The organism is Xanthobacter sediminis (assembly GCF_043195015.1).
GTDB lineage: Bacteria > Pseudomonadota > Alphaproteobacteria > Rhizobiales > Xanthobacteraceae > Xanthobacter.
Window position 1 is genome coordinate 172140 of record NZ_JBAFWH010000003.1, and the last position, 112030, is coordinate 284169.

Here is a 112030-nt window from a genome sequence, read left to right on the forward strand (position 1 = left end):
CACGTCGCCGGCCGCGTTCTCGCCCAGCCAGCAGGTGAGCACCGGCGCGCGGGGGCGGGTCTCCAGCACCTCCATCACCGCGTCGGCGGCGCCCTTGGCATCGGTGACGGCGGTGGGGGAGTTCAATACCAGCACGCCGTCCGTGCCCTTGTCGGCGAGCAGCGCCTTCAGGGCGTCGGCGTAGCGCTTGGGCGGGGCATTGGCGTGGATGTTGACCGGGTTGGCCTGCGACCAGGTGGAGGGCAGCGCCGTGTCAAGCTTCGCTAGGGTCTCGGGCTCGAGGGTGCCGAGCACGCCGTCGATGTCCTCCAGCGCGTCCACCGCCAGCACGCCGGCGCCTCCGCCGTTGGTGAGCACCGCGAGCCGGTCTCCATGCAGGCGGATGCCGGAGGAAAGGGTGGTGATGGCTTCGAACACCTCGCGCAGCTCGGGCACGCGCAGCATGCCGGCGCGGCGGAAGGCGGCGTCGTAGACGAGGTCGGCGCCGGCGAGGGCACCGGTGTGGGAGAGGGCGGCCTGGGCGCCGGCGGCGCTGCGCCCGGCCTTAATGACCACCACCGGCTTGGCGCGCGCCGCGATGCGCCCCGCCGACATGAACTTGCGCGCGTCCGTGATGTTCTCGACATAGAGCAGGATGGCGCGGGTGGTGTTGTCGAGGGCGAGGTAGTCGAGCAGGTCGCCGAAGTCGATGTCGCCTTTGTCGCCCAGCGAGATGACGTGGGAAAAGCCGATGCCGCGGGCGCTCGCCCAGTCGAGCACGGCATTTGCCATGGTGCGGGATTGGGTGACGAAGGCCACGTCCCCCTTGGCGGGCATGAGGTGGGCCACGCTGGCGTTGATGCGGGCGCCGGTGGAGATGAAGCCGATGCAGTTGGGGCCGAGGATGCGCAGGAGATGGGGCTTGGCCGCATCCAGCATGCGCTGCATCACCTCGGTGCCTTCGAGCTTGGCGCCCTCGCCGAAGGCGGCGGCGGTGACCACCGCCGCGCGGCAGCCCTTGGCACCGAGGTCGGCAATGATCTGCGGCACCTGCTCGGGCTCCGCCGTCACTACCGCGAGGTCCACCGGAATGGGCAGGTCGGAAACCCGCGCGTAGTTGAGCGAGGAGCGCAGCACGCGCTCGTTGGCGTTCACCGTGAGGATGGGGCCGGGAAAGCCGGCCTCGAACAGGTTCTCGGCGATCACCGCGCCGATGGTGCCGGGCTTGTTGCTGGCCCCCACCAGGGCGATGGCGGCGGGGTGGAACAGGGCGTCGAGATTGCGGGTGGTCATGCCTGGCCTTCCGGTCTTCTGCGGCGCACGGGGTCGTTCCCGCGTCCATTAATCGCGTGTCACGGCAGGCCCATGAGGAGCGCTCCGGGGCCTTCGGTCAAGTCCGCGGCGCAGCTTCGCGCGCGGCGGGAGAGGGTGGCCGGATGCCGCAGGCCTCTGGCCCCGCCATCATGCCTGCGCAACGCGACGGCATGTCGACACCCGTGCGGGCCCTTCGGGAGGCGGAGGGCGCCGGCGTCAGCAGGGCAGGGCGCGCACGAAGCTGTCGCGCACCGCCTCGCTGAGCTGGTTGCCGAGCAGCGGCTTCTCGATAATGGAGACGCCCTGGGCGTTCGCCCGCTGCCGTACGTTCTGGCTGGGATTGCTGGTGATGAGGAAGGACGGCAGGTGGACGTTGCGCCGGTCGAGCTCGCGCAGCAGCTCCAGGCCGTTGATTTCCGGCAGGTTGTAGTCGACGATCATGCAGCCGCAATGGGGCAGGTCCGCCGCCATCAGCTCGTGGAAGCCGCCGTAGGTGCGCACGTCGAAGCCGTCGAGCTCGAAAGTGAACTGCAGCGAGCTGCGCACCGCCGCATCGTCGTCCACGATGTGCACCACCCACGGCGCGCTCGTGGCCTGCGCCGCGTCGTCGCCGGGCAGTGTCGCGGGCACGGCGAAGGGCTGCATGATGCGGGTCGTCGCCATCGCCGGCTCGGGTCGCGCGGCGCGCGCCATGCGAATCGGCAGCGCGCAGGCGCCGAAATCGGCATCGGCCAAGGCATCGACCGGAATTTCGGCGTCGTGCCGCAGCGCCGCTTCCACCTTGCACATCGAGTTCATCGGCAAGCCTCCCACGACCCGCTCGTGGGTCCACGTGGTCGGTGCGATAAAGCTAGCCGATCCGCCGTCGGCGAGGCCTTGAGTTAGATCAAGCCTCAGGCCGCGCTTGGTGCGATACCGGCAAGCAGCGCCATGCGCACCAGCTCCGAGAGGCTCTGGGCCTTCATCTTGGTCATCACGTTGGCGCGGTAGACCTCCACCGTACGGGGGCTGATGCCGAGGTCGTAGGCGATCATCTTGTTGGCCTGCCCGGCCACCAGGCACTCCAGCACCTGCCGCTCGCGCTGGGAGAGGGCGGCGATGCGCTCGTTCACTTCCTCGCGCAGGGCGTCGTGCTGGTGCGCCTTGCGCATGCGCGCGAGCGCGGACTTCACCGTGTCGAGGATGGCGACGTCGTCGAACGGCTTCTCCAGGAAGTCGGCGGCGCCGAGCTTCATGGCCTCCACCGCCAGCGGCACGTCGCCGTGGCCGGTCACCACGATCACCGGCACCGCCGAGCCCCTCTCCTTCAGGTGCTGCAGCAGCTCGATGCCGGTCATGTCCGGCATCCGCACGTCGGTGATGATGCAGGCGGCGGTAGGGTCCGCCGCCGGCAGGCCCGCCTCCACGAAGGCGCGCGCGGAAGCGTGCTCATGCACCTGATGGCCGGCGGTGGCGAGCAGGAAGGCGAGCGACTGGCGCACCGCTTCGTCATCGTCGATGACGTGGATCACCGCGCTTTCAGGCATCGCTCTGCCCCTCGTCGCCGACCGCGCGCAGGGTGAAGCGGAAGATGGAGCCGCCCTGCGGGTTGGGCTCGGCCCAGATGCGCCCGCCATGGCCCTCGATGATGGTCCGCGAGATGGAGAGCCCCACCCCCATGCCGTGGCGCTTGGTGGTGACGAAGGGCGTGAAAAGCTGATGGCTGATCTCGGGGGAGATGCCGGAGCCGGTGTCCATGACGCTCACCATCACCATGTCGTCCTCCGCCGGCTCGGACTGCACCAGAAGCTGCCGCCGGGGCGCTTCCATCATTGCTTCCAGGGCGTTGCGCATCAAGTTCAGAAGGACCTGCTGGACCTGCACCTTGTCGGCCAGGACAACATCGCATTTCGGGTCGAAATGAAACCGGACCTGGATACCATGTTCCTTGGCGCCCACCAGGGCCAGGGCGCTCGCCTCCTCCACCATCTTGGAGAGGCTCTCCAGCCGCCGTTCGCTCTCCCCGCGGGAGACGAAGTCGCGCAGGCGGCGGATGATCTGCCCGGCGCGCAGGGCCTGCTCGCCGGCCTTTTCCAGGGCGCCCTGGAGCATCTCGGTGCGCACCGCGCCGCCGTCCAGCAGCCGGCGCGAGCCCTTGATATAGTTGGCGATCGCCGAGAGCGGCTGGTTCAGCTCGTGGGCGAGGGTGGAGGCCATCTCGCCCATGGCGGTGAGGCGGGAGATGTGCACCAGCTCGGCCTGCAGCTCCTGCAGGCGGGCCTCGGTCTCCTGCCGCTCTGTCAGGTCGCGGATGAAGCCGGTGAAGAAGCGCTGGGAGGCCGAGCGCATCTCGCCCACAGAGAGCTCCATGGGGAAGGTGGAGCCGTCCTTGCGCTCGCCCACCACCACGCGGCCGATGCCGATGATGCGCTGCTCGCCGGTGTTGAGGTAGCGGGAGATGTAGCCGTCGTGTCCCTCCCGGTGGGGGGAGGGCATGAGGATGGAGACGTTCTGCCCCACCGCTTCCTCGGCGGCGTAGCCGAACAGGCGCTCGGCGGTCGCCGAGAAGGACTGCATGACGCCCCGCTCGTCGATCACCACCATGGCGTCGGGCACGGTGCTGAGGATGGAGGAGAGGTGGGCCTCGCGCGCCAGCAGGTCGCGGTTGCGCGCGGCGGCGTCGAGCCGGGTGCGGCGCAGGCGCTCGCCGCTCACGGCGATGCCGGCGCCGACCGCTGCGCCCAGCAGCACCGAAGGCCAGCCCGGCGGGCCGAAGCCGGGCGCCAGCAGCGCCAGCAGCAGGCCACCACCCCAGGTGCCGGCGAGCGCCGCCAGCGCGGTTGCGAGCCCGAGCCCGCTCACGAGAAGAACACTGGCCAGCAGCAGCAGCAGGCCCGGAGCCTCGAACGGCGGCAGGCCCATCAGATGGCACAGGGCGAGCACCACCGCGGCGGTGCCGAGGCCCCGTCCCAGATCCAGCGCCAGGCCCTGTGGCAGGCCGGGGGCGCGTGCCGCCTCCGGAACTGCCGTATTCCCTTCCGTCAACGCCGCGACCTCGCCGGTGTCCATGCCGGGGCGCGCCAGGCCCCATCCCTTGCGTGGTCACGCGCCCGGCCGGTTGTCCGGCAGGGTCGCGGCAGCCTCGCGCGCCACGCGTTCATACCTTGTTACGCAATCGCCGTGCCTCCGTAAACCTACCTAAGGGGCACGACTTAAGTGTTCTGTCCGAATTTCGCGCAAGGCGGCCGGCGCGTATCCCTGGTATCGACTTCAGGAGGGTTTTTCCGATGCCAAGCCCCGCTGCCGCAATGGCCCAGAAGGGCTATGTCCCGTCGCTGCCGCCCGCCCAGTGGAGCGACGAGCCGGCTACACGCACCCCGCGCGATATCCTCGCCGCCCTCGGCGTGGTGACCTCCTTCGAACGCAATTCCGAGATCTTCGCCGAGGATGCCCCGGCCGAGCACATCTTCATCGTGCTCTCGGGCACGGTGCGCATCTGCAAGCTGCTCGGCGACGGCCGTCGCCAGATCGAGACCTTCTGCCTCGCCGGCGACGTGTTCGGCTGGGAGACCGCCGCCCGCCACCGCTTTTCTGCCGAGGCTGTCGGCGAGTGCAAGGTGGTGCGGGTGAAGCGCTCCATCCTGTTCGCCCGCGCCAGCGACGATCCCGATCTCGCCCATGCCCTGTGGGTCCTGACCGCCGCGGAACTGACTCGCGCCCAGAACCACCTCCTGGTGCTTGGCCGCAAGACCGCCCAGGAGCGGGTCGCCACCTTCCTGCTGGACATGGCCGGGCGCTCGGCGGTGGGCGGCAGCGAAGTGACCCTGCCCATGTCCCGCCAGGACATCGCCGACTATCTCGGCCTCACCATCGAGACCGTCTCGCGCACCCTCACCCACCTGGAGGAGACTGCGGCCATCGCGCTGCCGTCCTCGCGGCGGGTGGTGCTGAAGGACAGCGGCGCGTTGCGCGGCCTGAACGCCTGAGGTTTCCGCCCGGCCCGGCCGGGCGCTCTTTTCCGGGGTCTCCGCCCCCCGGCGGCACGGCAGTACCGTTATCTCGGCCGCCGTGCCCTTTCCCTGGCACGCCCCTGCATCACACCGCAGCGGCGTGCCTTTTCTTTTCCGGCTCCTGTGCCTGCGCCGCCCTGAGGCGCGGGTCGAACGCCGCGCACACCACGCGGGTGAAGGCGCGCGCCGCCTCCGGCACCTCCACCACCCGGCCGCGTCGCAGGGCGAGGCCGTCCGCCACCAGGGGGGCGAGGGCGTCGAGCTCTGCGTCGAACATCTCGGGCGCCATGCCGTGGGCGGTGGCGAGGGCGCCGAGATCCACCTTCAGGTCGCACATCAGCCGCTCGATCACGGCGCGGCGCAGCCGGTCTTCGTCCGCGAGCGCGATGCCGCGGGCGATGGGCAGGCCGCCCGCCTCCAGTGCCTGGTGCCATTGCGCGGTGCCGGGCACGTTCTGCACGTAGCCCTGCGGCAGGGCGCCGATGGAGGAGGCGCCAAAGCCCAGCAGCACCGGCGCGTCGTCGGTGGTGTAGCCCTGGAAGTTGCGCTTCAGCGTGCCGGCCTCGGCCCGCTGCGCCATGGGATCGGTCGCGCGGGCGAAATGGTCGAGCCCCACCATCCGGTAGCCGCGCGCCGCGAGCAGGGCCGAGACCAGCTCCGCCTGGGCGAGGCGCTCCTGCGGGCCGGGCAGGTCCGCCTCAGGGATGAGGTTCTGGTGCTTCTTCATCCACGGCACGTGGGCATAGCCGAACACGGCGATGCGGTCGGGGTCGAGGCCGAGCGCCGCCTCCACCGTCCGCTGCACGGATTGGGCGGTCTGGTGCGGCAGGCCGTACATGAGGTCGAGGTTGATGGCGGTGATGCCGGCCGCCCGCAAGGCGTCGGCCACGGCCTTCGTCTCGGCATAGGACTGGCGCCGGCCGATGGCGGTCTGCACCTTCTCCTCGAAGTCCTGCACGCCCAGGCTCGCGCGGTTGAAGCCTTCGCGTGCCAGCACCGCCACCTTCTCGGCATCCATGGTGCGCGGGTCGATCTCGATGGCGATCTCGGCGTCGGGCGCGAAATCGAAGGCGCGGCGCAGGGCGCCCATCACGCGGGCGAAGTCGGCGTCGGCGAGCATGGTGGGGGTGCCGCCGCCGAAATGGAGGTGCTTCAGCTTCAGCCGTCCCGGCAGGTGCGCCCGCACGCGGGCGATCTCCTCCTCCAGGCGCTCGGCATAGGCGGAAACCGGACGGGCATTGTGCACCACCGCGGTCTGGCAGCCGCAATAAAGGCACAGCTCCGCGCAGAAGGGCACGTGGACGTAGACCGAGACCTCGCTTCCGGCCGGAACGGCGGCGAGCCAGGCGGCATAGGTCTCGCCCGTCACCGCCGCGGAGAAGTGGGGCGCGGTGGGGTAGGAGGTGTAGCGCGGCACCGGCCGCCCGTAGCGGGCGAGCAGTTGGGCGGTGTCGAGGGGCGGGTGCGCCGTGGCGGCGGAAGTGGTCATGGCATCGTCTCGGGGCTGACGGAGCTGTGTCATGTCATCCATGTGCCCCGCGCCGCGCAACCGCTTTGACCTGCCGCAAGAAGTCGCCGCCCGTGGCGGCGCGGCCCCGTGAAAATGAAGCGGGGGCCGCTGGGGCCCCCGCACTGACGTCGTCGGATGGCGCCGCCGCCGGCCTCAGTAGGAGAGGAAGGCGCCGGCGAACAGGCCCTCGGCGCGGTCGTCGCCGGCCAGCTTGAAGCGGTACTGGGCGGTCAGGTCCACATAGGAGTGCGGCGCCTGGTACTCATCCTCGTTGAACCAGTAGCGCAGGCTGACGCCGGGACCGACACCGAGAGCGAAGGGCGTGTCGTAGCCATTGTCATAGGCGCCGCCGATGGCGATGAACGGCCACAGCACCATGTGGTCGTTGATGGAGTCGAGGCGGAAGGCGTGGCCGTAGCGCGCCTCGAAGGTGGCGACCGTCTCCGGCAGCATGGTGTAGTAGTTGAAGTCCGCATAGATCTGCCAGGCGCGCCAGTTGGGCTCGTCCACCCGGAGGTCGGTGCCCTCGCCCTTGGAGTAGGCGGCGCGCAGCAGCACATCCTGCCGCGAGGTGCCGCCGGTGGGGAAGAGGTAGGACACCTCCAGCACCAGGTTCTCGGTCTTGAACGGCTTCCAGCGCGCGCCCACGCTGCCCTGGAAGGTATTGAAGCCGGTGGGGCCGCCGTTCTCATCGTAGAGCGTGGTGAAGCCGCGCACGAACAGCTCGAACAGGGAGCCGTCGCGATAGCCGATGCCCGGCGGGCGCCAGTAGATCTCACCGCCGGCGCCGATCGTGTGATAGGCGCCGCTGGAGGGCGCGGCGAGGTAGGAGCCCGGCGCGATGCCCACCGCGCCATAGCTGATGGAGGCGTAGGCACCCCAGGTGCGGCTCAGCTCCGCCACCTCGCGCCGGAGGCCGAAGAGATACTGCGGGTCGAGCGGTAGCTCGCCCTTGCGGTTCTCGTCGATGGCGCGCTTGAAATAGTCCACCGCCGCCGTGTTGTTGTAGGTGCGCCGGGCGTTGTAGGCGGCGTTGATGAGATTGGTGCCGCGCAGCTGCCACTTGTCGTTGGCCTGCTTGAAGTATTGGAAGGCCAGCTCGTCCTCGCCGGCCTGGCTCGCGAGCAGCGCGAGGTCCACCGTGCGCAGGTTCTTCAGGTCGCCGCGCTCGTAGGCGGCGGCGAAAAGGGCGCGCGCCTCGTCCTTGCGGTTGAGCTGCACGAGCACGTTGACGCGGGCGGTGAGCATGGCGTTGCGCTGCTCCAGGCCCTGGGCGCGGCGCGCCGCCACCTCGAAGGCCGCGAGCGCGGCTTCCTTCTCGCCGAGCGCGAGATAGGTATAGCCGAGGCGCGCCTGCACCTCGTAGCTCTGCTCGCCCGCCAGGGGCCGGAGGATGGAGAGGGCGAGCTCGGGGTCCTTGGCCTGGAGCGCGGCGTCCACCAGGGCGAAGCGCACCGTGCGCGCCTGCGCCGCCGGCAGCTGGCCCGAGGCGAGGGCGGCCCGGAAATCGCGGATGGCAGCGGCGTATTGATGGGCCTGCATGCGCAGGTTGCCGCGCTGCACCAGCAGCGCCGCGTCGCGCGGGCTCGCCGCCAGCAGCTGGTCCAGGATGCGTTCGGCTTCGGCATAGCGGCCGGATGCCATCAGCGCGTTCATGAGCAGCATGCGGTAGCTGCTGTTGCCCGGCTCGGCGTCGATGGCCTTGCGGATCTCGCGGACGGCGGTGGCGTAGTCGCGGCGGCCGAAGGCGGTGTAGGCGGCGCTGGCGGCGGCATAGCCGGGGCTCGCCGGGTTGAGCCCGGCTCCGCCCGGACCGCCGGGCGCGCCGAAGAACACCGAGCAGATCACCCCGTACTTGGTGGGCTGGCACAGCACCGTGGGCGCCACCAGCGCCGGCCGCTTCATGTTGGGCGTCTTGACCAGAGCCTCGGCGGTGCGGCGATAGGCGGCCACATCCTTGTTCTTGGCGTCGTCGACGGGCTGGAGGATCTTCAGCGCCTCCTCGCCCTGGCCCGCCGCCAGCGCGGCGTTGGCGGCGATGAGGCGGAAGTTCGCCTCCTCCACGTCGGTCAGGATGTTGGACGCGAGCACCTTGTCGAATTCCGCGACCGCCTCCGGGCGCCGGTCGAGCTTGTCCAGCAGCCACGCGTTCAGCAGGCGCGGCAGGGGGTCGTTCTCGTCCTCGCCCACGGCGGCGGCCGCCTCGACCTGCGCGTCCTGGGTCTGGCCGGAGGCCATCAGGGCGTTGATGAGGATGAGGCGGAAGGGCATCACGTTGGGCGCGCGCTCCACCGCCTTGCGGGCGAGGGCGGCGGCGTTCTTTGGCCGGCCGGCGGTCAGCTCCTTGATGGCCTGGGTGGCGTCGGGCTCGGCGATGCGCTTGTCGGTGACGGCGCGCAGGGCCTGGAGCGAGGGGTCCTCGCCGGCCTTGGCGACGGCGTCGTTGATGGCCGCCTCCAGCTCCTTCAGCTTGCCGGCACGCTCCAGGGTGTCGATGAGCAGGCGGTGCCAGGCGGCGTTCTTCGGGTTGAGCTGCAGCGCCTCGCGGATGCGCTTCTCGGCGGTGGCGTCGTCGCCGTTGCGATAGGCCTCGAACGCATCCTGGGCGGCGTAGAAGCCGGGGGTGTCGGTGACGCCGCTGCCGGGCGGCGCGTCGGCGGGCACCAGGGCGCAGGCGGGCCCGTAGGGCGTGTCCATGCACTTCTGGTAGGGCACCGGCAGGGTCTGGTTGGCCTTGTCGGGAATGATGCGCGGGTTCTTCTGCGCCGCCCGCGCCACCGAGAGGCGCGAGAGCACCGCCTTGTCGGTGCTGTCGGCCAGGGGCTCCAGCAGCTTCAGGGCGCGATCCACATGGCCGACCGAAAGGGCGGCATCCGCCATGATGACGCGGGCGTCGCGCTCGGTGGCGCCGGTGAGGACCTCGTCCTTGAGGGCTTCGTCGAAGTCGCGCTCGGCCTCGGCCACATGGCCGAGCCGCACCCGCAGGAAGCCCCGCAGGGTGCGCGGCAGGAATGAGCGCGGGTCGACCTCCACCGCGTCGCTGGCGGCCTTCTCGGCCGCCTCGTAATTCTTCTGGGCGATCAGGGCATAGACCAGCAGCATGCGGTAGCTGAGGTCATCGGGCACCAGCATGATGGCCTTGCGGGCCTCGTCGGCGGCCTTGGCCGGATCGTTGGCCTCGAGCGCCTTGTTGGCGGCGAGCGAGGGCGCCTGCGCCAGCACTTTGCTCTGCGCGATCAGGCGGGCCCTCAGCGTCTGGTCCTTCACGCCGGCGGCGAGGGCCTCGTTGCCGGCGGCCACCGATTCGGCGAGCTTGCCCTCGGCATCGAGGGCATCCATCAGCAGCACCCACATCTGGGGCGCGTCCGGCCGCAGCCGCAGCACCTCGCGCGCCAGATAGGCCGCACGGGCGAAATTCTTCTGCTGAAAGGCCTGGTAGGCCTGGTTCGCGGTGTTCCAGGCCGCGCCCGTGAGGGCGGGGGCCACCGGCTCCATGCCATCAGCCGCCGGCGGCGCGGCGGGCGCCTGCGCCTGGGGGGCCGGAACGGGGCGCACCGGAGCCGGCGCGGCGGTGGAAGGCGCTGGGGCCGGGGCGGCGGGGGCGGGGGCGCCCACCACCGGCTGGCCGCCGGGCTGGGCGTGCGCGACACCCACCGCGCCGAGGGCGAGCGCGCTGACCGATGCGGCCAGCATCAGCCCCCGTGCGAGCCGATGCGGAAGCGGCGTGCTTTCCCGGCGCAGGGCGGGAAGATGAACGAGGGGAGACTGGATGGCGGTCATCATGGCACCACCATCGTCGATACTACTTAAAGCGCGGTTAAGCTTAACAAGTATTCCAAAGTTAAGATGAAGTAAAAATCGCTTATGGGGCTTTACGTTCCATTAAGGCCGTGCCGGCAATGGCGCGCGGATTCCGGCACCGCTCTTTTCCTTGAAGGAGAGGGTATTGCCGCCGGCGGCCACATTGGCTGAAGGCTGAGCCATTCGGCGCCCCTGCGGGCACGCGGTGCCGACAGGGTTGAAAAAGAATGAAGGCCGGGCCGCGTCACACCGCGGGCCCGGCCTCTGTCATGCGGCCCGTCTCAGGCCCCGCCAGTCGTTCACGCATCAGCTCACATGCGTATCAGCTCATTTGCGGATCGCCGCCTGCATCCGGTCGCGGAACTGCTGCGAGGTCATAATGGAGGAGGCGTCCCACTGGTCGGTCGCCTCGGGCGCGGAGTGGAACGGGCCCTCGTTGAACTGCCACACCACCACCTGGGGCGGCGTGCGGGCGAAGTCCGGGGCGCTCACGAACTGGAGGAAGGTGACCCAGGGGCCCACGTTGCCGGGGTTCCAGGTGAGGGCCACCGGGCGGTCGAGGGCGCTGGAGAGCTTCTGCGGAAAGCCGAGATAGGGCTGCACGAAGCTGTTGCCCACCACGTGCACCGGCGCCGGGCCGCCGTCCACCAGGCCGCCCTTGGCCTCGGCCTGCATGCGCACGGTGTAGAGGTCGGGGCCCACCTGCTTCTGCTGGTCCGGGGTGAGGAAGCGCTCGGCGAGGTCGCCCAGGTGGCGCTGGGTGACCCACTGGCCGAGCTTGTCGCCGCCGCCCGCCGCCCCGGCGAGCTTGACGCCGCTCGCCTTGATGGCCTGGGCCACGGTGTCGGCCGCCGCCTCGGCGGACCAGGCGCTCCAGTGGTAGTCGGCGCGGTAGAAGATGACCTGTTTGCCGGTCTGGACCGATTTCAGGGCCGGCCGCAGGTCCACGGTATCGAGCCCGGCGTTCTTCAGCTCGCCGAGGATGTAGTCGTACTGGCCGGAGACATCGGCCGAGATCTTGGTGCCGTCCGGCAGCTTGTCGGCATAGAAGCTCGCCTTCAGGGGCACCACGATGGGCATCAGCCGGATGTTCTTCGCGGCGAGCGCGGCCTGGGTGTCCTTCAGCAGCGCGATGGTGCGGGCGATGCCGGCCTTGTCGAGCACGGAAAGGCTCTCCCAGCCGGGGAACAGCCAGCCGCCCTGGCCCTGGATGACGCCGCTCTGGGCGGCGGCCGGCAGGGCGGCGGCCGCGAGCCCCGCCGTGGCGAGGCCCAGGGCGAGGGCGGCGCTGCGCAGCAGCTTCTTGGCGGTTCCGAGAGGTCGCGGGGAAGGATGCGTCATCGGTCGTCTCCCAGGAAATTGCGTTCGGCCGGAGTCAGCGGGTGCGCCAGGGCGCGCAGGGGGAATTCCCACACCACGAGCCGGGTCTGGTCCAGCAGCTGGGGCTCCTTGGTAAGGATGTCGAGGAGGGCGCCGGCGAAGCCGCCGCCGCTCTGGCTCTTCTGCGCCACCTCGCGGTCCAGCGTGTCCTGCAGGTAGTCGAGGAAGCCGGAATTGTTGGAGAAGGAGGAGCCGGCGAGCAGCACGGTGGGCGCGGGCACGTCGTCGAGGAGCCCGCCGGAACGGGTGAACTGCGTGGAAACCTCCGCCTGCCGGTCGGGCTGCGGGCCCGACCAGGGCCAGGTGCGCGAGAGGCCGGCGATGCGCATGAGGTCGCCGATATGGTCCTTCGTCTCGCCCACCACCACCCGAGCCGGCTGCGTGCCGGGGCCGAGGTGGGCGGTGACGTGCTCGGCCACGCGGTGGGCGGCGAAGGCGGCGCCGTCGTCGCTCCAGTGGGTGTCGGTGCGCAGGAAGCCGCCCTCGGGCCAGTTGGTGGCGATGTCCACCTGCTCCAGCCCGATATCCGCGGTCGCGCGCCGCCAGGACTCGGGCCGCGCGCGCGCCTGGGCGGCGACGGAAAGGCGGCACAGGCCGGCGCGGGCGAGGTCCGCCTTGTCCGGGATCGGCAACACCACCAGCGTCACGCCCTTCGCCTCCACCGCCGCCTTGATCTTGGCGGCGAGCCTGGCGCGGGCATCGAGCCGCGCGGGGGCTTCGCGCAGCGAGATCAGCTCCTCGGCCAGGAACAGCCAGCCGGGGCAGCCGGCGCGCACCTGCGGGCCGGCATCGCCGAGCATGCGGTAGGAGACGCCGGCGACGACATCTTCCAGGTCCTGGGTGCTCGGAAGCGCATCCACCACCGCCTTGTCCACGGCGCCGGCGAGGGAGCCGTCGAGCACGCCCTTGAGGCTGACCTGCGCGGCGATCCGCGCGCCCGCCGGGCCGGCGAGATGGACGGCGACGAAGCCCAGCCCGGCCAGCATGAGGGCGAGGAAGGCCAGGGTGGCGATGACGCGGGCGAGGCGAGCCATGTTATCCGTCCCCCGTCAGAACTGGAAATAGAGGAAGGGCACCACCGTCCGCCCCTGCAGCACCAGGAGGGCGAACAGGAACAGCGGCAGCGCCGTCCAGGCGCGCAGGGCGTGGCCCGGCGCGGGCGCGGCGGGGTCGATGCGCAGCACCTTGGGCAGATAGACGAAGCCGATGCCCACCAGCAACGCCAGGATCTCCACCGGCCGCACCGCCGCCCCCATGGCGGGGGAGAGCGCGGCCCCGTTGGCGCCGAAGAGACCGCCGAAGATGGTGGCGGCCTCGCTCCAGCTCTGGGCACGGAAGAGGGTCCAGCCCACCATCACGAACAGGAGGGTGAGCACGTGGCCGAGCACCGGGCCGGGGCAGGGCAGGGCGCGGGCCTTCCACACCCGCCCGGCCATCAGCCCCAGGCCGTGCCACAGGCCCCAGGCGAGGAAGGTCCAGCTCGCCCCGTGCCACAGGCCGCCGAGGCCCATGGTGACGACCAGGTTGGCGGAGGTGCGGGAGGTGGAGCCCCGGTTGCCGCCGAGCGGGATGTAGAGATAGTCCCGCAGCCAGCTCGACAGGGAGATGTGCCAGCGCCGCCAGAATTCGGCGAGCGAGGTGGAGAGGTAGGGATTGTCGAAGTTCTCCGGGAACTTCAGCCCCACCATGAGGCCGAGGCCGATGGCCATGGCGCTGTAGCCGCAGAAGTCGAAATAGAGCTGGAGCGTGTAGCCCGCCACCGCCAGGGCCGCGTCTGCGGTCGTGGGGTGAGTGAGGGCATAGCCCGCGTCCACCATGGGGGCGAGGGTGTCGGCGATGAGCACCTTCTGCGCGAAGCCGAGCATGAAGCGCTCGACCCCGAACATGAATTCCGCGCTCTGGAAGGTGCGGGCCTTCAGCCGCTCCGCCACCCATTTGTAGCGCACCACCGGGCCCGCCACGAGGTGGCCGAACATGGACTGGTAGGTGGCGTAGTTCACGAACGAGGGCTCGGCCGGCACCGTCCTGCGGTAGACGTCCATGGAATAGGAAATGGCGCCGAATACGAAAAAGCTGAGGCCGATGGGCAGCAGCACGTCTTCCCAGCCCCACACCGAGGCCGTCACCGCCTGCCCCGTCGCCACCAGCATGTTGGCGTACTTGAACCAGACGAGGGAGACCAGCGGCCAGGCGATGCCCGTGAGCAGCGCCCGCCGCCGTGCCGGTCCGTCGGCGCGGGCGATCCACAGGCCGGTCGCCCACGACCACACCGCGATGGAGACGATGAGCGGCAGGAAATCCGCCCGCCACCAGGCATAGAACAGCCAGGAGAAGGCCAGCACGGCCAGATTGCGCGCGGCTCCCGGCGTCAGGGCATAGACGATGAGGAAGACCGGCAGGAACAGGAACAGGAAGCTGTCGGAGGCGAAGACCATGGCGCGCGGTCAGTTCGGGCCGCGATAGGGTTCGGTCTCGTCGCGCTGGCCCGCCAGGGTCACGCCGCCGGGGCCGGGCACCAGGAACAGGCTGAAGTGGTCGCCGGCCTTCAGCGGCGGCAGCTTCAGGCTGTCGCTCGCGGCGTCGCCGCAGCGGGCGGCCAGCGTGGCCTCGATGGGGTTGATGGCCCTCTGGCGGGTTTCCAGCGTGGGCACCGCGTCGAACACGGTCGGACCGTCCACCACCGCCACCGCGCCGGCGCAGCCGGGCACGAGATTGTAGAAGCGCAGCTGCGCCTTCAGGTCGTTGCGCCCCTCGGTGGAATCGGGGATGAGCACCACGTTGCCGCCGGTGCCGATGACGATGGTGGAGAAGGCATCCGCCGGCGGGGTCACCGGGCTCTTCACCGGCTTGCCGCCGAGGGTGAGGTGGAGCGGCGTGTCGCCCTTCACGATGCGGTAGATGGTGGCCGGCTCGCCCTGCGCCGCGGCGACGCCGGACCCGACATCGAAGCCGATGAGCGCGCCGGAGCGGGAGAGGTCCACCACCCGCACATAGGCGGAGCCCGCCGGGGGCTTCGGCGCGTAGAGCCGGGTGAGCTCCTGGGACTGCCCTTGAGCGCTGCCGAGGACCGATGCCGCGAGAAAAGCGGCAAGAGCTGCGGCGAGGCGACCTGATCTCCACATGGCGTGACCTGCGAGGATAGCCGACGGCGGATATGACCGGCCCATGACTGGTAGGAGGCCGGGCCGGTCATGGCAACGGCGGGGGATGGTTCCTTCGCGGTATGATTAAGGCGATACGGCCGCGTTCGCCAGCCGGGAGATACCGGCACGCTGCCGCAGCGCCCGGAAGGCGGTGGTCGGCGCTGCCGGCATGCCGGTCCGCGCCTGATCATTCCGGCACCTGATCATGAAGGCACCTGGGCGCGCCTCTCCGCCGTCGCGTCGCGCGCGCCGCCTGCGACCATGGAACGGGAATTGCCGGCGCCGGGACACGCCCGCGCCGGCCGGGGAAGGAAGGGCCGGGGGGTGCCCGGCCCGCCGCGTCAGCTCCAGTCGCTGTCGTCGCCGCCGCCGGCGTCCCAGCCGCCGTCGTCATTGCTGGCGAGCTGCTGGTCGGCGTTCCAGATATCCTCGGGCGACTGGCCGCCGAGCGCCTGCTGGGCGGCGTTGCCGAGGTCTCCGAAACCACCGGCCGCGGCGTCGGCCGCCGGCTTGATGGCTTCGGCCGCCGACTGGGCGATGGCGCCCTCGCCGCCGGACATCATGCCCTTGATGCCGTCGAACAGCAGGGCACCGCCCGCCACGCCGGCCGCTGTCGCCAGCGCACTCTGCAGGAAGCCGCCGCCGCCGAAGCCGCCGCGCTGCTGCATCGCCGCCTGCTGGCCCCAGGGACCGGCAGGCTGGCCGCCGGGCTGCTGGCCGCTGGGATAGCCGGGCTGGGCATAGCCCGGCTGGCCATAGCCGCCCTGCTGGGGATATCCGGGGTTCTGGCCGTAGCTCTGCTGGGCATAGCCCGCGGGCGCGGCGTCACCCGGCATGCGCGAGCCCGCCGCTGGCACGGAGGAGCGGCCGCCGCCGAACAGGCCGCCCAGGAAGCCGCCGGAAGAAGGCTGGGCCGCCGGCTGGCTTGCGGCCTGCGCGCGCGCCTCGGCGTCGCGCAGCTGGGCTTCCAGTTCCTGCACGCGGGCATAGGCCTGCTGCAGGGCGTGTTCCTGCACCAGCACGCTCTGGGCGAGCGCATAGGGCGCATGGGGTGCCTGGGCGACGCGGCGCGCGATGAGCGCTTCCGCCTCCGCATCGCGCGGCGCGTTCTCGAATTCCCGCATGCGGTCGAAAAGGCCGTCGATCAGGGCACGTTCCTCGGGGGTCATCTCCGCCTCCGGTGGTTGGACCGTTGGGATATGATCAGCCGACGGCGGCGCGGGTAGGGCGGCGGCGCATGAAATTTTGGTAACCTAACGTAAGGTGAGGGCGCCTACTCGGCGGCATCTGCCGGGTTCTTCGCCCCGCCGAGGCCGAACCGCTGCGCCACATAGGCCTCCACCATCTGGCGGAACTCGGCCTGGATGTTGGCGCCGCGCAGGGTCGCGACCTTCTTGCCGTCGATGAAGACGGGGGCGGAGGGGGTCTCGCCGGTGCCGGGCAGGGAGATGCCGATGTCGGCATGCTTCGATTCGCCCGGCCCGTTCACGATGCAGCCCATGACCGCGACATTGAGGGTCTCGACACCGGGATAGCGCGCCTTCCAGGCCGGCATCGCCTCGCGGATCATCTCCTGCACGCTCTGCGCCAGTTCCTGGAACACGGTGGAGGTGGTGCGCCCGCAGCCGGGGCAGGCCGCCACCAGCGGCACGAAGGTGCGCAGGCCCATGGTCTGCAGGATCTCCTGCGCCACCTGCACCTCGCGGGTGCGGTCGCCATTGGGCTCGGGCGTGAGCGAGACGCGGATGGTGTCGCCGATGCCCTGCTGCAGCACCACCCCCATGGCCGCCGTGGAGGCGACGATGCCCTTGGAGCCCATGCCCGCCTCGGTGAGCCCGAGGTGCAGGGCATAGTCCGCACGGCGGGAGAGCTCGGAATAGACGGTGATGAGATCCTGCACCGCCGAAACCTTGGCGGAGAGGATGATGCGGTTGCGCGGCAGGCCGATCTCCTCCGCCAGCGCCGCCGACAGCAGGGCCGAGCGCACCAGCGCCTCGCGCGTCACGGCGCGGGCCTCGGCCGGGCGGGGCAGGCGGGAATTCTCGTCCATCAGGCGGGTGAGCAGGTCCTGGTCCAGCGAGCCCCAGTTGGCGCCGATGCGCACCGGCTTGTCGTGGCGGATGGCGGTCTCGACGATGGCGGCGAACTGCCGGTCCTTCTTGTCGCCGAAGCCCACGTTGCCGGGGTTGATGCGGTATTTGTCCAGGGCCTCGGCGCAGGCCGGGTGGTCGGCCAGGAGCTTGTGGCCGATGTAGTGGAAGTCGCCCACCAGCGGCACCTCGATGCCGCGGGCCAGCAGCTTCTCCCTGATGCGGGGGACGGCGGCGGCCGCCTCGTCGCGGTCCACGGTGATGCGCACCAGCTCCGAGCCGGCACGGGCAAGCGCCGCCACCTGGGCGACCGTGGCCTCGATGTCGGCGGTGTCGGTATTGGTCATGGACTGCACGACCACCGGCGCCCCACCGCCCACCATCACCTTGCCCACCGGCACGCCCACCGTGACCCGGCGCGGCGCGGGCCCGGCCTCCAGCAGCTCTACGGGGACGACAGGGGCAAGAGACATCACGCAACCTCGAAATTCGCGAAGTGGACAAGCCTGCCCGCCACAGGATCGGCGGCGGTCACTCGGTCTGGATCCAACGCCGGAGCGGACGGCGCCGTCATGCTTCGGCGTTCCCGTTCCAGGCGGTGATCGCCGTCGCGGCGGGGTAGGCCACCTGATGGATGGTCACGCGATCGAACCCCGCCCGCATGGCAAATGCCCACATGTCCGCGCCGAACTCGGTATGGACCAGGAAATCGTCCGCTGTCTCAGAGGGGTCGCCGTGCCAGCTTTTGGGCAGGCCCTCGCGACTGCGTGTGAGGCGGCCCACGATCACGGGAATGGTGAAGCACAGCCGGCCGCCCGGCTTGAGGACGCGACGGCATTCCTCCAGTCCACGGACGGGGTGAGGCACATGCTCGAGTGTGTCCGAGTGAACGATCAGGTCGAAGCTGCCGGAGGGATAAGGCAGCGCTTCCATGTCCACTTCGGGAAAATTACCCAGGACATAGCCGCTTAATCTGGCGAGCGCCCCGGAGATCGCCGCCGCGCCGTTCAAGTCCAGGATGCGCAGTTTCTGGAGGCGGGAATCCCCCGCGAAATCCTGCACATTGAATTTTGTGGCGAAGGCGTCGCGGATAGCGTCGCCCAGCGCCACGACCCTCAAGCTCGCGCCACATGCGGTGCATGCGCACCCTTGCTGCTGGTTGACGTAGGATACCTCCTCCGCCGACAGGCCCCAGGCGGAGGCCAGTTCCGGCCAAAGCACAGCTTGTGAGGTGAATTCCGAGGCGCCACAGATGGAGCAGCGAAGCATTGTCATTCTCAATGTGGGATGAGATCGAGCAGAATGCCTGGACAGGGGCATGCACCGCCTGTGCCCGCTTCTCTAGCATCTCGCGATATCAGGGCAAATGACTTTGATCCCCCTCGCGGCAGCGCGCGCACAGGCCGGCCACCTCCAGCACCCGCTGGCGGGGGGTGAAGCCGGCGGCGCGGGCGGCCCAGGCGAGGTCGCGCCCCACCGCGTGGGACGCGACCTCCCGCGTCAGGCCGCATTGCTCGCAGATCAGGAACACCACCACCTCTTCGGCCTCGTGGGGATGGGCGCAGGCGAGGTAGGCATTGCGGCTCTCGATGCGGTGGGCGAGGCCCTCCGCCACCAGGAAATCGAGCGCGCGGTAGACCGACATGGGCGGGGCGCCCTCCCCCTCCGCTGCCAGCCGCTCCACGATGTCGTAGGCGCCGAGCGGGGTGTGGCTGGCGGCGAGGGCGCGCATCACGTTGCGGCGCAGCGCCGTGAGCCTGAGGCCGCGGCTGGCGCAGCATGCCTCCATCCGCGCCACCGCGCCGGAGATGCAGAGGGCGTGGTCGTGCTCGGTGGCCGGGTCGGCGGCGGGGCCATGGGCGTGTTCTGTGGTCACGGGGGGAATCTAGTGCATCGGGAGGCGTTTCGCCATCGCCGGCCGCTTTAACCATCGCGCACGCCCACGGCGGAGATGGGGCCGGCGTCCGCATTGCGCTGCCGGAGCGGGCGGGGCAATGTGCGCCGCGCGGCGGCTCCGCGCCGGGCCGCCGCCGTGACAACAGCGTCACAGCGCCTCGTTACAGGGTGCCTCGCGCGAAGCGTCGGATCATCCGCGCCTGATTGGGGAATTGCCATGATCAAAGGGAAGGTCGCCGTCGTTACCGGTTCCACCAGCGGCATCGGGCTCGCTTATGCGCGCGCCTTCGCCGCGGAAGGCGCCAACATCGTGATCAACGGCCTGGGCGATGCGGCCGCCATCGAGACCGAGCGCTCCAAGATCGAGACCGAGTTCGGCGTGAAGTGCCTCTATTCGCCGGCCAACATGCTGAAGCCCGAAGAGATCGAGGGCATGATCAAGCTCGCGGAGACCGAGCTCGGCTCCTGCGACATCCTCGTGAACAACGCCGGCATCCAGCATGTGTCCCCGATCGAGGAATTCCCGATCGACAAGTGGAACATGATCATCGCCATCAACCTGTCGGCGGCCTTCTTCGCCATGCGCGCGGCCATCCCCGGCATGAAGGCGCGCAAGTGGGGCCGCATCATCAACACCGCCTCGGCCCACGCCCTGGTGGCCTCGCCCTTCAAGTCGGCCTACGTCTCGGCCAAGCACGGCATCGCCGGCCTGACCAAGACCGCCGCCCTGGAAACGGCGCAGTTCGGCATCACCGTGAACGCCATCTGCCCCGGCTACGTGTGGACCCCCCTGGTGGAGAAGCAGATTCCCGACACCGCCAAGGCCCGCGGCATGACCGAGGAGCAGGTGAAGAAGGACGTGCTGCTCGCCGCCCAGCCCACCAAGGAGTTCGTGACGGTCGAGGAAGTGGCCGCTCTGGCGGTGTTCCTGGCGTCCGACAACGCCCGCTCCATCACCGGCTCCATGCAGCAGATCGACGGCGGCTGGGTCGCGGAGTGAGCCCGGCGCGGCGGGTCCCGCACGGGCCTTCGGGGGCTTCATGCTGAGGAGGCGGTCACGGATGACCCGTCGCGACGGCGAACGAAAGACCATATCGCTCGCGCTCCAGGGGGGAGGCGCCCACGGCGCCTTCACCTGGGGCGTGCTCGACCGGCTGCTGCAGGACGAGCGCCTTGCCATCGCCGGCATTTCCGGCACCTCGGCCGGTGCCATGAATGCGGTGGTGCTCGCCAACGGCCTCGCCAAGGGCGACCCGGAGGAGGCGCGCCACGGCCTCACCCAGTTCTGGCGCGATGTCTCGCGCGACGGGCGCATGTCGCCGCTCCAGCGCACCACCTTCGACCGGCTCATGGGCAACTGGTCGCTGGCGCACAATCCCACCTACCTGGCGCTGGAAGTGGCCTCGCGCTTCTTCTCGCCTTATGATTTCAACCCGCTGAACATCAATCCCCTGCGCGAGATCATCGAGGCGCACGTGGATTTCGAGGCGCTCCGGTGCTCGCAGGTGAAGGTGTTCATCTCCGCCACCAACGTGCACACCGGCCGCGCCCGCATCTTCGGCCACGAGGAGATGACCGCCGATGCGGTGATGGCCTCGGCCTGCCTGCCCTTCCTGTTCCAGGCGGTGGAAATCGAGGGCGTGCCCTATTGGGACGGCGGCTACATGGGCAACCCGCCCCTCTTTCCGCTCTACGAGAAGGCGGATGCGGACGACATCCTGCTGGTGCAGATCAATCCCGTGGTGCGCAAGACCACGCCCCGCACCGCCGGGGAAATCCACAATCGCATCAACGAGATTACGTTCAACGCGTCGCTGCTGGCGCAGCTGCGCGCCATCGACCACGCCTCCAAGCTGATCGACCAGGGGCTCATCAGCCGCTGGACCCTGGGCGGCTCCAGCTTCCGGCGGGTGCGGCTGCACCGCATCGGCGGCGAGGACCAGCTCGCGGCGCTCGACGCCACCTCCAAGCTCAATGCGGAATGGAACTTCCTGCAGCACCTGCGGGACCTCGGCCGGGCCTCCGCCGAGGTGTTCCTCGACACCCATTTCGACGATCTGGGCCGCCGCTCGACCCTGGACCTGCGGCTGGAGCTGGCGGACGACTGAGGCCCTCGGCCCTGCTCCGCGTCTGCTGTCGGGCGGACTTGCCGGGGCGCATGAGGCCGCACGCCGCGCAAAGCGCGCGAGCCCGGGTGTGACGTCTCGCGCCGGGAAAATCCCGCGAGGCCTGTTTGGAAAAGGCCGACATGGCGCCACCCTGCCGGCGTCCGGGCCCCGCGGGCGTCCCGCCCCGGTGGGCGATCGCCGTCAATGGACGCCGAACGACTGAAACCACGGAGCGCAGGCGGCGCCGCCTGCGCTCCGTCGGCGGCTCAGGCGCCGCGCGAATCCTTCTTCGCCTGGGCCACGGCCACGAACTTCGTGACGCGTCCGGCCTCGCCCGCCCTCGAGCCGAAGCGGTCGATGCGGCGCTTGGCCTTGTTGGCCATCTCCTCGTGGGGGCGGGGCAGGGTGGCGGGGCGGGTGGCGCGCTTGGCGTCGCGCTTCAGCTCCAGGGCGCGGTGGGCGTTCTCCATCAGCGCGGCGCGGGCGGCTTCCGTCTGCCGGCGGGTGGCCTCGCGGCGGGCGCGGGTGAGCGCGTCGGTCAGCACGGAGGCCTTCTGGCGGTTGCCCGAATCGGCCTTCTCGAAGGTCACCTCGCCGCGGCCGCCCTTGCCGCGCAGGGCCCGGCGCTGGTTGTTGGCGATGGTGAGCGCCCGCTCCCGCCGCTCCCGCAGATGGGCGATGAGCCCATGCAGGTCGGCGTCCGACAGCGCCATCAGCTCCGGATGGCGGGCCTGGGCCACGAACTCCATCTCCGCGTCGGTGAGCAGTCGCCGTTCATTTTTCCGCGTATGCGCCATGATGGGTGCCTTGAGGTCTGAAAACAGCCTGAATGGCTATTACAAGGATTGTGAAGAGAGTACGACACACGCCCCATCGCGAGCGGCTTCCACCATGCCCTCCACCCCATCCTTACCCGGCCTCCCGCCGGCGTCCTCCGCCTTCCGCTGGCGCGACGCGCGCCTGGAGGTGCGCGTGGCCGACATCACGCGGCTCGATCTCGACGCCATCGTGAACGCGGCCAACTCCTCCCTGCTGGGCGGTGGGGGCGTGGACGGCGCCATCCACCGCGCGGCCGGCCCGCGGCTTCTCGCCTTCTGCCGCACCCTCGGTGGCTGCCCCACCGGAGAGGCGCGCATCACCCCCGGCTTCGACCTGCCGGCGCGGTGCATCATCCACACGGTGGGCCCGGTGTGGCGCGGCGGCGGGGCGGGGGAGGACGATCTGCTCTCCGCCTGCTATCGCGAGAGCCTCGCGCTGGCGGCGGGGGAGGGCTTGTCCTCAGTGGCCTTTCCCGCCATCTCCACGGGGGTGTACGGCTTTCCGCCGGAGCGCGCGGCGCCGCTGGCGGTGGCGGCGGTGCTCGACCACCTGGCCGGCGCCACCAGCGTCGCCCGCGTGGTGTTCTGCTGTTTTTCTCCTTCCGCCGCCGAGCTGCACCATGACGCCCTCGCCCGAAGCCGTGCCGAACCCCTCTGAGGCGGCGCTCCCCATTCTCCATCGCGACGCCATGATGCTCGTCATCGACAAGCCGTTCGGCCTGCCGGTGCATGCCGGCCCCAAGGGCGGCGAGACCCTTTCCGACCACCTCGACGCCCTGCGCTTCGGCCTGCCGCGGCGGCCGGAGCTGGCCCACCGCTTGGACAAGGACACCTCCGGCTGCCTGGTGCTGGGGCGCCACGCCAAGGCACTGGCGCTGCTGGGCAGGCTGTTCGCCGAGGGGCGGGTGGACAAGACCTATGTGGCCGTGACCCGCGGCGCCCCGGCGGCCGACGCCGGCCGCATCGACCAGCCGCTCGCCAAGCGCTCGCCCCACCGGGGCTGGTGGATGCAGGCGGTGCCCAAGGGAACCGCCGGCGCCCAGGAGGCGGTGACCGACTATCGGGTGCTCCGCCGGGGGGAGGGAATCGCCGTGGTGGCGCTCTCGCCGCTGACGGGACGCACCCACCAGCTGCGCGCCCACCTCGCGCACATCGGCGCGCCGATCCTGGGGGATGCCATCTATGGCGGCGCCTCGCGCCTGCCGGGCGGGCCGGGGCTGCACCTGCATTCCCGTCGCATCGTGGTGCCGCTGGCGCGGAAGGGGCCGCCGGTGGCCGTGAGCGCCCCGTTGCCGCCGCATATGTGCGAGACGCTGCGCGCCCTCGGGCTCTCACCGGAGGAAATCGGCCGGGCGGCGGATGCCGCGTTTGATATAGGTTCGGCGGATGCCGCGTTCGGGAATGGTCTGGCGGATGCGGCCTTTCCGGCGAAACCGTCGGGCCGCGTGCTCCTGGTTAACCCGGCGGATGCTCCCATCGGCGCAGATTCGGCGGAGGCTGCGGCGGGGGCGGAAGATGGCAGGCCCGCCACATGAAGGCCGGCGCTGGTGCGGGCGTGGCGGCGTGGTAAGCTCGCCGGGTTGCGGCCCGTTTCATGGCCTTCGGGCCCAAGCTGAGGAGTTGGCGTGAGCCCGGCGAAGCGGCCCCTGGACGGCACAGAGGAAGACCAAAGGCTCCCGGCCGAGGGCGAGCGAGCCGTCGGCGCGCGGCTGCTGCTGGCGCGCGCGGTGGAGCGAGCGCGCCTCGTGCTGCTGTGGGAGCGGGCGTGGCCGGGCCTTGCGGCGATGCTGGCCGTGCTGGCGGTGTTCCTCGCTCTCTCCTTCGTCGGGGTGTGGCAGGACCTGCCGGTGATCGGCCGCATGGTCGGCGTCGGCCTGTTCGTGCTCGCCTTTTCCGCCGCAGCCCTGCCGCTGGTGCGCCTGCGCGTGCCCGACGCGGCGGAGGCGCTGGCGCGGCTCGATGCGCGCAGCGCCCTCGCCCACCGCCCGGCCACCACCCTTTCCGACAGCCTCGCCACCCGGCCCGACGACCCCGTGGGCGCGGCCCTGTGGCGCGCCCACCTCGCGCGGGCGGTGAGCGCCGCCGGCCGACTGCGCGCCGGCCTGCCGGCGCCGGGCCTCGCGCGGCGTGATCCCTATGCCCTGCGCGCGCTGGCGCTGCTGGCGCTGTTCGCCACCGTGTTCATGGCGCCGGGCGAGCACCTCGCCCGCGTCCGCGCCGCCTTCGACTGGCGCGCCCTGACCCCGCCGGCGCCCTTCCGGCTCGACGCCTGGGTGGACCCGCCCGGCTACACCGGCCGCCCGCCCGTGGTGCTGCCCGGCCTGCGCTGGGATGAGCCCGCGTCCCTCAACGCCGTGGCGCTGCAGGTGCCCGCGGGCAGCGTGCTGGTGGTGCGCGGCGCGGGGGTGGACGTGTCCGCCCTGAAGCTGGAGGGCGGAATCGCCCCCGAGGCGCCGCCGGAGAAGGCCGCCGCCGGCAAGGACGAGGCCAAAATTTCGCCTGCCAAGACTGCGCCTGCGAAGACCGTGCCCGTGGATGGCGCCGAGCGGCGGTTCGTCATCCGCGGCACGGCGGATGCGAGCTTCACCGGGCCGGACCAGCGCCGGGTGATGTGGCATTTCAAGGTGGTGACCGACGAGGCGCCCGCCATCGCCTTCGCGAAGGAGCCGCAGGTCGGTCCGCGCAACGTGTTCCAGCTCGCCTACCGGGTCGAGGACGACTATGGCGTGAAGGAGGCGGATGCGCTGTTCGCCCCCCTGCCGCCCGAGCCGCCGCTGTTCCCGCGCCCCGGCGCCGCGCCGCGGCGCATGCCGGAGAAGCCGCTGGTGGCTCCGCCGGAGGTGAAGCTCGCGCTGCCGCCCGGCGGGCGCTCTGGCTCGGCGCAGACCACGAAGGATCTCCTGGCCCATCCCTGGGCCGGGGCCACCGTCAAGCTCACCCTGCGCGCCCGTGACGAGGCCGGCAACGAGGGCTTCAGCGACACCCGCAATGTGCGGCTGCCGGAGCGGCCCTTCACCAAGCCGCTCGCCCGCGCCCTCATCGACGAGCGGCGGCTGCTGGCGTTCGACGCGCGCAACCGCCGCCGTCTCGTGAGCGTGCTCACGGCCCTCACCGATTTCCCCGAGCAGTTCGCGCCGCCGGCGGGCGAGTACCTCGGCCTGCGCACCGCATTGATGCGAGCCAAGACCGCCCGCAACGACGACGACCTGCGCGCGCTGGTGGATTATCTCTGGGACATCGCGGTCGAGATCGAGGACGGCACGCTGAGCGAGGCCGAGCGTGCCCTCAAGGCCGCCCAGGAGGCCCTGCGCGAAGCTCTGGAGCGGGGCGCCGGCGACGAGGAGATCCAGCGTCTCACCCAGGATCTGCGCGCCGCCATGGACAAGATGATGCGCCAGCTTGCCCAGCAGGCGCAGCGCGACGGCGGCACCGATTCCCGCCCGCTCGACCCCAACACCCGCATCGTGCGGCCGCAGGACATCCAGCGCATGCTGGAGCAGATCGAGAACCTCGCCCGTTCCGGTAACCGCGAGGCGGCCCAGCAGCTCCTGAACGAGCTGCAGGCCATGATGGAGAACATGCGCCCCGGCAACCGCCAGGCCGGCCGGCAGGACGGCCAGCAGCAGAACGAGCTGGGCGGCATGATCCAGGAGCAGCAGCGCCTGCGCGACCGCACCTATCGCCAGGGCCGCGAGCAGGGTGAGCAGCAGGGCCAGCAAGGCCGGCAGGGCGGCCAGCAGAAAGGGCAGCAGGGGCAGCAGGGCCAGAACAATTTCGACGGTCTGAAGCAGGGCCAGCAGGAGCTGCGCCAGCGCCTGGGCAAGATGCTCGACGCCCTGCGCCAGTACCAGCAGGGGCAGCAGGGCCAGGGTGGCGAGGCCGGAGAGGAAGGCGGAAATACTCAGGCGGAAGCCCTCGACCGCGCCGGCGAGGCGCTGGGCCGGGCCGAGCAGGCCATGCGCGAGGCGGAGGAGGCGCTGGGGCGCGGCGAGGGCCAGCCCTCGCTCGATGCCCAGGGCCGCGCGCTGCAGTCCCTGCGCCAGGGCGCCCAGGCCCTGGCGGAAGGCCAGCGCGGCAACCAGGGCCAGCCCGGCCCCGGCGGCCCTGGCGAGGAGAGCGCCCAGCGCACCGATCCTCTCGGCCGCCCCCTGCGCAGTCAGGACTATGGCGACGACTTCACCGTGAAGGTGCCTGACGAGGTGGACGCCCAGCGCGCCCGCCGGGTGCTGGAGGAGCTGCGCCGCCGCCTGGAGCAGCCCGAGCGCCCACAGGTGGAACTCGACTATCTGGAGCGCCTGCTGAACGGGCTGTGACGGGGTGCGCCCGTCGCGCCGCCGGGAGGCTCTGGCGCCGTCTGGCGACCCCCGCGCCAGGGTGCCGCGGCTCTGCGGGGAACGATGAGTGAAGCGCGCGGCCCAGGATCCGGCGCCGTTCGCGGCGCGGCGCCCTCAGCGCGCTTCTGTGTTTCATTGAAACATGAAACCACTCTAAGTTTTGGTTCGTCGCCATTCTTTTCGCAGAACCGCATACACTTCCGCGGGAATTGCTCCAGCCCTGTCTTTTCTGGGAAGATGGGCACGCTGAGGTGCCGCCTGACTTGCGGAACCTGTTGGCCGTGATCCGGGTGGCGGCTTTTGTTGCCGAAGCGGTTTTCGGCCTTCTTGCTCCGCAAATCGTGTCCGCTCGCCCGGTGTCGGCGGCACGCCCGCGTCGGGCGGGATGGCCGGCGTGTGGCCCTGAGCGTCCGGAGCATTCCGGCCGCCTCTCCAGGTTCTCTCATCGCATACGCCGCCGGTCACCTCGGAAGTGCGGTCCGCGTGCGACGGGTATCGGTCGCGCTTCCGTTCGTCCCGATGCCGTCTGCGCCCGCCGTCAGTCCACCGCGACGCGCACCAGCTCCTCCTCGGCTTCCGCCAGCAGGGCCTCCTCCGCATCGCCGCCCACGCCTTCGCGGCCGATCTCCAGCAGCACGGGCACCGAGAGGGGCGACACCCGCGCGAGCGGCTGGTGCACGATGCGGCCGCGGATGCGCGCCAGCATGTCGGCGAGGCGCTTCACGTCCAGCAGGCCGGTGGCGGCATCCGCCCGCGCGGCGCGCAGGAGGATGTGGTCGCCCTGGTGGCGGCGCAGCACGTCGTAGACGAGATCGGTGGACATGGTGACCTGCCGCGCGCTCTTCTCCTTGCCGGGAAAACGGCGCTCGATGAGGCCGGCAATCACCGCGCAATAGCGGAAGGTGCGCTTCATCAGGCTGCTCTCGTCCAGCCATGCCTCCAGGTCGTCGCCCAGCATGTCCTCGTCGAACAAAGCGGCGAGGGAGAGCCGCCCCTGGCGGACGGCGAGGCCGATGTCGCCCACCGCATAGATGCCCAGGGCGTAGTCGTTGGCGGTGAAGCCGAGGGGCTTCAGCCCCGCCCGCTCCAGGCGGCGGGTCAGCAGCATGCCCAAGGTCTGGTGGGCGAGCCGGCCCTCGAACGGGTAGGTGACGAGGTAGTGCCGCGCGGCGCGCTCGAAGGTTTCCACCAGCAGGTCGTCGCGGCCGGGCAGGCGGGAGCGCGCCTGCTGCAGCTCCAGCCACTCGGCCACCTGGGGCGGCAGGCTCGCCCAGCGCGCGGGCGCCGAGAGGATGGCGCGCACCCCGGCGGCGAGGAAGGTGGAGAGGGGGAACTTGCCGCCCGCATAGGCCGGCACCTTCGGCGCGGCGGCGCTGGCGCGGGAGACATAGGCCTCGTCCTCCACCATGGCCTCGAAGCGCAGCACCTCGCCGGCGAACACGAAGGTGTCGCCCGCCACCAGGCTCTCGACGAAATATTCCTCCACCTCGCCCAGCACCCGCCCGCCCCACCGCACGCGGCCGGCGACGCCGGTCTTCGCCGCCCCGCGCGCCGAGACGAGGCGCACCCTGATCATGGGGCTTTCCACGATGGTGCCGATGTTGAGCCGGTAGGCCTGGGCCACCATGGGGTTCGCCACCCGCCACAGGCCGTCCCTGGTGCGGCGGATCTTGGCGAAGCGCTCGTAGGCCTTGAGCGCGTAGCCGCCGGTGGCGACGAAATCGAGCACGGCGTCGAAATCCGCGCGGGACAGGGCGCGGTAGGGCGCGGCGGTCACGACTTCCGCGAACAAAGCGTCGGCGTCGAACGGGGCGGCGCAGGCCATGCCCAGCACGTGCTGGGCCAGCACGTCGAGGGCGCCGGTGCGCTCGGGCGGGGTGTCCTGGGCGCCGGCGCGCACCGCCTCCAGCGCGGCGCGGCATTCCAGCACCTCGAACCGGTTGGCCGGCACCAGCACCGCGCGGGAGGGCTCATCGAGCCGGTGGTTGGCGCGGCCGATGCGCTGCATGAGCCGCGAGGACCCCTTGGGCGCGCCCACGTTGATGACGAGGTCCACATTGCCCCAGTCGATGCCGAGGTCGAGGGAGGAGGTGGCCACCACCGCCTTCAGCCGCCCTTCCGCCATGGCCGCCTCCACCCGGCGGCGCTGGTCCACGGCCAGGGAGCCGTGGTGGAGGGCGATGGGCAGGTTGTCGTCATTGATGCGCCAGAGTTCCTGGAACAGGAATTCCGCCTGCCGGCGCGTGTTCACGAACGCGAGGCTGAGCCCGCTGGCGCGGATGGTGGCGTAGATGTCCGGCACGGCGTGGAGCGCCATGTGGCTCGCCCAGGGCATGGGGGCGGCGGTGTCGAGCATGGCGATGTCCGGCGCCGCGCCGCCCTGCGCCACCACGAGGTCGGCGAGGGGGGAGCCATCCGGCGCGCTCGCGTCCTGCGGCACGAGATAGCGGCGCAGGTCGTCGGGCTCGGCCACGGTGGCGGAAAGGCCCACGCATTGCAGGCCCGGCGCGAGCGCCCGCAGCCGCGCCAGCGCCAGGGCCAGGAGGTCGCCGCGCTTGGAGGTGACGAGGGCGTGCAGCTCGTCCAGCACCACCCGCCGCAGGCCCGAGAACAGGGGCTCCGCATCCTTGGAGGCGAGGAGCAGGGAGATCTGCTCGGGCGTGGTGAGCAGGATATCCGGCGGGTCGCGCCGCTGGCGCTGGCGGCGGCTCGCGGGGGTGTCGCCGGTGCGGGTCTCCACGCGGATGGGAAGGCCCATCTCCGCCACGGGGACCTCCAGGTTGCGGGCGATGTCCACCGCCAGCGCCTTCAGCGGGGAGATGTAGAGCGTGTGCAGGGGCGAGACGCGCGGCTCCGCCGCCCAGCGGGCGAAGGGCGCGCCCGCGCCGTCCCCTTCGGTGGAGGGGGCGCTCGTCGTGGATATGTCCCACCTGCCGCGCGCCGCGTTCACCTCCCGCGCCGCTGCCGGGGCAGCGGGGGCGCCGGCTTCCGGCGTGGCATCCTGTGCCGCCGTGCGCTTCCGGGCGGCGCGGGCTCCTGTGGCGGGGCCGGCCGGCTCGATCGCCTGGGGATGCTCCGGCGGGACGGAGACGCTCGTCGCCGCCTCGCCTGGTTCCGGCGCCCGCGCGGTGCGGCCGGGCCGGCCCTCGGCCAGCTCCACCAAAGTGGGCAGGAAGCCGGCCAGCGTCTTGCCGGCGCCGGTGGGGGCGATGAGCAGCACCGAGCGGCCCGCCCGCGCGGCGGCGAGCAGGTCGAGCTGGTGGGTGCGCGGAGCCCAGCCGCGCGCGGCGAACCAGCGCCGGAAGGCTTCGGGCAGGGCGTCGGCGCCGGCGTGGGGCGCCCGGGCGGTTCTGGTGCTGCGGGCCACGCCCGGCAGCATAGAGCGCTTTCGAGCGAAGTGGGCACCGGCTCGCGTGAGGAAAACACGCCGGCCCGAAGATCTCGGGCACTTCTCCGATTCCGTGAAGGAGCGCTAAGCGGCCGGCGCGGGCGTGGCGGATTCACGACCGGGCCGGCGCGCCCGCGACGGAGGCCGGGCGTAGCCACCGGACATTAAGGGGCCGTCAACCGTCCCGGTCGCATGGTGCGGGAAATGTCCCGTGCCGGAGTAGCCGTCCCATGATGTCGCGTGCCGATCGCACCGTCCTGAGCGAATGGTGGTGGACGGTGGACCGGGGCCTGCTCGCGGGCCTGTTCGCCCTCATGGTGGTGGGCATTGTGCTGTGCCTCGCCGCGAGCCCGGCGGTGGCCGCGCGCCTCAACATCGCCGACCCCTTCCACTTCGTGAACCGGCAGGTGCTGTTCCTCATCCCCGCCGCGGTGGTGATGATCCTCACCTCGTTCATGACCCCCCGCGCCATCCGCCGGGTGTGCATGGTGGTGTTCGCGGTCTTCTTCGTGCTGCTGCTCGCGACCCTGGTGCTGGGCCCGGAGGTGAAGGGCGCCCGGCGCTGGCTCACCATCGCCGGCATCACCGTGCAGCCGTCTGAATTCATCAAGCCGGCCTTCGTCATCATCGCCGCATGGCTGTTCTCCGAGAGCGCCAAGCGGCCGGAGATGCCGGCCCAGCTCCTGGCCATCGGCCTGCTCGCGAGCGTGCTGGGGCCGCTGGTGAAGCAGCCGGACTTCGGCCAGAGCCTGCTCATCTCCCTGGTGTGGTCGGCGCTGTTCTTCCTCGCGGGCCTGCGGTGGATCTGGATGATCGGCCTCGTCGGCGTGGGCGCGGGCGGTGGCGCCATCGCCTACATGACCGTCTCCCACGTGCAGAAGCGCATCAACCGCTTCCTGAACCCGGAGTCGGGCGACACCTACCAGATCGACGCGGCGCTCAATTCCTTCCGCAACGGCGGCTGGTTCGGCCAGGGGCCGGGCGAGGGCACCATGAAGCGCCTCTTGCCTGACGGGCACACCGACTTCGTGTTCGCCGTGGCGGCGGAGGAGTTCGGCATCATCCTGTGCCTCATCATCCTCGCGCTGTTCGCCTTCATCATCCTGCGCGCGCTCACCCGCGCCATGAACGAGACCGATCCCTTCGCCCGCTTCGCCATCACCGGCCTCGCGCTGCTGTTCGGCCTGCAGGCGGCCATCAACATGGCGGTGAACGTGCATATCGCCCCCGCCAAAGGCATGACGCTGCCCTTCATCTCCTACGGCGGCTCCTCGCTCATCTCCCTGGCGTTCGGCATGGGCATGCTCATCGCCCTGTCGCGCAAACGGCCGGGGGCGGCGGCGCTCGCCGCCCTGTCCGAACCGAAGAGCGTGAACGGCCCGCAGGTGGCGGTGCCCAAGATGGCGCCGGCGAGCACCTTCGCCGACGATGCCGCGCCCGGCGCCGCCGCCCATCCGGCCTGACGCCGGCGCGGGGCGGCCGCCTTATTGACGTCCAACAATGGGCGTTGGGAGGCGGTCATGCCGTCGGCTCCGGTCTTGAATCGGCGCCGCGCGGGCCTTGGCACAGGGTCCCCTGCGGGGACATGCGCTTCACGACGCGCAACATGAGGGGGCCGTGACAGAGCTCGTTCTTCTCGCCGCCGGCGGCACCGGCGGGCATCTCTTCCCGGCCGAGGCGCTGGCCGCCGTGCTCACCGCGCGCGGCCTTCAGGTGGACCTCGCCACCGACGAGCGCGCCGCGCGCTATGCCGGCCACTTCCCCGCGCGCGAGCTGCACGTGCTGCCGGCCGATACCGTGCGCGGGCGCTCCCCGGTGGCGCTGGCGCGCACCGGGCTCGCCCTCGCCTCCGGCCTCATGCGCGGGCTCGCCCTGGTGCGGCGGCTGAAGCCGGCAGCGGTGGTGGGCTTCGGCGGCTACCCCACGGTGCCGCCGCTGCTCGCGGCCTCGCTGCTCGGCGTACCCACCGTGATCCACGAGGCCAATGGCGTGATGGGGCGGGCGAACCGCCTGCTGGCGCGCCGCGCCTCCGCCATCGCCACCGGCTTTCCCGGCCTCGCGAAGGCCGATCCCGCCCTCGCCGCCAAGGCGGTATGGACCGGCAACCCGCTGCGGCCGGCCGCCCTCGCCGCCGCCGCCGTGCCCTATGATCCGCCGCTGCCGGACGGGGCGCTGCGGGTGCTTGTGTTCGGCGGCAGCCAGGGCGCCCGCGTGATGTCCGAAGTGGTGCCGCAGGCGCTGGCCGCGCTGCCGGCGGAGGTGCGCGGGCGCATCCTCCTCACCCAGCAGGCGCGCGAGGAGGACCTTCCGCAGGTCGCCGCCGCCTATGACGCCCTCGGCCTGAATGCCGAGCTTGCCCCCTTTTTCGACGACCTGCCGGCGCGCATGGCGCGCGCCCATCTCGTCGTTTCCCGCTCCGGCGCAGGGACGGTGGCGGAGCTGGCCGCCATCGGCCGCCCGGCCATCCTGGTGCCGCTGCCCCATGCCCTGGACCAGGACCAGGCCGCCAACGCGCGTGCCCTCGCCGACATCGGCGGCGCGCTCGCGCTGCGGCAGGTGGAGTTCGACGCGGCGCGCCTCGCCGCCGAGCTCACCCGCCTCGCGGATGCGCCGGAAACGTTGACGCGCATGGCTGAACGCGCCAGAAGCGCCGGCGTGCTCGACGCTGCGGAACGCCTGGGCGATCTCGTGCAACATCTGGCCGGCGGGGGCGCGGCCGCAACCTTCCAAGGACAAATTCCATGAAGCTGCCGGAGCGCCTCGGCCCCATTCATTTCGTCGGCATCGGCGGCATCGGCATGAGCGGCATCGCCGAGGTCCTGAACAATCTCGGCTACACGGTGCAGGGCTCGGATGCGGCCGAGAACGCCAATGTGAAGCGCCTGCGCGCGCTGGGCGTGAAGGTGAGCGTGGGCCATGAGGCGGCCAACATCGACGGCGCCGCGGTGGTGGTGGTCTCCTCCGCCATCAAGCGCGACAATCCCGAGCTCGCCGCCGCCCGCGCCCGCCGCCTGCCGGTGGTGCGCCGCGCCGAGATGCTGGCCGAGCTGATGCGCCTGAAGAGCTGCGTCTCCATCGCCGGCACCCACGGCAAGACCACCACCACCTCGCTGGTGGCCACCCTGCTCGATGCCGGCGGTTTCGACCCCACCGTCATCAACGGCGGCATCATCAACGCCTACGGCACCAACGCCCGCTGGGGCGACGGCGCATGGATGGTGGTGGAGGCCGACGAAAGCGACGGCACCTTCCTGAAGCTGCCGACCGAGGTCGCCATCGTCACCAACGTCGACCCCGAGCACCTCGACCACTTCAAGACCTTCGACAAGGTGCAGGAGGCGTTCGAGAGCTTCGTGGAGAACCTGCCCTTCTACGGCTTCGCGGTGATGTGCATCGACCACCCGGTGGTGCAGGCTTTGGTGGGCCGCATCGAGGACCGGCGCGTCATCACCTACGGCGAGAATCCGCAGGCCGACGTGCGCCTCGTGGACGTGGACCTGAAGGGCGGCATCACCAAGTTCGGCGTCGTGTTCCGCGACCGCTCGGGCGCCGTGACCCATGAGATCACCGGCCTCAGGCTGCCCATGCCGGGCAAGCACAATGCGCTCAACGCCACCGCCGCCATTGCGGTTGCCCGCGAGCTCGGCGTGAGCGACGAGAAGATCGTGGAGGCCATCGCCGGCTTCGGCGGCGTCAAGCGGCGCTTCACCCGCACCGGCGAATGGAATGGCGTCACCATCTTCGACGACTACGGCCACCATCCCGTGGAGATCGCCGCAGTGCTGCGTGCCGCGCGCGGGGCGAGCGAGGGGCAGGTGATCGCGGTGGTGCAGCCGCACCGCTACTCGCGCCTGCAATCCCTGTTCGACGAATTCTGCACCTGCTTCAACGATGCCGACCATGTCATCGTGGCGCCGGTCTATGCCGCCGGCGAGGCGCCCATCGCGGGGGTGGACCGCGACCATCTGGTGGAGGGTCTCGTCGCCCACGGCCATCGCAGCGTCACCGCCCTCGAGGGGCCGGAGGCGCTGGCCGGCATCGTCGCCGGCCTCGCCAGGCCGGGCGACTATGTGGTGTGCCTCGGCGCCGGCTCCATCAGCGGCTGGGCCTATGCCCTGCCCGGCGAGCTGAACGGGCTGAAGCCCGCCGCCTGAGCCGCCTTCGGGCGCCCTCCACGGAGAGCGCCCTCTCCCCTCTGAGCGGCCCTGCGCCCTCCGTGGAGCGCTCCCGCATTGACGCACCGCAAGCTCCCGATTGGGATATTTGCCGAAGGCGAAGCTTGGCTTTTACCGCTATGATGCGCCAAGAATGTCGTGGCGGTTGGCCAGGCTGTTCTTGGCCTCTGCGCTGTTCCCGGCCCTTGCTTTGGCCGGAAGCTCAGCGCGCGGTATGCGGGTGCGGCAGGTGTTCCTGTTCGACTATTTTGCCCCCTTTGACCTGCGGACTTTGTTCCGGCTCATCTTCATCACGGATGTCGTCGTCTGCATCATGCTGCTCTCCTATGGGGAGCGCGGTCGCCAGCGGCATCTGATCCACCGCTTCGTGGCGGCGCGCAGCCTGCATGCGCTGGGCTGCCTGCTCATCGGCTCGCGCGGGGAAGTCCCGGCATGGCTCTCCATCAACGTCGCCAATGTGTTGGTGTATTTCGGCTTCGCCATCGAGCTCGCGGCCATCGTGAGCCTCAGGGCGCGCTCGCGGTGGCTCGCGCCCGCCCTTCTGTGCGCGGCGGGGGCGGGCAGCATCGCCGTCAACCTTCCCGGCGCGTCGCCGGGAACGCTCGTCGGCGTCGCCGGCCTCACCGTGGCTGCGCTGTTCGGCCCGGCGGCGGTCCTGCTTGGGTCGCCGCGCGTGGCCTCGCGGCTGCAGCGGGCCATGGCGGCCTTCTGCGCGGTGGTCGCGGTGTCCTTCCTCATGCGGGCCTATGCCGGCTTCATCGAGGGGCGCTCGGTGCTCGACAAGGACCTGGCGCAGATGTTCGGCCTGATCGTCATGTACTGCTACGCGGTGGCGGGTGGCGTGGGCTTCCTGCTGCTGCTGAAAGAGGATGACGAGGTGAGCCTGCGCCGCGCGGCCACCACCGACCATCTCACCGGCATCCTGAACCGGCGCGCCTTCTTCGAGGCCGCCCGCGCGGCCCTCGCCGCCGCCGCGCGGAGCGAGCGACCGCTGGCCCTGCTCCTGGTCGACGTGGACCACTTCAAGCGCGTCAACGACACCTATGGCCATCCGACCGGGGACCGGGTGCTGCAGGCGCTGGCGGCAGCGGTGGGCGCCCGCGCCCGGCGCGGCGACATCTTCGGCCGCCTGGGCGGGGAGGAGTTCGCCTTGCTGCTGCCGCAGGCGGCGAGCCCGCGTGACGCGCTGGCGGCGGCAGAGCGCATCCGCCTCGCGGCGCGCGAGGTCGCGGTCGCGGATGCGCCGGGGATGAGCTGCTCCATCTCCATCGGCTGCGCGGTAGCGCTGCCGGCCGGGCCGGAGGATCTCGACCGGCTGATGCGCCAGTGCGACGACGCCCTTTATGCCGCCAAGCGCGGGGGGCGCGACCGCGTGAGCGTGGCCGAGCCCGCCGCCGCGCAGCGGGACGCCGTGTGACGGTCCTTGCGCCGTGACGGGGATCGGCCCCCGCGGTGGGCGATGCTATAAGGCGCCATGCTTCCTTTCCTGCCCCTCTTCCGCCGCCTCCGCCACGGCCTCACGCTCGGGGTGCGGGTGCTCGCCACCGATGGCGAGGGCCGGCTGCTGCTGGTGAAGCACGGCTACACTCCCGGCTGGCACCTGCCCGGCGGCGGCGTGGACGTGGGCGAGAGCGCGGAGGCCGCCGCCCGGCGCGAGCTGAAGGAGGAGGCCAACGCCGAGGTGGAGGGCGCGCTGCGCCTGCACGGCCTCTTCTTCCACCCCTCCTACGGTGGGCGCGACCATGTGGCCTGCTTTCATGGGCAGGTGCGGCCGGGCCCCGCGCTGCCGCCGAACCTCGAGATCCTGGCCGCCACCTTCTTCCCGCTCGATGCCCTGCCGGAGGAGATCACGCCCGCCACCGGCCGGCGCATCGCCGAGTGGCGATCCGGGGCGTCACCGGGCGAGCGCTGGTAGCGCCCGCGGTTCCGAACCGGCAGCGTCGTCGCCACCGCCTTGCCAAGGCTGGCCCGGCCGCTTAAGTCCAGGCGAGGCGTGTTTCGATCTACGGCGCGCCCTCCGGCGCCGGCCGGGGTCCAGGGCAGGAGACACGCATGTCGCTCGACGCCGACCAGATCGTCGATCGCCGCAGGTTGCGCCGCAAGGTCACCTTCTGGCGCACGCTGGGTGTGCTCGCCGTGGTGGCGGCGCTGGCGGTGGGCATCGGCGTGCTCGCGCGGGAGCGGATGCCGGCCGGCAATCCCCATGTGGCGCGGGTGGTGATCGGCGGCCTCATCCGCAACGACCGGCCGCGGGTGGAGATGCTGGATGAGATCGGCCGCTCCGGCGCCCGCGCCGTCATCCTCGCCATCGACAGCCCCGGCGGCACCGTCACCGGCTCCGAGCAGCTCTATGACGCCCTGCGTCGCCTTGCCGCGAAGAAGCCGGTGGTGGCGGTGGTGGAGGGCGTCGGCGCCTCCGGCGCCTATATCGCCGCCCTCGGCGCCGACCACATCGTGGCGGGCCGCAACACGCTGGTGGGCTCCATCGGCGTCATCTACCAGTTCCCGAACGTCACCGAGCTGCTGAAGACGGTGGGCGTGACCATGGAGGACATCAAGTCCTCCCCTCTCAAGGCGGAGCCGAACCCCTATACGCCGGTGACGCCGCAGGCCCGTGCCGCCGTGGAATCCCTGGTGGCCGACAGCTACGGCTGGTTCAAGGGCCTGGTGGGCGAGCGGCGCCAGCTCACCGGCAGCGCGCTCGCCACCGTGTCAGACGGCCGCGTCTTCACCGGCCACCAGGGGCTGGAACTGCAGCTGGTGGACGAGATCGGCGACGAGCGCACCGCCCGCGCCTGGCTCGCGCGCGAGAAGGGCGTGCCGGAAAATCTGAAGGTGCGCACCTGGAGCACGGGGCGCGTGGGCAGCGAGTTCGGCTGGCTCCTGGGCCTCGGCCGTGCCGCCGCGGACGCGGCGGGTCTCCCGCAGCTCGCGGCGATTTTCTCGCAGGGCACACGCGCGGCCCTGGATCTTGTGCAGCTTGACGGCCTTTTGGCGCTCTGGCACCCTCCCGTCGAGAGATGATCGGGGTGCGGGCCTTTCAATAAAGGTCACGATCTTCTTCTATATCGGAACGTGTCCACCGCTCCCTGCGGATCGGTCGTGAGGGGAAATGAAGCCATCATGATCAAGTCCGAGCTCGTCCAGAAAATCGCGGAAGCCAATCCCCACCTCTACCAGCGGGATGTGGAGAACATCGTCAATGCCATCCTGGAGCAGGTCGTCTCCGCCCTGGAGCGCGGCGACCGGGTGGAGCTGCGCGGCTTCGGCGCCTTCTCCGTGAAGAAGCGCGAGGCCCGCGTGGGGCGCAATCCGCGCACCGGCAAGCAGGTGGACGTGAGCGAGAAGACCGTGCCCTACTTCAAGACGGGCAAGGAGATGCGCGAGCGTCTCAACGACGGGAAGTGATCCTCAGTGGCGCGTGTGCTGTCCGTACTCATCGGCCTGCCCGTGGCGGTCCTGGTCATCGCGCTGGCGGTGGCCAACCGGCGCGAGGTGCTGGTCTCCCTCGATCCCTTTTCCCCCGGAGCGCCGGTGCTCTCGGCGAGCCTGCCGCTCTATGCGGTGATCTTCGGGTCACTGCTGGTGGGCGTGGTGCTCGGCGGCACCGTGACCTGGGTGCGCCAGGGCCGCTTCCGCCGCGAGGCCCGCAAGGCCCGGCGTGAGCAGAAGGCCTCCGCGTCCGCCTCCGGCGGCCTGGGCCTTCCCGCGCCGCGCGGGTGAAGGGCCGCGCCGGGCGATCGCCTCCGGCGCCTTTCCGAATTTATGCCGGGAACGCCCATGAGCCTGTCTCATGGGGACGGCTGACCACGCCCGCGCGACGGCGGGGCGAAGTCCGCCTGATTCCGGTTAAAGCCGGGGCTGATGGTGTTTTCCGACGCGCGGCCGCCTGCCTGCGACGGGCTCCCGCCGGCGCGCTAAACCTGGGGGCGCCCCACCGCGGAAACACGCCGAGCCCTGGGGCTCCCCGCACCGGTGCCGTTCAGGCCGCCGCATCCAGGCTTGCGGCGATGCGGCGGGCTTCCGCCCGCTCGATCAGGAACTTCGCCACCAGCGTGAACAGCGCCACCGCCGCCAGCAGGGTCGCGGCCGCGAACGCCGCTACCACCTGGCTGTCCTCGTAAAGCAGCTCGATCTGGAGCGGCAGGGTCGAGGTCTGGCCGCGGATGTTGCCGGACACCACGGAGACGGCGCCGAACTCGCCCATCACCCGCGCGTTGCACAGGGCGGCGCCATAGAGCAGCGCCAGCCTCACGTTGGGCAGAGTCACCCAGCGCAGGGTCTGAAAGCCGGAGGCGCCGAGGCTCACCGCCGCCTCCTCCTCGTCGCGCCCCTGGGCCATCATCAGCGGCACCAGCTCGCGCACCACGAACGGCGCGGTGACGAACAGGCTGGCGAGGATGATGGCCGGCACCGCGAACATGATCTTGATGTCGTGCGCCGCCAGGAACGGCCCCAGCAGGCCCTGGGCCCCGTAGACGAACAGGTAGGCGACGCCGGCGACGATGGGCGAGATGGAGAAGGGCAGTTCCACCAGCGCCAGCAGCAGGCTGCGGCCGGGGAAGGTGAACTTGGTGACCGTCCACGCCGCAGCGATGCCGAACGCCACGTTCACTGGCACGCAGACAATTGCCGCGAACAGGGTGAGCCCCACCGCATGCAGCGTGTCCGGCCGCGCCAGGGCTTCGAGATAGGGGCCGAGGCCGCGCCGGAACGCCTCCACGAAGATGATCGCGAGCGGCGCCATCAGCACCAGCGCCGTCACCCCCAGCACCAGGCCAGTGAGGCCGATGCGGAACAGGGGCGCATCCCCCACCCGCACCCGGTAGCGGTTGAGCTGCCGCGCCATGCTCAGTCCTCCCCCACCGCGTGGCGCTGGTGCCAGGCCTGGATGAGATTGACCACCAGCAGCAGCACGAAGGCGACGGCGAGCAGGGTGACGGCGATCGCCGCCGCAGCCGCGTAATCGTATTCCTCCAGCCGGATATAGGTGAGCAGCGCCACGATCTCCGTGCGGAACGGCTGATTGCCGGCGATGAACACCACCGCGCCGAACTCGCCCAGCGAGCGCGCGAAGGCAAGCGAGGCGCCCGCGAGGAAAGCCGGGAACAGGGCCGGGAAGATCACCGAGCGGAAGATGCGCCCGTCGGCCGCGCCCAGGGTGGCGGCGGCTTCCTCCAGCTCCGGCTCCAGGTCCTCCAGCACCGGCTGCACGGTGCGCACCACGAACGGGATGGAGGTGAAGGCCATGGCGCAGGCAATGCCCGCCGGCGCATAGGCCACCTGGATGCCCAGCTGCGCCAGGGGGGCGCCGAACCAGCCGTTCTTGGCGAACAGGGTGGTGAGCGCGAGGCCCGCCACCGCCGTGGGCAGGGCGAAGGGCACGTCCACCAGCGCGTCGAGCAGGCGCTTGCCGGGAAACTCGTAGCGCACCAGCACCCAGGCCAAGGCAAGGCCGTACACCGCATTGAACGCGGTGGCCGCCGCCGCCGTGGCGAAAGTGACCTGGAACGAGGCCAGGGTGCGCGGCGAGGTGATGATGGCGATGTAACGGTGGAAGCCGACATCCGCCGATTTCAGCAGCAGCGCCGCGATGGGCAGCAGCACGATGAGGCCGAGGTAGGCGAGCGTCAGCCCCAGGGAGAGGCGGAAGCCGGGAATGACGCTGCGGCGGGCGGATCCGAGGGAAAGGAGCATGAAAAGCGGAGCATCGACGGTTGAGGCGGATCCGGGCGGCCTGCGCCGCGCCCCGGCGCGCCCGGCCTGACCGCCGGGGGTGGAGTCTCCTGGTGTTATGCCGGCATTTTCCGAATTTGTCATGCGCAACATGTGGAGGCGCGCAAAAACGGAATTTCTTCGTTAAATGAAGGCATGAAAAAGGGCCGCGCCGCAGGGGCCGGCCCTTCCATCTTCCGCGAGCGGAAAGCCCGACCTCAATAGCCGGGCAGGTCGAACGGGCCGGGCAGCGGCCAGCGCAGGCCGGTGATGGGGCCGGGGCCCACGGCCGAACCCTGGTAGTTCGGGAAATTGTAGTTCAGCGGCAGCGCGTAATCGAGGTAGGACTTGGAGCCGGGCTTTACCACGGTGCCCGCGTCCAGGTAGGAGCGCTGCTTCTCGATGGTGAGCTTGGTGCGCTTCTGGGTCTGCTGCGCATCGGCGGAGCCGGCGGCCGCGACCAAGCCGGCCAGCGCCACGGCCAGCGCGGCGGCAAGGGTGTGAAGCGGCGCGAAACGCATGGGACCCTCCTCGAAACGGCATTCCTGAAAATACCTGCCGTCCAGCTTGAATTAGGGCACTTGCGCGCCTCGCGCAAGGAAACCCCGCCGCGGCGCGGGCGTTCCAGTGGGGAGAAATTTCGCCCGTGGCGGGGTGGCAACACATTCGCGCGGCCTTCCCGAGCGTTCATCGGGGGTTGCGGCGGCGGCGCCCCTGCCCGGCGGCCCACGCAGGCCAGCGGCCTTGCAGGGGCGCTCCCCGCTGCCGATTTGATTCGGCGTAATTGAATCGCGCGCGCGTTCGTCATACAAGGCGCGTTCACCGGCCCCAAGGCCGGCAATCCCGAGGACGTTTCATGGGTTACAAGGTCGCCGTCGTCGGCGCCACGGGCAACGTGGGCCGGGAGATTCTCTCGATCCTCGCCGAGCGGGGCTTCCCCGCGGACGAGGTGGTCGCACTCGCATCGCGCCGCTCGCAGGGCACCGAGGTCTCGTACGGCGACAAAACCCTGAAGGTGAAGGCCCTCGACACCTACGACTTCTCCGACACCGACATCTGCCTGATGTCGGCCGGCGGATCCGTGTCGAAGGAATGGGCGCCGAAGATCGGCGCGCAGGGCTGCGTCGTCATCGACAATTCGTCCCAGTGGCGCACCGATCCGGACGTGCCGCTGATCGTGCCCGAGGTGAATGCGGACGCCATCACCGGCTTCAAGGCGAAGAACATCATCGCCAACCCCAACTGCTCCACCGCCCAGCTGGTGGTGGCGCTGAAGCCGCTGCACGACGCCGCCACCATCAAGCGCGTGGTGGTCTCCACCTACCAGTCCGTCTCCGGCGCGGGCAAGGACGGGATGGACGAGCTGTTCACCCAGACGCGGGCCATCTTCGTCTCCGATCCGGTGGAGCCGAAGAAGTTCCCGAAGCGCATCGCCTTCAACCTCATCCCGCAGATCGACGTCTTCCTGGACGACGGTTCGACCAAGGAAGAGTGGAAGATGGTGGTCGAGACCAAGAAGATCCTCGACCCCAAGATCAAGCTCACGGCCACCTGCGTGCGGGTGCCGGTGTTCATCTCCCACTCCGAAGCGGTGAACGTGGAGTTCGAGAAGGAGCTTTCCGCCGAGGATGCGCGCAAGATCCTGCGCGAGGCGCCGGGCATCCTGGTCATCGACACCCGCGAGCCGGGCGGCTACGCCACCCCGCACGAGGCGGCCGGCGAGGATGCCACCTACATCTCGCGCCTGCGCGACGACCCCACGGTGGAGAACGCCATCAACTTCTGGTGCGTCTCCGACAACCTGCGCAAGGGCGCGGCGCTGAATGCGGTGCAGATCGCCGAGGTGCTGGTGAACCGCAAGCTCGTCACGCCCCGCCGCCAGGCGGCGTGACGAACAGGAGACGGCCCTCCCCAGGAGGGCCGTTTTCGTCTGGGCCGGGCGCCGCGGGCGGCCCGCTGCCGATGCCTTTCCGATACAGGTGAAAGCCATGCCCCAGTCCCATCGTTCCGGCCACGAAGTGGACCCCAAGCTTCTGGAGATCCTCGTGTGCCCGCTCACCAAGGGCCCGCTCGAATATGATCGTGAGCGCCAGGAGCTGATCTCGCGGGCGGCGCGGCTCGCCTATCCCATTCGCGACGGCATCCCGATCATGCTCGCCGACGACGCCCGCCCCCTCGACGAGGCCGAGCTGGGCAAGTGAGCGCGGGGGGCGTGACGGTCGGCAGGCGATAGCCGGCCTGTGATGGCCGGCGCGGCCCCGGCGGGCGGCGGCGGCGCGGCGCTTGGGTGAAGCCCGCTTGGCCTTCGGCCTGGGTCCCCGTCGCCAAGGGCCTGAACCCGTCCCGCGCGCAGTCGCGAAATCAGCGCCCGACCTCCCCAGAACGCCAAGGGCCCGCCGGCAGGTGCCGGACGAGCCCTTTTTCTTGGCGGCGTTCGCCGGGATGCCCCGGCTGGCGCCTTCGTCCAAAGGCCGGCCAGCGGCCTCATGGGTCCCTGGTCAGGCCGGCACGGCGTTTGAGCGAAATCCGCCTGTGAACGCACATTGCCCGGCCCCGGCCCGAAGACCGGGGCCAATGGCGTCAGTGGTAGGTGCCGTCCTTGTAGTACATGCGCTCGGTTCCGCCCGGCGTCCGAAGCGTGAGGTCGCGCCAGCCGTTGGGGACCTCCTTGCCGGGGGCGAGGCCGAGGCCGATGAACTGCCCCATCACCCGCGGCTTGGCCGAAAGGTCCACCACGAACCATGTGCAGCCGGTCTCGCTGCACCAGGCGGGGTCGTTGAGGGTGATGATGGCTTCCGGCGCGCCGTCGCCGCTGAGGTCCACCTGGGTGACCTTCAGCTTGTCGGCCACCCGCTGGCCTTCCGCCTGGTCGACGAAGATGGCGGCGGCGATCTCGCGGGCGGGGGGAATGGCGCCGGCGCGGGCGGGCTTCGCGGCCTCGGCCGCGGTGGCGCTCGCCTGCGGGGCCGCCTGGGGTGCCGCCTGAACTGCAGCCTGGGGCGCGGCTTCCGACGGCTTGGGTGCGGCCTCGGCGGCAGCGGGCCTGGCGCTGGCCGGGGTGACCACCGGGGCGGGGGCGCCGCACGCGGCGATGGCCTTGCCCAGCAGCGCCGCGCCGGTATCAAGGGGCACCACGAGGGCGCCGGCCTTCTCGCCCACCTTCAGCTGCTTGCCGGCGCCGAGGGCCTTCACCAGCGGATCGGCGAGCCGCACCGGCGCCACTACTGCGCCACGCGGGCCGCCCTCGGCGTTCTCGTCCACGGCGATGCGGCCGCGCGCGGAGAAGCGCTTGCCGTCCACCTCCAGGGCGAGGGCGGCGTTGCGGCCGGGACGCGGGCGCGTCCCCTCGGGCAGGGGCGCCTGGATGAAGGGGCCGGAGGCGGCGCCGCAGCCGAGCACGAACAGCGCGATGCCGCCCGGCTCGCCGTAGGAGGCGCCGCGCAGCGGGGCCTGAAGCTCGCTCCAGGCCGGCTCCGCGCGGGCCGGCGCGGCCTGCGCCAGGCCTGCCAGCAGCGCGACCGCCATCATGCCTCCAGCGCCGCGCCGAAGAGCGTTCCGCAGCCCCTGTGCCGGCTGCGCGTCCTTCTCCGTCATGTATGAATCCGCCTCTTCGTTCGTGGTCGGCGCTCACGTCCCGCGCGCGGCGCCCCACCGGTGGCGCATATACGCCACCGCGAACGGGACCATCTGCGGCGAGATGTCCCTGACGTTGCGGACGATGGCCATTCCGGCCAGCTCGGGCAGGGCATCGGCGGCGAGGAAGGCATGGATGCGCCGGGCGGCGGCCTCCGCCGGCTCGCGCAGCACCAGTCGCCGCAGCAAGGCGAGGCGCGGCCCGTCGAATACGGCGGTGAAGCCCGCGTCCTGCGCCACGTCGGAGGGGCCGAGCCCGGTTTCCTCCGAAAGCTCGCGCCACAGGGAGGCATCGAGGTCGAGCCGCCCGTCGGCGGTGAGGTCGGAGGGGTCGGGGGTGCCGCCGGGAAAATAGATCCGCCCCGGCGAGGCGGTGTGGGCGCCCATCGTCCCCATGAGGAAGGCGCCGTCCGCCCCTTCCAGCGCCGCCTGGGCGAACACGTTGACCATGCCCAGGGCGGTGGGCCAGCCCTGCGCGCGCCACCACAGGAAGCTCGCGAAATCGGTGCGGCGCACGCGGCCCTCCAGCCGCCCGTCGGCGAAGCGGTAGCCGCGCAGCATCAGGATGTCGCCGTTCCACAGGTGCGGGTTGGCGGCCTGCCGCCGGGCGAAGGTGGCCTCGATCTCGGTGCGGCGGGCGTCGGCCTCGGGCCAGCCACCGTCCTCCAGGGTCAGGCAAAGCGAAAGGACCGGCGCCACGCGCCGGTCCTCCTCATGCTCATTGTGCCCGGCTGCGCCGGCGCTCACGCCGCGCTGTCCAGGGTCGGGTAGTCGAGATAGCCCTTGGCGCCGCCGCCATAGAGGGTGTCGCGGTCGAGCTCGTTCCAGGGCGCGTCGCGGCGCAGGCGCTCCACCAGGTCCGGATTGGCGATGAAGGGCCGGCCGAAGGCCACGAGGTCGGCCTTGCCCTCGGCCACCACCTGGGTGGCGAGCTTCAGGTCGTAGCCGTTGTTGACCATCCAGGCGCCGGTATAGCGCTTACGCAGCTCGTCGAAGGAGAAGTCCGGCGCGACGTCACGCGGGCCGCCGGTGGCGCCCTCCACCACGTGGATGTAGATGAGGCCGCGCTTCTGCAGCTCCTCCGCCACGTAATTGAACAGCGGCTGCGGGTTGCTGTCGGAGATGCCGTTGGCCGGCGAGACCGGGGAGAGGCGGATGCCGGTGCGCCCGGCGCCGATCTCGGCGACGATGGCGTCGGTCACCTCCAGCAGGAAGCGCGCGCGGTTCTCGATGGAGCCGCCGTAGGCGTCGGTGCGGGCGTTGGCGCCGTCCTTCAGGAACTGCTCGATCAGGTAGCCATTGGCGGCGTGGATCTCCACTCCGTCGAAGCCGGCCTTGATGGCGTTGGCCGCCGCGCGGCGATAGTCGGCGACGATGCCGGGGATCTCGGAGATCTCAAGGGCGCGGGGGGTGGAGGTGTCGGTGAAGGCGTTATTGACAAAGGTCTTGCCGCCGGAGCCGATGGCCGAGGGCGCCACCGGCGCCACCCCGCCCGGCTGCAGCGAGGTGTGGGAGACGCGGCCCACATGCCAGAGCTGGATCACGATATGGCCGCCCTTGGCGTGCACGGCATCGGTGATCTTGCGCCAGGCGGCCACCTGCGCGTCGGTGTAGATGCCGGGGGTGTCCTGATAGCCCTGGCCCTGTTGGCTGATCTGCGAGGCCTCGGTGACGATGAGGCCGGCGCTGGCGCGCTGGGCGTAATATTCCACCGCCAGCGGGCTCGGCACGAAGCCGGGCTCGGCGCGGTTGCGCGTCAGGGGCGCCATGACGACGCGGTTGGAAAGGGTGATGTCGCCGAGGCGGTAGCTGTCGAACAGGGACGGCGTGCTCGCAGTCATGAGAATTCCCTTCGGAAAGGCCCGGCTGCGGCCGGGCTGGATGATGCGATGCGGCGAACATAGGGTCCCTGCCGCCCCCGCCAAGGGGCGGACGACGGCCGGAGGGGCGATTTCACGCATTTCAAGGACGGGTTATTTCAATCGAAACCCATGAGCTGCGCCAATACATGGGCGCGCGGCCTTCAGGCATGGGCTTTCCGCCATTTCCCGTCATGTTTCGGGAAATGCGCGGGCGCGCGAGCGTCCGGCACCAGCGCGCCCGCAGCGCAGCCTGGACGACGCGCGAGCCTGCCGCAGGCGGGTGTCGGTTCGCGTGCGCGGCGGCGGCTCGGCGATGGCTCTCTTGGCGGAAGCGGCCGGGCTAGATGTGCAGCACGCCTTCGGCCACCAGCACGGCGCCGCCGCCGATGGTGGTGGTGCCGTCCACCAGCCGGCCGTCCTTTACGGTGAAGCCGAGGTCGATGCGGCTCGGGCGGCCCATCTCGAAGCCCTGGTCGATGCGCACCTTGTGGTGGCCGTCCACGCGGGTCTCGGCGTCCATGAGCACGGCCGGGAAGGCGGCGGCCGCCGCGCCGGTGGCCGCGTCCTCCAGCGTGCCGAGGCCGGGGGAGAACATGCGGGCGCGATAGTCGGCGTCCCCGTCCTCGTCCACGGTGTAGAGGAAGGTCGCGTCGCCGAAGGCGCCGATGCCGGCGATGGCCGCCGCTTCGTCCGGCCGTGCCCGCGCCAAGGCGGTGAGGTTGGCGAGCGGGATGCACAGGAAGGGCACGCCGGCGGACGCCACCACCGGCCGGTGGGCATCGAAGCCGATGTCCGAGGGGTCGAGGTTGAGCGCCTCGGCGCAGGCCTCGCGGGAGATGTCGGCGGGCTCCAGGGTCGCCCGGCGCGGCACGGTGAATACGGCGGTGCCCTTGCGCGAGCCGGCGCCCTGGGTGGTGACGGCGCAGCTCACGGTGCCGATGGGCTGCTCGATCTGCATGGTGCCCTTCTCCACCTTGTCCTCCAGCGCCAGCAGCACGGCGGTGCCCACCGTGGGGTGGCCGGCGAAGGGCATCTCGTGGGCGGTGGTGAAGATGCGGATGCGGGCGCGGTGGGATTTGTCGCGCGGGGGCAGCACGAACACCGTCTCGGACAGGTTGAACTCGCGTGCGACCTGCTGCATGGCCGCGTCGTCGAGCCCGTGCGCGTCGAGCACCACGGCAAGGGGATTGCCGCCGAAGGGGCGGGTGGTGAAGACGTCCAGCGTCACAAAACGGCGCGGCATGGCAAGGTCCGGGGCCAGGGTGAAGGTCGCGGGCGGGCGAGGGCTCGGAGTGGGGGACGCCATCGGCGGGGCGCCCTTCACCCGCATCCGGCGCCACAAAGTTGCCTCAAATGGCCAGGGGCGTGAAGACCCGCGAGGGCGTCACGAACTCCTCCTGGGCCTCCACCAGCAGCAATTCGCGCGAGTGTGCTTTTTCGGTCCTCGCCAGAAGCCCGAAAATGGAGGAGGCGGCGGCCGCGAGCGCTGCCGCCGTGCTGCCCGTGCGCTTCACGTGGAAATAGAACAAGGCGGCGATGGCGTCGCCCGCCCCGTTCGGCGACACGTCGAGCCGCGGCGTGCGCACCAGGAAGCGACCGTCCGGCCCGGAGGCGAGCAGGTCGATGGAATCGGCGGGCGTCTCGGTGGTGTGGAGGCTGGTGACAAGGACCACCCGCGGGCCGGCGGCGTGCAGCGCCGCGCAGGCGGCCGCCGCGCCGGCCCGGTCCGTGGCCTTATGGCCGGAGAGCAGCTCCAGCTCGAACTGGTTGGGGGTGATGACCTCGGCCGCCGGCACCGCCTGCTCGCGCATGAACTCGGGGATGCCCGGCCGCACGAAGATGCCCCGGCCCACGTCGCCGATGACGGGATCGCAGCAATAATCCGCCTCGGGGTTCGCGCCGCGCACGCGCGCCACCGCGTCGAGGATGGCGGCGCCGATGTCGGCCGAGCCCATGTAGCCGGAGAGCACGCCGTCGCAGCGCGGCAGCGCGCCGCGCTCGGCGATGCCCTCCAGCAGGTCCGAGATCATGCCGGCCTCGAACACCTGGCCGCGCCAGGCGCCGTAGCCGGTGTGGTTGGAGAACTGCACGGTGTGGATGGGCCACACCTCCACCCCCAGGCGCTGCAGCGGGAAGACGGCGGAGGCATTGCCCACATGCCCGTAAGCGACGTGGGACTGGATCGACAGGAGGTTCATGAGGTCGGCCGGCGCAAGTGGAAGCCCTTTTCGCCGTTACTCCCGCCCGCCGCGCGGGACAAATGGAATTTCGTCATGGCGACCGGTGCCGCCGCTGATGGATGCTGCCCGGCGGCCGGCCTTACGCCTTGCGCGCGGCGAGCACGCGGCGCGTGGCGGCGGTCACGAGCCGTCGCGGCGCGAGGCGGGCGCCGAGCACGAGCAGCCGGTTCGCGAACCCAGCCACCGCCACGCGCCGCCCGGCGGCCATGGCCCGGTAGCCGCAGTCCGCCACCGCCTCGGGGGTCGCCATGATGCCGTCGGACAGGGCCGTGCGCATCCAGCCTGCGCGCGCGAAGAAGCGGGTGGCGGTGGCGCCGGGGCACAGGGCGGTCACCGTCACCGGGCTGCCCGCCAGTTCCTCGGCCACCGCCTCGGAGAAGGAGAGCACGTAGGCCTTGGTGGCGCCGTAGACGGCGGCGTTGGGCAGGGGCGCGAACGAGCCGGTGGAGGCGACGTTCAGGATGCGCCCCGCGCCCCGCGCGCGCATGCCGGGCAGCACCGCCGCCGTGAGGCGGGTGAGCGCGGCGACGTTGGTGTCGATCATCGCAAGGGCAAGGCCGGGGTCCGCATCGGCGAAGGAGCCGTAGGCGCCGAAGCCGGCATTGTTGACGAGCACGTCCGGCACCTGGGCGGAGAGGTCGGAGGCGAGATCCTCCAGCGCGTAGGCATCGGCGAGGTCCACCTGCCGCACCGCCACCCGCCGGCCGAGATCGGCCACCATGCCCGCCGCTTCATCGAGCCTCTGCGCGTCGCGGCCCACCAGCACCAGGTCGTATCCCTCCCGTGCCAGCCGCAGCGCCAGGGCGAGGCCGATACCGCTCGACGCCCCCGTCACCACGGCGAAGCGCATGGGGGAACGGGCGGGAATATCCTTCGGCAACGCGACCTCCTCGATACGCAGGGGGACCGGCGCGGGCCGGCGCGGGCAGTGTAGCCGACCGGAGCGGCATGCCGCAGGGGCATTCCGTGCGACCAAAGGTGCCCGGATGCCGGGTGCGTACATGTGCTGCGGAAACGGGCGACGGCATGCTTGCCGCTTAGGGGGCCGCGGATCTAGAGAAACGGGGGAGCCCGTGGCCGCGCCGCGGCGGGCGGGCACCTTTTCGCCATGCCGGCGGCGTTCATTCGGCCTGAAGGCGACACGCCTGCCGCCCGTTCTTCGAGACATGCCCGTGCCCCATCCTCTCCGCCACCGCGCCGCTTTCGCCTGCCTCCTCGCCGCTGTGGTTGCGGGCGGATCCGGGGGCGCGTGGGCGGCAGGGCCGGCCTGCTATCCGGCCGATGCCCTGGCGGCGCGGCCGGGGGAGGAGCGGGTGGAGCCGCATCCGCGCGGCGAGCCGGTCACCTTGCCGGCGCTCGCGCTTGCGCCCGCCACGCCGGTTCCGGCCGCCCTGCGCGGCTCCATCCGCCGGGTGGAGCTGCCGGCGGGGGTGAAGCTCGTGGCCCTCACCTTCGACCTGTGCGAGGCCTCGGCCGAGCGCTCCGGCTATGATGGCGCCATCGTCGATTTCCTGCGGGCGCAGGATGTGCCGGCCACCTTCTTCGGCGGCGGCAAGTGGCTGATGAGCCACCCCGAGCGCGGCGCCCAGCTCATCGCCGACCCCGCCTTCGAGATGGGCAACCACACCTGGTCCCACGCCAACCTCACGGTGCGCGCCGGCGAGGAGATGCAGCGGCAGGTGGACGATGCCGACGTCGCCTTCGCCATGCGCCGCTCCGATGCCCAGGCCAAGGGCTGCGGCATTTCCGCGGTGCCGGCGCGCCCGGCGCTGTTCCGCTTCCCCTATGGCTCGTGCAGCGCCGAGTCCCTCGCCTATGTGAACGATACCGGCCACCTCGCCATCCAGTGGGACGTGGATTCGGGCGATCCGGCGCTTTTGGGCGCGAAGGTGATGGCGGACGACATGCTGCGGCAGATCAGGCCCGGCTCCATCGTGCTCATGCACGCCAATGGGCGCGGCAAGCACACGGCCGAGGCGCTCGGCCGGCTGGTGCCGGCGCTGCGCGCCAAGGGCTACCGTCTCGTGACCGTCTCCGAGCTGCTGGCCGCCGGCCGCCCGGTGATCGCCGACACATGCTATTCCATGAAGCCGGGCGACACCCGCGTCTATGACGAGGCCGCGCGCGCGGGCCGGCGGGTCCTGCCGGTGCGCTGAGCGCGAGGGCAGCGGGGACGTTCCCGCCGCCGCGTCTTCGATGCGTCTTCCTTCCTTCGGGCTGGCCGCCTTCAGATCATGCCCAGGATGATCGCGCCGATGACGCCAAAGGCGGCGCACGTCTCAAGTACGGTGACGAGTTCCGATATCATCGGGTGACCCCGCTGGATCGATGCTGGAACGGACGTTACCAAATCCTGAATCCACTTGAAGCGGGATTCTGTGCTGCGGCGCGGATGCTGTCCCTCGTGCCGCGAAGACCGGTGGCGCACGAGCCTTTGACTTTGCGGCATCCGGGGCGTTGCTGCAGTGCGTGATCGCCATTTCGTGCATGCAAATGTATTCTTTTTCGGCTGTCACATGAGTGTTGCGCACCCGGATTAGGGCCTCCGTGACGCAACGGAGTGACCCGATGCTTGTGATCGAGGGCCTCGGTCGCCGTTTCGGCGACAAGGCGGCCGTGTCCGATGTGAACCTCGAGATCGCCCACGGGGCGTTCGTGGGGGTGATCGGGCGTTCCGGCGCGGGCAAGTCCACGCTCCTGCGCATGGTCAACCGCCTGCAGGACCCCTCCTGCGGCCGCATCCTGTTCGACGGGCGGGACGTGACCGCTCTCAAGGGGCCGGCCCTGCGCCAGTGGCGCGCCCAGGCGGCTATGATCTTCCAGCAGTTCAATCTGGTGGGCCGGCTCGACGTGCTCACCAACGTGCTCATGGGCCGCCTCGCCGGCGTGCCCACCTGGCGGGCGCTCACCAAGATGTGGAGCCGAGAGGACCGGGCGGTGGCCCTTTCCGCCCTCGAGCAGTTCGACATCGCCGGCCTCGCCGCCCAGCGGGCGGACAGCCTCTCCGGCGGCCAGCAGCAGCGCGTGGCCATCGCCCGCGCCCTGGCCCAGGAACCAGGGCTCATCCTCGCCGACGAGCCCATCGCCTCCCTCGACCCGCGCAACACCAAGATCGTGATGGATGCGCTGCTGCGCATCAACAAGCACTTCGGCATCACGGTGCTGTGCAACCTGCATTCCCTCGATCTCGCCCGCACCTATTGCGACCGCCTGGTGGGCATGGCGCAGGGCCGCGTGGTGTTCGACGGCGCGCCCGAGGCGCTCACCGACGACGTGGCGCGTGACCTCTACGGCCTGGAGGCCGGCGAGGTGATGGAGGCGGCTCCCGTCGCGGTCCCCGCGGCCGCGGCCCTCCAGGTGCCCGATACCGCGCTCGCCTGAGCGCTGTTCCTGCCTTCCGCGTGGGCCCGAGGCGCCACGCTCCAGACGGGTTTCGTCCGGCCGCGGCGCCCGTCTCGACACACGGCCGGATGTCCGCCCTCCGCCGGGCCGGCGGCCCGGAGGAGCATGGCGAACCACGCATTTCCACGCCCGCTGTCCCTTTGCGTCCATCCTTCGACCGGAGTCGAACCATGCTGAACCGTCGTACCCTGATCGCGGCTGCCGCCGCGCTCGCCTTCTCGGCCGGCGCCGCCGCCGCGCAGGACTACAAGGCCAAGTATCCCGAGCTCACCTTCGCCATCATCCCGGCGGAGAACGCCACCGGCGTCACCGAGCGTTACGCGCCGCTGATGGCCTATCTCACCAAGGAGCTGGGCGTCCCCGTGACCCTGCGCATCGCCAACGACTATGCGGCGGTGATCGAGGGCCAGCGCGCCGGCAATATCCAGATCGCCTCCTACGGCCCCGCCTCCTTCGCCCGCGCGCTCAAGACCGGCGTGCCGGTGGAGGCGTTCGCCATCGAGGTGAATGCGGACGGCACCAAGGGCTACCACTCGGTGCTCTACGTGAAGAAGGACAGCCCCTATAAGTCCATCGAGGACCTGAAGGGCAAGAACCTCTGCCTCGTCGATCCCAATTCCACCTCCGGCAACAACGTGCCGCGCTACGCCCTGAACAAGATGGGCCTCAAGCCCGACGAGTTCTTCGGCAAGGTGGTCTATGCCGGCTCCCACGAGAACGCCGTGCTGGCCGTGCAGCAAGGCACCTGCGACGCCGCCTTCAACTGGTGGAACGACGAGCAGGAATCCGCCCTCAAGCGCATGGAGCGCAAGGGCATGGCCAAGTATGACGACTACCGCATCATCTACACCTCCGACCTCATCGTGAACTCGCCCTACGCCTATCTCTCCACCCTGCCGCCGGAGCTGAAGGCGAAGATCCGCGACGCGTTCTTCAACATCGAGAAGAACGACAAGGCCGCCTTCGACAAGATCTACGAAGGCAAGCAGCAGATGTGGCAGCCCGTGGACAACGAGGCCTACACGCCGGTGGTGGAGCTCATCACCTTCGTGGACAACCTGCGCAAGCAGAAGAACTGAACCCGCGTCACGCGGACTTGGCCAGACGCCCGTGAGAAAAGCTCACGGGCGTCTGGTGTGTGTTTTCGCATCGACGTTTTTCGCGCGAGCCGGCATCCGCTTCGCCTGAACCCGCCCCGGAGAGGCGCCCTTGCCCCACGCCGTTCCCGTCCTGCCCGACGACCAGCTCGCGCCCATGCTCGCCCGCTATGACATGGCGGTGCGCGCGCGGCGGCGCCATTCGCTCATGGCGGCGGCGGTGGTGGTGGTGTGCATCCTGCTGTCCGGCTGGATGGGCGAGGTGCGGCCGCTGGTGTTCATCGCCCACATCGACCGGCTGCCCAACTATTTCTGGAGCATCCTGCCCACGCTCCACTGGAACACGCTCCCCGCCGACCTTGCCGAATGGTACTGGAATCTCGACCACTGGCTGAAGCTGCTGGTGGACACCATCCTGATCGCCTATCTCGGCACGCTGCTCGGCGGCATCGGGGCATTCGTGCTGTGCTTCCTCGCCAGCGCCAACCTGGTGGGGAACCCCTTCATCCGCGTCACGGCGCGGCGCTTCCTGGAATTCTGCCGCACGGTGCCGGAGCTGGTGTTCGCGCTGCTGTTCGTGGTGGCGTTCGGGCTCGGCCCGCTGCCCGGGGTGCTGGCGCTCGCCATCCACACCATGGGGTCGCTGGGCAAGCTGTTCGCGGAGGTGGTCGAGAATATCGACATGAAGCCGGTGGAGGGGGCCACCGCCTCCGGCGCCTCCTGGATGCAGAGCGTGCGCTTCGCCGTGGTGCCGCAGGTGGCCTCCAACTTCGCCTCCTACGGCCTGCTGCGGTTCGAGATCAACGTGCGCGAGGCATCCATCATGGGCTTCGTGGGCGCCGGTGGCATCGGCCAGGATCTCATCGAGGCGATCCGCAAATTCTATTATTCCGATGTCTCGGCCATCCTGCTGCTCATCATCGCCACGGTGATGGTCATCGACCTCCTGACCGAGCAGCTTCGCCACCGCCTGATCGGGCTGGAGGACCGCCGATGAGCCGTGCACGCTTCACCCTGGGCGCGGCCGACCACGCGCGCCTCGACGCCGCCTTCCCCGCCGCCATGCGCCCCTCGCCGGGCGGGCGGGTGCGGGCGGCGCTGCTGGTGATCCTGGCGGCGGCGGTGGCGGTCTATGCCTTCTGGCGGCTGGGCTTCAGCCTGGAGCGGCTCGGCTCCGGCATGGGGCAGCTCGCCCATTTCGTGGTCATGATGTTCCCGCCCGATCCGGGCACCCAGCTGCCGCTCTACATCCACGCCTTGGGCGAGACACTGGCCATCGCCTTCCTCGGCACCCTCGGCGGGGCGCTGCTGGCGGCGCCGTTCGGCTTCCTGGCGGCCAAGAACGTCATTCCGAACATCTTCGCCCATTTCGCGGTGCGCCGCGTGCTCGACACCGTGCGCGGGGTGGATCGCCTCATTTGGGCGCTGATCTACGTGACGGTGGTGGGCCTCGGCCCGTTCGCGGGCATCCTGGCCATCGCCACCGCCAGCTTCGGCGAGCTGGGCAAGCTGTTCTCGGAAGCGGTGGAGGCGCTCGACCGCAAGCCCGTGGAGGGGGTGGTCTCCACCGGCGGCTCGGCGCTCGAAGGGGTGCGCTTCGGCATGCTGCCCCAGGTGCTGCCCGTGCTGGCGAGCCAGCTTCTCTATTATTTCGAATCCAACTCCCGCCAGTCCACCATCGTCGGCATCGTCGGCGCCGGCGGCCTCGGCCTGCACCTCGCGGAGCAGATCCGGGTGCTGGAGTGGCAGAAGGTGTCGTTCCTGGTGCTGATGATGCTGGTGATGGTGGGGGTGATCGACTTCATCTCCTCGCGCCTGCGCTTCGCCATCATCGGCAAGGCCCGCATCACCACCTGAGGCGGGCGGGGCGGTTCCGCCGCGCGATGGTCGCCGCGGGTGATCGCGCAAGGCGCCTCACGCCGGGGCCTGCCTCCAGGGCCTTCGGCACCAGCCCGCGCGGCCTGTGCGCGTCACCCATTCTGCCGGTGGAAGTCCGGCGCCGGGGGCCTCAATAGAGCGCGGCGCGGTAGCGGCTCTCCATGTCCTCCTGGCTCTCGGCGGGGCCGCCTCGGCCGATCTGGTCGCGCAGCATCTCGCCCATGGTGGGCAGTGCCTCGCGTGGCATCTGGGCGGCGATGCTCCAGAGGCTGGAGCGCATGAACGCCTTGGCGCAGTGCAGGAAGGCCTCCTCCACCTCCACCGCGATCACCGTGCGCGGCGCGCGTCCCGCCACCGCGAAGCGCTCGCGCAGCTCCGCATCGTCGCGGATGGCGGCGCGGCCGTTCACGCGCAGGGTCTCGTTCACGCCGGGAATGAGGAACAGCAGCCCCACCCGCCCGTTGGAGAGGATGTTGCAAAGGCTGTCGAGCCGGTTGTTGCCCGGCCGGTCGGGAATCAGCAGGCGCGTCTCCTCCGCCGCCACGAAGCCGGGCGCGTCGCCGCGCGGGGAGACGTCGGCGGCGCCCGCCGCGTCGCAGGTGGCGATCAGCACGAACGGGCTGAGGCCGATGAAGCGGCGGCAGTGGGGGTCGAGACGCGCCAGCACCTTGTCCCGGGCGCGGCCGGCGGGCATGCCGTAGAGCCGGCGCAGCTCCTCGATGGTCTCGATGCGGGCCATGGGGGATCTCCGGCGTTCAGGGCTTGAACACGAGCTGCACGCGGTCGGCCGCGAACGAGGAGCGGCCCCATTGCAGGGGGCGCCCGTTGGGCTCCACATCCACCCGTTCCAGCACGATCACCGAGCGCCCGGCGGCGATGGAGAGCAGTTCCATCTCGCGGGCGCCGGCGGGGCGGGCGGTGATGCGGGTCTCGCGGCGGCGGAAATCCCCGATGCCCAGGGTGGCGAGCGCCCGCGTGAGCGAGCCGGTGGCGGCATAGACGAGGTCGAGGTCCGGGCAGCGCTCCGCCACGAACCAGGCGGTGCCATAGGAGATGGGCACTCCGTCCGCCTCATGGATGCTCTCGATGCGCAGCACCGCCGTGCCCTCGGCCACGGCCAGCTCGCGCGCTGCCTCCGCGTCCGCCGGCTCGACGCGCGCGCCCAGGAAGCGGCCGAACGGCCAGCGCCCCTCGGCGCTCACGATCTCCGAGAAGCGGGTGCGCGGGCCGATGGGATAGCGCAGCGGCGGCGCCTTCACGAAGGTGCCGCGCCCGGCGGTGGCCTCGATGAGCCCGGCTTCGGCCAGCGCGGCGAGGGCCCGGCGCAGGGTGTGGCGGTTGACGCCGAAGGCGCTCGCCAGCTCCGCCTCCACCGGCAGGCGCTCGCCCGGCTGCCAGCGCCCGGCGGCGATGTCGGCCTCCAGGCGCTCGGCGATCTGCCGCCAGAGGGTGACGCCCGTGCCGCGCGGCACGGCCGCCTCGGCCGGCGCTTCGTCCGTCATCTGGCTGTGACCCTCGGCCTCCACACTCTTGGGCGATCCCGGCACGCGCTGTTCCCCCCGATTGTTCGGCGTCTTGCACATTTGTATAGACGAATAGACAAATTGAGTCTAGTGAAGCGTCCATGAAGCCGCCGCGCGGTTCGCGGCCGTGCGATCCACCAGCCTTCGGGAACGCCATGACCCTGGACCACGCCAGCGCGCCTTCGCCGGCCGCGCCCGCCGTTCCTTCCCCCGCCGCCGCGTCCGACGAGATCGTCGCCCGGCAGGCGCTGATGGCGCTCCTTGCCCGCGCCACCCTCGGTGAGCTGCGCGCGGCGCTCGAGCGCTTCAAGCCGCTGCCGAAGCTGCGTGACCTGCGCCCGGCCGAGGTGGGGCTGGTGATGGTGCAGGGCCGCGCCGGCGGCGACGGCGGCCCCTTCAACTTGGGCGAGGCCACGGTGACCCGCGCCGCGGTGCAGGTGGAGGGCGGCGCCACTGGCGTCTCCTATTTGCTCGGCCGCGCGCCGGAGCGCGCCCGCGCCGCCGCCGTGCTCGACGCCCTGTGGCAGGACCCGGCGCTGCGCATCGCGGTGGACGACGCCGTGCGCCCGGTGCGCCGGCGCCTCGCCGCCGAAGCCGCCACCGCCCAGGCCGAGGCCGAGGCCACCAAGGTGAACTTCTTCACCATGACGCGGGGTGAGGACTGATGACCGCCTTCGCCTCCGGCCTCGCGGCCGGCTTCACCGACCCGGTGCGCGATGCCCAGCGGACCTTCGCCGCCCTCATGCGGGCCATGGCCGAGCCGGGCCTCGTGATGCCGCTCGCGGCCGACCTCGCTCCGCCCGCCCCCCTCTCGCCGGAGCTGGCGGCGGTGGCCCTGGCGCTGCTCGATTACGAGACCCCGGTGTTCCTGGAAGGCGCGCTCGCGCGGCCGGAGGTGGAGGATTTCCTGCGCTTCCACACGGGAGCGCCGCGCGCGGTGGCGCGGGCGGATGCCCGCTTCGCCTTCTTCGCCGCGGGAGCGGAGCTGCCACCGTTCGATGCCTTCGCCCGAGGCGAGGCGGACAATCCGGACCGCTCCGCGACCCTGGTGGTGGCGGTGGAGCGGTTCGAGGCCGGGCCGCTGCTGCTGGCGGGGCCGGGCATCGCGGGTGAGCGCGCGTTCGGCGCCGTGCCTCTGCCGGCCGATTTCGCCGCGCGGCTGGCCGCCAATGCGGCGGGCTTTCCGCTCGGCGTCGATGTCATCCTGTGCGCGCCCGGCGCGGTGGCGGCCCTGCCGCGCACCGTACGACCCGTGGCGCGCGCGTCCGTGGGCGTCTGAGCGGCGCCGCAGAACGGGAGGGAGAGCCCATGTACGTGGCGGTGAAGGGCGGGGAAGAGGCCATCCGCAATGCGCACGCGCTGCTCGCGCGGCGGCGGCGGGGCGATCCGGGCGTGCCGGAAATCGGGCTCGACCAGATCGCCGAGCAGCTCGGCCTCGCGGTGGACCGGGTGATGGCGGAAGGCTCGCTCTACGACCGCGAGTTGGCGGCCCTCGCCATCAAGCAGGCGCGCGGCGATCTGATCGAAGCGATTTTCCTGGCGCGGGCGTTCCGCACCACCCTGCCGCGCTTCGGCGCGAGCCTGCCGGTGGACACCGGCGCCATGCGCATCGCCCGGCGCATCTCCGCCACCTACAAGGACCTGCCCGGCGGGCAGGTGCTGGGGCCCACCTTCGACTACACCCACCGCCTGCTGGACCCGCGCCTCGCCACCTGGGCCGGGCGGGAAGAGGCGCCCGAGGCCGGAACCGCGACCGCGGAGCTGGCGGCCGACAGGGCCATCGCCCCGGCCGGCGCGGCGCCCGAGGAGGGTGCGGGCGAGGATGCGGCCATGCCCGCCCCCGCCACCATGCCCCGCGTCACCGATCTGCTCGGCGGCGAGGGGCTCATCGAGCCCTCGCCCGCCGATGACGGCGCCGCGCCGCCCGATCTCACCCGCGCCCCGCTCTCCTTTCCCGCCGACCGGCCGCTGCGGCTGCAGGCGTTGGCGCGGGGCGACGAGGGCTTCCTGCTGGCGCTCGGCTATTCCAGCCAGCGCGGCTATGCCCGCACCCATCCGTTCGTGGGCGAGATCCGCTTCGGCACGGTGGAGGTGAGCCTGTTCGCGGAGGAGCTGGGCTTCGCCGTGCCGCTGGGCGACATCGCCCTCACCGAATGCCAGAGCGTAAACCAGTTCAAGGGTTCGGCCAGCGTGCCGCCCCAGTTCACGCGCGGCTACGGGCTGGTGTTCGGCCAGAGCGAGCGCAAGGCCATGTCCATGGCACTGGTGGACCGCACCCTGCGCCACGCCGAGCTGGGCGAGGAGCAGACTGCCCCGGCGCAGGACGAGGAATTCGTGCTCTCCCACTGCGACAATGTGCAGGCCACGGGCTTCGTGGAGCACCTGAAGCTGCCCCACTACGTGGATTTCCAGGCCGAGCTGGAACTGGTGCGCCGCATGCGCGCCGAGCAGGCGCACGGCGCCGAACCCCGGAAGGAGGCCGCCGAATGAACGCCCCGATACCAGCCCCTCAGGTACCAGCCCCTCAAGCTTCGAGCGCGCCCGCGGCCATGCCGGCCATCTCCTACAACTTCGCCTATCTCGACGAGCAGACGAAGCGGATGATCCGCCGGGCGATCCTGAAGGCCATCGCCATCCCCGGCTACCAGGTGCCCTTCGCCGGCCGCGAGATGCCCATGCCCTACGGCTGGGGCACCGGCGGCGTGCAGGTGACGGCCGCCATCCTCGGCGCCGACGACGTGCTGAAGGTGATCGACCAGGGCTCGGACGACACCACCAACGCGGTCGCCATCCGCACCTTCTTCGAGACCACGGCGGGGGTCGCCACCACCACCCGCACCGGGGACGCCACCGTCATCCAGACCCGCCACCGCATTCCCGAGGCGCCGCTGAAGGCCGGGCAGGTGCTGGTCTATCAGGTGCCGATCCCCGACCCCCTGCGCTTCCTGGAGCCGCGCGAGACCGAGACGCGCCGCCTGCACGGGCTCGCCGACTACGGTTTGATTCACGTGAAACTCTACGAGGACATCGCCCGCCACGGCCACATCGCCACCACCTATGCCTATCCGGTGACGGTGAACGGCCGCTACGTGATGGACCCCTCGCCCATCCCCAAGTTTGACAATCCGAAGATGCACATGAGCCCGGCCCTGCAATTGTTCGGCGCCGGGCGCGAGAAGCGCATCTATGCGGTGCCGCCCTACACCAGCGTGGTGCCGCTGGACTTCGAGGACCATCCCTTCGCGGTGCAGCGCTTCGCACAGCCCTGCGCCCTGTGCGGCGCGGAGGGGGTCTATCTCGACGAGGTGATCCTCGACGATGCCGGGGGGCGCATGTTCGTGTGCTCGGATACCGACCATTGCGCCACCCGGCAGGCGGAGGGCCACACCGGCGTCATGAGCGCGCCCTACGCCCCGGCCGCACCCGCCGCCGCTCCCCCGGCCGCGCCGGCCGAGGCCCTCTCCTCAACCCCCGCCGCCGCGGGAGGTCGCCCGTGAACGCCCCCCTTTCCCCGGCCGGCGCGGCGGACACCCCGCTCCTGGTCGCGCAGGGCCTCACCCGCCGCTATGGCGCGCGGCTCGGCTGCGGCGACGTGAACCTCACCCTCTACCCCGGCGAGGTGCTCGCCATCGTGGGCGAATCCGGTTCCGGCAAGTCCACCCTGCTGGGCCTGCTCTCCACCGAGCTCGCCCCCAGCGCCGGCCGCGTGCTCTACCGCATGCGCGACGGCGTGACGCGCGACCTCGCCGCCCTCTCCGAGGGCGAGCGGCGCCTGCTGCTGCGCACCGACTGGGGATTCGTGCGCCAGCATGCGGAGCAGGGGCTGCGCATGGCCGTTTCCGCCGGCGGAAACGTGGGCGAGCGGCTGATGGCGGTGGGCGAGCGCCACTACGGCCGCATCCGCGCCGAGGCCGTCGACTGGCTGGGCCGGGTGGAGATCTCGCCCGATCGCATCGACGACGACCCGCGCACCTTCTCCGGCGGCATGCGCCAGCGCCTGCAGATCGCGCGGAACCTCGTCACCCGCCCGCGCCTCGTGTTCATGGACGAGCCCACCGGCGGGCTCGACGTTTCCGTGCAGGCGCGCCTGCTCGACCTCATCCGCCAGCTCGTGGCCGAGTTCGGCCTCGCAGTGGTGATCGTCACCCACGACCTCGCGGTGGCGCGGCTGCTCTCCCACCGCATCATGGTGATGAAGGCCGGCCACGTGATCGAGGAGGGCCTCACCGACCAGGTGCTCGACGACCCGCGCGAGCCCTATACCCAGCTCCTCGTCTCCTCGGTGCTCACGCCATGACCGCCTCGGCTTCTGCGCCCGCTTCCGCGCTTCGTTCCGCTTCGCCGCCCGCCGGCGCGCCGCGCCCGCTGCTGGCGGTGGAGGACATCGCCAAGCGCTTCACGCTGCACCTCCAGGGCGGGGTGGAGCTGCCGGTGGTCTCCGGCGCGGCGTTCGAGGTGTTCGCCGGGGAATGCGTGGCCCTGGGCGGGCCCTCGGGCGCCGGCAAGAGCTCCATCCTGAAGATGGTCTACGGCAACTACCGCACCGATGCCGGCCGCATCCTGGTGGACGACGGCGGCACCGTGGTGGACGTGGCGCGGGCCGACGCCCGCCGCCTCATCCGCCTGCGGCGCGAACGCATCAGCTATGTCAGTCAGTTCCTGCGGGTCATCCCGCGTGTTCCCGCCCTCGACGTGGTGGCCGAGCCGCTCCTGGCCGAAGGGGTGGAGCGGGAGGAGGCGCGCGCCCGCGCCGGGCGGCTGCTCGCCCGGCTCAACCTGCCGGAGCGCCTGTGGCGTCTGCCGCCGGCCACCTTCTCCGGCGGCGAGCAGCAGCGGGTGAACGTGGCGCGCGGCTTCATCGGCGCCCAGCCGCTGCTGCTGCTGGACGAGCCCACCGCCTCCCTCGACGCCGCCAACCGCGCGGTGGTGGTGGAGCTCATCGCCGAGAAGAAAGCCGCCGGCTGCGCCCTGCTCGGCATTTTCCACGACGCCGACACCCGCGCGGCGGTGGCCGACCGGGTGGTGGATGTCACCCGCTTCTCCGCCTGAGCGCGCCGCCGGCGCGCCGTCCATCGGCGGCCCCCGCCGCGCGCCGGGGCCGCACGTTGGAGCGATTTCCGCCCTCATCCGTGCGCGGAAATCGCTCCAGCTTTTGAGGTCACGCATTTTCTTCACGCGAGCCGGTTTCCACGTCGCTCGAAAATGCTCTAAGGGAACAAGGACATGACCGAACTGGTGCTCGCCAACGCCCGCCTCGTGCTCGCCGGGGAGGTGCGCGAAGGCCACCTGCGCGTGGTGGATGGCCGCATCGCGGAGATCGGCACCGGCGCCGTGCCGGCCGGCGCGGAGGACCTCGGCGGAGACTATCTGCTGCCCGGCCTCGTGGAGCTGCACACCGACCATGTGGAAGGCCATCTCGCGCCCCGCCCCAAGGTGAGGTGGAACCCGCTGGCCGCCGTGCTCGCGCATGATGCGCAGATCGCCGCATCGGGCATCACCACCGTGTTCGATTCCCTGCGGGTGTGGCCGGACAAGCGGGCGGTGGGCATGGATGGCGACGCGCCGGCCCTCATCGCCGCCCTCGACGCCGCCGGCAAGGCCGGGGCGCTCCGGGCCGACCACCGCATCCACCTGCGCTGCGAGGTGGCCACCGACACGGTGGTGGAGGACGCCGCCGCCATCATGGACAAGGCCCGCGTCCACCTCGTCTCCCTCATGGACCACACGCCGGGCCAGCGCCAGTTCGCCAGCGTCGAGCAGTTCCGCGCCTATTACATGAAGAAGAGCGGGGCCACGGCCGAGGAGATGGACGTGATCGTGGCCACCCGGCTCGAATACCACGCGCGCTACGCGCGGCCGAACCGCGCCGGCCTCGTCGCCCTCGCCCGCGACCATGGCTGCGTGACCGCGAGCCATGACGACACCACCCCCGAGCACGTGGCCGAGGCCATCGGCGACGGGGTCGCCATCGCCGAATTCCCGACCTCGGAGGAAGCCGCGCGGCTCTCGCGGGAAGCGGGCATCCGCGTGCTCATGGGGGCGCCGAACCTGGTGCGCGGCGGCTCCCACACCGGCAATGCCTCGGCCGAGGCGCTGGCGCGGGCCGGGCTGCTCGACATCCTCTCCTCCGACTACGTGCCCGGCTCCCTGCTGTGGTCGGCATTCGACCTCGCGCGGCGAGTGCCGGAGATTTCCCTGCCGGAGGCGGTGCAGAAGGTGACCAAGATCCCGGCCGAGGCAGCGGGGCTTGATGATCGCGGGGAGATCGCCTCCGGCCGCCGCGCCGATCTGGTGCGGGTGGCCCCGCTCGGTGATATCCCGGTGGTGCGCAGCGTCTATCGCGAGGGGCGGCGGGTGGCATGAGCTTCGATCCTTCGACCCTTCCGGGGCTCGCGCCCCCGCCTGTGCCGGGGCCGGGCGCGCTCATCCTGGTGGTGGGCCCCTCGGGCGCGGGAAAGGACACGCTGCTGGACATCGCCCGCGCCCGCTTCGCCGGGGAGGGGCGGGTGCTGTTCGCGCGCCGGCTCGTCACCCGTCCGGCCGGGGCGGGCGAACAGCACGGCACCCTGGGAGAGGCGGAGTTCGAGGCCGCCCGCGCAGCCGGGCGCTTTCCCTTGTGGTGGCGGGCGCACGGCCTTTCCTATGCCCTGGGGCCGGAGGTGGCCGAGAAGATCCGCGCCGGCGGGGCGGTGGTGGCGAATGGCTCCCGCGCCACCCTGGAGGAAGCGCGGCGCCGCTTCGCACGGCTCGCGGTGGTGCTGGTGACGGCGCCGCCGGAGGTGCGGGCGGCCCGCCTCGCTGCCCGTGGCCGCGAGGAGGAGGCTGACATCCGCGAGCGCCTGTCGCGCCAGCCGGAGCTGGCGGTGGCGCCGGACCTCGTGATCGAGAATACCGGTACCCCGGAGGCCGGCGGGGCGCGCCTGTGCGATTTCATCTCCGCCGCGCTCGCCTGACGCCAGGGGTGCAGGAGTGCGGCCGAGGGGCTTCTGGCCACGTCCGGGCGAAGCTCGCATGGCGCGGGTCGAGGGCGTGGCCGCTGGCGTGATCGGCGCCCGAAAAAAGAAGCCCGTCCGCCGGTGAGACCGGGCGAACGGGCGGAGGCGGCTTTCATGTGTCAGCGGCGGCCCACCTCGCGTGAGGCGGGACGCCGCTCCCGGCCGGCGGCCCGGGGCGCATCCGGTGAGCTTGCGTTCATCGGATGCGCCGCGGCTCTTTGCCGTCCTGCAAGACCGGCGCTGCCGCCGGGCCTGCCCCTATTGCCGGTAATGCTGGATGCGCGTGGTGCGCAGCCCCGGCAGGCCGTGCCGATCGATGGACGCCTGCCAGGAAAGAAACTCGTCCACCGTGAGCGTGTAGCGCCGGCAGGCTTCCTCCAGGGACAGGAGGCCACCCCGCACCGCCGCCACCACTTCCGCCTTGCGCCGGATCACCCAGCGGCGCGTGTCCGGCGGCGGCAGGTCCGCGATGGTGAGGGGACCACCATCCGGACCGATCACGTACTTCACTCTCGGCCGATACGCATCGGTCATCGTTACGCCACCTGTACTCTGGCCTATACCTGACCAAAGATGAGGGTGGCTGCTGAATATTTCGCTAAAGTATTGGAATTAAATATCATTTACTTGTGTTAAGGGAGGTTGAAGGAAACCTGTCCGGAAAGTAAATGATGCTTGCGGAAGTGTTACCGGCTTCTTCATCATCTGCCGGCGGTGCCGGGGCCCCCTTCCCGGCCCTGCTCCAGACGCAAACGGCCGCCCAGGGGGCGGCCGTCGCAGGTGCGGGAAAGGGGGGGGGTTCACACCATCGGCTCCGGCCTTGGACCCGCGCCGAGTGGGTCTCGCTCAAGCGTCGCGCGGGCTTGGCCAAGGGCCCCTGAATCCCATTCACGGGCCCTTGATGTCACCCCTCGATGCGGTCGAAATCGGCGATGGCGCGGGTGGCGGTGCGGATCTCGTCCAGGAGCTTCAGGCGGTTCTCGCGCAGGGCGGGATTCTCCGCATTCACCGTCACCGCCTCGAAGAAGGCGTCCACCGGGGCGCGCAGGTCGGCCAGCGCCGTCATGGCGGCCTCGAAGTTCTCTGCGGCCAGGGCGGCGGCCACGCGCTCCTTCACGTCGTCCATGGCGGCGGCGAGCTTCTCCTCGGCCTCCTCCTTCAGCAGGGCGGCGCTGGTGGGGCCGGTGTAGGCGCGGCCGTCCTTCTTCTCCTCGATGCGCAGGATGTTCACCGCGCGGCGATAGCCGGCGAGCAGGGTCTTGCCGTCCTCGCTCTCCAGGAAGCGCGCCAGCGCCTTCATGCGCAGCACCAGCTCGAAGAGATCATCCTGGCCGGGCAGGGCGAACACCGCGTCCACCAGATCGAACCGCGCCCCGTTTTCCCGCAGATACACCTTCAGGCGGTCGGCGAAGAAGGAGAGGAGATCGCGCTGCCATTCGCCGCCGCCGGCGGGCAGCCCGCCCGCGGCCGCCGCGGCGATAAGCACGCCGAGCCGCAGTCGCGGCCCGTTCTCCAGGATGATGCGGATCACGCCCAGCGCCGCCCGGCGCAGTGCGTAGGGGTCCTTCGAGCCGGTCGGCTTCTCGTCGATGGCCCAGAAGCCGACCAGCGTGTCGATCTTGTCGGCCAGCGCCACCGCCACCGAGACCGGCGCGGTGGGCACCCGGTCGTTCGGCCCCTGGGGCTTGTAATGCTCCTCGCAGGCGGCGGCGACCTCCGGGGCCAGCCCCTCGCCTTCAGCATAATACCGGCCCATGAGGCCCTGCAGCTCGGGGAACTCGCCCACCACCTCGGTGAGCAGGTCCGCCTTGGCGATCAGCGCCGCCTCTTCCGCCAAAGCGGGGTCCGCTCCCACCTGCGGCGCGATGACCTTGGCGAGCCGGGCGATGCGATCGATGCGCGCGGCCTGGGTGCCCAGCTTCTCGTGGAAGGTGATGTGCTGGAACTTCGGCATGCGGCTTTCGAGGCCGTTGGCCCGGTCCGTGTCCCAGAAGAACTTGGCGTCCGACAGGCGGGCGCGGATGACCCGCCCGTTGCCGGCGACGATGGCGTCCCCGCCGTCGCGCGCCACGAGGTTCGAGATCAGGATGAAGCGGTTGGCGAGCCGGCCCGTCCTGGGGTCCTTCAGCACGAAGCACTTCTGGTTGGCGCGGATGGTGGCGCGGATCACTTCGTCGGGAATGTCGAGGAAGCGTTCCTCGAACGCGCCCATGAGCACCACCGGCCATTCCACGAGGCCGCAGACCTCCTCCAGCAGGCCCTCGTCCTCCACCAGCTCCAGCCCGGCGGCGAGCGCGAGGTCCTTGGCGTCGTTGAGGATGATGGCCTTGCGGCGGTCGCGGTCGGCCACCACCCTGGCGGCCTCCAGCTTCGCCATCCAGTCGTCGAGCCGCTTCACGGTGAAGGGCTCGGGCGCCATGAAGCGGTGGCCGCGCGTGGTGTTGGAAGAGACGATGCCCTCCACCTCGAAGGTCACCACCTCCGGCTCGTCACCCTCGGCGCCGAAGGTGCAGAGGATGGAGTGGAGCGGGCGCACCCAGCGCAGCGAGCCGGTGCCCCAGCGCATGGATTTCGGCCAGGGGAAACTGCGGATGATGTCCGGGACGATCTCGGCGATCACCTCGGGCGTGGGGCGGCCCTTCTTCTCCACCACGGCGACATAGAAATCGCCCTTCTTGGGGTCGGACTGGACCTTGGCCTCGTCGATGGAGGAAAGCCCCGCGCTCTTGAGGAAGCCGGCGAGCGCGGCCTCGGGGGCGCCGACGCGCGGGCCCTTTTTCTCCTCGCGCTGGTCGGCCTGCTTGCCGGGCAGGCCGTGCACGGCGAGGGCGAGGCGGCGGGGCGTCACGAAGGCTTTCGCGCCTTCGTAGAGAAGGCCCCGGTCCACCAGCGCGTCGGTGACGAGCTTGCGCAGCGTATCCGCCGCCTGGGCCTGCATGCGGGCGGGGATTTCCTCGGAGAAGAGTTCGAGCAGAAGATCAGGCATGGCAGCTTTTCAGGCGATCTCGGCCGTCGTGACGACGGTGGCGAAGCGGTCGGCGAGCTCCGCGAGCGCGGTGCGATGGATGTCGTGCGCGGCAAGGTCCGGCCCGCCCAGCGGGTCCGGCAGGGCGCGGGTGGCGACGGCGTCGCCCGCCACATAGGAGACGTAGCCGAGATCGAGTGCGGCGCGCACCGTGCTGCTCACGCACATGTGGGTCATGAAGCCCACGAAGATCACGCTTTTGCGCCCGGTGGCGGCGAGCCGGGGCTGAAGGTCGGTGCCGGCGAAGGAATTGGGCAGAAGCTTTTCCACCACCCCTTCGCCCGGCGCGGGAATGGCGGGCGCCGCGAAGGCGAAGCCGGGCCCCTTGGGATCGAACGGCCCGCCGGAGCCCTCCGCGCCCTTGTGGGCCACGTGGATCACCGGCGCGCCGGCCGCGCGGGCGGCCTCGAGCAGCCGGCCGATGGCGGCAAGCGCGGCCTCCACCCCCTCGAGCGGCAGGAAGCCGTCCACATATTCGCGCTGGGCGTCGATGACCACCACGGCGCATTCGGAGAGGGCCGGCTTCGCCTGCGGCACGCCGGCGAGCTGGAACAGGGTTTTCGCGCCACTCATGCCGCATTCTCCTTCGTTTCAGCCCCGCCGCCGGCGGTCTTGAGCCAGGCCGCGCCGCAGGCCTTGGCCAGCTCGCGCACGCGCAGGATGTAGCTCTGCCGCTCGGTCACCGAGATGACGCCGCGCGCATCGAGCAGGTTGAAGACATGGGAGGCCTTGATGCACTGGTCATAGGCCGGCAGCGCCATCAGGTGCGTCTCGCCGGCGTCGCCGGCGGCGAGATACTTGTTGCAGGCGCTCTCCGCCATGCGGAACTGCTCCAGCAGCATGTCGGTATCGGCATGCTCGAAATTGTGCCGCGAATATTCCTGCTCGGCCTGGAGGAAGACGTCGCCGTAGGTGGTCTTCTCCGCGCCCTCGCGGCCGTTGAAGTTGAGGTCGTAGACGTTCTCGACCCCCTGCACGTACATGGCGAGGCGCTCCAGGCCGTAGGTCAGCTCGCCCGCCACCGGCGCGCACTCGAAGCCGGCCACTTGCTGGAAGTAGGTGAACTGCGACACCTCCATGCCGTCGCACCAGCATTCCCAGCCGAGACCCCAGGCGCCCAGCGTCGGGCTCTCCCAGTCGTCCTCCACGAAGCGCACGTCATGGAGGGCGAGGTCCACGCCGATGGCGGCCAGCGACTTCAGGTACAGCTCCTGGAGATTGGCCGGCGAGGGCTTCAGGATCACCTGGAACTGGTAATAATGCTGGAGCCGGTTGGGGTTCTCGCCGTAGCGCCCGTCCTTGGGCCGGCGCGAGGGCTGCACATAGGCCGCTTTCCAGGGCTTCGGGCCCAGCGCCCGCAGCGTGGTGGCCGGGTGGAAGGTGCCCGCGCCCACCTCCATGTCGTAGGGCTGGAGGATCACGCAGCCCTGGTCCGCCCAGAAGCGCTGGAGGGTCAGCAGCAGGGCCTGGAAGGAGCGGTCGGGCCGCATGTGGGGCGGAAGGGCGGGATCGATCATCGAAAAGCTCGCGAGAAGACGGGCGAACGGGCGCAGGGCCGGAACCGGCCGTCCGCGCCGCCGCGCGGGCGGACACTAGAGCATTTTCGCGCGCAGTGGATACCGGTTCGCGTGAAGAAAATGCGTGGATTCAGGAATCCCGGGCGATGGCCGGTGGCCGCGCCCCTCCCGAAAAAGCAGGAGCCCCGGCGCGGGGGCGCCGGGGCTCCATGGGGCGGGCTGCGGGATCAGCCGCGGGTGCGGGCGCGCACCATGAAGTCGTCGTAGGTGAACTCGACGATCTGCCACCACAGATAGCCGTTGTTGCGAAACACCTTCACGTCGTCCCAGATCTTCTTGAATTCGGGGTTCTTCGCGGAGATCTCGTCATAGAGCGCGTGGGCGGCCTTGTAGGCGGCGTCCAGCACGTCGTTGGGGTAGCGGCGCAGCTGGGTGCCGGCCTTCACCAGGCTCTGGATGGCGATGGGGTTCTTGGCGTCGTAGCTCGCGAGCATGCTCTCGTTGGCGCGGGCGCAGGCGGCGGTGAGCGCCGCGCGGTAGGCCTTCGGCAGCTTCTCGATCTCATCCAGGTTGAAGAAGAAGTTCAGTGCCGCGCAGCCTTCCCACCAGCCGGGATAGTAATAATACTGTGCCACCTTGTAGAGGCCGAGCTTCTCGTCGTCATAGGGGCCCACCCACTCGGCGGCGTCGATGGTGCCCTTCTCCAGCGCCGGGTAGATGTCGCCGCCGGCGAGCTGCTGCGGCACCACGCCGAGCTTGGCCATCACCTGCCCGCCCATGCCGGCGATGCGCATCTTGAGGCCCTGGAGGTCGGCGACGTTCTTGATTTCCTTGCGGAACCAGCCGCCCATCTGGCCGCCGGTGTTGCCGCCGGGCAGCATGTAGACGCCCTGCTTCTTGTAGAAGTCGTTCAGCAGGGTGAGGCCGTTGCCGAACAGGAACCAGGAGTTCATCTGCCGGGTGTTGAGGGAGAAGGGGATGGCGGTGCCGAGCCCGTAGGTCGGGTCCTTGCCCACATAGTAATAGGAGGCCGAGTGGCACATCTCGACGGTCCGGTTCTGGGTCGCGTCGAGGGCCTGCAGGCCCGGCACGATCTCGCCGGCCGCGAACACCTGGATCTGGAACTTGCCGTCGGTGGCTTCGGCCACGCTCTTCGCCATCAGCTCGGCGGCACCGTAAATGGTGTCGAGCGACTTCGGGAAGGAAGAGGTGCAGCGCCACTTCACTTCCGGCATCGACTGGGCGATGGCCGGCATGGCCACGGCGGTGGAGGCGGCGACGCCGGCACCGGCGGCGGTCAGGAAATCACGGCGTTTCATGCGAGGCGGCTCCCTAGGACGTCTTTCGCGACGCGTCCCGTCACCCTGGCTGTCTCACCTTCGGGTGAGTCACGCGGGGCGAGGCGGCATCAAGGACCTGTCTAGAGCGGCCTTCCGCAAAGGGAAAGTATGTTTGCACCGCAAAAACGGTGTTGGCGCACTCAAAAGTGCGCCAACACCACAAATCGCGGAATAAAATTACTCGCGTTACTCGATGACGATGCGCGGCGCGGCCTTGGCGCCGGTCTCCAGGCGGTCGAGCGCGGCTTTCACGCCCGCCGCCACATGGCGATAGGCCGCCGCCTCCTCTCCCTCGGGATCGGACACCAGCACCGGGAGCCCGGCGTCCGACATCTCGCGGATCCGCATCTTCAGCGGGATCTCACCCAGGAAGGGCACGCCGAGCTTGTCCGCCTCCGCGTGGGCGCCGCCGTGGCCGAAGATGTCCGAGCGCCCGCCGCAATGGGGGCACACGAAATAGGCCATGTTCTCCACCACGCCCAGGATGGGCACGTTCACCTTCTCGAACATGGCGACCCCGCGCCGGGCATCGATGAGGGCGAGGTCCTGCGGGGTGGAGACGATGACGGCGCCGGCGAGGTTCACATTCTGCGCCATGGTGAGCTGGGCGTCGCCGGTGCCGGGGGGCATGTCCACCACCAGCACGTCGAGCGGGCCCCACTTCACGTCGCGCAGCATCTGGGTGATGGCGCTCATCACCATGGGGCCGCGCCAGATCATCGGCGTCTCTTCTTCCACCAGGAAGCCGATGGACATCAGCTTCAGGCCGAAATTCTCGAGGGGGATGATGGTCTTGCCGTCCTCCATCTCCGGCTTCTGGCTGAGGCCGGCGAGGCGGGGCAGGGAGGGGCCGTAGATGTCGGCGTCGAGCAGGCCCACCTTCAGGTCCAGGTCGCGCAGGCCCAGGGCGAGGTTGATGGAGGTGGTGGACTTGCCCACGCCGCCCTTGCCCGAGGCCACCGCGATGATGGCCTTCACCCCGGGCACGGCGGTGCCCCTGGGCGCGGCCGGGGCGTGGGCATGGCCGTGAGCCGGTGCCGGAGCGGGCCGCGCGGCGGCGGGCGCGCGCTCGGCGGTGAGCGCCACCAGGGCCGAGGCCACCCCCGGCACGGCGGCGGCGGCCTTCTCGGCGGCCATGCGCACGTCCTCCCAGGCGCGGGCCTGGGCGGGGTCCACGTTGATGGACAGATAGGCCTTGCCGGAGGTGACCACCACGCCGGCGAGGGCGGGGGAGGCGGAAAGGGGCACGCCTTCCGGCGTCCGCACCTGCTTGAGGGCGGCGCGCACGGCCTCCTCGGTCACCGCGGCGGTTTCGGCTGCGCCGTTGTCGGCCATCTCGTCTCTCCCGCGCCGCAGGCCTGCGCCAGCGCCCGGCAGAAGGGCGCCGAGCGCGCGTGCGGCACTCTGGAACCAATCGAATGTGCTCTTGCTTCGCACGATGCGACCCTTATGCAAAGCCTCACTAATGAGCGTTGCTCAAGCAAAAGGCAATTTGCGCGCCCAGGCTTCGGGCGCAAGCAAGATATTGCATGCCGGCGAGACAAAAGGGGCGTTGTCGCTTCACCCGGCCTCCGCCCCGAGCCGCAGGATGCGGGCGATGTCGGCCTTCAGCTCCGGCAGCAGCTCGGCCTCGAAGAAGGGATTGCGCTTCAGCCAGCCGGTGTTGCGCCAGGAGGGATGGGGCAGGGGATAGAGGATCACCGGCCGGGGCAGTCGCGCGCCCTCGGCCCGCACGTCCCGCCACCCCGCCACCGTCTGCGTGAGGCTGGCGCCCACGAGGTGGGGCAGGCCGAGCCGCCGCAGGTGATAGGCCTGCGCCGGCCGGCCCACCGCCAGCACCAGGCGGAACGGCGGCAAGGCGGCGAACAGGGCGTCGTGCCAGGTGGCCACGCATTCGCGCCGGGGCGGCAGGTCGGCGCCCTTGGCGTCCTGGCCGGGAAAGCAGAAGCCCATGGGGGCGATGGCGATACGCGCCACGTCGTAGAATTCGTCCGCGCTCACGCCCATCCAGGCGCGCAGCCGGTCGCCGGAGGCATCGGTGAAGGGCAGGCCGCTGGCATGCACCCTGGTGCCGGGCGCCTGGCTCGCCACCAGGATGCGCGCGGTGGCGGACACCCGCAGCACCGGGCGCGGCGCCTGGGGCAGCGGCGCCCCGCGCGGCGCCTCCACGCACACCCGGCAGGCGCGGATGCGCGCCACGAGGGCGTCGAGCGTGCTGTCAGACATCGAGCACGAGGCCGTCCTCGGCGAGCAGGAACCGGGCGGCGTCCACCTCGTCCCGCCGCGCCAGCATGTCGGCGCCCATGTGGGTGAGCAGCACGCGGCCGGCCGCAAGCTCCGCCCGGCGGGCGGCGAGGGTGCGGTAGGCCATGTGGCCGGGGGGCGGGTTCTCGAAGGCGGAACACTCGCAGATGAAGAGATCGGCGTCGCGCGCGATGGGGCCGAGGGCGTCGGTCCATTCCGTGTCGCCGGAGAAGGCGAGGGTGCGCGCCCTGTCGGTCAGCCGCAGGGCGGTGGCGGGCGCCCCGGCGGAATGGCGCACCTCGGCGGTGGTCAGGGTCAGCGGGCCGAAGGCGGCGGTGGCGCCGGGCGCCACCTCTTCCACCCGCCACGGGAAGCGCCAGGGGGTCGCGCCCATGCCGGGGAACATGGCCTCCATGAGGGTGTCGAGCCGCGCCCGCGTGCCGGGCGGACCGACGATGAGGAGCGGCCGGCTGCGCGGGCGCGCGATCTGGCCGTCGAGGAGGAGGATGGGCAGGCCGCCGAAATGGTCGCCGTGCAGGTGGCTCAGCACGACCATGTCGAGGCGGGCGGTGTCGATGCCCAGCCGGCCGAGCGCCAGCGGGGCGGTGGCGCCGAAGTCGAGCGCGAGCACGCTCTCGCCGGTTTCCACCACGTAGCAGGTGTTGCTGCGCCCGCCGGAGCAGAAGGCATCGCCGCAGCCGGCTACCGTCAATCGCATCGGGTCACGCTTTCATGCTGGGGCGCTGGGAGACGATGTCGCGCCAGCGCCGGATGTGGGTGAGGCTCTCGGGCACCTCGGCGCGGATGGCGCGCATGAAGTCGACGGCGACGACGGCGGTGATGTCGGCCACCGTGAAGCGCTCGCCCGCCACATAGGCGCGCTCCGCCAGCTCCGTGTCCAGGAATTCGAGGAAGGCGGAGATGCGGGGCCGGTTGGCCTCGCCCCATTCGGGCACCTGGGGCACCTCCATGGCCGCCATGGCGGGGTTGAGGTGGCGCAGCACGGCCATGACCGGCGTGAGCAGCTCCAGCTCCACCCGCCGCTGCCACATCTCCACCAGGGCCTGCTCCAGCGGGCTCCGGCCGAACAGGTTGGGCTCGGGCTGGAGCGCCTCGAAATAGCGGCAGATGGCGATGCTTTCGGCGATGACGGTACCGTCGTCCAGCTCCAGCGCCGGCACCCGCTGGCGCGGGTTGAGGCGGGTGAAGGACTCCGCCTTGTGCTCGAGCTTGCCGAGGTCCACCGGCGCCAGCGGCACCGTAATGCCCTTCTCGCTCAGGAAGATGCGCACCCGGCGCGGGTTCGGGGCGCGGGCGGTGTCGTGGAGCTTCATGGCGTGGCGTCTCCTGGCAGGGGTGTCTCTTGGTTGCGTGTCTTTTGGCCGGGGGTCTCCTGGCTTGGGCTTCTCTTGGCTTGGGTGTCCCTTGGCCGTGGCTTCTCTTGGGCGGGGCGTTGCCCGGCGCCTGCCGAGAGATCACGCCGCGCCTCGGCGCGCAAGGACGGTGCGTGCCCCGCTCCCCCCGCGCGGGCCTCAGCCGGCGCGCGGATGGGCGGCGCGGAAGTCGCGCGGCTGCTGGAACGGCCCGGCCCACAGGCCGCGTCCGGCGGCGCGCGCCTGCGCCTCCTCCGCCGTGTAGCCGTGGCGGCCGTAGGAGACGGCCAGCCCCCGTCGCACCATCTCGGCGCCCAGGTCGATTTCGGTCTCCGCGCCGGGGCCGCGGGCGGTGCAGCGGGCCAGGGCGCGGCCATAGGCGTCGTTCCGCTTCGTCGCGCAGGTGAGGGGACCAAGCCGCGCCAGCTCCGCCAGCGCCGTGCGCGCGGCCGCGCCGCAGGGCCAGGAGATGGTGGCGCCGCCCTCCGCGCGCCCGCAGCTCTGGTGCAGCTCGGGCGCGTCGATCCCTTCGAGGCGGATGCGCCGGCCGTCGAGCTCCAGCGTGTCGCCATCCACCGCCCGCGCGGCGCCGGAAAGCGCGCTTCCGCGTTCCATCCACGCCACCGCCGCCGCCAGCGTGGCGAGGAGCGCAAACGCGAGAGCGGTGTCGAGGATGCGCATGCAGCTCCCGTTCCGGCCGCCGGGCCGGTTGTGGTGGTTGACGGGCGAGCCTGGACGGGGGAGCCTTAACGGTTCGTTAACCGCCTTTCGGCGAGGAAACGGAAGATCCGTTGGAAGGTTCATCCACGGCGGCGGCCGGCCTTTGGCGCCGCCGTCCGGGCCAGGGAGCGGCGGGAAGCGCCACAGGTACGCATGCACGGCTCCGTTCGGTTCCGGGTGACCGACACGCCCGGCTCCGCCGCAGGCGCGGGCGGCGTCGCGCCTGCGCGCGGCCTGGTGCTCGCCGGTGGGCTTGCGCTCGTGGTGGGTCTGGGGGCGGGGAGCTGCGCCTTCGTGTTCGGCGGCATCCTTGCGGGCGTCGTCGCCGGTGGCGCGGCCCTGGCAGCCGGCATCGCTCTCGCCGTTCGGGTGTCGGCCGCGGAACGCGAGCGGGCGCGCCTTGAAGCCCGCCTCGCCGCCGCCGAGGCCGGCCGCGCCAAGGCGGAGGCGGAGAGCCTCGCCAAATCGCGCTTCCTGGCGGAAATGAGCCATGAGTTGCGCACGCCCCTCAACACGGTGATGGGCTTTTCCGAGATGATGGCCGACGAGGTGCTGGGCCCCCACGCCGTGCCGGCCTATGGCGGCTATGCGCGCGATATCCTGTCCTCCGGCCGCCACCTGCTGGCGCTGGCCGACGACCTCCTGGACCTCGCGCGCATCGAGAGCGGCCACCGGGTGTTGCTGGAGACGCCGGTGCACCTGGAGCGGCTCGGGCAGGAGTGCCTCGCCATGCTGCGGCCCGATGCTGCCGCCCGCCGCATCACTCTCGCCCAGGAGGCCGGCGGCACGGTGCGGCTGTGGGGCGACGAGCGCGCGGTGCGGCAGATCGCCCTCAACCTGTTGGCCAATGCGGTGAAATTCACGCCCGCGGGCGGCACGGTGCGGCTCGTCACCGGCCGCGACGAGACCGGCGCGCCCTTCCTGGCGGTGGAGGACACCGGCGCCGGGGTGAGCGAGGGCGAGCTGCCGCTGGAGGAGCTGCGCCACCGCGAGAGCCGGCTCGACGTGACCAGCGGGCGCGGGGCGGGCCTGGGGCTCGCCATCGTGCGCGCGCTGGCGGTGCTGCACGGCGGCGAGCTGACCCTGGTGCGCCGCGCCGGCGGCGGCACCCGCGCCCGCGTCACCTTCCCCGCCGGCCGCGCCCTCGGGACGCCGGCATAGCACAGAGCCTCGGGCAAGCCCGTGGCTTCCCGGCCTGCGCCTTTAAGCAAATGCCGCGGTCACGAATGAGATGAAACCGTCCGATCGTCTCCGGAATGAGGCTTCAGGCTCCGGATCGGCAAGTGAAAGCGCCATCATCCCTTCAAGCGAGGCGAAGATCATCTCCGCCAGCTCGCGCTCCGACATCCCGGGCGCGGGCCTTGGCGTCCCGCCGGCCCGGTGCAGGATCCCTGCCAGCCACTGCGTGTTCTGCGCCACGAGCTGCTTCAATTCAGTGGCGCCGCAGGGCGCCTGGAACGCGGGTGCCCGCACCATGACCAGATACAGGCAGGGGCGACGCCCATCGCCCAGCATCTCCGCGAAAAAGCGCCGCATAGGCTTTCAGCCTCCCGGCCAAATCGCCCAGATCCTCGATCGCCCGCAGGCGAATGGCCTGGTTCTCCCGATACTGCTCGAACGCCTGCTGCGCCAACGCCTCCTTGGAGGAGAAGTGGTGGTAAAGGCTGGGCACCTCGATCTTGAGGAACGCCGCGATCTCGCGCATGCCGAGGCCGCTGAACCCGCGCTGCTGGAACAGGCGGATGGCGGCGCCCAGGATGGCTCCCGCGTCAGCGGGGAAGGGGCCTTGGTCGCTGATGCCATTTGGTTCATTCCACGAAGTCGATGCCGCCGTGGTGCGCGACGAACAGCAGCGTCTCTTCCGGCGCAACCGCCTCGTGTTCATCGCTACGCTGCACCTGCAGCACGTCGCCGGCCCGCATCACCACCTCATTGAAGCGGACGGCGCCGTTCAGGACCAGGATCTGCTCCCTCCCGTGGTGGGCGTGCCGGGGAAAGCGGGCGCCGGCCGCGAACCGGGCGAAATAGCCGCCGTCACCCTCGGCGCCGGCCCAGGTCTGGCTGGTCTGAATGCCCGCGATGCCGGTGTCGGACCAATCGCGATTCTTATGCTGCGCCAGGATCATGGGGTCACTCGATCATTGCGGATGATCGCGAGCTCATTCACGTTCATTAGGTAGTCAGGCGCCGCGTGCCGCAGCCATCGGATCGATCTCGCCGTGGCTGACATGGCCGCGCACGGCTGGCCTTGGCCGCCGTCTTTGCGGATCTCTGCTTTTCGGAAAGAACACCCTCCGCGCCCCGTGGTGCCGGGACAGCGAAGCTGTCACGCGGCGAGAGGCGATGCCGCTTGCTCCTGCGGCGACGGGCGGGCCACCCGTGCGGCCGGTCAGATCGCGCCTTCGGCCCGCCATTCGGCAAGCACGGTGTCGTCGCTCTCCTCCGGCGCATGGCGCGCCGCGAGGGCCCGCAGCTCGGCGGGCGGCAGCAGGCGCGCCAGCGCCCATACCGCCGCGCCGCGCACCAAGGGCGAGGCATCGGCGAGCCGGGCGGCGGCCAAGGGGGCGAAGGCCGGGGCCTCGGCACAGCCGGCGGCATTGCCCATGGCGACGAGCACGTTGCGGATGAAGCGGTCGCGCCCCACCCGCTTGACCGGGCTCTTGGGGAAGCGGGCGCGGAAGGCGTCGTCGTCCAGCGCCACCAGCTCCGCGAGGGGCGGGGCGTCGTTCTCGGCGCGGGCGGCGAGCTTCGCCTCATGGCCCGCCACGGCGAACTTGTTCCAGGGGCAGGCCGCGAGGCAGTCGTCGCAGCCGTAGATGCGGTTGCCCACCAGCGGGCGCAGCGGGCGCGGGATGGGCCCCTTCAGCTCGATGGTGAGGTAGGAGACGCAGCGTCGCGCGTCGATCCGGTAGGGGGCGGGGAAGGCGCCCGTGGGGCAGGCGTCGAGGCAGGCGCGGCAGGAGCCGCAATGGTCGCGCTCGGGCGTGTCGAACGGCAGCTCCAGAGTGGTGGCGATGGCGCCGAGGAACAGCCAGGAGCCGAACGGACGCGAGACGAGGTTGGTGTGCTTGCCCTGCCAGCCGAGCCCCGCCGCCGCCGCCAGCGGCTTCTCCATGAGGGGGGCGGTGTCCACGAACACCTTCACGTCGCCGCCTCCGGCCTCAGCCAGCAGCGCGCGGGCGATGCGCTTCAGCCTGGGCTTGATGACCTCGTGATAATCCTCTCCGCGCGCATAGACCGAGACGGCGCCGGCCGCGCGGTCCGCGAGCGCGGCGCGGGGGTCCTCGCGCGGCCCGTAATTGAGGCCGAGCATCACCACCGCGCGCATGTCGGGCCACAGCGCGAGGGGATCGGCGCGGCGTTCCAGGGTTTCGGCCATCCAGGCCATGTCGCCGTGGGCGCCGTCCTCCACCCATTGGGCAAGGCGCCCGCCCGCGGGCAGGCCGGCGCGCGGATCGGCGATGCCGACGGCGTCGAACCCCTCCGCGCGGGCGAGGTCGAGGATGCGCGCCCTGAGCGCCTCCGGGGTCGGCGGGGGCTTCAGAAATCCAGGTCCGCGTAGGTCTTGGAGGGCGGCATGCCCGGAATGCTCTCGTTCAGCAGGGCGCGGAAGGTGGGGCGCGACTTGATGCGCGCGTACCAGTCCCGCGCGTGCTCGTCCTCGTCCCAGGGCACGTCGCCCAGATAGTCCGCCACCGAGAGGTGGGCGGCGGCGGCGAGGTCCGCCTGGCTCAGCCGCTCGCCGGCGAGCCACTTGCGGGCCTTGGCGAGCCAGCCGATGTATTTCAGGTGGTAGCGCAGATTGGTGCGGGCCATGCGCAGCGCGGTGGCGTCCGGCGGGCCGCCGCCCTGCTGGCGGGTCATGTAGCGCTTGTGGATGCGCTCGCGCACCAAAGGCTCGGTGGATTCCACGTACATCTTCTCGTGGAACCAGCTGGTGAGGCGGCGCACCTCCACCCGCTCGCCGGGGTTTTCCGGCAGCAGGCGATGGTCCGCCAGGGCGAGGCCGCGGGTCTCATCCAGATATTCGGCGATGATGGTGGCGCCGGGCACGGAGGCGCACTGCTCCTCCACGACCACGGGCGTCTCGCCGGCCGGATTGAGGGCGAGGAAGCCCGGCCGGCGCTCCCACACCCGCTCTTCCACGAGCTCCGGTTCCAGCCCGTACTCGGCGAGCAGCAGGCGGACGAAGCGGGAATGGGGGCAGAAGGGATGATGGTGCAGATACATGAGGCTTATTCGCCGGGGCGTTCGAGCGCCGCGCGCTCACCCGGCCCCTTCATGTTTAGGGGCGGATTCTTTCCGATTGGTTCCATTCCGGGATCCGTACGCCGCATTGCGGCAGGGCCGGTGGAAATCTCCGCCCGCATCGTGAACGGAACGCCAAACGGCGGCGGATGCGTGCTGTCCCTCGCGGTCTAGAGCCGGCGGCCGCCCGCCGCAAGGGGTTGCGCTGGGGAATGTTTGTGCATGCGGCAGGGGTCTACCGCTTGCCGATGCCGATGGTGGCAGGCGACGCAGCGTCAGGGGTGGCGCGCGGCGTAATCGGAGCTTAATGGCTCTGCGCCAGCATGGCGCGCGGTCGCGCCGCGCCCTTCCGTCTCCCTCCTTCGGATCGTCCTCTCCAATGACCCTCGGCGACATGTTTGAAGCGCTCGTGCTCGGCCTCGTGGAGGGCCTGACCGAGTTCATCCCCGTCTCCTCCACCGCCCATATCCTGCTGCTCGGGCATTTCATGGGCTTCGAGAGCACGGGGCGCACCTTCGAGGTGCTGATCCAGCTCGGCGCGGTGCTGGCCATCCTCACGGTCTATTTCGAGCGCTTCGTGCGGGTGGCGAAGATGCTGCCTTCCAGCCCCGGAGCGCGGCGGTTCGTCATGGGCGTGGTGCTGGCCTTCCTGCCGGCGGCGGTCATCGGGGCGCTGGCCCATGGCTTCATCAAGAGCGTGCTGTTCGAGACGCCGGTGCTGATCTGCTGCACGCTCATCTTCGGCGGCATCGTGCTGCTGTTCATCGACAAGCTGGTGCCCGAGCCGCGCTACAACAACGCCATGGGCCTGCCCTGGCCGGTGGCGCTGAAGATCGGCTTCTGGCAGTGCCTCGCGATGATCCCCGGCATGTCGCGCTCGGGCTCCACCATCGTGGGCGCCATGTTGATGGGCGTCGACAAGCGCGCGGCGGCGGAATTCTCCTTCTTCCTCGCCCTGCCCACCATGCTCGGGGCCTTCACCTACGACCTTTACAAGAACCGCGCCGCGCTCTCTTTCGATGATGGGCTGCTCATCGTCATCGGCTTCGTGGCGGCCTTCTGCGCGGCGGTGATGGTGGTGCGCTCGCTGCTCGATTTCGTGTCCCGCCATGGCTACAAGCCGTTCGGCTGGTGGCGTATCGCGGTGGGCATCGCCGGGCTGATCGGGCTCGCGCTGGTGGGCTGAGCCCCGCGCCCGCGAAGACCAGGGTTTCGGCCCGCCGGGAGCGCTTCCGGCGGGCTTTTTCGTGCGGCGAATCCGGGCGAAGGCCGGGGCCCTCAGGCGGGCTCCACCTTCAGCACCGTCCCGTCCACGCCCACCACCCGCACGTCGGTGCCGGCCGCCGCGTCGGGCCCGGCGACGCGCCACACCGTGTCGTCGATGCGCACGCGGCCAGTGCCGCCCATGATGGGCTCTTCCAAGGTGAACACGCGGCCCACGAAGGACTGCGCCCGCCGGTTCAGGAACGGCCGGTCGGAAGCCTTGCCGGGCGCGGGCGAGACCTTGCGCCCCACCAGCACCGCCACCACCGCCAGCGCGGCAAAGGCCAGCACCTCCCCCTGCCAGGGCAGGTCCGCCACATAGGAGAGGGCGCCGGTGGCCAGGGCCGCGAGGCCGAGCCACAGCAGGAAGGCGCCGGGCACCGCGATCTCGGCCACCAGCAGCGCGCCGCCGAGCACGAACCAGGCCCATGGCCCGAGGCCGGAGAGGAGGCTCATGACGGCCTCACGCCGCGGGCGGGTTGGCCGGCCCGGTGGGGCGCGACCGGCGGGGCGGGGGCTGGACCTCGGACCCGAAGGCGCTGCGGGCGATCTCGCCGATGCCGGCGAGGGAGGAGATGAGCGCGGTGCCCTCATAGGGCACCAGCACCACCTTCTGGTTCGGCGCGGCGCCCAGGGTCTCGAACGCCTTCACGTATTTTTCGGCGATGTAGTAGTTGAGCGCCGCCGGATCGCCGCTCGCCACCGCGGCGGAAAGCACTTCGGTGGCGCGGGCCTCGGCCTCGGCGAGGCGCTCGCGCGCTTCCGCGTCGCGGAAGGCGGCCTCGCGCCGGCCCTCCGCCTCCAGGATCTGGCTCTGCTTCTGGCCCTCGGCCTTCAGGATCTCGGACTGCCGCATGCCCTCCGCCTCCAGGATGGCGGCGCGCTTCTCGCGCTCGGCCTTCATCTGGCGGGCCATGGCGTTCACGAGGTCGGTAGGGGGCACGATGTCCTTGATCTCGATGCGGTTGATCTTGACGCCCCAGGGAGCGGCCGCCGCATCCACCACCGCCAGCAGCCGCACGTTGATCTCGTCGCGGTGGGAGAGGAGCTGGTCGAGGTCCATGGAGCCCATGACGGTGCGGATGTTGGTCATGGTCAGGGCGAGGATCGCCCGGTCGAGCCGGGCCACCTCATAGGAGGCGCGGGCGGCGTCGAACACCTGGAAGAAGGCGACCCCGTCCACCGAGACGGTGGCGTTGTCCTTGGTGATGACCTCCTGGGTCGGCACGTCCAGCACCTGCTCCATCACGTTCACCTTGTTGCCGATGCGGTCGATGAACGGGACGATGAGGTTGAGGCCGGGGGAGAGGGTCTTGGTGTAGCGGCGGAAGCGCTCCACCGTGTATTCGTAGCCCTGCGGCACGGTCTTCACCCCGGCGAAGACGATGGCGATGGCGAGCACCAAGAGCACGATCACGAACAGGTTCGGGCCGATCTCGATCATGGGGCCTCCTCTGGCTGCCTGCCGCGCCCCTGCCGATGGGGGAGGCGCGCCGGCGGGCGCAGTCGAGCATGGGCCCGCCACGCCCGCAAGAGCGCGATGGCGCAGGCCGGCGGTAATCCGGAATGAGGTCGGGAACGAAGCGCGATCCTCCCGTGTGCGCCGATTCGGACGGGTTTCGTTCGCCCTTGGTGCCGCTGCGGCGTCAGGCGGTGTCCCGAATGGGGACGCGGCGCGGGCCGTGATTCGGGCGCGGTTCGTTCTTGTTTTCTTCTCGTTTGCGCAGGGGCGGTCCCGGAGTGGGACGCGTGGGCGCGATGCCCGGCGGCGCGCCATTCGTTCGGCTCCGGCCTTCGACCGCCGCCGAACGGCTTCGCTCACGCGCCCGCTTCGCGCCCTCAGTCGGGCGAGACCGCGAAGCGCAGCAGCACGGTGCGCTGGATGGGGCTGAAATTATCGTCGGAGATCATGGTGAGCAGGGTCTCGCCGGCCGCGCCGGTGGTGACCGCGAGGCCCTCCATGTTGTCGATCTCGTAGCCGCTGTCGAAGGTGCCGAGCACGGTGCCGGTGAGTACCGCCCCCGGCTTCACCTCGGCGAGGGAAAAGCGGCGCAGCTGCATCAGCACCCCCGTGGCGAGGGAAAAGTGCCGCTCCAGCAGGTACATGTCGCCGTTGGACGCGATCGCGAGGTCGGTGGCGTTGAAGGGCGGGCTCTTGGTGATGGTGAAGCGCCCGGGCTCGGCCCCGCCGATGATGAAGCCCGGCAGGTCCTCGCCCTTGCGCATGCCATCCTCGCCGATGCCGATGAGCGCGCCCTTGAGAGGGCCGGACAGCACGTAGGCGAGGCTTTCGAGGCCGAGGTTGTTGCGCAGGTCCTTCACCATGGGGGCGGGCACGCGGGTGCCGTCCTGCCCCATCGGATCGCGCGGGTAGCGCCAGATCTCGTTCACGTCCTCCATGCCCACGTAAACGGCATCGGGCGCGATGGTGATGGACTCGCTGTCGCCGCGCCCGCGCTGGGCCTGGAGGCGGCCGGCATCGTCCTTGAGGGCGGCGGCGGTCACGTCGGAAAGGCCCACCGGCCGGTCGCCGTCCACGTCGAGGCGGCCGGAGAGGAACACCCCGGCGTCGGTGACGGCGAGGAAGCGGTTGTCCTGCCCCAGGGTGAAGCCGGAAATGCCGCCGAATGCGGGATAGGTGGACTTCAGCACCAGCCCGCCGCGGAAGCTCAGCGGGCCGAAGCGGGTGCCGTCCTCTCCCACCTTGAAGCGGGTGATGGGCGTCGCCGTGACGGTGAGCGCCTCCGGCTGCTCGGGCAGGGCCGTGGGCTTGGAGATGGCGGTGGAGACCAGTTCCACCCCGCCCAGCGCAAGCACGAACGCTCCGGCCACGGCGCAGCCGGCGATCCGCGCGAAGCGGCGGCGGGAGAGGTCCCCCATCAATGCACCCTGCGGCCGCGCGCCGGCGCGGCCGGCTTCTCCGCGAACAGCTCGGCGAGCTTCTCGGTCATCACCCCGCCCAGCTCCTCGGCATCCACGATGGTGACGGCGCGGCGGTAGTAGCGCGTCACGTCATGGCCGATGCCGATGGCGATCAGTTCCACCGGCGAGCGGGTCTCGATCTCCGTGATGATGTGGCGCAGGTGCCGCTCCAGATAGTTGCCGGGGTTCACGGAGAGGGTGGAATCGTCCACCGGCGCGCCGTCGGAGATCATCATCAGGATGCGCCGGGCTTCCGGGCGGGCGAGCAGGCGCTTGTGCGCCCAGTCGAGCGCCTCGCCGTCGATATTCTCCTTCAGCAGCCCCTCGCGCATCATCAGGCCCAGGCTGCGCCGGGCGCGCCGCCAGGGGGCGTCGGCGGCCTTGTAGATGATGTGCCTGAGGTCGTTGAGGCGGCCAGGGGCCGCCGGCTTGCCGGCCGCGAGCCACGCCTCGCGGGACTGGCCGCCCTTCCAGGCGCGGGTGGTGAAGCCGAGCACCTCCACCTTCACCCCGCAGCGTTCCAGGGTGCGGGCGAGGATGTCGGCGCAGGTGGCCGCCACCGTGATGGGCCGGCCCCGCATGGAGCCGGAATTGTCGATGAGCAGCGTCACCACGGTGTCGCGGAAGTCGGTGTCGCGCTCGCGCTTGAAGGAGAGGGCGGCGGTGGGGTCGGTGACCACGCGGGACAGGCGCGCGGGGTCCAGCACGCCCTCCTCCAGGTCGAACTCCCAGGCCCGGTTCTGCTGGGCCAGCAGGCGCCGCTGCAACCGGTTGGCGAGCCGCGCCACCACCCCCTGGAGATTGGAGAGCTGCTTGTCCAGATAGGCGCGCAGGCGGGTGAGTTCCTCCGGGTCGCAGAGGTCCTCGGCGTGCACCTCCTCGTCGAACTTGGTGGTGAAGGCGTGGTATTCCGGCCCGCGGTTGTCGTGTGTCACGGGGGGGCGGGGCTGCCAGGGCTCGGCGGCCTCGTCGCTGTCGCCGGGCTCGGCGCCCTCGGGCATGTCGTCGGGCGGGGCCGCCTCCGCGTCGATCTCGCCGAGGGGGAGCTCCTCCTCGGAGAGCTGGGCCTCGGCGTCGGAGGCGCCCTGCTGGCTCTCGTCCTGCTTGGACTGGCCCTGCTCGGCGCCCTCCTCCTCGGAGCCGCCCTGGTTCTCGTCGTCCTCCTCGTCGCTCTCGGTGTCGAGGGCGGAATCCTCGCCCATGTCGAGGGAGGAGAGGATGTGGCGCGCGATCTCGCCGAACCGCTTCTGGTCGCCGATGGAGGCGAGCATCCGGGTGAGGTCCTTTTCGGCCCGCTGCTCGATATAGGGCCGCCACAGGTCCACCAGCTTCTTCGCGTCGCGCGGGGGCGCCTCGCCGGTGAGGCGCTCGCGCACCAGCAGGGCGAGCGCGTCCTCGATGGGGGCCTCCGAGCGCTCGGTGATGTCGGCGAGGTTGGCGCGGTGGTAGCGGTCCTGGAGCATGGCCGCGATGTTGTGCTTGGTGCCGGGCATCCGGTTGGCGCCGAGCGCCTCCACCCGCGCCTGCTCCACCGCCTCGAACACGGCCCGCGCGGTCTCGCCCGCCGGCAGCATTCGGCGGTGCACGGCGGCATCGTGGCAGGCGAGCTTGAGGGCGAGCGCGTCGGCCTGCCCGCGCACGATGGCGGCGTCATGGGCGGTGAGGCGGCGCGGTGGCTCCGCCAGCCGCACCCGGCCGGCGGCGAGGCCGGGCCGCTCGCTGGTGAACGTCACCTCGAACTCGGCCACCCCCGCGATGGCCTTGAAACAGCCGGTCACCGCCCGCTTGAACGGCTCGACGGACGCTTCCGCTGGCGTCTTTGCGGGGGTGCGGTTGGTGGGGGCCATGGCGCGGCTCTCTATTTAGAGCGCCCTCCGCGCGCAAAGGCTCGCGGAAGCAGCTATAATATATTGATATTACGCATTTTCTTCACGCGAACCGGTGCCCGCTTCGCTTGAAAATGCTCCAGCTCTCGTCACGCGGGGCCGGGCGTCGGCCGCAGGGGCCGGCGCCCGGGGGATGGGCATCCTCAGGAGAGGGCGACGTTCACCGTGCTCTCGGTCAGCTCCTGGCCGAAGCAGCGCTGGAAGAACTCGGCGACCAGGGGCCGCTCCAACTCGTCGCACTTGTTGAGGAAGGTGACCCGCAGCGCGAAGGCGATGTCCTTGAAGATGTCCGCGTTCTCGGCCCAGGTGATGACCGTGCGCGGGCTCATGACGGTGGAGAGGTCGCCGTTGATGAAGGCCTGCCGGGTGAGGTCGGCGAGGCGCACCATGCGGTTCACCGTGTCGCGCCCTTCCTGGTTCTGGAAGTGCTTGGCCTTGGCCAGCACGATGTTCACTTCCTGGTCGTGGGCCAGGTAGTTCAGCGTGGTGACGATGGACCAGCGATCCATCTGCGCCTGGTTGATCTGCTGGGTGCCGTGGTAGAGGCCGGTGGTGTCGCCGAGGCCGATGGTGTTGGCGGTGGCGAACAGCCGGAAGGCGGGGTGGGGACGGATGACCCGGCTCTGGTCGAGCAGGGTGAGCCGGCCGGAGGATTCCAGCACGCGCTGGATGACGAACATCACGTCCGGCCGGCCGGCGTCGTATTCATCGAACACCAAAGCGATGTTGCTCTGGTAGGCCCAGGGCAGGATGCCGTCGCGGAACTCGGTCACCTGCAGCCCGTCCTTCACCACGATCGCATCCTTGCCGATGAGGTCGATGCGCGAGATGTGGCTGTCGAGGTTGATGCGCACGCACGGCCAGTTGAGCCGCGCGGCCACCTGCTCGATGTGGGTGGACTTGCCGGTGCCATGGTAGCCCGTAACCATCACGCGGCGGTTATGGGCGAAGCCGGCGAGGATGGCGAGGGTGGTCGGCCGGTCGAACAGATAGTCGGGGTCGAGGTCCGGCACGTGCTCGTCCGGCTCGGAATAGGCCGGCACCTCCATGTCGATGTCGATGCCGAAGGTCTGGCGCACCGACACTTTCATGTCCGGGGTGGGGCTCAGGGTCTCGGTGCCGCTCATAAGTCCTCCGTGGGCGGGTGCTGTGCGCCCTTCGCGTCTGAAACTCAGCCCGGCAGGCTCGACCGAAGCGGCCTTCCGGGCAATATGAAAAATGTCATCCCCGGCGCGCCGGGGGTCAGCAGAAGCCCGCCTGCTTGAGGTTGGCATAGGCCTGGATGACCGAGCGCAGCCGGTCTTCCGACGAGCGGTCCCCGCCGTTGGCGTCCGGGTGATGCTTCTTTACCAGCTCCTTGTAGCGGGCCTTGATCTCCTCCGCGCCAGCGGACATCTCCAGCCCCATCACCTCGAGCGCCCGGCGCTCGGTGGTGCGGATGGCGCGGCCCTCGGGCTCCTCCGGCGCGTAGCGCGCGCGGAAGGCACCGCCCATCTCGGCGTTGAAGCTGAACGGATCGCGCATGCCATCCTGCTTCATCGCCTCCGCAAAGGGGTGGCCCTTCTCGCCCTGCTGCTCGCCCTTCACGCCCATGCGCCAGGTGGGGCGATGGCCGGTCAGCGCGTCCTTCTGGTAGGCGGAGACGGCATCGTCGGGCATGCCGGCGAAATAGTTGTAGGACTGGTTGTATTCCTTCACGTGGTCGAGGCAGTAGTGCCAATACTGCCCTTCCATGCTCCGCCCTTTCGGCGCGCGGTGGGTCCCCGGCGCGTCGCATCCCGGCCACTGGCAGCACGTCTGCTGCGGCGCGCGCGAGCGGTCGTCGCCGGATTTCACGCGGATGCGGTCGAAGAGCGGGGAGTTCAGCTTCATGGTCGGGCGATTATGAGCGCCGCGCCGCGGCGCGGCAAGGAATGAGCTTGGCTTCGGGACGCAGGGGCAGCGCTCCCCAAAGGGCGCGCGCCGCCAGGATAGGCGGGCCACGATAACGCTTATATAATGCCCGGCGGCCGGCACGCCATCGCGGCGCGGCATTGTGATCGCTTCATTTCAGGCGTTGTTCCAGGCATCGGATTCATCATGTCACAGACCTCCCTTTCCGCCATCCGCGAGACGCTGCAGAGCGGCCTCCAGCCCCTCGTCCTCGACCTCGTGGACGAAAGCCACAAGCACGCCGGCCACATGGGCGTGAGCCACGACCACAAGGGCGCCCACCGCGAGGACGGCGGCGTGACCCACGTGAAGGTGCGCGTGGTGGCGTCCGGCTTCGCCGGCAAGAGCCGCGTGGAGCGCCACCGCATGGTGAACATCCTCCTGGAGGGGGAGATCGCCAAGGGCCTGCACGCCATCTCCATCGACGCCAAGGCTCCGGGGGAGTAAGCCTGCCCCCGCGGACGGCGCCGGGAATGGCGGCGGTTCCGAGGCCAGGACCGGTTCCGCGCCAGCGCGGACCCGCAGGATGAGACACGAGCCGAGATGACCACCGCCGAAGCGCGTGCGCCCGAGGGCGCCCCGGAAGGGGCATTGGTGCTGTTTTCCGGCGGGCAGGATTCCACCACCTGCCTCGCCTATGCGCTGGAGCGCTTCGAGCGGGTGGAGACGGTGGGCTTCGCTTACCGCCAGCGCCATGCGGTGGAGCTGGAGTGCCGCCCCCGCGTGCGCGAGGCGCTCGCCCGCCTCAACCCCGCCTGGCGCGCCCGGCTCGGCGCCGACCACATGGTGGAGCTCGACGCCCTCGGCCGGATCTCCGAAACGGCGCTCACCCGCTCCGTTGCCATCGAGATGGAGGCGGACGGCCTGCCGAACACCTTCGTGCCCGGGCGCAACCTCGTCTTCCTCACCTTTGCGGCGGCGCTGGCCTATCGGCGCGGGCTCCGGCACATCGTCGGTGGCATGTGCGAGACGGATTTCTCCGGCTATCCCGACTGCCGCGACGACACGGTGAAGGCCATGCAGGTGGCGCTCAACCTGGGCATGCAGAGCCGGTTCGTGCTCCACACCCCGCTCATGTGGATCGACAAGGCCGAGACCTGGCGGCTGGCGGAGAGCCTCGGCGGGGCGGCCCTGGTGTCGCTGATCCAGGAGGAGACGCACACCTGCTACCTCGGCGAGCGCGGCGCGCGGCACGAGTGGGGCTATGGCTGCGGCGACTGCCCGGCCTGCCGTCTTCGCGCCGACGGATATGCGCGCTACCGTGCCCAGGCCCACGGCGCCGCCGCGCCGGTGGAGCGATGAGGAGGGGCCCCATGCGCGCCGGTTTCGTTTCCATCGCCGCCGCGATGCTCGCGGCCGGCTGGCTTTCCGCCGGCCCGGCGGCGGCCGCCAGCTTCGATTGCGCCACCGCCAAGGCGGACGATGAAAAGGCGGTGTGCGCCAATTGCGGCCTGCAGCAGCTCGACGTGAAGCTCTCCACCCTCTACGGCGTCATCACCAAGCTGGTGGCCATGGGCCAGCGCGGCGAGATCCAGGATGCGCAGCGGGCGTGGCTCTCGCGCCGCGCCCTGTGCGGGAGCGATGCCGCCTGCGTGCGCCAGGCCTATGAGGGCCGCATCCGCGAGCTGGAGGCGGGCCTTTCCGCCATCTATGCCCGCGGGCCGTTCTGACCCCGTCCCATCCTCGACCCGGCGCGCCTGCGAGCCTTTCATGACCCCGACCCCCGCACCTTCCCGCTTCCACCACGTCGACACCTGGGTGTTCGATCTCGATAATACCCTCTACAGCGCCGACCACGACCTGTGGCCGCAGATCGACGCGCGCATGAAGGCGTACATCTCCGATTTCCTGCGGATCGCGCCCGATGACGCCTTCCGGCTGCAGAAGGACTATTACCGGCGCTACGGCACCTCCCTGCGCGGGCTGATGATCGAGCACCGGATGGACCCGCAGGCCTTCCTCAACGCCGTGCACGACATCGACCTCTCGGGCCTTGCCGCCACCCCCCGGCTCGGCGCGGCGATCGATGCGCTGCCGGGGCGCAAGCTCGTCTACACCAACGGTTCCGAGCGCCACGCCCGCAACGTGCTGGAGAAGCTCGGCATCGACGATCGCTTCAACGCGGTGCACGATATTGTGGCAGCCGAGTTCCACCCCAAGCCCACCGAGGCGGCCTACCGCCGCTTCCTCGACACCCACGGCGTGGAGCCGCGGCGCGCCGCCATGTTCGAGGATCTCGCCCGCAACCTGGAGGTGCCCCATCGGCTGGGCATGGCGACGGTGCTGGTGGTGACGCCCGGCGCCGCGGGCGCCGGCCACCGCGAGGCCTGGGAACTGGAAGGCCGGGAGGCCGCCCACGTGGACGAGGTGACGGACGACCTCGCGTCCTTCCTTGAAGGCCTGGCCTGACATCGCCGCCGGCTCTGCGTCCGCGTGAGGGCCGGCCGGCGCGGGTCCTCGGCATGCGGGCCGACCGTTAGGCCGGAAAAAGCACACTTTATGCGCGCCGCTGCGGTATTTTTCGCCTGTACAGCCACGCGGGGCACGCTACCTTCACGAGGGGCGGCTCCGTGAACGGTGGCTGGAGGGGAACCAGGTGTCCGCAGGGAACAGCGCGGATCGCTTCGCATGGCTCGATCTGGTCTTCACGCCCCTGCTCGCCATCGAGCCGGATGGGCTGACCGTTCGACGCGCCAATGCCCAGGCGGCAGGCCTGTTCGGCCGCGACCCCAAGGAGCGGGGCGTTACCGGGCAGAACCTCACCGGGCGCGACCTCACCGAGCTTCTCGGCGCCTATGCGGCCGGGCGGGTCCGAGGCCTGCTGATGGACGAGGCGCATGACACCGAGGAGATGGTGCTCTATTGCCGCACCCCCATCGGCCTCGCCACCCTGGGCTTCAAGGCCGCTCCCCTGCCCGACGGGCTCGGCTTCCTCGTCACCCTGCGCGATCACGGCACCCGCGGGCCGGCGCCGGGGCGCGGCGGCGCCACCGCCGCGGTGGTCGATTTCCACACCATGCTCGAGGACATCGTACGCTCGCTGCCGGTGGGGGTGGAGATCTACGACCGCAACATGCGGGAGCTTTTCTGCAACGCCATGTCGGACCACCTGCTGGGCTACGACTACCGCGGCGCGGCGCCCCACCACGACGACTGGTGGGAGAAGGGCTTTCCCGATGACGCCGTGCGCGCCCAGGTGATCGCAGACTGGCGCGCGCGCATCGAGCGGGTGCGGGCCGACCCGCAGGTGGTGGAGCAGGTGGAGTGGGAGGTGGCCTGTCGCGACGGCCTCACGCGCACGCTCCAGTTCCGCTTCCGCTTCATCGGCGACACCTACATCGTCGTCTATTGGGATGTGTCGGAGCGCCGCCGGCTGGAGGAGGAGCTGCGGCACCTCGCCGTCACCGACGAGCTGACCGGCCTGTGCAACCGCAGGCGCTTCTTCGAGGAGGCGGACCGCGCCTTCCGCATCGCCGTCGCCACGGAATCCGACCTCTCGGTGCTGATGCTCGACCTCGATCATTTCAAATCCGTCAATGACGGCTTCGGCCATGCCGCGGGCGATGCCGTGCTGCGCGAGGTGGCGGCGCGCCTCACGGACTCCCTGCGCTCACGCGACCTGCCGGCGCGCATGGGTGGGGAGGAGTTCGCGGTCCTGTTGCCCCACACCGATGCCTTCGGAGCGGCGCAGGTGGCGCAGAACCTTCTCGGCTCTCTCTCCGACCGCCCGGTGGCGGTGGGCGAGGCCGCGCTCGACGTGCGGGCGAGCATCGGCGTGTCCTTCCTGATGGACGGGGACCGTGGCATCGAAGCCATCATCGAGCGGGCGGATCACGGGCTCTATGCCGCCAAGGGCGGTGGGCGCAACCGCATGGTGGTGTTCCCCGCCCGCGCGCCGGCGGACGAGGGCGCCGCCGCCGATGACTGAGGCTCGGGTACGGCCCCTCACGGCGGGCGAAGTGGAAATCGCCCTGGAATGGGCCGCCCGCGAGGGCTGGAATCCCGGCCTTGCCGATGCCGCCGCGTTCCACGCCCAGGACGAGGGGGGCTTCCTGGGCCTGTTCCTGGCGGGCGAGCTGGCAGCGACCCTGTCCGCCGTGCGCTATGCGGGCGGCTTCGGCTTTATGGGCTTTTATATCTGCCGGCCCGACCTGCGCGGCCGGGGGCTCGGCCTCGCCCTGTGGTGGGCGGGGCTGGCGCGGCTTGATGGCTTGACCGTGGGGCTCGACGGCGTGGTGGCGCAGCAGGCCAATTACGCCGCCTGCGGCTTCGTGCTTGCCCACCGCAACATCCGCTACGGCGGCCGCGCGCGGCCCGTGGGTGCGGACGATCCGCGCATCCATGATCCGCGCATCATGGCGCCGGGGCCGGACCTGCTGGCGCGGGTGGCGGCCTGCGATGAAGCCCATTTCGGCTTCTCGCGCCCCGCCTTCCTCGCCCGCTGGCTGCATCCGCCCGGCGGCGTGGCGCGGGTGCTGGTGGAGGACGGGGCCGTCACCGGCTACGGCGTGGCGCGGCGATGCCGCGAGGGCTTCAAGATCGGCCCCCTGTTTGCCGCCGCGCCGGGCGACGCGCGGGCCCTGCTGACGGCGCTGGCGCCGGTCGCCGGCGCGGAGCCCCTCTATCTCGACGTGCCCGAGCCCAATGCGGAGGCGCGGGGCCTGGCGGAGGCGGCGGGCCTTGCCCCCGTGTTCGAGACCGCGCGCATGTATCGCGGGCCGGCGCCGCGCCTGCCGCTGGCGCGCATCTTCGGCATCACCAGCTTCGAGCTGGGCTGAGCCCGCCCGCCGCCTGCGGCCGGCCGCAGGCCCCGACTGCGTCATTTTGACCATTTCGGCCGGGTCGAGACACCTGCGATGGACAAAATGTCCACACGCGTGCCGATGTGTGCACCACGGATATCCTTTGATTCCAGCTCTTTGCCGCGTCCCTGTTCACGGCGCGCGCTTGGCCTCCGGCTTGCTATTCCTCATCCGCCCGCACCACGGCGCGGGCCGGCGAAACGCCAGAACAAGAACACGCCAGGAGGAAGAATGTCCGTCACCACCCTCGCCCCACCGCCATTCCTCAGCCGCGAGCGCACCGTCGCGGGCGCCGGCTTCAACCGGTGGCTGGTGCCGCCGGCGGCCCTTGCCATCCATCTGTGCATCGGCATGGCCTATGGCTTCAGCGTGTTCTGGCTGCCGCTCTCGCGTGCCGTCGGCATCACCGCGCCGGTCGCGTGCCCGGCCGACATGGGCTTCATCGCCGGCCTGTTCGCCACCTCCTGCGACTGGCAGATCTCCCAGCTCGGCTGGATGTACACCCTCTTTTTCGTGCTGCTCGGCTCCTCGGCCGCGGTCTGGGGCGGCTGGCTGGAGCATGCCGGGCCGCGCAAGGCGGGCCTCGTCTCGGCCTTCTGCTGGTGCGGCGGTCTCGTCATCTCCGCGCTCGGCGTCTACCTGCACCAGATCTGGATGCTGTGGCTCGGCTCCGGCGTCATCGGCGGCATCGGGCTCGGGCTCGGCTACATCTCGCCGGTCTCCACCCTCATCAAGTGGTTCCCGGACCGGCGCGGCATGGCCACGGGCATGGCCATTATGGGCTTCGGCGGCGGCGCCATGATCGGCGCGCCGCTGGCCAACATGCTGATGCAGCATTTCGCCACCCCCACCTCGGTGGGCGTGTGGCAGACCTTCCTCGCCATGGCCGCCATCTACTTCGTGTTCATGGTGGCCGGCGCGCTCGGCTACCGCGTCCCGCGCGAGGGCTGGAAGCCGGCCGGCTGGACCCCCCCGGCCGCCAGCGCCAACGCCATGGTCACCCACCGCCACGTGCACCTGAACGTGGCCTGGAAGACCCCGCAGTTCTGGCTGCTGTGGGCGGTGCTGTGCCTCAACGTTTCCGCCGGCATCGGCGTCATCGGCATGGCCTCGCCCATGCTGCAGGAAGTGTTCGGCGGGCGGCTCATCGGCCTCGACCTCACCTTCTCCGAGCTCGACGCCGGGCAGAAGGCGCAGATCGCGGCCATCGCCGCCGGCTTCACCGGGCTGCTCTCTTTGTGCAACATCGGCGGGCGCTTCGGCTGGGCTTCCTTCTCCGACCGGCTGGGCCGCAAGATGACCTACGCGGTCTTCTTCGTGCTGGGCTTCGCGCTCTACGCGCTGGTGCCCACCACCGCCCACATGGGCTCGGTGGTGCTGTTCGTGCTGGCTTTCTGCATCATCCTGTCCATGTACGGCGGCGGCTTCGCCACCATCCCGGCCTATCTCGCGGACATCTTCGGCACCCACATGGTGGGCGCCATCCATGGCCGCCTGCTCACCGCCTGGGCCACCGCCGGCGTGCTCGGCCCGGTGCTGGTGAACTACCTGCGCGAATACCAGATCGCCTCCGGCATCCCCCGCTTCGCGGCCTATGACCAGACCATGTACATCCTGGCCGGGCTCCTGGTGCTGGGCTTCATCGCCAACCTGCTGGTGCGGCCCCTCGCCGAGCACCTCTACATGACCGACGACGAGCTGAAGAAGGCCGGCAAGCTCGCCGCCCAGAAGAAGGAAGAAGAAGTCCACGCCGACTTCGAGGATTTCGAGGAAGAGGCGAAGGACGGCATTTCCGCCGCGGGCCGCGGCTCCACCCCGGTGGCGCAGGGCGCGACCCCCGTGGCGCTGGTGGCGGTGGCCTGGCTCGCCGTGGGCCTGCCCCTCGTCTGGGGCGTGTGGATCACCCTCCAGAAGGCGGTGATCCTCTTCCACTGATCCGTCCACCGGGAAGGGCGGGGGCCGGTCGCGCGCCGGTCCCCGCCATTCATTTGATCGCCGCAGCGATTTGAGCGATTGATAAGCCTGATGACGAACGGGCCGCGCGGGCTTGCCCGCCTGAGAAGCCCGGCGGCATCGGGGAGGAAGCCCGGCGCCCGGCGCCGCGCTTCGGGCATGGCCCCCGCCGCCCGGCCGGCGCGGGCCGGGAAACTGCGGCCGACCCATGAGCATGACCAGCCCCGCTCCGGCGGAGAGCGCCACCGACGGCACCTTCAGCCCCCATCTTTCGGAATCCGCCGTGCTGGTGGTGGACGACGAGCCCGGCATGCGCAACTTCCTCACCCGCATGCTCGGCCCCCGCTGCCGGCAGGTGGCGGAAGCCTCCGACGTGGCCGGCGCCGCCCGCCTGCTGGAGGCGACCCCCTTCGACCTCATCATCCTCGACAACATCATGGCCGCCCGCTCCGGGCTCGACTGGCTGAAGGAGCTGCGCGCCACCGGCTTCTACGGCGAGGTGATCCTCATCACCGCCTTCGCCGACCTGGAGACCGCCATCGAGGCGCTGCGGGCCGGGGCGGCGGATTTCGTGCTGAAGCCGTTCCGGTCCAGCCAGATCCTCAACGCCATCGCCCGCTGCCTGGAGCGCGGGCGCCTGTTCCGCGAGAATTTCGTGCTCCGGCGCGAGCTTTCCGCCCTGCCGCGCGCCGCCGGGCCCTCGCCGCTGGTGGGCGAATCCCTCTCCATCCGCGCCGTGCGCGACATGGTGGCCCGCGTCGCGCCCATGCCCACCACCGTGCTGGTGACGGGCGAGAGCGGCACCGGCAAGGAGGTGACCGCCCGCGCCCTCCACACGGCCTCGCCCCGCGCCCAGAAGCCGTTCGTGCCGGTGAACTGCGCCGCCATCGCCCCCGACATCATCGAGAGCGAGCTGTTCGGCCACCTGAAGGGGGCCTTTACCGGCGCCGCCTCTTCCCGCGAGGGGCTGTTCTTCTATGCCCAGGGCGGCACGCTGTTCCTCGACGAGGTGGGGGAGCTGCCGCCCGGCCTCCAGGCCAAGCTGCTGCGCGTGATCGAGGACAAGAAGGTGCGCCCGGTGGGGGCCGAGCGCGAGGTGCCGGTGGACGTGCGCCTGGTGGCCGCCACCAATTGCGACCTGAAGGAGATGGTGGCCTCCGGTCGGTTCCGGCAGGATCTCTACTGGCGCCTCGACGTGGTGAACATCCACCTCGCCCCCCTGCGCGAGCGGGCGGCCGATGTGGCGCCCCTGGCCCGCCTGTTCATGGCCGAGCTTTCCGCCACCCTGGGCGTGCCGCCGCTGGAACTCTCCGAGGGCGTGCTGCGCGCGCTCGCCCGCTACCCCTGGCCTGGCAACGTGCGCGAGCTGCGCAACGTGATCGAGCGCGCGCTCATCCTGAGCGATTTCCCGCGCGACGTGGTGCCCGCCGCCGACGGGGAGGGCGAGGAGGCGCATTCCCAGGCGCTGGAGGCGGTGGAGAAGCACCACATGCTCAAGGTACTCTCCGAGGCCGGCGGCAACAGGGCGGAAGCCGCGCGCCGGCTCGGCGTCTCCCGCAAGACCCTCGACCGTAAGCTGAAGGCCTGGCATGGGTGAGGGCGGCGCCGAAGCCGCGCCCCGCCGGTCCGGGGTGCTCGGGCGCCTCGGCTCGGTGCGCATGCGCCTGCTCGCCATCGCGCTCTTGCCCACCCTCATCATCCTGCCCCTGGTGCTGCTGCTGGCGGTGGGCTGGTGGACCCGCCAGTTCGACCGCCTGCTCATCTCCAAGGTGCAGGGCGACCTCACCATCGCCCGCCAGTATCTCGACCGCCTGATGGAGCGCTCGGACGAGACGCTGCACGCGCTCGGCGATTCGGTGGCGTTCGAGAGGGTGGCCCAAGGCGGGGACCGGGCGGCGCTGGCGGCCTTCCTCGCCGCGCGTCGCGCCGCGCTGGGGTTGGACTTCCTCTATGTGCTCGACGCCTCCGGGGCGCTGGTGGCCGCCTCGCCCCCCGGCGCGGGGCCGGATGCCGGCGCCATCGCCGCCATGCCGGTGGTGGAACGCGCGCTGGCGGGGCGGGCGGGCTCCTCCATCGACGTATTCGGGCCCGAGGCGCTCGGGCGCATCTCGCCGGAGCTGGAGGCGCGCGCCCGCGTGGACCTCGTGCCCACCCCTGGCGCCGTGCCCACGGCACGCACCCAGGAGGGGCGCGGCATGGTGGTGCAGTCGGCCGCGCCGGTGCGGCTCGCCGGCGGCGCGGAGGGCGCGTTCGACGGCGCCTTGGTGGGCGGGGTGCTGCTGAACCGCAACCTCGACTTCATCGACACCATCAACGAGCTGGTCTACGGCCGCGGCGCCCTGCCCGCCGGCAGCGAGGGCACGGCCACCCTGTTCCTCGACGACGTGCGCATCTCCACCAACGTGCGCCTGTTCGAGGGCAAAAGGGCGCTCGGCACCCGCGTTTCGGGTGAGGTGCGCGGGGCGGTGCTGGGAGAGGGGCGGGTGTGGCTCGACCGCGCCTTCGTGGTGAACGACTGGTACATCTCCGCCTACGAGCCCATCCTCGATTCCGCGGGGCACCGGGTGGGCATGCTCTACGTGGGCTTCCTGGAGGCGCCCTTCCTGGCGCTGAAGCGCGCCATCCTCATCGCCGTGGGGGTGGGCTTCGTGCTGGTGGCGGCGGTCACCATCCCCGTGCTGCTGCGCTGGGCGGCGGCCATCTTCCGGCCGCTGGAAGCCATGAACGCCACCATCTCCAGGGTGGAGGAGGGGGACCTTTCCGCCCGCACCGGCCTGTCCGGCCCCGATGACGAGATCGGCCGCCTCGCCCACCATCTCGATGCCATGCTGGACCTGCTGCGCCAGCGCGACGCCCAGCTGCGCCACTGGGCCGACGCGCTCGACGCCCGCGTGGCCGAGCGCACCCGCGAGCTGGAGCAGGCCAATGCCGGGCTCGCCGCTGCCCAGAAGCAGCTCGTGATGAGCGGCAAGCTTGCCGCCATCGGCGAGATCACGGCCGGCATCGCCCACGAGATCAACAATCCGGTGGCGGTCATCCAGGGCAACCTCGATGTGGCGCGCGAGCTGCTGGGCCGGGCGGCAGCACCCGTCCGCACCGAGTTCAACCTCATCGACCAGCAGGTGCACCGCATCAATGTCATCGTCTCGAAGCTGCTCCAGTTCGCCCGGCCCGGCGAGTTCGCCGGCGCCTTGGAGCCGGTGGCGCCGGCCGAGGTGATCGGCGACAGCCTGCTGCTGGTGCAGCATCTCGTCTCCCGCGCCGAGATCGCCGTGGAGCGGCGGGAGGCGGCTGAGGGCTTCGTGTTCATGAACCGGGTGGAGCTGCAGCAGGTGCTCATCAACCTGATGGTGAACGCGGTGCACGCCATGCCCGCCGGCGGCACCCTCGCCATCGAGAGCCGCGACGAGGCCCGCGACGGGCGCCCCGGCGTCGCCCTGGCGGTGCGCGACACCGGCCGCGGCATCCCGGCCGGGCATCTGGCGCGGGTGTTCGACCCCTTCTTCACCACCAAGGGCCAGGGCGGCACCGGGCTCGGCCTGTCCATCAGCTACACCCTGGTGGAGCGGGCCGGCGGCGCCATGGGGGTGGAAAGCACCGAGGGCGCCGGCAGCGTCTTCACCGTGTGGCTGCCGAGGGTGGATACAGAAACATGAGACCATGATTCCGGCCGGGTGCGATCTTGAGAACGCCAAAGTGCTGCTCCAGCTTCCGCGGCGACCACGAGGGAGACGCGCTTGACCTATGGACTGATCGGCGGAACCGGCCTCGGCCTCTTCCTGGGCGGCCCGCTCGGGGCGCTGCTGGGCGCCCTGGCGGGGCACGCGCTGGACCGGCTGCTGCTCGCCCCGGCGCCGAAGCCGGCGGCCTTCTCGGTGGCGCTCATCGCCCTCTCCGCCAAGATGGCCAAGGCCGACGGCGTGGTGGTGCCGGCCGAGGTCCAGGCGTTCCGCGAGGTGTTCGACATTCCGCCCGAGGATTTCGACGCCGTCTCCCGGCTCTACAATCTCGCCAAGGCCGATGTCGCCGGCTACGAGAGCTACGCCCGCCAGGTGGCGGAGCTGTTCGCCGACGACCCCGACACCCGCGAGGACCTCATGGACGCCCTGTTCCACGTGGCAAAGGCGGACCACGCCCTGCACCCGCGCGAGCTCGCCTTCTTGGAGGAGGTGGGGCGCATCCTGGGCTTCGCCGGCACAGCCTATGCCCGCATCGAATCGCGGCACGTGCGCCGGGCGGACGACCCTTATGCGGTGCTCGACCTTTCGCCCGATGCCTCCGACACCGAGGTGAAGCAGCGCTGGCGCGCCCTGGTCGTCACCCACCACCCCGACCGCATCCAGGCCCGCGGCCTGCCGCCGGCGGCGGTGAAGCTCGCCAACGACCGGGTGGCGGCGCTGAACGCCGCCTACGGGCGCATCGCGGAGCTGCGCGACCTCAAGTGAGCGACCTCCCGTGAACGACCTGCCCGCCTTCGCGCCCGACAGCGCTCTCGTCACCGCCCTCGTGCCCTCGCCCAATTTCGGGGCGCGGCGCCTGGGTGTCGACATGCTGGTGCTGCACTACACCGGCATGGACACCGCCGAGGCCGCCATCGACCTGCTGCGCCGGCCCGAGGCGGAGGTCTCCGCCCATTACGTGGTGCTGGAGGACGGCGGCATCCTCCAGATGGTGCCGGAGGCCGCGCGCGCGTGGCATGCCGGCCGCTCCGCGTGGGAGGGGATCACCGACACCAACTCGCGCTCCATCGGCATCGAGATCGTCAATCCCGGCCATTCCGGCGGCCTGCCGCCCTATCCGCCGGCGCAGGTCGCTGCGGTCGCGGCGCTGAGCGCGGACATCGTGGCGCGCCACCGCATCCGCGCCGACCGGGTGCTCGCGCATTCGGATGTCGCACCCGCGCGCAAGGACGATCCGGGCGAGCACTTCCCCTGGGAAGCGCTCCACGCCGCCGGGGTCGGGCACCTGGTGCCGGAGGCCCCCGCCGCGGGTGGGCGCTTCCTGATGCCGGGCGACGGCGGCCCGCCAGTGGAGGCGCTGCAGGCGCTGCTCGCCCTCTACGGCTATGACATCGCGGTGACCGGCAGCTACGACCTGGAGACCGAGCAGGTGGTGCGCGCCTTCCAGCGCCACTTCCGCCGCGCGCGGGTGGACGGGGTGGCGGACGCCTCCACCATCACCACCCTGCACCGGCTGGTATCATCCCGCCCCGCCGGGGCGTGAGGCCGAACGCCCGTGAGCTGTCCTCACGGGCTCTGGTCGAGCCCGCGCGGCGCTTGAGCGCAACCCGGCCGGCGCCGGTGGCATGAGGCCGCGCTCAGGCGAGGCCGATGCGCAGGAGGTCGTGGATGTGCAGCGCGCCCACCGGCCGGCCCTCCTCCGCCACCAGCAGCGAGGTGATCTGCCGGCTGTTCATGATGTGGAGCGCCTCGGAGGCGAGCTGGTCGGGCCGCACGGTCTTGGGGGTGGAGGTCATCACCGCCTCCACCGGGCGGGCGACGAGGTCGTTGCCCATGTGACGGCGCAGGTCGCCGTCGGTGATGATGCCGGTGAGCCGGCCGTCCCCGTCGACCACGCCCACGCAGCCGAGGCCCTTGCCGCTCATCTCCACCAGGGCCGTGCCCATGGCCGTGCCCGCCGGTACCAGGGGCAGCGCATCAGCGCCGCGCATCACGTCACGCACGAAGGAAAGGCTGGCGCCCAGCTTGCCGCCGGGGTGGAACGCGCGGAACTGGAGGGCGGTGAAGCCGCGGCTTTCCAGCAGCGCCACCGCGATGGCGTCGCCCAGCGCCAGCTGCATCACCGTCGAGGTGGTGGGCGCGAGGCCCAGCGGGCAGGCCTCGGCCGCCTGCGGCAGCTCCAGCACCAGCGAGGCGGTGCGCCCCAGCGTGCTCTCGCCATGTGCGGTGAAGGCAATCAGCGGCGCGTCGAAGCGCCGGGAGTAGGTCACGAGGTCGCGCAGCTCCGCCGTTTCGCCCGACCATGACAGGGCGATGATGACATCGTCGGCGGTGATCATGCCGAGGTCGCCGTGGCTGGCCTCGGCCGGGTGCACGTAATAGGCGGGGGTGCCGGTGGAGGAGAGGGTGGCGGCGATCTTGCGGGCGACATGGCCGCTCTTGCCCATGCCGGTCACCACCACGCGCCCGCGCGCGGAGCGGATGGTCTCCACCGCCTGCGCGAAGGCCGGCGCCAGCGGTCCCTCCAGGGCCGCGATCAGCGCGCCGAGGCCGTTGCGCTCGGCCTCCACGGTGGCGATGGCGGAGGCGACGGCGGAGACGACGGTTTCTGGCCGCGGCTCCAGGGCGGCGGCGCCCGCCGAGGTCGTTTGCGATGTGGTCATGGCGCACTCATAGCATCGATTGCGGCGGGCGGGGAACGCGGCCGCCCACGGCCCATGCCGTCCCGGCCCCGGTCTTCGGCCGGCTCCGGTTCGGTTTCTTTCAAGCCGCGCGGGTTTGCCCGAAGGCCTTCGGCCTCATGCGCCGTGCTTCTCCAGGAAGGCTTCCACCGGCAGCGCGCGGAAATCGGCGAGCGCGGCGTGGAGCGCCTCATGGCTCCAGTCCCACCACGCGAGCGCCTGGAGGCGCGCGGCGATGTCGTCCGGAAAGCGCCATTTGACGATCCGCGCGGGCACGCCGGCGACGATGGCATAGGCCGGCACGTCCTTGCTCACCACCGCGCCGGCCGCCACCACCGCCCCGGTGCCGATGCCGCGCCCGGCGAGCACGATGGCGCCATGGCCGATCCACACATCATGGCCGATGGTGAGCCGCTGCGCCCGGCGCCAGGCGAAGAACTCCTCCTCGTCCGCCTCGCCCGGAAAATAGGCGGAAGCGCGATAGGTGAAGTGGGCCTGGGTGGCGCGCCAGGTGGGGTGATTGCCGGGGTTGAGCCGCGTCATGGCGGCGATGGAGCAGAACTTGCCGATGGTGGCGGAGGCGATGTCCGCGTCGTTCACCACGTAGGAATAGTCTCCCATCTCCACGTCGAGCAGCTTGGTGCGCGCGCCCACTTCCGTGTAGCGGCCGAGGCGGGACGAGCGCACCTCGGCGCTGGGATCGATGAGGGGCTCGGGTCCGAGCCGCTTCATCACCGCGCCCCCGCGCCGAGGGGGAAGCGCCGCGCGAGGCGGAAGCGCGCGCCCGGCTCCGGCTGCACGTAGAGGCCCACGTCCGCGATCCGCACCGGGGTCTCGGCGCCGCTCGCCGCGAACGCGGCGGAAAGGGCGTTGAGCGCATGGGGGCGCACCGCCTCGTCCAGCGGGCCGGTGAGGGTCATGTGGAAGCGGAACTCCTCGTGGACATAGGGGTAGCCATAGCGGTCGAGGTAGTCGCGCTGGCGGGCCGAGAGCTGGTCCGGCCGGCGGCGGGTGATCTCGTCCGGCGTGAGCGGCGCGCGCAGGGGATCGAGATCGCTCACCGCGCAGCGGGCGAGGTCCTCCAGCATCGGCACCGGCACCGGCGGCACCAGGGCCACGAAGGCGCCGATGGCCCGCACCGCCAGCGGCGGCAGCTCGAACGGGTGGTGGGCCGCTGCGAAGGCGCGCGCCATGGTGTCGAGGTCGGCGTCGGTGCGCCCCTCCGCCAGACGAAACGGTGCCTTGAGCGTGCCGTGGAAGCCATAGCGGCGCGGCTCGGCGGTGAGAATGTGCCACTTCTCCGCATCGAACCCGGCGATGTCGGGCACGCCGAGGCTATCGCCGGCCTCGGCGCCGGTGTCCGCGTCATAGCCGATGATGCGGGAGCCGAAGCGCCACAGGGCGCTTTCGGCGGGGGGGGCGAGATAGAGCGCGTAGCGGGGCGCCATGGCCGTCTCAGCCCGCGAGGAAGGGGTTCTGGGCGCGCTCGTCGCCGATGCTGGTCAGCGGCCCGTGCCCCGGCAGGCACACCATTTCGTCCCCCAGCGTCAGCATCTTGCCGGTGATGCCGGCGATGAGCTGGGCGTGGTCGCCATAGGGGAAGTCGGTGCGCCCCACCGAGCCGCGGAACAGGGTGTCGCCGACGATGGCGATGTTCTGGCCCTTCAGCACGTAGACGAGATGGCCGGGCGTGTGGCCGGGCACGTGGAGGATGTCGACCTCCAGCGCGCCGATGGCGAGCGGGGTGCCCTCGTCCAGGTAGCGGTCGGGGGTCAGCGCGCGGCCGCCGCCGGCAAAGCCGTACTGGGCGGCCATGGCGGGCAGGCCATCCAGGAGGAACTGGTCGGCCGGGTGGGGACCTTCCACCGGCACCTTGAGGCGCTCGGCCAGCTCGGCGGCGCCGGAGGCGTGGTCCACATGGCCGTGGGTGAGCAGGATCTTGCCGATCTTCGCGCCGGTCTCCGCGATGGCGGCCTCGATGCGATCGAGGTCGCCACCGGGATCGATCACCGCCCCTTCCATGGTGGCCGTGCACCAGACGATGGAACAGTTCTGCTGGAAGGGGGTGACCGGGACGATGGCGATCTGGACGGGCTGCATGGGGCCTCCGCGCTCTGGCGTGCCCCCTCATACCCGCATTCCCCGCCCGGCGCACCCTCACCGGGCGCCGGGACGAAAGCCGATCTCGCCGTTCACCGCGTCGAACAGCACCTGATAGTGGCGGAACACGAGCCCGCCCGCGTTGAAGCCCTTCACCGTGCCGTGGGGCGGCGCGTAGCGGTAGCGGTCGATCCAGGCGCGCCGCCCGGCGGTGACGGTCAGGGACATGACGCCCGGCACCTGCGTGGTCACGCGCGCGCCGGGCGGCACCGGCCGGTGGAGCTGCGCGGCGGGAAGGCCCGGCGTCTCGAAGCTGCCGGCGCCGGCGCCGGTGTCGAACACGGTGGCCTCGCAGCCCGGCGCGCCGCCGTCCACGGAGAAGCACGTGCGGATGCTCTTGGTGTTCCAGGCCTTGAGCCCGGTCGGTTGCCGGTGCGGCGGCGCAGGTGCGGCGAAGGCGGTCCGCGCGAAGCCTGCCGCATTCTCGGGCGTGAGGCCCACCACGAGGCGTGGCCGCACATGCGGGTCGGCGAGGTCGTTGGCTTCCACGATGAAGCCGGAGCCGAGATTGCCGCCGAGCTGCGCCAGCGGGTTGAACACCGGCAGGGCGCTGTAGGCGGCGCCCATCACCCCCATTTCCGTGGGGTGCCAGCCGGGACAGCGCGGCACCTCGGGCTTGCAGGTGATGGAGCGCACCACGTGGATGGCGATGGGCTGGGGCGTCGCCACCCCCGGCGCGGAGCCGGGGAAGGCGACGACCGCATAGCCGAGCACGCCCTTCAGCACGTTGCCGCTGGTGTAGGAATAGGTGAGGGGGATGTCGGTGATCCGCACCTGCGGCCCCACCGCCTCGGCGCGGATGCGCAGGCCCGTGGAGCCGGTGTCGAGCAGCACGTCGCCCGCCGGGCCGCCGCCCACCTCGACCGTCACGAAATTGGCGAAGCCGCTGTCGCCGGGGCGCGGCTTCAGCGGGATGGCGGCGGTCTGCGGCGCCGCCTCCTGCGCGCGGGCGGGGGCAGGGGCGAATGCGGCCGGGAGCAGGGCGGCGAAGGCCGTGGCGAAGGCGGCAAAGACGGGGTGACGCATGCTCTCTCCCGCTTTCCGTCTGGGCACGCGGGCCCCTTCCGGCGGCCCCGTCATTCCTGATGCCCCGCGCCGTCAAGCGGCGGCATGTGCCGGCAGCGACGACGTCGCCTGTTGTGATCCGCGCGGCCGGCGGGGTCCCTCTGTCCTGGGCCCGCGCGGCGCCGCGAGATCGGCCTGAAGGCGCTTTCGCATCCTCAGGCGCCCGCGTGATCCGCCGGAGGCGGCGCGCCGGCGCCGCTCAGTCGTGGTCGCCGTGGTTGCGGCGGATGCGCCGCACCACCCACCACACCGCCATCACCGTCACCGGCACCGCGACCACGGTCACCATCCCCACGTCGAGGTGCAGGCCCAGCCGCTCGGCGACGCCGCTTTCGTGCAGCCCCTCGGCGAGATGCTGGATGAGGCTGACCACGTAATAGGAGATGGCCGCCACCGAGAGCCCCTCCACCGTGCGCTGCATGCGCAGCTGGAGGCGGGTGCGCGCGTTCATGGAGGTGAGCAGGTCGCGGTTCTGCTGCTCCAGCTCCACGTCCACCCGCGTGCGCAGCAGGTCGGCGGCGTTGGCGAGCTTGCGGGCGATCTTCTCCTGCCGCTCCTCGATGGAGAGGCAGGTGCGCATGGCCGGCGCCATGCGGCGGTCCAGGAACTGCTGCCAGGTGGGAAAGCCCGGCACCGGCACCTCGCGGATGGTGGCGAGGCGCAGCCGCACGATCTCCATGTAGGCACGGCTGGCGCCGAACCGGAACAGGGAGCCGGTGGTGGCCGCCTCCAGCTCGGCGGCGAGGGCCACCAGCTCGTCCAGCAGCCGGTTGTTGGCCGCAAGGCCCTCGGAATGGGTCATGGCGCTGGCCGCTTCCGCCAGCCGCCCCTCGATCTTGCCGATGGCGGGGGCGAGGCGCTGGGCCTCCGGCAGGCCCAGCAGTGCGAGGGTGCGGTAGGTCTCGATCTCCAGCAGCCGCTGCACCAGCGCGCCGGCGGCGTCCGGCCCCAGGCCCCGGTCGCGCACCAGGATGCGCACGAAGCCGGAGGGGTCGGCGAGGAAATCGGTGGCGATCTCGGCGAGGCCGTCGTTGACGTCGGCGCGGGCGAGGCTGGCGCGGTCGAACACCCTGTCGAGGTAAAGGTCCTCGGCGGTGTCGAGGATCAGGTGCAGGTCCACCGCCACCAGCAGCGGGCCGGGCTGCGGCATCTCGCCGAGCGGGGTGGCGAGGGCGCTCGCGGCCGGCTGGAACGGCAGCATGCCCGGCAGCACGCCGGGGGAGGGGAGGTCCCAGGTGTAGGTGGAGAATTCGGCGTGGTTCTCCCAGCGCAGGTCCGCCCCGCCGAAGGAGACGTGGTGATGCCTGGCGCCCGGCGCCGGGGCCGGCAGCCCGCGCGAGGTGCACAGGGCGGCGAGGGCCTCGCGGTCCGCCTTGGCGCCGCCGGCATCGAGCAGGAAGGCGGCATGGAGGATGCGCCGCGGGGTCTGCGCCGGCACGAACGGGCGGGCATGCAGCTCGCGCAGCACGGCGGCCCGGAGCGGATGGGCGGCGAGCGCGCGCCCCTCGCCGATGACGAGGTCCGCCTCACCCATGGTCATGTCCAGCGGCCTGCATCCGCCCCTCCCTACGTCTTTCGTCCGGGGTCGCACGGCGCATCGGCGGGATCAAGCGGACGCACGGCCGCATGCCGTCGCACGGCGGCCGTGAGCGCGGGAAATGCACCCCGGAGGGCGGGCGCGCCGCCTCCGGAGTGCGTGATGGCAGCCCTCTGCGCGAGGGCGTCGGGGTCGCCCGATCGTCAGTTGCAGACGCGCACGGGCCCGAACGGGCCGGGGCGCCACCAGCAGTGGGGGCCCCAGGGCCGGTTCCACTGGTAGTAGCCTCCGTTGGGGCGGCATCCGCCCCAGGGGCCGCGATGCCAGCCCCAGCCGCAGCCCTGGGCCACCGGCGTGACCGGGGCTTCGGGCAGGGTGGCGGCGGTGCCCGCCGCCGCGGCGGGCGCCTGCGGCAGGGGCAGGGCACTGGCGCCGGCGACGCCGGCGAGGAGGGCGCCCGCGACCATGGCGGGCAGAAGCAGAGACTTCATGGCAGGGGGTCCCTTCCGGTGCGAGGCGCCGTCGCCGGCGCTCATTCCTCTTCCTCGAAGATCCAGAGCTGGGTGGATTCCGGCATGGTGCCGGTCTCGTGGAGGCCGATGAAGGCCGGCAGGCGGTGGAGCTGCGCCGGGGTCAGGCTCGCCGCGAAGGGCTTGGCCGCCGCCACGAAGGCCTTGAGCGCCTTGGCGCGGGCCTCTTCCGAATCAGCGACGATGGCGAGCACGTCGAGGGCGGTGGCCGGCGGCGGGGCGGCCATGCGGGCCTCGCGGCGGGCGATGGCGCCCTTCACGGCGTCGCGGATGGAGGCTTCCACCGGCGGCCAGAGCTTCTCCTGCTCGGGGGTCAGCTTCAGCACCGTCTTCAGGGCGGCGAGGCGCGCGTCCAGGATGGCGGCGGCATCCTCGGGCGAGTAGGGGGCGCCCTGGGGCGCCTCCTGGGACATCATCCCGTGAGGCATGCCCTGGGGCATGCCCTGGGGCGCCGCCGGCTGGGCGGCCGCGGGCGCGACGATGGCTGCGCCGAGGGCGCAGGCGAGGGTGAGCGAGGGAATGAGGCGCATGGGAGTGACAAGCTCCATGTCTGGCGCTCTGGCACGCGGTGTGCCGCGCGGAGGGGCGCCCGGCGCGGCCTGCGAGTCGGCCGGCGGGCGGGCACAAGGTAGCAGCCGCGCGCCGCATCGGAAGGGGCTTTTTGCGCGCGGCGGCCGTTGTTCCCGGGCGGTGCTCACAGGTGCCGCAGTACCCGCGCCGGCGGCACGCTCAGGGCCCGGAAGGTGCCGATGAGGCCGAAGCCCACGGTGAGCGCCAGCGCCCCCGCCACCGCGCCCAGCGCCGCCGGCAGCGAGAAGGTGAAGGCGATCTCCATCACCTGCGTCACCACCGCGTAGGCGGCGAGGCCCCCCGCCGCCACCGCGAACAAAGCGGTGACGAGGCCGAGCCCGGCATATTCCAGCGCGTAGGCGGCGACGAGGCGCGGCCGGGTCGCGCCCAGGGTCTTCAGGATCACCGCGTCATAGACCCGGTGCTGGTGCCCCGCCGCCAGCGCCCCCGCCAGCACCAGCACCGAGGTGAGGAGGGTGACGAGGCTGGCCGCGCGGATGCCGAGGGAGAGGTTGCCGAGCAGGCGCCGGGCCTCTTCCAGCGTCTCCTTCACCCGCACGGTGGTGACGGAGGGATAGGCGGCGGCCACCGTCTTCATCAGCGCCGCCTCGCGCGCCGTGTCGCCGCCGTCCGGGAAGGCGAGGGTGGAAAGCATGGTGTAGGGCGCGCCGGCGAAGGTGGCGGGCGAGAACACCATCACGAAGTTGATGCCGAGCCGCTCCCAGTTCACCCGCCTGAGGTTCGCGATACGCGCGGTGACGGTGCGGCCGAGCACGCTCACGCTCACCGTGTCGCCCAGCTTCAGGCCGAGCCCGGCGGCGAGCTTGTCCTCGAAGGAGACCAGGGGCTCGCCCTCGTCCGGCCCCCACCATGCGCCTTCCACCAATTGGGAGCCGTCCGGCACCTCGGCGGAGGTGGAGATGCCGCGGTCGCTCTGCAGCACCCAGGCGGAATCGGTGCTGCCCTTGACCTTGTCGGCGGGCACGCCGTTGAGCGCGGTGATGCGCCCGCGCAGCATGGGCACGGATTTCAGCACCGCGCCGGGCGCCTCGGCCGCGAGGAAGGCAGCGAAGGCCGGCTGCTCGGTGGCGGGCACGTCCACGAAGAAGAAGCTCGGCGCCTCCTCCTGGATGGGGCCGGACAGCTCGCTGGTGAGGCTGCGGTCCACCAGGGCCAGCGCCACCATCAGCGACAGGCCGAGCCCGAGCGAGAGCACCACAGTGGGGGTGAGCGCGCCGGGCCGGTGGATGTTGCCGAGGGCGAGCCGTGCCAGGGCGGAGCGGGGCCGCGGCAGCCGCCGCGCCAGCGCCATGATGGCGAGCGCTACCAGCCGCAGCAGCGCGAACACCGCCGCCGCCGCGGCCAGGAACACGGCGGCGGTGCGCAGGTCGTCGGAGGTGGCCAGCGCTACCGCCGCCAGCCCCGCCGCCAGCAGGGCGACGAGCGCGCCATAGGCGAGGGAGGGGCGCCGCCGGTGGCCGCCGAGGCCGTCGCGGAACAGGGTGGAGACCGGCGCCTCCTGGGCGCGGGCGAGCGGCCACACCGCGAACAGCCCGGCCACCGCGAGGCCGTAGAAGGCGGCGAGCGCCAGCGCCGCCCCGTCCAGCCGTGGCGCCAGCGGGAACGGCACCAGCGCCGCGATGGCCCCGGCCGCGACGAACGGCAGCGCTGCCCCGAGCACGAGGCCGATGCCGATGCCCGCGAGGGCGATCAGCGCGATCTCCGCCGCATAGGTGGCGAACAGGGTGCCGCGGGTGGCGCCCAGGGCCTTGAAGGTGGCGATGGTCTCGCGCTTGCCGGCGAGGTGGCTCGACACCGCGTTGGCCACGCCCACGCCGCCCACCAGCAGGGCGGTGAGGGCCACCAGGGTGAGGAACTGGCTGATACGCCGCACGTTGCGCTCCAGCTGCGGGGTCGCCGCGTCGCGGGTGCGGATCTCGAAGCCGGCGGCGGCGAGGGCGGGCTTCACCCGCGCTACTGTTTCGGCGAGGCGCTCGGGGGCGTCGAGCACCACCCGGTAGCTCCAGCGCACGAGGCTTCCGGGCTGGATCAGGCGCGCCGCCTGAAGCCCCGCATCCGACACCAGCAGACGGGAGCCGAAGCCGACCCCGCTGGAGAGCCGGTCCGGCTCGGAGAGGATGCGGGCGCGGATCTCGAAGGTGGCCTCGCCCACCAGCACCCGGCTGCCGATGCCGAGGCCGAGCCGGCTCATGAGCACCTCGTCCGCCGCCGCGCCATAGGCGCCGTCGAGGGGGTGGAACAAGGCATCCATGGGCTGGGGCGGGGAGATGTCGAGCTGCCCGACCTGGGGATAGAGGGCATCCACCGCCTTCAGCTCCACCAGCGTCGCCTCGCCGGAGCGGGCGCGGGCCATGGCGCGCAGCAGCGCCACCCGGCCCACGGTGCCGCCGGCGCCGATTTCGGCCAGCTCCGGCGCGCTCGCCTCGCGCTGCACCAGCGTGTAGGCGGCATCGCCGCCCAGGATGGCGCGGCCTTCCCGCTCCAGCCCCTCGGTGAGCGCGCGGGCAAAGGAGCCGATGCCGGCGATGGCCATCACCCCCACCGCGAGGCACGCAAGGAAGATGCCGAAGCCGCGCCGCGCGCCGCGCAGCTCGCGCAGGGCCAGCGCCAGAAACAGGGGCGGCCTCATGCCGTCACCGCCGGGCGCGCCGCCGCCTGGGCGCTGTCGTCGGCGCTGTCTTCCGCTATGGCGCCGGAGCGCACCTTCAGCACCCGGCCGCAGCGGGCGGCGAGGGCGGGATCGTGGGTCACCAGCACCAGCGTGGTGCCGCGGGCGCGGTGGGCGGCGAACAGCAGGTCCATGATCTGCCGGCCGGTGGCCTCGTCGAGGTTGCCGGTGGGCTCGTCGGCCACCAGGATGGGCGGCTCGGGCGCGAGGGCGCGGGCCACCGCCACGCGCTGCTGCTCGCCGCCGGAAAGCTGGGCCGGATAGTGGGCGGCGCGGTGGGAGAGGCCCACGGCCTCCAGCTCCCGCGCCGCGCGGGCGAAGGCGTCGCGCCGGCCGGCGAGCTCCAGCGGCACCGCGACGTTCTCCAGCGCCGTCATGGTGGGGATGAGGTGGAAGGACTGGAACACGATGCCGATGTGGCGGCCCCGGAAGCGGGCGAGGGCATCCTCGGAGAGGGCGGTGATCTCGGTGCCGGCGATGCGCACGGCACCGGCGTCGGGCCGCTCCAGCCCCGCCATCACCATCAGCAGGGTGGATTTGCCGGAGCCGGAGGGCCCCACCAGCCCCACGGTCTCGCCGGCCGTGATATGGACAGAGACATCCCTCAGCACATGCACGCGGGCCGCGCCGGCGCCGAGGGACAGGTCCACGGCCTTCAGATCGAGCGCGCGCGGGGACAGGGAAGCATCGTTCATGCGTGACAGGACCTTCGAACGGAACGGGACGGCCGCGATGCGGGGGCGGCGCTGGGAACACGTCTCATGGAAACCGACCCGATGGGAACCGGCATTTAAGGCGCTGCGAGGGCTGCTCGTGCTCGCCGCCCTCATCACGATCGCGTCACCGGCGCTGGCGCGCACGGTGCGGGTGGTGGCGCTGGGGGACAGCCTCACCGCCGGCTACGGGGTGGGGCCGAAGGAGGCCTTCCCGGTGCAGCTCGAAGCCGCGCTCAGGGCCCGCGGCCACGACGTGGCGATCGAGAATGCCGGCGTTTCCGGGGAGACCGCGACCCAGGGCCTCGCCCGGCTCGACTGGTCGGTGCCGCAGGGCACCGACGCCGTGATCGTGGCGCTGGGCGCCAACGACATGCTGCGCGGCCTGCCGCCCAAGGTGACGCGCGCCGCGCTCACCCAGATCGTGGAGCGGCTGAAGGCGCGGGGCATCCGGGTGCTGGTGGCCGGCATGCGGGCCGCGCCCAATCTCGGCGCCGCCTATGCCGGCCAGTTCGACCCCATCTTCCCGGAGGTGGCGGGCGCGCAGGGGGTGCTGCTCTATCCCTTCTTCCTGGAAGGGGTGGCGGGCGACCCGGCGCTGAACCAGAAGGACGGCCTGCACCCCAATCCCAAGGGCGTGGCGGTGATGGTGGAGGGCATCCTGCCTAAGGCCGAGGAGCTGCTCGCGCAGACCGGCGGCGGCGCGGCGCTTCCGTCCCGCTGACGTGGCCCGCCGGGCCGTGGCCTGTTCGTGCGGCGGTTCGCCGGCGCGCGGGGGCCGGAAGGGGGAAGCACCAGCCGGCCTGTAAGCCGGGTTCTGTATGGCGGGCAGGGACACCAAGGCATCTCGGCCCGCGTGGCGGCCATTCATCTGGGACGCCGGTTGCCCGGCGCCTCTGGCAGTCAACCCGGACGACCCCCCGAGGACAGGGGTGGTTTCCCGCGTCGTCCCTATTCGACTTTGCTCCCGGTGGGGTTTGCCGTGCCGCTCCCGTTGCCGGTCGCGCGGTGGGCTCTTACCCCACCGTTTCACCCTGGCTCGTGCATGCACGAGTGGTCTGATTTCTGTGGCACTTTCCCTGGGGTCGCCCCCGCCGGACGTTATCCGGCACCGTGTCTCCGTGGAGCCCGGACTTTCCTCGACACCGAAATGCCGCGGCCGCCCGGCCGGCTGGTGGGGCGGAGGAATGGGCGTTTCGCACCCGCGCGTCAAGGGGCCGCCCCGGTGGATATCCGAGGTGGACATCCGGGCAAGCCCGAAGGTTGCCCAACGGCGCAAGTGCCGCTATTGAGGCCCGCAACGAACCGCGCCCCTCTCCATCCGGCGCGGACAAGGCTTCCGGGGATGGTTCCGAACCTCACGCTCTCTTCGCCGTCCAAGCTCTCTTCGCCGTCATGGTGCGTTCTTTCGCGCCGGGGGACGCCGCGTCCGCGAAAATGACGCTCCGCCGCGGCCGGCGCCGGACGGAGGCTTCCCGCCGCGCGCCGTGATGAGACGTGTTCCCCGTATCCCGTGTGAAGAAAGGCGCGAGCGATGGCTCGGCTGGTGATGAAGTTCGGCGGCACCTCGGTCGCCAATATCGAACGTATCCGCAACGTGGCGCGCCATGTGAAGCGCGAGGTGGACGCCGGCCACAAGGTGGCCGTGGTCGTCTCCGCCATGTCCGGCAAGACCAACGAGCTGGTGGCCTGGTGCAAGGAGGCCGCCCCCCTCTATGACGCGCGCGAGTATGACGCGGTGGTGGCCTCCGGCGAGCAGGTGACCTCCGGTCTCCTCGCCATCGCCCTGCAGCAGCTCGGTGTTCCCGCCCGCTCCTGGCAGGGCTGGCAGATCCCGCTCTATACCGACGACGCCCACGGCTCGGCCCGCATCATGGACATCGACGGCGAGCGCCTGGGCGGCGCCATCGACGGCGGCCAGGTGGCTGTCATCGCCGGCTTCCAGGGCATCCATGCCGAGACCGGGCGCATCACCACCCTCGGTCGCGGCGGCTCCGACACCAGCGCCGTGGCCATCGCCGCCGGGCTGAAGGCCGAGCGCTGCGACATCTATACCGACGTGGACGGGGTCTACACCACCGATCCGCGCGTGGTCTCGAAGGCCCGGCGGCTCGACCGCATCGCCTTCGAGGAAATGCTGGAAATGGCGTCGCTGGGCGCCAAGGTGCTGCAGGTGCGCTCGGTGGAACTCGCCATGGTGCACAAGGTGCGCACCTTCGTGCGTTCGAGCCTCGTCGACCCCGACGCGCCCGAGATGGCGCACGTGGAACAGGCCGGAACGCTCATCTGCGACGAGGAGGAGATCGTGGCAAACCAGATGGAATCCCAGGTGGTCACCGGCATCGCCTTCTCGAAGGACGAGGCCCAGGTGTCCATCCGCCGGGTGGCGGACAAGCCCGGCATCGCGGCCTCCGTGTTCGGGCCGCTGGCCGAGGCCCACATCAATGTGGACATGATCGTGCAGAACGTGTCCGCCGATGGCTTCACGGACATCACCTTCACCGTGCCCACGGCCGATTACGAGCGCGCCAAGGCGGTGATCGACGGCGCCAAGGCGGTGATCGGGCACCAGGTCGTGGAAGGCGCCACCGATGTCACCAAGGTGTCGGTGATCGGCATCGGCATGCGCTCTCACGCGGGGGTTGCGGCCAAGGCGTTCGAGGCGCTGGCGGCCAAGGGCATCAACATCCGCGCCATCACCACCTCGGAGATCAAGATCTCCTTCCTCATTGATGCGGCCTATACCGAACTTGCGGTTCGGACTCTGCATTCGCTATACGGGCTCGACAGCTGACGGCGGGCGGGCTTGCCCCTCTCCGGATACCGTTGTCTGCTGGTGGTCTCGCGGGTGTGAAACCCGCGGCAATGTAAGGATGCGGCCGATGCGTGGCGCGCTCGGCGGTCCCCGCGTGCTGCTCCGGCGCCTCCGCGAGGTGATGGCGGAGCAGATCAGCGCGCAGGATCGTCTCGACAAGATCGTGGTGCTGATCGCCGCCAACATGGTCGCGGAGGTCTGCTCGGTCTACGTGCTGCGCGTCGACCAGACCCTGGAACTGTATGCCACCGAGGGCCTGAACCGCGACGCCGTGCACCAGACCGTGCTGAGCGTGGACGAGGGCCTCGTCGGCCATGTGGCGCGCGAGGCCGAATCGCTCGCGCTCTCCGACGCTCAGGCCCATCCCGAATTCTCCTACCGGCCGGAGACGGGGGAGGAGATCTACAACTCCTTCCTCGGCGTGCCGATCCTGCGCGCGGGCAACACGCTCGGCGTGCTGGTGGTGCAGAACCGGGCGCGGCGCACCTACACCGAAGAAGAGATCGAGGCGCTCCAGACCACCGCCATGGTGCTGGCGGAGATGATCGCCTCCGGCGAGCTCACCGCCCTTGCCCGCCCCGGCGCCGAGCCGGCGGTGCGCCGGCCGCTGCACCTCAAGGGCGTTAGCCTCGCCGATGCGCTCGGCCTCGGCCACGTGGTGCTGCACGAGCCCAGGGTGCGCGTCACCAACGTCATCGCCGACGACGTCCCGCGCGAGACCCAGCGGCTCGACGCCGCCATCGGCAAGCTCAGGCACGCCATCGACAAGATGCTGGAGGACGACGGCCTCGCCAAGACCGGCGAGCACCGCGACATCCTCGAAGCCTATCGCATGTTCGCCCACGACCGCGGCTGGATGCACAAGATGCGTGAGGCGGTGCTCTCGGGCCTCACCGCCGAGGGCGCCGTGGAACGCGTGCAGTCGGACACCCGCGCCCGTATGATGCGTGCCTCCGACCCCTATCTGCGCGAGCGCCTGCACGACCTCGACGACCTCGCCAACCGCCTGCTGCGCGAGCTGCTCGGCCGCGCACCGGGGCCGGACCGCGATTCGCTGCCCGAGAACGCCGTCATCGTCGCCCGCAACATGAGCCCGGCGGCGCTGCTCGACTATGACCGCGACCGCATCCGCGGCCTGGTGCTGGAAGAGGGCGGCACCACCAGCCATGTCACCATCGTGGCCCGCGCGCTCGGCATCGCCGCCGTGGGGCAGGTGGACAACATCACCGGCCTCGCCGATTCCGGCGACCCCGTGATCGTGGACGGGCAGGCGGGCGAGGTGCACCTGCGCCCGCCCGGCGACGTGGAGGAGGCCTATGCCGAGAAGGTGCGCTTCCGCGCCCGCCGGCAGGCCCAGTACGCCGCCCTGCGCACCCGCCCCTCGGTGACCAAGGACGGGGTGCACATCGCGCTGCACCTCAATGCCGGCCTGGTGGTGGACCTGCCCCACATCGCCGAGACCGGGGCGGCGGGTATCGGCCTGTTCCGCACCGAGCTGCAGTTCATGATCGCCTCGGCCTTCCCGCGCATCTCGGAGCAGCTGAAGCTCTACCGCGCGGTGCTGGACGCCGCCGGCGAGCGCCCCGTCACCTTCCGCACCCTGGACATCGGCGGCGACAAGGTGCTGCCCTACATGCGCACGGTGGAGGAGGAGAACCCGGCCCTCGGCTGGCGCGCCATCCGCCTGGGGCTGGACCGGCCGGGCCTGCTGCGCTCCCAGGTGCGCGCGCTGCTGCGCGCCGGCGCCGGGCGCGATTTGCGCCTCATGTTCCCCATGGTGGCGGCGGTGGAGGAGTTCGACGCCGCCCGCGCCATCGTGGAGCGGGAGCTGACCCACCTGCGCAAGCACGGCCACGGCCTGCCGGAGCGGGTGTTCGTGGGCGCCATGGTGGAGGTGCCCTCGCTCCTGTTCCAGCTCGACGAGATCCTCGCCCGCGCGGATTTTCTCTCGGTCGGCTCCAACGATCTCGTGCAGTTCCTGTTCGCCGCCGACCGCGCCAACGTGCGGGTGGCGGATCGCTTCGACCCGCTCTCGCCGGCGGCGCTGCGCGCGTTCCGCATGGTGGCGGAGGCGGGCGCGCGCGCCGGCAAGCCC

The 112030-nt window shown here is 71.2% G+C and carries 102 protein-coding genes, 1 other RNA gene and 1 pseudogene (2 of these 104 only partly in view); 45 read left to right on the plus strand and 59 right to left on the minus strand.

Annotated features, from left to right (window positions below; all coding sequences use genetic code 11):
- The 4 genes from V5F61_RS04855 to V5F61_RS04870 all read right to left on the minus strand — a co-directional run.
- Window positions 1–1272: the beginning of a bifunctional acetate--CoA ligase family protein/GNAT family N-acetyltransferase gene (locus V5F61_RS04855; RefSeq protein WP_393987672.1), read on the minus strand. 1395 nt of this gene lie to the left of the window's left edge; 1272 of the gene's 2667 nt are visible here — the first part of the coding sequence; its start codon is at window positions 1270–1272; the stop codon falls past the left edge of the window.
- A gap of 237 nt (window positions 1273–1509) precedes the next feature.
- Window positions 1510–2091 carry a response regulator transcription factor gene (locus tag V5F61_RS04860; protein WP_393987671.1) on the minus strand — a complete coding sequence of 194 codons (582 nt, stop codon included), beginning with the start codon at window positions 2089–2091 and terminating at the stop codon, window positions 1510–1512.
- A 95-nt stretch (window positions 2092–2186) separates the two neighbouring features.
- On the minus strand, window positions 2187–2819 hold the full coding sequence (gene fixJ / locus V5F61_RS04865; RefSeq protein ID WP_393987670.1) for a response regulator FixJ: 633 nt from the start codon (window positions 2817–2819) through the stop codon (window positions 2187–2189).
- Window positions 2812–4341: a PAS domain-containing sensor histidine kinase gene (locus tag V5F61_RS04870; RefSeq protein WP_393987669.1), complete on the minus strand. Its 1530-nt coding sequence runs from the start codon at window positions 4339–4341 to the stop codon at window positions 2812–2814. The genes fixJ and V5F61_RS04870 overlap by 8 nt, the downstream gene beginning before the upstream one ends.
- 218 nt (window positions 4342–4559) lie before the next feature.
- On the opposite strand from V5F61_RS04870, the gene V5F61_RS04875 reads away from it, so the two are divergent.
- The gene (locus V5F61_RS04875; RefSeq protein WP_393987668.1) at window positions 4560–5258 is read left to right on the plus strand and encodes a helix-turn-helix domain-containing protein; all 699 of its coding nucleotides are present in this window, start codon (window positions 4560–4562) and stop codon (window positions 5256–5258) included.
- Between the two features lie 109 nt (window positions 5259–5367).
- On the opposite strand, the gene hemN is transcribed toward V5F61_RS04875, so the two are convergent.
- The 10 genes from hemN to V5F61_RS04925 form a co-directional block, all read right to left on the minus strand.
- Window positions 5368–6771, minus strand: a complete 1404-nt coding sequence (gene hemN, locus V5F61_RS04880) for an oxygen-independent coproporphyrinogen III oxidase (RefSeq protein WP_393987667.1) — start codon at window positions 6769–6771, stop codon at window positions 5368–5370.
- Window positions 6772–6945: 174 nt separating this feature from the next.
- On the minus strand, window positions 6946–10575 hold the full coding sequence (locus V5F61_RS04885; RefSeq protein ID WP_393987666.1) for a bacteriophage N4 adsorption protein A: 3630 nt from the start codon (window positions 10573–10575) through the stop codon (window positions 6946–6948).
- A 345-nt stretch (window positions 10576–10920) separates the two neighbouring features.
- Window positions 10921–11934 carry an alginate O-acetyltransferase AlgX-related protein gene (locus tag V5F61_RS04890; RefSeq protein WP_393987665.1) on the minus strand — a complete coding sequence of 338 codons (1014 nt, stop codon included), beginning with the start codon at window positions 11932–11934 and terminating at the stop codon, window positions 10921–10923.
- Window positions 11931–13007, minus strand: a complete 1077-nt coding sequence (locus tag V5F61_RS04895; protein ID WP_393987664.1) for an alginate O-acetyltransferase AlgX-related protein — start codon at window positions 13005–13007, stop codon at window positions 11931–11933. The genes V5F61_RS04890 and V5F61_RS04895 overlap by 4 nt, the downstream gene beginning before the upstream one ends.
- A 15-nt stretch (window positions 13008–13022) precedes the next feature.
- A complete protein-coding gene (locus tag V5F61_RS04900; RefSeq protein ID WP_393987663.1) occupies window positions 13023–14408 on the minus strand; it encodes an MBOAT family O-acyltransferase in 1386 nt (461 codons plus the stop codon).
- A gap of 9 nt (window positions 14409–14417) precedes the next feature.
- A complete protein-coding gene (locus V5F61_RS04905) occupies window positions 14418–15095 on the minus strand; it encodes a hypothetical protein (protein WP_393987662.1) in 678 nt (225 codons plus the stop codon).
- A 362-nt stretch (window positions 15096–15457) separates the two neighbouring features.
- A complete protein-coding gene (locus tag V5F61_RS04910; protein ID WP_393987661.1) occupies window positions 15458–16285 on the minus strand; it encodes a DUF2076 domain-containing protein in 828 nt (275 codons plus the stop codon).
- 104 nt (window positions 16286–16389) lie between these two features.
- Window positions 16390–17679, minus strand: coding sequence for a flavodoxin-dependent (E)-4-hydroxy-3-methylbut-2-enyl-diphosphate synthase (gene ispG, locus V5F61_RS04915; RefSeq protein ID WP_393987660.1), 1290 nt, complete (start codon window positions 17677–17679; stop codon window positions 16390–16392).
- Between the two features lie 97 nt (window positions 17680–17776).
- The gene (locus V5F61_RS04920; protein ID WP_393987659.1) at window positions 17777–18475 is read right to left on the minus strand and encodes a class I SAM-dependent methyltransferase; all 699 of its coding nucleotides are present in this window, start codon (window positions 18473–18475) and stop codon (window positions 17777–17779) included.
- A gap of 88 nt (window positions 18476–18563) precedes the next feature.
- Window positions 18564–19082 (minus strand): Fur family transcriptional regulator, encoded by a 519-nt coding sequence (locus V5F61_RS04925; RefSeq protein WP_393987658.1) that lies wholly within the window; start codon window positions 19080–19082, stop codon window positions 18564–18566.
- 237 nt (window positions 19083–19319) lie between these two features.
- On the opposite strand from V5F61_RS04925, the gene V5F61_RS04930 reads away from it, so the two are divergent.
- Window positions 19320–20102: a 3-hydroxybutyrate dehydrogenase gene (locus tag V5F61_RS04930; RefSeq protein WP_393987657.1), complete on the plus strand. Its 783-nt coding sequence runs from the start codon at window positions 19320–19322 to the stop codon at window positions 20100–20102.
- Window positions 20103–20163: 61 nt separating this feature from the next.
- Entirely contained in the window at window positions 20164–21210 is a 1047-nt protein-coding gene (locus tag V5F61_RS04935; RefSeq protein ID WP_393987656.1) for a patatin-like phospholipase family protein, read from the plus strand.
- A gap of 266 nt (window positions 21211–21476) precedes the next feature.
- On the opposite strand, the gene V5F61_RS04940 is transcribed toward V5F61_RS04935, so the two are convergent.
- Window positions 21477–22007, minus strand: coding sequence for a hypothetical protein (locus tag V5F61_RS04940; RefSeq protein ID WP_393987655.1), 531 nt, complete (start codon window positions 22005–22007; stop codon window positions 21477–21479).
- 175 nt (window positions 22008–22182) lie between these two features.
- Between V5F61_RS04940 and V5F61_RS04945 the strand changes: the two genes are divergently transcribed.
- The 3 genes and pseudogenes from V5F61_RS04945 to V5F61_RS04955 all read left to right on the plus strand — a co-directional run bounded on the left by V5F61_RS04945 (window position 22183) and on the right by V5F61_RS04955 (window position 26341).
- On the plus strand, window positions 22183–22686 hold the full coding sequence (locus V5F61_RS04945; protein WP_394104012.1) for an O-acetyl-ADP-ribose deacetylase: 504 nt from the start codon (window positions 22183–22185) through the stop codon (window positions 22684–22686).
- Window positions 22649–23359 (plus strand): annotated as a pseudogene (locus V5F61_RS04950) (RluA family pseudouridine synthase); the annotation flags it as partial. The gene V5F61_RS04945 and the pseudogene V5F61_RS04950, both read left to right, overlap by 38 nt.
- Window positions 23360–23653: 294 nt before the next feature.
- Window positions 23654–26341: a TIGR02302 family protein gene (locus tag V5F61_RS04955; RefSeq protein WP_393987653.1), complete on the plus strand. Its 2688-nt coding sequence runs from the start codon at window positions 23654–23656 to the stop codon at window positions 26339–26341.
- Between the two features lie 559 nt (window positions 26342–26900).
- Here the strand turns inward: V5F61_RS04955 and V5F61_RS04960 are convergent.
- Window positions 26901–29741, minus strand: coding sequence for a ligase-associated DNA damage response DEXH box helicase (locus V5F61_RS04960; RefSeq protein WP_393987652.1), 2841 nt, complete (start codon window positions 29739–29741; stop codon window positions 26901–26903).
- Between the two features lie 239 nt (window positions 29742–29980).
- Between V5F61_RS04960 and ftsW the strand changes: the two genes are divergently transcribed.
- From ftsW to V5F61_RS05000, 8 genes are all read left to right on the plus strand, one after another.
- Entirely contained in the window at window positions 29981–31213 is a 1233-nt protein-coding gene (gene ftsW / locus V5F61_RS04965) for a putative lipid II flippase FtsW (protein ID WP_393987651.1), read from the plus strand.
- A 154-nt stretch (window positions 31214–31367) separates the two neighbouring features.
- Window positions 31368–32495 carry an undecaprenyldiphospho-muramoylpentapeptide beta-N-acetylglucosaminyltransferase gene (gene murG, locus V5F61_RS04970; protein WP_393987650.1) on the plus strand — a complete coding sequence of 376 codons (1128 nt, stop codon included), beginning with the start codon at window positions 31368–31370 and terminating at the stop codon, window positions 32493–32495.
- On the plus strand, window positions 32492–33904 hold the full coding sequence (gene murC / locus V5F61_RS04975; RefSeq protein WP_393987649.1) for a UDP-N-acetylmuramate--L-alanine ligase: 1413 nt from the start codon (window positions 32492–32494) through the stop codon (window positions 33902–33904). Before murG ends, murC begins: the two co-directional genes overlap by 4 nt.
- A 235-nt stretch (window positions 33905–34139) precedes the next feature.
- Entirely contained in the window at window positions 34140–35342 is a 1203-nt protein-coding gene (locus tag V5F61_RS04980) for a GGDEF domain-containing protein (RefSeq protein WP_393987648.1), read from the plus strand.
- A 57-nt stretch (window positions 35343–35399) separates the two neighbouring features.
- Entirely contained in the window at window positions 35400–35840 is a 441-nt protein-coding gene (locus V5F61_RS04985; protein WP_393987647.1) for an NUDIX domain-containing protein, read from the plus strand.
- A 137-nt stretch (window positions 35841–35977) separates the two neighbouring features.
- The gene (sppA, locus tag V5F61_RS04990; protein ID WP_393987646.1) at window positions 35978–36949 is read left to right on the plus strand and encodes a signal peptide peptidase SppA; all 972 of its coding nucleotides are present in this window, start codon (window positions 35978–35980) and stop codon (window positions 36947–36949) included.
- A 99-nt stretch (window positions 36950–37048) separates the two neighbouring features.
- Window positions 37049–37333: an integration host factor subunit beta gene (locus V5F61_RS04995; protein ID WP_393987645.1), complete on the plus strand. Its 285-nt coding sequence runs from the start codon at window positions 37049–37051 to the stop codon at window positions 37331–37333.
- 6 nt (window positions 37334–37339) lie between these two features.
- Window positions 37340–37648, plus strand: a complete 309-nt coding sequence (locus tag V5F61_RS05000) for a lipopolysaccharide assembly protein LapA domain-containing protein (protein ID WP_393987644.1) — start codon at window positions 37340–37342, stop codon at window positions 37646–37648.
- Between the two features lie 259 nt (window positions 37649–37907).
- Here the strand turns inward: V5F61_RS05000 and cysW are convergent, their stop codons facing one another.
- From cysW to V5F61_RS05015, 3 genes are all read right to left on the minus strand, one after another.
- Complete coding sequence (gene cysW / locus V5F61_RS05005; protein WP_393987643.1) at window positions 37908–38774, minus strand: sulfate ABC transporter permease subunit CysW; 867 nt, start codon at window positions 38772–38774, stop codon at window positions 37908–37910.
- Between the two features lie 2 nt (window positions 38775–38776).
- Window positions 38777–39622: a sulfate ABC transporter permease subunit CysT gene (cysT, locus tag V5F61_RS05010; RefSeq protein ID WP_393987642.1), complete on the minus strand. Its 846-nt coding sequence runs from the start codon at window positions 39620–39622 to the stop codon at window positions 38777–38779.
- Window positions 39623–39858: 236 nt separating this feature from the next.
- A complete protein-coding gene (locus tag V5F61_RS05015) occupies window positions 39859–40161 on the minus strand; it encodes a hypothetical protein (protein ID WP_393987641.1) in 303 nt (100 codons plus the stop codon).
- 335 nt (window positions 40162–40496) lie between these two features.
- Between V5F61_RS05015 and V5F61_RS05020 the strand changes: the two genes are divergently transcribed.
- Both V5F61_RS05020 and V5F61_RS05025 read left to right on the plus strand, forming a co-directional pair.
- Complete coding sequence (locus tag V5F61_RS05020; protein ID WP_393987640.1) at window positions 40497–41531, plus strand: aspartate-semialdehyde dehydrogenase; 1035 nt, start codon at window positions 40497–40499, stop codon at window positions 41529–41531.
- A 97-nt stretch (window positions 41532–41628) separates the two neighbouring features.
- Window positions 41629–41841, plus strand: a complete 213-nt coding sequence (locus V5F61_RS05025) for a Trm112 family protein (RefSeq protein WP_393987639.1) — start codon at window positions 41629–41631, stop codon at window positions 41839–41841.
- A gap of 379 nt (window positions 41842–42220) precedes the next feature.
- On the opposite strand, the gene V5F61_RS05030 is transcribed toward V5F61_RS05025, so the two are convergent.
- The 6 genes from V5F61_RS05030 to V5F61_RS05055 all read right to left on the minus strand — a co-directional run bounded on the left by V5F61_RS05030 (window position 42221) and on the right by V5F61_RS05055 (window position 48255).
- On the minus strand, window positions 42221–43234 hold the full coding sequence (locus V5F61_RS05030; protein ID WP_393987638.1) for a hypothetical protein: 1014 nt from the start codon (window positions 43232–43234) through the stop codon (window positions 42221–42223).
- Window positions 43235–43267: 33 nt separating this feature from the next.
- The gene (locus tag V5F61_RS05035) at window positions 43268–44020 is read right to left on the minus strand and encodes an NUDIX hydrolase (RefSeq protein ID WP_394104013.1); all 753 of its coding nucleotides are present in this window, start codon (window positions 44018–44020) and stop codon (window positions 43268–43270) included.
- Window positions 44017–45114 carry an alkene reductase gene (locus V5F61_RS05040; RefSeq protein ID WP_393987636.1) on the minus strand — a complete coding sequence of 366 codons (1098 nt, stop codon included), beginning with the start codon at window positions 45112–45114 and terminating at the stop codon, window positions 44017–44019. The genes V5F61_RS05035 and V5F61_RS05040 overlap by 4 nt, the downstream gene beginning before the upstream one ends.
- A 361-nt stretch (window positions 45115–45475) precedes the next feature.
- Window positions 45476–46378 carry a PhzF family phenazine biosynthesis protein gene (locus V5F61_RS05045; protein WP_393987635.1) on the minus strand — a complete coding sequence of 301 codons (903 nt, stop codon included), beginning with the start codon at window positions 46376–46378 and terminating at the stop codon, window positions 45476–45478.
- Between the two features lie 106 nt (window positions 46379–46484).
- Complete coding sequence (pdxY, locus tag V5F61_RS05050; protein WP_393987634.1) at window positions 46485–47333, minus strand: pyridoxal kinase PdxY; 849 nt, start codon at window positions 47331–47333, stop codon at window positions 46485–46487.
- A gap of 121 nt (window positions 47334–47454) precedes the next feature.
- A complete protein-coding gene (locus V5F61_RS05055) occupies window positions 47455–48255 on the minus strand; it encodes an SDR family NAD(P)-dependent oxidoreductase (RefSeq protein ID WP_393987633.1) in 801 nt (266 codons plus the stop codon).
- A gap of 292 nt (window positions 48256–48547) precedes the next feature.
- Between V5F61_RS05055 and V5F61_RS05060 the strand changes: the two genes are divergently transcribed.
- From V5F61_RS05060 to phnE (V5F61_RS05080), 5 genes are all read left to right on the plus strand, one after another.
- Entirely contained in the window at window positions 48548–49531 is a 984-nt protein-coding gene (locus V5F61_RS05060) for a polysaccharide deacetylase family protein (RefSeq protein ID WP_393987632.1), read from the plus strand.
- Between the two features lie 412 nt (window positions 49532–49943).
- Window positions 49944–50756 carry a phosphonate ABC transporter ATP-binding protein gene (gene phnC / locus V5F61_RS05065; RefSeq protein WP_393987631.1) on the plus strand — a complete coding sequence of 271 codons (813 nt, stop codon included), beginning with the start codon at window positions 49944–49946 and terminating at the stop codon, window positions 50754–50756.
- A 191-nt stretch (window positions 50757–50947) separates the two neighbouring features.
- On the plus strand, window positions 50948–51856 hold the full coding sequence (gene phnD / locus V5F61_RS05070) for a phosphonate ABC transporter substrate-binding protein (RefSeq protein WP_393987630.1): 909 nt from the start codon (window positions 50948–50950) through the stop codon (window positions 51854–51856).
- 130 nt (window positions 51857–51986) lie between these two features.
- The gene (gene phnE / locus V5F61_RS05075; RefSeq protein ID WP_393987629.1) at window positions 51987–52871 is read left to right on the plus strand and encodes a phosphonate ABC transporter, permease protein PhnE; all 885 of its coding nucleotides are present in this window, start codon (window positions 51987–51989) and stop codon (window positions 52869–52871) included.
- Window positions 52868–53731 carry a phosphonate ABC transporter, permease protein PhnE gene (gene phnE / locus V5F61_RS05080; protein WP_393987628.1) on the plus strand — a complete coding sequence of 288 codons (864 nt, stop codon included), beginning with the start codon at window positions 52868–52870 and terminating at the stop codon, window positions 53729–53731. Before phnE (V5F61_RS05075) ends, phnE (V5F61_RS05080) begins: the two co-directional genes overlap by 4 nt.
- A gap of 151 nt (window positions 53732–53882) precedes the next feature.
- Here phnE (V5F61_RS05080) and V5F61_RS05085 read toward each other — a convergent pair whose 3' ends face one another.
- Together V5F61_RS05085 and phnF are read right to left on the minus strand one after the other, a co-directional pair.
- Window positions 53883–54491, minus strand: coding sequence for a pyridoxamine 5'-phosphate oxidase family protein (locus tag V5F61_RS05085; protein ID WP_393987627.1), 609 nt, complete (start codon window positions 54489–54491; stop codon window positions 53883–53885).
- 16 nt (window positions 54492–54507) lie between these two features.
- Window positions 54508–55254: a phosphonate metabolism transcriptional regulator PhnF gene (phnF, locus tag V5F61_RS05090; protein ID WP_393987626.1), complete on the minus strand. Its 747-nt coding sequence runs from the start codon at window positions 55252–55254 to the stop codon at window positions 54508–54510.
- A 176-nt stretch (window positions 55255–55430) separates the two neighbouring features.
- On the opposite strand from phnF, the gene phnG reads away from it, so the two are divergent.
- The 8 genes from phnG (at window position 55431) to phnN (ending at window position 62228) form a co-directional block, all read left to right on the plus strand.
- The gene (phnG, locus tag V5F61_RS05095) at window positions 55431–55940 is read left to right on the plus strand and encodes a phosphonate C-P lyase system protein PhnG (RefSeq protein ID WP_393987625.1); all 510 of its coding nucleotides are present in this window, start codon (window positions 55431–55433) and stop codon (window positions 55938–55940) included.
- Window positions 55940–56554, plus strand: a complete 615-nt coding sequence (gene phnH, locus V5F61_RS05100; protein ID WP_393987624.1) for a phosphonate C-P lyase system protein PhnH — start codon at window positions 55940–55942, stop codon at window positions 56552–56554. The genes phnG and phnH overlap by 1 nt, the downstream gene beginning before the upstream one ends.
- Window positions 56555–56583: 29 nt before the next feature.
- Complete coding sequence (locus tag V5F61_RS05105) at window positions 56584–57765, plus strand: carbon-phosphorus lyase complex subunit PhnI (RefSeq protein WP_393987623.1); 1182 nt, start codon at window positions 56584–56586, stop codon at window positions 57763–57765.
- Window positions 57766–57824: 59 nt separating this feature from the next.
- Window positions 57825–58772 (plus strand): alpha-D-ribose 1-methylphosphonate 5-phosphate C-P-lyase PhnJ, encoded by a 948-nt coding sequence (locus V5F61_RS05110; protein ID WP_393987728.1) that lies wholly within the window; start codon window positions 57825–57827, stop codon window positions 58770–58772.
- Window positions 58769–59572 carry a phosphonate C-P lyase system protein PhnK gene (gene phnK, locus V5F61_RS05115; protein ID WP_393987622.1) on the plus strand — a complete coding sequence of 268 codons (804 nt, stop codon included), beginning with the start codon at window positions 58769–58771 and terminating at the stop codon, window positions 59570–59572. The genes V5F61_RS05110 and phnK overlap by 4 nt, the downstream gene beginning before the upstream one ends.
- Complete coding sequence (gene phnL / locus V5F61_RS05120; protein WP_393987621.1) at window positions 59569–60324, plus strand: phosphonate C-P lyase system protein PhnL; 756 nt, start codon at window positions 59569–59571, stop codon at window positions 60322–60324. The genes phnK and phnL overlap by 4 nt, the downstream gene beginning before the upstream one ends.
- Before the next feature lie 174 nt (window positions 60325–60498).
- The gene (locus V5F61_RS05125) at window positions 60499–61638 is read left to right on the plus strand and encodes an alpha-D-ribose 1-methylphosphonate 5-triphosphate diphosphatase (protein ID WP_393987620.1); all 1140 of its coding nucleotides are present in this window, start codon (window positions 60499–60501) and stop codon (window positions 61636–61638) included.
- Window positions 61635–62228: a phosphonate metabolism protein/1,5-bisphosphokinase (PRPP-forming) PhnN gene (gene phnN / locus V5F61_RS05130; RefSeq protein WP_393987619.1), complete on the plus strand. Its 594-nt coding sequence runs from the start codon at window positions 61635–61637 to the stop codon at window positions 62226–62228. Before V5F61_RS05125 ends, phnN begins: the two co-directional genes overlap by 4 nt.
- 300 nt (window positions 62229–62528) lie before the next feature.
- Here phnN and sciP read toward each other — a convergent pair whose 3' ends face one another.
- From sciP to V5F61_RS05180, 10 genes are all read right to left on the minus strand, one after another.
- Complete coding sequence (gene sciP / locus V5F61_RS05135) at window positions 62529–62804, minus strand: CtrA inhibitor SciP (protein WP_138397733.1); 276 nt, start codon at window positions 62802–62804, stop codon at window positions 62529–62531.
- Window positions 62805–63174: 370 nt separating this feature from the next.
- Complete coding sequence (gene glyS, locus V5F61_RS05140) at window positions 63175–65256, minus strand: glycine--tRNA ligase subunit beta (RefSeq protein ID WP_393987618.1); 2082 nt, start codon at window positions 65254–65256, stop codon at window positions 63175–63177.
- A 9-nt stretch (window positions 65257–65265) separates the two neighbouring features.
- Window positions 65266–65868: a cysteine hydrolase family protein gene (locus V5F61_RS05145; RefSeq protein WP_393987617.1), complete on the minus strand. Its 603-nt coding sequence runs from the start codon at window positions 65866–65868 to the stop codon at window positions 65266–65268.
- Window positions 65865–66812, minus strand: coding sequence for a glycine--tRNA ligase subunit alpha (locus tag V5F61_RS05150; protein ID WP_393987616.1), 948 nt, complete (start codon window positions 66810–66812; stop codon window positions 65865–65867). Before V5F61_RS05150 ends, V5F61_RS05145 begins: the two co-directional genes overlap by 4 nt.
- Before the next feature lie 227 nt (window positions 66813–67039).
- Complete coding sequence (locus V5F61_RS05155) at window positions 67040–68131, minus strand: TRAP transporter substrate-binding protein (protein WP_393987615.1); 1092 nt, start codon at window positions 68129–68131, stop codon at window positions 67040–67042.
- A 207-nt stretch (window positions 68132–68338) separates the two neighbouring features.
- Window positions 68339–69487: an Mrp/NBP35 family ATP-binding protein gene (locus tag V5F61_RS05160; RefSeq protein ID WP_393987614.1), complete on the minus strand. Its 1149-nt coding sequence runs from the start codon at window positions 69485–69487 to the stop codon at window positions 68339–68341.
- A gap of 225 nt (window positions 69488–69712) precedes the next feature.
- Window positions 69713–70378 carry a uracil-DNA glycosylase family protein gene (locus V5F61_RS05165; protein ID WP_393987613.1) on the minus strand — a complete coding sequence of 222 codons (666 nt, stop codon included), beginning with the start codon at window positions 70376–70378 and terminating at the stop codon, window positions 69713–69715.
- A complete protein-coding gene (locus tag V5F61_RS05170) occupies window positions 70371–71114 on the minus strand; it encodes an MBL fold metallo-hydrolase (RefSeq protein WP_393987612.1) in 744 nt (247 codons plus the stop codon). The genes V5F61_RS05165 and V5F61_RS05170 overlap by 8 nt, the downstream gene beginning before the upstream one ends.
- 4 nt (window positions 71115–71118) lie before the next feature.
- The gene (locus tag V5F61_RS05175) at window positions 71119–71730 is read right to left on the minus strand and encodes a glutathione S-transferase (RefSeq protein WP_393987611.1); all 612 of its coding nucleotides are present in this window, start codon (window positions 71728–71730) and stop codon (window positions 71119–71121) included.
- Between the two features lie 198 nt (window positions 71731–71928).
- Complete coding sequence (locus tag V5F61_RS05180; protein WP_393987610.1) at window positions 71929–72450, minus strand: thermonuclease family protein; 522 nt, start codon at window positions 72448–72450, stop codon at window positions 71929–71931.
- A 192-nt stretch (window positions 72451–72642) separates the two neighbouring features.
- Here V5F61_RS05180 and V5F61_RS05185 point away from each other — a divergent pair, with 192 nt between their 5' ends.
- Window positions 72643–73650: a sensor histidine kinase gene (locus tag V5F61_RS05185; RefSeq protein ID WP_393987609.1), complete on the plus strand. Its 1008-nt coding sequence runs from the start codon at window positions 72643–72645 to the stop codon at window positions 73648–73650.
- A gap of 42 nt (window positions 73651–73692) precedes the next feature.
- Here V5F61_RS05185 and V5F61_RS05190 read toward each other — a convergent pair whose 3' ends face one another.
- The 5 genes from V5F61_RS05190 to V5F61_RS05210 all read right to left on the minus strand — a co-directional run bounded on the left by V5F61_RS05190 (window position 73693) and on the right by V5F61_RS05210 (window position 76719).
- Window positions 73693–73908 carry a hypothetical protein gene (locus V5F61_RS05190; RefSeq protein WP_394104014.1) on the minus strand — a complete coding sequence of 72 codons (216 nt, stop codon included), beginning with the start codon at window positions 73906–73908 and terminating at the stop codon, window positions 73693–73695.
- 13 nt (window positions 73909–73921) lie between these two features.
- Window positions 73922–74374, minus strand: coding sequence for a TetR/AcrR family transcriptional regulator (locus V5F61_RS05195; protein WP_393987607.1), 453 nt, complete (start codon window positions 74372–74374; stop codon window positions 73922–73924).
- Entirely contained in the window at window positions 74298–74615 is a 318-nt protein-coding gene (locus V5F61_RS05200) for a cupin domain-containing protein (protein ID WP_393987606.1), read from the minus strand. The genes V5F61_RS05195 and V5F61_RS05200 overlap by 77 nt, the downstream gene beginning before the upstream one ends.
- A 263-nt stretch (window positions 74616–74878) precedes the next feature.
- On the minus strand, window positions 74879–76033 hold the full coding sequence (queG, locus tag V5F61_RS05205) for a tRNA epoxyqueuosine(34) reductase QueG (RefSeq protein ID WP_393987727.1): 1155 nt from the start codon (window positions 76031–76033) through the stop codon (window positions 74879–74881).
- Window positions 76030–76719 carry a glutathione S-transferase family protein gene (locus tag V5F61_RS05210; RefSeq protein ID WP_393987605.1) on the minus strand — a complete coding sequence of 230 codons (690 nt, stop codon included), beginning with the start codon at window positions 76717–76719 and terminating at the stop codon, window positions 76030–76032. The genes queG and V5F61_RS05210 overlap by 4 nt, the downstream gene beginning before the upstream one ends.
- A 412-nt stretch (window positions 76720–77131) precedes the next feature.
- On the opposite strand from V5F61_RS05210, the gene V5F61_RS05215 reads away from it, so the two are divergent.
- Complete coding sequence (locus V5F61_RS05215; RefSeq protein ID WP_393987604.1) at window positions 77132–77923, plus strand: undecaprenyl-diphosphate phosphatase; 792 nt, start codon at window positions 77132–77134, stop codon at window positions 77921–77923.
- A gap of 92 nt (window positions 77924–78015) precedes the next feature.
- Here V5F61_RS05215 and V5F61_RS05220 read toward each other — a convergent pair whose 3' ends face one another.
- From V5F61_RS05220 to V5F61_RS05245, 6 genes are all read right to left on the minus strand, one after another.
- Window positions 78016–78456, minus strand: coding sequence for an NfeD family protein (locus tag V5F61_RS05220; protein ID WP_393987603.1), 441 nt, complete (start codon window positions 78454–78456; stop codon window positions 78016–78018).
- Window positions 78457–78463: 7 nt separating this feature from the next.
- The gene (locus V5F61_RS05225) at window positions 78464–79444 is read right to left on the minus strand and encodes an SPFH domain-containing protein (RefSeq protein WP_393987602.1); all 981 of its coding nucleotides are present in this window, start codon (window positions 79442–79444) and stop codon (window positions 78464–78466) included.
- A 395-nt stretch (window positions 79445–79839) separates the two neighbouring features.
- The gene (locus tag V5F61_RS05230; protein WP_393987601.1) at window positions 79840–80880 is read right to left on the minus strand and encodes an esterase-like activity of phytase family protein; all 1041 of its coding nucleotides are present in this window, start codon (window positions 80878–80880) and stop codon (window positions 79840–79842) included.
- Window positions 80880–82769, minus strand: coding sequence for a cobaltochelatase subunit CobT (gene cobT, locus V5F61_RS05235; RefSeq protein ID WP_393987600.1), 1890 nt, complete (start codon window positions 82767–82769; stop codon window positions 80880–80882). The genes V5F61_RS05230 and cobT overlap by 1 nt, the downstream gene beginning before the upstream one ends.
- 182 nt (window positions 82770–82951) lie before the next feature.
- Window positions 82952–83935, minus strand: coding sequence for a cobaltochelatase subunit CobS (gene cobS / locus V5F61_RS05240; RefSeq protein WP_393987599.1), 984 nt, complete (start codon window positions 83933–83935; stop codon window positions 82952–82954).
- 115 nt (window positions 83936–84050) lie between these two features.
- Window positions 84051–84680 carry a J domain-containing protein gene (locus V5F61_RS05245; protein ID WP_393987598.1) on the minus strand — a complete coding sequence of 210 codons (630 nt, stop codon included), beginning with the start codon at window positions 84678–84680 and terminating at the stop codon, window positions 84051–84053.
- 207 nt (window positions 84681–84887) lie between these two features.
- On the opposite strand from V5F61_RS05245, the gene V5F61_RS05250 reads away from it, so the two are divergent.
- The 11 genes from V5F61_RS05250 (at window position 84888) to V5F61_RS05300 (ending at window position 96718) form a co-directional block, all read left to right on the plus strand.
- Complete coding sequence (locus V5F61_RS05250) at window positions 84888–85187, plus strand: BolA family protein (protein ID WP_393987597.1); 300 nt, start codon at window positions 84888–84890, stop codon at window positions 85185–85187.
- A 96-nt stretch (window positions 85188–85283) separates the two neighbouring features.
- On the plus strand, window positions 85284–86042 hold the full coding sequence (gene queC / locus V5F61_RS05255) for a 7-cyano-7-deazaguanine synthase QueC (protein WP_393987596.1): 759 nt from the start codon (window positions 85284–85286) through the stop codon (window positions 86040–86042).
- Between the two features lie 11 nt (window positions 86043–86053).
- Entirely contained in the window at window positions 86054–86410 is a 357-nt protein-coding gene (locus V5F61_RS05260; RefSeq protein WP_393987595.1) for a lysozyme inhibitor LprI family protein, read from the plus strand.
- Between the two features lie 40 nt (window positions 86411–86450).
- Window positions 86451–87149: a pyrimidine 5'-nucleotidase gene (locus tag V5F61_RS05265; RefSeq protein ID WP_393987594.1), complete on the plus strand. Its 699-nt coding sequence runs from the start codon at window positions 86451–86453 to the stop codon at window positions 87147–87149.
- Between the two features lie 187 nt (window positions 87150–87336).
- Window positions 87337–88668, plus strand: coding sequence for a GGDEF domain-containing protein (locus V5F61_RS05270; protein WP_393987593.1), 1332 nt, complete (start codon window positions 87337–87339; stop codon window positions 88666–88668).
- Entirely contained in the window at window positions 88661–89518 is an 858-nt protein-coding gene (locus V5F61_RS05275) for a GNAT family N-acetyltransferase (RefSeq protein ID WP_393987592.1), read from the plus strand. The genes V5F61_RS05270 and V5F61_RS05275 overlap by 8 nt, the downstream gene beginning before the upstream one ends.
- 255 nt (window positions 89519–89773) lie before the next feature.
- Window positions 89774–91477 carry an OFA family MFS transporter gene (locus V5F61_RS05280; RefSeq protein WP_393987591.1) on the plus strand — a complete coding sequence of 568 codons (1704 nt, stop codon included), beginning with the start codon at window positions 89774–89776 and terminating at the stop codon, window positions 91475–91477.
- A 232-nt stretch (window positions 91478–91709) separates the two neighbouring features.
- Window positions 91710–93092: a sigma-54-dependent transcriptional regulator gene (locus V5F61_RS05285; protein WP_393987726.1), complete on the plus strand. Its 1383-nt coding sequence runs from the start codon at window positions 91710–91712 to the stop codon at window positions 93090–93092.
- A complete protein-coding gene (locus tag V5F61_RS05290) occupies window positions 93085–95151 on the plus strand; it encodes a cache domain-containing protein (protein WP_393987590.1) in 2067 nt (688 codons plus the stop codon). The genes V5F61_RS05285 and V5F61_RS05290 overlap by 8 nt, the downstream gene beginning before the upstream one ends.
- An 81-nt stretch (window positions 95152–95232) precedes the next feature.
- Entirely contained in the window at window positions 95233–95940 is a 708-nt protein-coding gene (locus V5F61_RS05295; protein WP_393987589.1) for a TerB family tellurite resistance protein, read from the plus strand.
- A gap of 10 nt (window positions 95941–95950) precedes the next feature.
- Complete coding sequence (locus tag V5F61_RS05300) at window positions 95951–96718, plus strand: N-acetylmuramoyl-L-alanine amidase (protein WP_393987588.1); 768 nt, start codon at window positions 95951–95953, stop codon at window positions 96716–96718.
- Between the two features lie 94 nt (window positions 96719–96812).
- Here the strand turns inward: V5F61_RS05300 and V5F61_RS05305 are convergent, their stop codons facing one another.
- From V5F61_RS05305 to V5F61_RS05350, 10 genes are all read right to left on the minus strand, one after another.
- Window positions 96813–97838, minus strand: coding sequence for a KpsF/GutQ family sugar-phosphate isomerase (locus tag V5F61_RS05305; RefSeq protein ID WP_393987587.1), 1026 nt, complete (start codon window positions 97836–97838; stop codon window positions 96813–96815).
- Between the two features lie 135 nt (window positions 97839–97973).
- A complete protein-coding gene (locus V5F61_RS05310) occupies window positions 97974–98588 on the minus strand; it encodes an LbetaH domain-containing protein (RefSeq protein WP_393987586.1) in 615 nt (204 codons plus the stop codon).
- Window positions 98588–99304, minus strand: a complete 717-nt coding sequence (locus tag V5F61_RS05315) for a DUF1045 domain-containing protein (protein ID WP_393987585.1) — start codon at window positions 99302–99304, stop codon at window positions 98588–98590. The genes V5F61_RS05310 and V5F61_RS05315 overlap by 1 nt, the downstream gene beginning before the upstream one ends.
- A 7-nt stretch (window positions 99305–99311) precedes the next feature.
- Window positions 99312–99956 (minus strand): MBL fold metallo-hydrolase, encoded by a 645-nt coding sequence (locus V5F61_RS05320; protein WP_393987584.1) that lies wholly within the window; start codon window positions 99954–99956, stop codon window positions 99312–99314.
- A gap of 57 nt (window positions 99957–100013) precedes the next feature.
- Entirely contained in the window at window positions 100014–101042 is a 1029-nt protein-coding gene (locus V5F61_RS05325) for a hypothetical protein (protein ID WP_393987583.1), read from the minus strand.
- A gap of 238 nt (window positions 101043–101280) precedes the next feature.
- A complete protein-coding gene (locus tag V5F61_RS05330; RefSeq protein WP_393987582.1) occupies window positions 101281–102615 on the minus strand; it encodes a DUF3422 family protein in 1335 nt (444 codons plus the stop codon).
- A 206-nt stretch (window positions 102616–102821) separates the two neighbouring features.
- Window positions 102822–103109, minus strand: coding sequence for a GCG_CRPN prefix-to-repeats domain-containing protein (locus tag V5F61_RS05335; protein ID WP_393987581.1), 288 nt, complete (start codon window positions 103107–103109; stop codon window positions 102822–102824).
- 41 nt (window positions 103110–103150) lie between these two features.
- Window positions 103151–103696 (minus strand): Spy/CpxP family protein refolding chaperone, encoded by a 546-nt coding sequence (locus V5F61_RS05340; protein ID WP_393987580.1) that lies wholly within the window; start codon window positions 103694–103696, stop codon window positions 103151–103153.
- 146 nt (window positions 103697–103842) lie between these two features.
- Entirely contained in the window at window positions 103843–106368 is a 2526-nt protein-coding gene (locus V5F61_RS05345; protein WP_393987579.1) for an ABC transporter permease, read from the minus strand.
- Window positions 106365–107102 carry an ABC transporter ATP-binding protein gene (locus V5F61_RS05350; protein ID WP_393987578.1) on the minus strand — a complete coding sequence of 246 codons (738 nt, stop codon included), beginning with the start codon at window positions 107100–107102 and terminating at the stop codon, window positions 106365–106367. Before V5F61_RS05350 ends, V5F61_RS05345 begins: the two co-directional genes overlap by 4 nt.
- 118 nt (window positions 107103–107220) lie before the next feature.
- Between V5F61_RS05350 and V5F61_RS05355 the strand changes: the two genes are divergently transcribed.
- On the plus strand, window positions 107221–107844 hold the full coding sequence (locus V5F61_RS05355) for an arylesterase (protein WP_393987577.1): 624 nt from the start codon (window positions 107221–107223) through the stop codon (window positions 107842–107844).
- Window positions 107845–107910: 66 nt separating this feature from the next.
- On the opposite strand, the gene rnpB is transcribed toward V5F61_RS05355, so the two are convergent.
- Window positions 107911–108295, minus strand: an RNA gene (gene rnpB, locus V5F61_RS05360) — RNase P RNA component class A.
- 359 nt (window positions 108296–108654) lie between these two features.
- On the opposite strand from rnpB, the gene V5F61_RS05365 reads away from it, so the two are divergent.
- Together V5F61_RS05365 and ptsP are read left to right on the plus strand one after the other, a co-directional pair.
- Window positions 108655–109914 carry an aspartate kinase gene (locus V5F61_RS05365; RefSeq protein WP_393987576.1) on the plus strand — a complete coding sequence of 420 codons (1260 nt, stop codon included), beginning with the start codon at window positions 108655–108657 and terminating at the stop codon, window positions 109912–109914.
- Between the two features lie 88 nt (window positions 109915–110002).
- A protein-coding gene (ptsP, locus tag V5F61_RS05370) for a phosphoenolpyruvate--protein phosphotransferase (protein WP_393987575.1) crosses the window boundary here: on the plus strand, window positions 110003–112030 show its 5' portion. 240 nt of this gene lie beyond the right edge of the window; only the first 2028 of its 2268 coding nucleotides appear in the window; its start codon is at window positions 110003–110005; its stop codon lies off the right edge, out of view.

What these genes read in the sequence shown, in the direction of transcription:
- V5F61_RS04885 (WP_393987666.1), bottom strand. Translation starts at nt 10,575, where the DNA reads ATGATGACCGCCATCCAGTCTCCCCTCGTTCATCTTCCCGCCCTGCGC.
- V5F61_RS05195 (WP_393987607.1), bottom strand. Translation starts at nt 74,374, where the DNA reads ATGAACACGAGGCGGTTGCGCCGGAAGAGACGCTGCTGTTCGTCGCGC.
- V5F61_RS04900 (WP_393987663.1), bottom strand. Translation starts at nt 14,408, where the DNA reads ATGGTCTTCGCCTCCGACAGCTTCCTGTTCCTGTTCCTGCCGGTCTTC.
- V5F61_RS05215 (WP_393987604.1), top strand. Translation starts at nt 77,132, where the DNA reads ATGTTTGAAGCGCTCGTGCTCGGCCTCGTGGAGGGCCTGACCGAGTTC.
- V5F61_RS04910 (WP_393987661.1), bottom strand. Translation starts at nt 16,285, where the DNA reads ATGACCCCCGAGGAACGTGCCCTGATCGACGGCCTTTTCGACCGCATG.
- V5F61_RS05230 (WP_393987601.1), bottom strand. Translation starts at nt 80,880, where the DNA reads ATGGGGGACCTCTCCCGCCGCCGCTTCGCGCGGATCGCCGGCTGCGCC.
- V5F61_RS05345 (WP_393987579.1), bottom strand. Translation starts at nt 106,368, where the DNA reads ATGAGGCCGCCCCTGTTTCTGGCGCTGGCCCTGCGCGAGCTGCGCGGC.
- V5F61_RS04985 (WP_393987647.1), top strand. Translation starts at nt 35,400, where the DNA reads ATGCTTCCTTTCCTGCCCCTCTTCCGCCGCCTCCGCCACGGCCTCACG.
- V5F61_RS05350 (WP_393987578.1), bottom strand. Translation starts at nt 107,102, where the DNA reads ATGAACGATGCTTCCCTGTCCCCGCGCGCGCTCGATCTGAAGGCCGTG.
- V5F61_RS05105 (WP_393987623.1), top strand. Translation starts at nt 56,584, where the DNA reads ATGTACGTGGCGGTGAAGGGCGGGGAAGAGGCCATCCGCAATGCGCAC.
- V5F61_RS05180 (WP_393987610.1), bottom strand. Translation starts at nt 72,450, where the DNA reads ATGCGCATCCTCGACACCGCTCTCGCGTTTGCGCTCCTCGCCACGCTG.
- ispG (WP_393987660.1), bottom strand. Translation starts at nt 17,679, where the DNA reads ATGTCTCTTGCCCCTGTCGTCCCCGTAGAGCTGCTGGAGGCCGGGCCC.
- V5F61_RS04920 (WP_393987659.1), bottom strand. Translation starts at nt 18,475, where the DNA reads ATGCTTCGCTGCTCCATCTGTGGCGCCTCGGAATTCACCTCACAAGCT.
- V5F61_RS05285 (WP_393987726.1), top strand. Translation starts at nt 91,710, where the DNA reads ATGACCAGCCCCGCTCCGGCGGAGAGCGCCACCGACGGCACCTTCAGC.
- V5F61_RS04930 (WP_393987657.1), top strand. Translation starts at nt 19,320, where the DNA reads ATGATCAAAGGGAAGGTCGCCGTCGTTACCGGTTCCACCAGCGGCATC.
- V5F61_RS04960 (WP_393987652.1), bottom strand. Translation starts at nt 29,741, where the DNA reads ATGCTGCCGGGCGTGGCCCGCAGCACCAGAACCGCCCGGGCGCCCCAC.
- phnL (WP_393987621.1), top strand. Translation starts at nt 59,569, where the DNA reads ATGACCGCCTCGGCTTCTGCGCCCGCTTCCGCGCTTCGTTCCGCTTCG.
- V5F61_RS04875 (WP_393987668.1), top strand. Translation starts at nt 4,560, where the DNA reads ATGCCAAGCCCCGCTGCCGCAATGGCCCAGAAGGGCTATGTCCCGTCG.
- V5F61_RS05025 (WP_393987639.1), top strand. Translation starts at nt 41,629, where the DNA reads ATGCCCCAGTCCCATCGTTCCGGCCACGAAGTGGACCCCAAGCTTCTG.
- phnF (WP_393987626.1), bottom strand. Translation starts at nt 55,254, where the DNA reads ATGACGGACGAAGCGCCGGCCGAGGCGGCCGTGCCGCGCGGCACGGGC.
- V5F61_RS04870 (WP_393987669.1), bottom strand. Translation starts at nt 4,341, where the DNA reads ATGGACACCGGCGAGGTCGCGGCGTTGACGGAAGGGAATACGGCAGTT.
- V5F61_RS05150 (WP_393987616.1), bottom strand. Translation starts at nt 66,812, where the DNA reads ATGATCGATCCCGCCCTTCCGCCCCACATGCGGCCCGACCGCTCCTTC.
- V5F61_RS05030 (WP_393987638.1), bottom strand. Translation starts at nt 43,234, where the DNA reads ATGACGGAGAAGGACGCGCAGCCGGCACAGGGGCTGCGGAACGCTCTT.
- V5F61_RS05305 (WP_393987587.1), bottom strand. Translation starts at nt 97,838, where the DNA reads ATGACCACATCGCAAACGACCTCGGCGGGCGCCGCCGCCCTGGAGCCG.
- ftsW (WP_393987651.1), top strand. Translation starts at nt 29,981, where the DNA reads ATGATGTCGCGTGCCGATCGCACCGTCCTGAGCGAATGGTGGTGGACG.
- V5F61_RS05175 (WP_393987611.1), bottom strand. Translation starts at nt 71,730, where the DNA reads ATGAAGCTCCACGACACCGCCCGCGCCCCGAACCCGCGCCGGGTGCGC.
- V5F61_RS05225 (WP_393987602.1), bottom strand. Translation starts at nt 79,444, where the DNA reads ATGATCGAGATCGGCCCGAACCTGTTCGTGATCGTGCTCTTGGTGCTC.
- sppA (WP_393987646.1), top strand. Translation starts at nt 35,978, where the DNA reads ATGTCGCTCGACGCCGACCAGATCGTCGATCGCCGCAGGTTGCGCCGC.
- phnH (WP_393987624.1), top strand. Translation starts at nt 55,940, where the DNA reads ATGACCGCCTTCGCCTCCGGCCTCGCGGCCGGCTTCACCGACCCGGTG.
- sciP (WP_138397733.1), bottom strand. Translation starts at nt 62,804, where the DNA reads ATGACCGATGCGTATCGGCCGAGAGTGAAGTACGTGATCGGTCCGGAT.
- V5F61_RS05085 (WP_393987627.1), bottom strand. Translation starts at nt 54,491, where the DNA reads ATGGCCCGCATCGAGACCATCGAGGAGCTGCGCCGGCTCTACGGCATG.
- glyS (WP_393987618.1), bottom strand. Translation starts at nt 65,256, where the DNA reads ATGCCTGATCTTCTGCTCGAACTCTTCTCCGAGGAAATCCCCGCCCGC.
- V5F61_RS05250 (WP_393987597.1), top strand. Translation starts at nt 84,888, where the DNA reads ATGTCACAGACCTCCCTTTCCGCCATCCGCGAGACGCTGCAGAGCGGC.
- cysW (WP_393987643.1), bottom strand. Translation starts at nt 38,774, where the DNA reads ATGGCGCGGCAGCTCAACCGCTACCGGGTGCGGGTGGGGGATGCGCCC.
- V5F61_RS05260 (WP_393987595.1), top strand. Translation starts at nt 86,054, where the DNA reads ATGCGCGCCGGTTTCGTTTCCATCGCCGCCGCGATGCTCGCGGCCGGC.
- V5F61_RS05020 (WP_393987640.1), top strand. Translation starts at nt 40,497, where the DNA reads ATGGGTTACAAGGTCGCCGTCGTCGGCGCCACGGGCAACGTGGGCCGG.
- hemN (WP_393987667.1), bottom strand. Translation starts at nt 6,771, where the DNA reads ATGACCACTTCCGCCGCCACGGCGCACCCGCCCCTCGACACCGCCCAA.
- V5F61_RS05125 (WP_393987620.1), top strand. Translation starts at nt 60,499, where the DNA reads ATGACCGAACTGGTGCTCGCCAACGCCCGCCTCGTGCTCGCCGGGGAG.
- V5F61_RS05155 (WP_393987615.1), bottom strand. Translation starts at nt 68,131, where the DNA reads ATGAAACGCCGTGATTTCCTGACCGCCGCCGGTGCCGGCGTCGCCGCC.
- V5F61_RS04890 (WP_393987665.1), bottom strand. Translation starts at nt 11,934, where the DNA reads ATGACGCATCCTTCCCCGCGACCTCTCGGAACCGCCAAGAAGCTGCTG.
- cobS (WP_393987599.1), bottom strand. Translation starts at nt 83,935, where the DNA reads ATGAGCGGCACCGAGACCCTGAGCCCCACCCCGGACATGAAAGTGTCG.
- V5F61_RS05220 (WP_393987603.1), bottom strand. Translation starts at nt 78,456, where the DNA reads ATGAGCCTCCTCTCCGGCCTCGGGCCATGGGCCTGGTTCGTGCTCGGC.
- V5F61_RS05340 (WP_393987580.1), bottom strand. Translation starts at nt 103,696, where the DNA reads ATGGAGCTTGTCACTCCCATGCGCCTCATTCCCTCGCTCACCCTCGCC.
- V5F61_RS04980 (WP_393987648.1), top strand. Translation starts at nt 34,140, where the DNA reads ATGCGGGTGCGGCAGGTGTTCCTGTTCGACTATTTTGCCCCCTTTGAC.
- V5F61_RS05320 (WP_393987584.1), bottom strand. Translation starts at nt 99,956, where the DNA reads ATGCAGCCCGTCCAGATCGCCATCGTCCCGGTCACCCCCTTCCAGCAG.
- V5F61_RS05045 (WP_393987635.1), bottom strand. Translation starts at nt 46,378, where the DNA reads ATGCCGCGCCGTTTTGTGACGCTGGACGTCTTCACCACCCGCCCCTTC.
- V5F61_RS05280 (WP_393987591.1), top strand. Translation starts at nt 89,774, where the DNA reads ATGTCCGTCACCACCCTCGCCCCACCGCCATTCCTCAGCCGCGAGCGC.
- fixJ (WP_393987670.1), bottom strand. Translation starts at nt 2,819, where the DNA reads ATGCCTGAAAGCGCGGTGATCCACGTCATCGACGATGACGAAGCGGTG.
- V5F61_RS05165 (WP_393987613.1), bottom strand. Translation starts at nt 70,378, where the DNA reads ATGTCTGACAGCACGCTCGACGCCCTCGTGGCGCGCATCCGCGCCTGC.
- V5F61_RS05210 (WP_393987605.1), bottom strand. Translation starts at nt 76,719, where the DNA reads ATGTATCTGCACCATCATCCCTTCTGCCCCCATTCCCGCTTCGTCCGC.
- V5F61_RS05330 (WP_393987582.1), bottom strand. Translation starts at nt 102,615, where the DNA reads ATGGGTGAGGCGGACCTCGTCATCGGCGAGGGGCGCGCGCTCGCCGCC.
- V5F61_RS05015 (WP_393987641.1), bottom strand. Translation starts at nt 40,161, where the DNA reads ATGCGTTTCGCGCCGCTTCACACCCTTGCCGCCGCGCTGGCCGTGGCG.
- V5F61_RS04895 (WP_393987664.1), bottom strand. Translation starts at nt 13,007, where the DNA reads ATGGCTCGCCTCGCCCGCGTCATCGCCACCCTGGCCTTCCTCGCCCTC.
- V5F61_RS05275 (WP_393987592.1), top strand. Translation starts at nt 88,661, where the DNA reads ATGACTGAGGCTCGGGTACGGCCCCTCACGGCGGGCGAAGTGGAAATC.
- queC (WP_393987596.1), top strand. Translation starts at nt 85,284, where the DNA reads ATGACCACCGCCGAAGCGCGTGCGCCCGAGGGCGCCCCGGAAGGGGCA.
- V5F61_RS04905 (WP_393987662.1), bottom strand. Translation starts at nt 15,095, where the DNA reads ATGTGGAGATCAGGTCGCCTCGCCGCAGCTCTTGCCGCTTTTCTCGCG.
- V5F61_RS04935 (WP_393987656.1), top strand. Translation starts at nt 20,164, where the DNA reads ATGACCCGTCGCGACGGCGAACGAAAGACCATATCGCTCGCGCTCCAG.
- V5F61_RS05290 (WP_393987590.1), top strand. Translation starts at nt 93,085, where the DNA reads ATGGGTGAGGGCGGCGCCGAAGCCGCGCCCCGCCGGTCCGGGGTGCTC.
- phnD (WP_393987630.1), top strand. Translation starts at nt 50,948, where the DNA reads ATGCTGAACCGTCGTACCCTGATCGCGGCTGCCGCCGCGCTCGCCTTC.
- V5F61_RS05110 (WP_393987728.1), top strand. Translation starts at nt 57,825, where the DNA reads ATGCCGGCCATCTCCTACAACTTCGCCTATCTCGACGAGCAGACGAAG.
- V5F61_RS05315 (WP_393987585.1), bottom strand. Translation starts at nt 99,304, where the DNA reads ATGGCGCCCCGCTACGCGCTCTATCTCGCCCCCCCCGCCGAAAGCGCC.
- V5F61_RS05265 (WP_393987594.1), top strand. Translation starts at nt 86,451, where the DNA reads ATGACCCCGACCCCCGCACCTTCCCGCTTCCACCACGTCGACACCTGG.
- cobT (WP_393987600.1), bottom strand. Translation starts at nt 82,769, where the DNA reads ATGGCCCCCACCAACCGCACCCCCGCAAAGACGCCAGCGGAAGCGTCC.
- V5F61_RS04995 (WP_393987645.1), top strand. Translation starts at nt 37,049, where the DNA reads ATGATCAAGTCCGAGCTCGTCCAGAAAATCGCGGAAGCCAATCCCCAC.
- V5F61_RS05185 (WP_393987609.1), top strand. Translation starts at nt 72,643, where the DNA reads ATGCACGGCTCCGTTCGGTTCCGGGTGACCGACACGCCCGGCTCCGCC.
- V5F61_RS05160 (WP_393987614.1), bottom strand. Translation starts at nt 69,487, where the DNA reads ATGGCCGACAACGGCGCAGCCGAAACCGCCGCGGTGACCGAGGAGGCC.
- V5F61_RS05170 (WP_393987612.1), bottom strand. Translation starts at nt 71,114, where the DNA reads ATGCGATTGACGGTAGCCGGCTGCGGCGATGCCTTCTGCTCCGGCGGG.
- V5F61_RS05245 (WP_393987598.1), bottom strand. Translation starts at nt 84,680, where the DNA reads ATGAAGCTGAACTCCCCGCTCTTCGACCGCATCCGCGTGAAATCCGGC.
- V5F61_RS05335 (WP_393987581.1), bottom strand. Translation starts at nt 103,109, where the DNA reads ATGAAGTCTCTGCTTCTGCCCGCCATGGTCGCGGGCGCCCTCCTCGCC.
- phnN (WP_393987619.1), top strand. Translation starts at nt 61,635, where the DNA reads ATGAGCTTCGATCCTTCGACCCTTCCGGGGCTCGCGCCCCCGCCTGTG.
- V5F61_RS05145 (WP_393987617.1), bottom strand. Translation starts at nt 65,868, where the DNA reads ATGAGTGGCGCGAAAACCCTGTTCCAGCTCGCCGGCGTGCCGCAGGCG.
- V5F61_RS05200 (WP_393987606.1), bottom strand. Translation starts at nt 74,615, where the DNA reads ATGATCCTGGCGCAGCATAAGAATCGCGATTGGTCCGACACCGGCATC.
- V5F61_RS05365 (WP_393987576.1), top strand. Translation starts at nt 108,655, where the DNA reads ATGGCTCGGCTGGTGATGAAGTTCGGCGGCACCTCGGTCGCCAATATC.
- murC (WP_393987649.1), top strand. Translation starts at nt 32,492, where the DNA reads ATGAAGCTGCCGGAGCGCCTCGGCCCCATTCATTTCGTCGGCATCGGC.
- phnE (WP_393987628.1), top strand. Translation starts at nt 52,868, where the DNA reads ATGAGCCGTGCACGCTTCACCCTGGGCGCGGCCGACCACGCGCGCCTC.
- phnG (WP_393987625.1), top strand. Translation starts at nt 55,431, where the DNA reads ATGACCCTGGACCACGCCAGCGCGCCTTCGCCGGCCGCGCCCGCCGTT.
- V5F61_RS05310 (WP_393987586.1), bottom strand. Translation starts at nt 98,588, where the DNA reads ATGAAGCGGCTCGGACCCGAGCCCCTCATCGATCCCAGCGCCGAGGTG.
- V5F61_RS04860 (WP_393987671.1), bottom strand. Translation starts at nt 2,091, where the DNA reads ATGAACTCGATGTGCAAGGTGGAAGCGGCGCTGCGGCACGACGCCGAA.
- V5F61_RS05040 (WP_393987636.1), bottom strand. Translation starts at nt 45,114, where the DNA reads ATGACTGCGAGCACGCCGTCCCTGTTCGACAGCTACCGCCTCGGCGAC.
- phnC (WP_393987631.1), top strand. Translation starts at nt 49,944, where the DNA reads ATGCTTGTGATCGAGGGCCTCGGTCGCCGTTTCGGCGACAAGGCGGCC.
- pdxY (WP_393987634.1), bottom strand. Translation starts at nt 47,333, where the DNA reads ATGAACCTCCTGTCGATCCAGTCCCACGTCGCTTACGGGCATGTGGGC.
- cysT (WP_393987642.1), bottom strand. Translation starts at nt 39,622, where the DNA reads ATGCTCCTTTCCCTCGGATCCGCCCGCCGCAGCGTCATTCCCGGCTTC.
- V5F61_RS04940 (WP_393987655.1), bottom strand. Translation starts at nt 22,007, where the DNA reads ATGGCGCATACGCGGAAAAATGAACGGCGACTGCTCACCGACGCGGAG.
- V5F61_RS05325 (WP_393987583.1), bottom strand. Translation starts at nt 101,042, where the DNA reads ATGCGTCACCCCGTCTTTGCCGCCTTCGCCACGGCCTTCGCCGCCCTG.